Here is a 115,343-nt window from a genome sequence, read left to right as displayed (position 1 = left end):
CCAGCTCGGGGATCGCGTTGCCCACGCCGGAGATGGTGACGCCGCCGAGGCTGGCCGCGACCAGCACCACCGGCCCGTGCTCCGCCACGCGCCGGACCACGTCGGCGACCGCGTCGACGTTGTGCCGCAGGGTGACCATGGCCAGCGTCGACGGCTCGGCCGCCCACGCGTCGAGGTCCTGGGGAGCCTGGTAGGCGAGCGGGTACTGGGCGTCGAGGCCGTGGCCCGGCAGGTCGACGGCGTAGCTGCGGTGACCGAGCAACGCCAGCTCACGCTGGACCGAGGCCCACATGAAGGAGCTGCTGCCGGAGCCGTGGACCAGCACGAACGTGGGCGACGACGAGTGGTTGGAAGTGGATCGCATGAAGAACAGTCCGTTTCGATAAAAGGCGTGACGAAGACGCCTTGCAGTGCCGGGGAATGGCATGCCGCTGCCGCAAACCTGCGGGGCAGGTCGTGACATGACGTCGGCGGGCGGCGGCCATGACGACTGTGGCGCGCTGCTTGCGCTGGCGCACCTGGCCGCGGGCCGCCTTGACTGGCGCTGGTCGCTGAACGACCGGCGAGCAGACCTGCGTCAGGCGTTACGAAGACGGATGAACTTCTGGATCATGCCGACAACGTATCAGAGCCCGGCCCGGACCGCCGCCCAGGTACGGCGGATCTTGACCCTCAGCGTCGGCTCCGCACGCTCGGACCAGGCCGGCTCTCCGCCCAGAACCGGCCTCCTGCTCGCGGGACAGCCGGTCCATCTGCACCCTGCCCTCGATCGCGGCCGCGCGGGAGCGCAGCGTCCGCTGCGCCTGCGGTACCGGCAGGCCCTCCGTGGCTACAGGGTCAGGTGCGGCATAACGTTTGGGGTGCCGCGCCGGGAATGTGGTTCCGCCATTCCTGATTGCTGAGGTCGCGGCCTATCTTGGCGCAGAGGATCGGCACCACTTTCTCCGGGTCCAGTGGATAGCTGTGCAGGGTTCCCGTCACGTCCACGCTGTGCAACACCTCACCGCCGGCCTCGAACGCCACGGCGAGGACGTCGCCATTCTGCGGAAACGGCGGTCCGATGGATGCGCCGGCTGCTGGATCCCACAGCCGGACGGTGTTGTCGTGTGATCCCGTGGCCAGCAGACGTTCATCTGTGGACAGGGCGGCGGCGAGCACGGTTTCGGAGTGGCCGCGCAGCACAGGACTGGTCGCGGTCCTGGTCCGCGAGTCCCAGGTGATGACGGAACCGTCCGCACCGCCGAGGACAACGTCGTCGTGCTGCGACGACGCCGGCAAAGGGACGATTTCAAGAGGGCTGAGATGGAATCCCGAAGCCGGGCAGTCTTTCTTCTTCGTGGTCGTGTCGACCAGGCAGATCCCGTCACCCGGATCGCCGGTGATCACCGTAGCGACTCCGTGACTGTAGAGATGATAGGCAGGAGCTTCGGTGATCTGTGTGATCCGCCGGCGAGTCGTCACGTCCCAGACCTGGATACCGCTGTCAGTCCCCGCCAGGAGGGTGCGTCCATCCGGGCTGAAGTCCAGGGCCCTGATGGATTGATTCGCTGGGGATGAGAGGTGGCCGAGGATGTCGCCGGTGGCGACCTCGACCAGAGTGATCTGTGTCCTGGACGTACGAACGGCCAGGGTTCGTCCGTCGGGTGTGAACCGCAGAGGTTCCTGCCATGACGAGAAGTCGGTGGTCGCCGGAGGGGAGATCCATGAGCCGGTCAGTGGGCGGTACAGGTCGCGGCCCGTGGTCGCGTCGACCAACCTGACCGCCGCATCCTCCAGGACGGCCAGGGTTCTGCCGTCGACGGAGAAGGCGGCTGCCCGAGCCGGCCGATGGGTGGCCGCGGCTGATGTGCCGATGTAGGGGCTCATGTCCAGGACGCGTAAGTCCCCCGATCCGAGGATGGCGAGACCTCTCCCATCGGCGGTGAACGCCATCTTGATGATGCTGGGATGGTCGATGTCCGCCAGCTGTTCGAGATGGGGAACGCCTTTCGGCCAGGTACGCCATGCCAGGTTCTGCCTGCCGGGGCGATCCGGGGATCCCCACAGTGTTGCGACATGGCAGGAGTCCTGCGCGCTGACCTGTCCGGAGCGGCTGATCAGCAGATGGTCGGCTACACACCCGAGTCCGGTTCGCTGCACCGTGAAATCGTCGCCCGGTACTGCCGAGAGATAGGTTCTGCGGCCGAGCAGCCGGGTGATTTTCGCGTGTGTTCCGCTGCCGGTCACTTCCCACAGGTCCACTACCTGTCCGTCGTCCCAGAGGCTGCCAGGATGTTGCGGGTCAGGCCGGGCCCAGGTGGCGACTATGCGCCGGCCGTCGGCGCTGAGCGCCGCCTTCCCGGAAGTGATCTTCGGGATCGTCTGGGTGTCGACGATGGTTCCTGTGGTGCGGTCCACCAGGGTGAGTTCGCCGCTGGTGATGCAGGCCGCCAGTCGCTCGGAGGCGTCTTGGCCGGCGCCGGCGGGGATGCCCGTGTCGACGAGGACCCGGGGCGGGGCGCCGCAGGCCGCCTGCCCGGATGTGAAGAGCAGCCGGCCGCGGCTGTCGAAGCGGATCTCGTCCTGGGCCGTCTCGAAGTCCAGTTTCGCCACCCGGCCGACCGTGGCCCCGGTGCGGGTGGACCACACCTGCGCCTGGAACTCGTCGCATCCCCCGGCGGCCGACGTGTCGACGCAGGTCGTCGCAGCGAAGAACCGTCGGTCGGCTGACAGATGCACCGACTCCGGTCCTCTCCCGGTCCCTTTCACTGTGGCGATCGTCATACCGGTAGCCGAGTCGGTTATGCGTACCTGATCATCGCTGACATGCAGCAGGGATCTGCCGTCCTGTCCCAGGTCGACAGCGTCGGTGGCCCTTCGCAGGACCTCGGGTTGGGCAAGGGAGCCGGTGACGGCCCAGCGTGCGTCAGAGGTCGGCGCGATCCGCCAGGCGGCGATGCTCAGGAGCATCGCCAGCGCAGGATCGGATTCGCGTAGCGAGACGGCTTTCGCGGCCACGGTACGAGAAACGGCCTGGTCGAGCTGGGAGGCGACCTGCCAGCGCTGGTCGTTGGCATCTCGCCGGTTGATCTCGGCCCAGCCGGCAAGGGCGACGGCCATGACGAGCAGCACGGCCAGGACAGCGGAGACGACGCGGCGCACGCGGACTCGGCGCCGCCCAAGACCGGAACTGGCTTGCAGGAATGTCCGCTCCAACGAGTTGAGGCGGACATGGCGCCGACCGGTGGTGGCCCACTGTTGTACGACCTCGAGCCGGCTGCCCTGCAGCAGGTCGGTGTCCTTCCTGCCGTGGGCCGACCATCGCCGGGCCGAGACGGCCACCTCATCGAACAGTTTCAGCCCGTCTTTGTCGGCGTTCACCCAGCCGCGGAGCCGCGGCCAGGCGCGCAGCACCGCGGGGCGCGACAGAAAGATCTCGTCGTCCCGGGTGGAGATCAGGTAGGTGAAGACGTTCAGGATGTCGCGGATCGCGGCCGCTTCGGGAGCCGGCCGGTCCTGCAGCAGGTCGGCCAGCAGCGCGGGCTTGGCGAGCTCTCTGCCGTCATCCCCCACAGTGATCATTCGCAGCAGCACATCGGGGACAAGCTCCTGCTCCGCGCTGCCCAGGAGCTGGTAGGCGTCCTCGGCCAGCGTACCGAGCCCGGGATCGGGCGCCGCGGGTGTCCGGATGCCGCGCGCCTTCTCCCGCCCGGCGTCAAGCAGGCCGGACGTGGCCGGTGTGGCGGTGCTGACCAGGGCGAACAGCAGGTCCCGAGCGGTGGGACGGTCATCGGGATCTTTGCAAAGGGCGGCGGCCACCAGTGGCCGTAGCCGGTCTGGAAGTGGGCTCAGATCCGGCTCCAGCGACAGCACCCGGTGGATGATCGCACTGGGATGGTCAGCAGTGAAGGGGTCCTGGCCGGTGGTGGCGTACAGCACGATCGCGCCCCAGGCGAACACGTCAGCGGCGGCTGTGGCGCGGCGACCGGTGAACACCTCCGGCGCCATGTAGGTCGGGGTACCCGCGATCATGCCGGTGGAGGTCAGCGACATCTCCTCGGTACGCGCGATGCCAAAGTCGATCACGCGTGGCCCGTCGGGAGCGAGCAGTACGTTGTCCGGTTTGAGGTCACGGTGCGTCACGCCGGCGTCATGCACGGCCGTCAGCGCGGTCGCGATCGCGGTGGCCAGCCGGTACAGATCGTCTCCGGCGAAGCGCCTCCCGTCCTGCACCGCCCGGCGCAGGCTCGGCCCTGCCACGTACTCGCTCACGATGTAGGGAGTACGGCCGGCCAGGTCGGCGTCCAGCACCCGGGCGGTGCAGAAGGACGCGACACGTCGCGCGGCGATGACTTCTCGCTCGAACCGGTCCCGCAACTCCGCCCCGTCATGGGTGAACAGGGCCTTCAACGCGACGCGGTCCCCATCCTCACCGTAGGCCTCGTACACGACACCCTGCCCACCGGCGCCCAGTCGACCGGCCAGCCAGTACCTGCCGATCCACTGCGGGTCCTCCGGTGCGAGTGCGCTCACTTTGACCACCCAGCCCTGAGACGACTCTTCACTCGTTGGATGCAGACCGGCGATCATATGTTCCGGTCACTTCGCACTGAGATCCGCTCCGGATGACCGTTCGTTACCGGAGACCACGGACTATGCGGCTTTCGGGAGATTTTCGGGCGTCGGTCCATTCGTCGGCCGCGCGGGTGCGGGCAGATCAAGACTCTCGGCGGCCCGGCGTACGGCACAGGGGCCCTTACTCCTGCCCCCTAGCCCGCGTCGCGGATGAGGAGTGCCAGCTGTACGCGGTTGGCGAGGCCGAGCTTGGCGAGGGAGCGGCTGACGTGGGTCTTCACGGTCGTCTCGCTGGTATCGAGTTCGCGGGCGATCTCCGCGTTGGCCAGCCCGCGGGCCACGGCCCGCGCGACCCTCAGCTCGCTGCCGGTCAGCAGGGCGAGGCGCTCCCGCGCGGCGCGGACGTCGGCGGGCGGCCGGTCGGCGAAAGCGTCGATGAGCCGTCTGGTGACCGAGGGCGCCAGCATCGCGCTGCCGTCGGCGACCAGCCGGACCGCGGCGATCAGATCGCGGGGCGCGGTGTCCTTCAGCAGGAACCCGGCCGCCCGTGCGTGCAATGCCGCGTAGACGTACTCGTCGTGGTCGAACGTGGTGAGCATGACGACCTTCGGCGGGTTCGGTGAGCGGTTCAGCTCCTTGAGCGCGGCGAGGCCGTCCATGCGGGGCATCCGTACGTCCATCAGCACGATGTGCGGCCAGTGCCGCGCGACGGCGTCGACGGCCTGGGCGCCGTTCGCGGCCTCGGCGACCACCTCGATGTCGTCGGCGGCCTCAAGGATCATGCGCAACCCGGTGCGTACCAGGGCCTCGTCGTCGGCGATCAGCACCCTGATCATGTCGGCAGCCTCGCGGACACGACGAAGCCGCCGTCGTCGCGCGGTCGCGCGGTGAACTCGCCGCCCAGCAGTTCGACGCGTTCCCTCAGCCCGATAAGGCCCAGCCCGCCGCCGGGCGGCCCGGCCGCGTCGCCGGGGGCGTTGCCGACGGTGACCTCCAGGGCGGTGGGCAGGTGGCGCAGCACCACCTCGGTGGCGACCGTGCCGGCGTGTTTGTGGATATTGGTCAGGGATTCCTGGACGACCCGGTACACGGCGTGCTGCACCATGGCGGGCAGTTCGCCGGCTTCACCCTCGTCCCTCCGCTCGACGGGGACCCCGGCGGAGCGGGATTGGTCGAGCAGTTGGTCGAGGTCCGCGAGCGTGGAGTGCGGCGGGTGCCGGTCCGGCGGGGAGGCGAGCACCCCGAGAACGGCTCTGAGCTGGGTGAGCGCCTCCTTGCCCGTCGTACGGATGAGCTCCGCCTCGGCGGCCGTCTTTTCGTCGGCCGCGTTGATCTCCAGAGCTCCGGCCCGTAGCACCATCAGCGACACCCGGTGGGCCACCACGTCGTGCATGTCCCGTGCGATGCGGGCGCGTTCCTCGGCGCGTGCCCGGTCGGCGCGGGCGGTCTGCTCGCGTTCCAGCCGCTCGGCGCGTTCGCGCAGCCCCGCCAGTACCTGCCGCCGCGCGGCGACCCAGAGCCCGATCGTCAGCGGGAGCCAGACGAACAGCGGCGCCGCGCCGAGCGAGGAGACGATCTCGACGCCCGGCCGCGGCACCACGGCCACGAGGCTCGCGACCGCCGTGTAGATCACCAGGTGACGGGGCCTGCGGTACGTGGTCGCCGCGACGTAGGACGCCATCGCGCACAAGAGCCCGGGGGCCAGCAGCACCACGTCCAGCGCGGCGACCGCGAACAGCGGCCACTGCCGCCTCCCCGCCACCGTGGCGGCCGCCGCGGCCAGCACTCCGGCCACCGCGCACTGGACGTGGACGGGCAGCGCGGCGAATCCCGGCGGCGCGTACCCGCGGGGCTCCACGCCCGGCAGGCCCGCCGGAACGAAGGCCGCGCAGAAGGCGACGGCCGCGAGCGCGTGCCCTCGTATCCGATCAAGCAGTGGGCTCACTTACCCCAGCCTAGGCCGCGGCCGGGCCGTCACCAGCTCAGCAGCCGCAGCGGCGTGCGTTCCGCGGCCAGGCGCTCGACCCGAAGCTCGTGCACCGTGTCGCGCAGCACCCGGATGCCGAGCGGCACGAGCACCAGGCACAGGGCGCCGGCCGAGAGCACGCCGTCGAGGACATGGCTCTCCTTGAGCACCCCCGACCACATCGTCCCAGGCCACAGCAGGAGCAGCGCCCTTCCCAGGCCGAACGTCCCGGACCGGTAGGCACCGACGGCCAGCAGGAGCGCGCCCAGGTACTGCCCCGCCGACGCCGTGACGGGTACCCACCACGGCCCGTAGGAGATGTTCACGTAGGTGGCTTCCACGAACCTGGTCGCCTCGGCCAGTCCCCGTGTCTCGGCCAGTTGGAAGGCGGCCTGCTCGACACCCGTGCAGTAGAGGCGGGCGAACAGCCCCACAATGAGGAGCGTGCCACCCCAGAACGCGAGTCCAGGAGACCTCACGGCGACGATCCGGGCAAGGGTGGCGAAAGCGGGCCAGAGCAGGATCGCCCCCGCCGCGAACACGGCGTACCCGGCCGTGACCAGGCCCGGATCGGCCAGGTACGCCGCGAGCTGTGACGGCGCCGCGAACGGCTGCCGGGCATACCACTCAGACTGTTCAGGTGTGAAGCCCGCCGCCAAGACCCCGCAATAGCGCAGCAAGAGCCCCAGGAACCAGGCAAGGGGCCCGAGGATGAGGGCCACCCCGCCGATGATCCGGCCGGGAAACCAGGCGCCACGGTACACGACACCGGGAACCGCCCACCTGCGGCCCACCCGGCCAGAAGAACCGATCTCTGTCATGCCGCACAACCCTGTCCCGCAGGCACGGCAACCACATCATCACATCGTCACCATCGGCCCTTTCTTTAGGACGAGGGCGACTCTTTAGGACGAGGGCGACGTGACTCCGGAAGCGTGATGAGGTGACTCCGCCGCCAAGGAGCAGCGGGCGGCAGGCGGCTGTGGACTCGTGTCACCGTGGCGTGGGCGGATGTCTGGATTCCCGGGGATGTGATCGGGTTAACCGGCTGATTTTAGTTAGACAATCCTCATTTGTCGCTAATGAGAGGCTCACCTCACGTCGTGACGATCGCAGGGTGAGAATCTTCCGTTTGCGGCCGCGAGTGCCGGTTTGGGTCTTGTGTGTCGTGGGAGTCGAGGGGGACGGCTGCACCGGTGGCGCCGTCGGCCGGTGGTGGTCCGAGGCGGGGCCGTCGAGGACATGACAGCCGATCTGACCGAGTCCGGGAACCGGTACGCGGGTGCGACGCCTGGTACCGAGACGCTCCTGGCCGAGGTGCTGGCCGAGGTCGTGGGGGTCGAGCGGGTGCCGGTGGACGGCAACTTCTTCGATGACCTCGGTGCCGACTCGCTGGTGATGGCCCAGTTCTGCGCGCGGGTCAGGAAGCGGGAGGACCTGCCGTCGGTGTCGATGAAGGAGATCTACCGGCATCCGACGATCAGCAGCCTGGCGGCGGCGCTCGCGGAGGACCCGTCCACCCCTGTCGCATCGGCGGCTCCGGCGCCGATCGAGGAGGCGGCGCCGACGGGCAGGGCGCAATATGTCCTGTGCGGCGCGCTGCAGGTCCTGTTCATCCTGGGATATTCCTACGTTGCCGCCCTCGTCCTCAGCCGGGGCCTTGAATGGATCTCCGCCGGCTCCGGGGTGATCGGCGTGTACCTGCGTTCCGTCCTGTTCGGCGGCGCGGCCTTCCTCGGCCTGTGCGCTGTTCCGATCGCGGCGAAATGGCTGCTCGTCGGTGAGTGGAGACCGGACCGGATCCGCATCTGGAGCCTGGCATATGTCCGCTTCTGGATCGTCAAGACGCTGGTCCGCTCGAACCCGCTGGTCCTGTTCGCCGGTTCGCCGCTCTATGTGCTCTATCTGAGGTCGCTGGGCGCGAAGGTCGGGCGAGGCGCCGTGGTCCTGTCCGGGAACGTGCCCGTGTGCACCGACCTGCTGACCATCGGCGACGGCGCGGTCATCCGCCAGGACGCGTCGTTCACCTGCTACCGGGCCCAGGCCGGCCTGATTCGGACGGGCACGGTCACCCTCGGGAGGAACGTGCTCGTCGGGGAGGTGTCGGTGCTCGACATCGACACCTCGATGGGCGACGAGGCCCGGCTCGCCCATGCCTCCTCCCTGCACGCCGGGCAGGCCGTACCCGCCGGCGAGCACTGGCACGGGTCACCGGGGCGGCGCGGGCCCGAGGTGGACCACCGGACGGTCGAGCCCGCCGGGTGCGGCACCCTGCGGAAAGTCGTCTACTCCGTGCTGCAGCTGTCGAAGGTGCTGCTTCTGCAGGTCCCGCTGGTGATCGGCGGCGTGGTGCTGCTGGTCACCCAGGTCCCGCAGTTCGCCGTGCTCCTCGGCTCGGGACCGCCGGTCTTCACCGGCTGGACCTTCTACCGCGACGCTCTGACCACCTCGTTCGTGCTCTTCTCCGGCTTCGTCGTCGCCGGTCTGCTCCTGGTGGCCACCGTTCCCCGGCTGCTCAACCTCGCCGTCGAGCCGGGCAGGGTCCGTCCGCTGTACGGCTTCCACTACGGGGTGCACCGGGTGATCGCGCGCCTGACCAACATCACGTTCTTCACGTACCTCTTCGGTGACAGCTCCGCCGTCGTGCACTATCTCCGCGGTCTCGGTTATGACCTCTCGCGAGTCGAGCAGACCGGGTCGAACTTCGGCCTGGAGGTGAAGCAGGAGAATCCCTACCTGAGCTTCGTCGGCAGCGGGACGATGGTCGCCGACGGCCTGTCGATCATCAACGCCGACTACTCCAGCACGTCCTTCAAGGTGTCCCGGACGACGATCGGGCCGCACAACTTCGTCGGGAACTACGTCGCCTATCCCGCGCAGGGCAGGACGGGGGACGACTGCCTCCTCGCGACGAAGGTCATGGTCCCCGTGGACGGGGAGGTCCGGGAAGGGGTCGGGCTGCTGGGGTCGCCCAGCTTCGAGATCCCGCGATCGGTCCAGCGGGACAGCAGGTTCGACCACCTGAAGGGCGGGGCCGAGCTGCGCCGCCGCCTCGCCGCGAAGAACAGGCACAACGCCGCCACCATGGGGTTGTACCTGCTGACGCGGTGGTTCTTCCTCTTCGGTCTCACCGTGATCGTGCTGGCCGCCGTCGACGTCTATCGCTCGCTCGGCGCGCCGGTGATCGTCCTGGCCGGCGTGCTCGCACTGGTGTTCGGCGTCGTCTACTTCGCGCTGGTGGAGCGTGCCGCCACGAGGTTCCAGGCATCGACAGAAAGGCGCTGACGGCGCTCGCCGCGGAACTCGACGTCGCAGGGGAGGAGTACCACGCGCCGAGCACGCCGGCCGAACGACGGCTGGCCGCGGTGTGGGCGCAGGTGCTCGGAGTCCCGCCGGACCGGATCGGGCGGCGGGACCACTTCTTCGACCGGGGCGGCACGTCGCTGTCGGCGGTCAACCTCGTGATCGGCCTGGACCGGGCGGTGTCCCTCAAGGACGTCACCCGGCATCCGATCCTCGCCGACCTCGCCCGGCTGGTGGACAGCACCGCCGAACGGCGCCCCGGACTGCTGCAGCCCCTTTCGGAACCGGACGGCGCGCAGGCCGGCGCCCTGGTGTGCTTCCCGTACGCCGGTGGCAACGCGGTGAACTTCCAGCCGATGGCCGCGGCCCTGCGCGGCAGCGGGCTGGCGGTCTACGCCGTCGAGCTGCCCGGCCACGACCTGGCCGCGGAGCGTGAGCCGTTCGCCTCGCCGGCGCAGGTGGTCGAGCAGGTCGTCGCCGAGATCATCCGGCGTGGCCTGACCGGGGTCCTGCTGTGGGGCCACTCCTCAGGAACCGCGCTGGCCGTGGAGACGGCCAGGAAGTCACAGGAACTGGGGGTGGACGTCCGGCGGGTGTTCCTCGGCGCGCAGCTCCTCGGCGACGCCGCCACCCGGCGCGCCGCCGCCGCCGAGCTGACCGGGCGCGGCGACGCCGCGATCGCCGCGCGGCTGAGCGCGGACAGCGGCTACACCGAGCTGGGTGACCTGGACGCGCTGCGCGCCGCGCACGTCGCCGCCGCCTACCGGCACGACTGCGTGTCCGCGCACCGCTATTTCGCCGGCGTTCTGGACAACCCGCCGGCGGTGAAGCTGTCCGCCCCGGTCGTCGTGGTCGTCGCCGCCGACGACCCGGGCACCGCCGGCCATCCCCGTCGGTACGGCGACTGGCGGCTGCTCGCCGAGCATGTCGAGCTGTACGAGCTCGCCGACGGCGGCCACCACTTCCCGCGTACCCGTCCGGCCGAGGCGGCACAGGCCGTACGGCGAGCGGTCGGGCTGCCCGCCCTGTCATGAAGCGACTCCGCCGGGAGTCCGCCGGACGGCTCACTCCCATGACCGATCAAGGAATCGAGATGCTCTCTTCATCCCAGACGTCTTCCCCCGCCGTGGACCTGTCCCCGGGCAGACCGCCGATCCTGCGGGCCGTGGCCGGGGGCGATCCGCTGAGCTGGGCGTCCGAGCACCGGGACGCGCTGCGCGCCGTCGTCGCGGAGCACGGCTCGCTGCTGGTCCGCGGCCTCGGGCTGCGCGACCCGGCGAAGACCGGTGCCGTCCTCCAGCGGCTGGCCGGCGGGCTCATGACGGAGAAGGAGGGGTTCGCGTCCCGGCGTGCGTACTCGGCCGACGTGTACTCCTCGTCGACGTGGCCGCCGAACCACCCGATGTGCATGCACCACGAGCTGAGCTACCGGCTGGAGTTCCCCGGCCTGATGATGTTCGCGTGCCTCACGGCGCCCTCCGCGGGCGGGGCCACCGCGGTGGCCGACTCGCCGGAGGTGCTCCGCGCGCTGCCCGGCGAGCTGGTCGAGCGGTTCGAACGGGAGGGCTGGCTGCTCACCCGCGGGTACAACGACGAGATCGGGGCGTCCATCGCCGAGGCGTTCGGCACCGACGATCGCGGCGCCGTCGAGCGGTACTGCCGCGCCAACGCGATCGAGTTCGAGTGGCGACCGGACGGCGGGTTGCTCACCAGGCAGCGCCGCAGCGCCGTGGTGCGGCACCCGGTGACCGGGCAGCGTTGCTGGTTCAACCAGATCGCGTTCCTCAACGCGTGGACGATGGCCCCGGAGGTCCGCGAGTACCTGGTCGACGTCCACGGCGCCGACGGGCTGGCGTTCGACACCCGCTTCGGCGACGGCGACCCGATCGGCGAGGACGTCGTGCAGCTGATCAACGAAGTGTACGAGGCCACCACCGTCCGCGAGCCGTGGCAGGCCGGCGACCTGATGCTCGTGGACAACATCCGCACCGCGCACAGCAGGGAGCCCTTCGAGGGACCACGCGAAGTGCTCGTCGCGATGACCGACGAAGTAAGCCTGCTGGACTGCTCGCCGACCGTCGAGGTGACCTTCCGATGACCATCGTCCCTCGTACCGCGCCGCCGTTCGCGGTGATCTCCGGCGCCCAGGTCCAGCGGGTGCTGCGGGGGCGGGAGAAGCAGATCATGGAACTCGTCGAGGGCGCCTACCGGCTGCATTGCGCCGGGGACTCGGTGAACCCGCCGTCCTATTTCCTGCGCTTCCCCGACCGCCCGTCCTCCCGCATCATCGCGCTGCCCGCCTCGATCGGCGGGCCGATGCGGGTCGACGGCCTGAAGTGGATCGCCAGCTTCCCGGCGAACGTGGCGGCCGGCATCCCGCGGGCCTCGGCCGTGCTGATCCTCAACGACCACGACACCGGCTACCCGTTCGCCTGCCTGGAAGCCTCCATCATCAGCGCCACCAGGACGGCCGCGCTGGCGGCCTCGGCGGCCGGCCGGCTGCACCCCGGCCGGCGGCGCCCGGCGCGCGTCGGGTTCTTCGGGGCGGGCCTGATCGCCCGCTACATCCACACCTTCCTGGCCGGCGCCGGCTGGTCGTTCGACGAGATCGCCGTGTACGACGTCTCCGCCGACAGCGCGGCCGGCTTCCGCGGCTACCTGGAGCAGTCGGGCGCCGAAGGACGGATCACCGTGCACGACAGCGCCGAGCGGCTGATCCGCTCCAGCGACCTCGTGGTGTTCGCGACCGTCGCCGGTCAGCCGCATGTCGGCGACCTGCCGTGGTTCGACCACCATCCGGTGGTGCTGCACGTGTCGCTGCGCGACCTCTCGCCGGAGATCGTGCTCGCCTCGACCAACATCGTGGACGACGTCGAGCACTGCCTGAAGGCCGACACGTCACCCCATCTGGCCGAACAGCTCGTCGGCAACCGGGACTTCGTGCACGGCACGCTGGGCGACGTGATGGCCGGGCGGATCGAGGTGCCGCGGGACCGGCCGGTGATCTTCTCGCCGTTCGGCCTCGGAGCGCTCGATCTCGCGGTCGGCAGGTACGTCTACGACCAGTTGGTCGGCTCCGGCGAGCTGCACGTCGTCGACGACTTCTTCCACGAACTGCGCCGGTACGGATGAGTGGCCGGGGACATCACACCGCGGACGAGGAGGCCACCGTGCCAGTTATCTCCGTTCCCCAGGACTACCACGAGGAAGAGCTCTATGTGGACCTCCGGCCGGTCTTCGGGTACTCGCTCTTCCTGAAGTGTGAGGGCTTCAACTTCGCCGGCTCGATCAAACTGAAGACCGCGACCGAAATGGTGGAGGCCGCCGAGCGGGACGGGATCCTGACGCCGGGGTCGGTCCTGGTCGAGTCCTCGTCCGGAAACCTGGGCGTGGCGCTGAGCATGATCGCGGCCGGCAAGGGCTACCGGTTCCTGTGCGTGACGGACTCCCGGTGCAACCTGGCGACCAGGCGGCTGATGGAGGCGCTGGGCGGCCAGGTGCACGTCATCGCCGGCGCGCCGGACGTCGAGGGCGGGCTCCTCGGCGCGCGGATCGACTACGTCCGCGCGTTATGCGCCTCCGACGACCGGTACGTGTGGCTCAACCAGTACGGCAATGCGGCCAACTGGAAGGCGCACTACCGCAGGACGGCGCCGGCGATCGTCCGCCGCTTCCCCCCGGCTCGACGTCCTCTTCGTCGGGACCGGCACCACAGGCACCCTGATGGGCTGCGCGCGCTACCTGCGCGAGTGGCGCAGGCCGGTTCGGATCGTCGCGGTGGACAGCGCCGGCTCGGTGACCTTCGGCGGCGCCCCGGGCCGCCGGATGATCCCCGGCCTGGGCACGAGCGTCCGCCCGCAACTGCTCGACGAGTCCTACGTGGACGAGGTGGTGCACGTCGAGGAGGCGGACACCGTCCGTGCCTGCCACCGGCTGGCCGGGCGGGGGTTCCTGTTCGGCGGCTCCACCGGCACGGTGGTCAGTGGCGCGATGGACTGGCTGGCCCGGCAGGACGCGCGTGAACTCACGGCGGTGGCCATCGCCCCGGACCTCGGCGAGCGTTACCTCGACACCGTCTATCAGACCAACTGGCTGCGGGACCTCTACGGTCAGGACGTGCTCGGCCCCGACGCGTTGACCGCCGACTCCCGGCCGGCCTGACGACCCGGCAGGGCCCCGCCCGGCGGCCGGTCGGCGGGGAGCCGCCGGGCGGTGCCGAGATTCACAAGCCGACCGCGCTGATCTTGGTCTATGCCGTGCGCTCCAGGGCGGACAGGTCAACCTCGGCCACGATCAGCAGCGCTTTATACTGGTCGCGTGTCAGAAGCAAGCACCACCAATCTCACTGTTCTCGGATCTGACGTTCGCGGTCCGATCGATCACGTAGAGTCCTTCCCCGCTCCGCCCGTGTGCACCAGGGTCCGGTTCCTGACCGAGGAGGTCACCTCTCTCTGCCCGGTGACGGGTCAGCCGGACATCTCCAGCGTGGTCATCGACTATGAGCCCGACGGCCTGTGCATCGAGTCGAAGTCCTTGAAGCTGTACCTGTGGTCGTTCCGTGACCGGGCGCTGTTCGCGGAGAGCCTGGCCGGCGAGATCGCGTCGGAGATCTGGCGGGCCGCCAGCCCGCGAACGGTTCGGGTGGTGGTGACGCAGCACGCCCGTGGGGGAATCGTGACCGAGGCCACAGCTGATCTGCCAAATCCCTCATGACCTCGGAATCCGTGGAATCGCCCGCCGCCGTCGGTGACGTGCCGGAAGGCAGCACGCGAACCACGGTGTGGACCAGACGCGGGGAGATCAACGCCCCGGTGTTCGTCCCCGATGCCACGCGCGGTGTGGTGCGAGGCGTGGCAACCTCTCTCTATGCCGCGCAGGGCGTCGAGGCGACGCTGGTGAGCACCGCGCATCTCGCCTCCCAGCCGGGGGCGTCGGCGGTGGCCAGCCTGGGCGGGGTCCACGCCTTCATGGGCTGGGACCGGCCGGTAATCTCCGACTCCGGTGGCTTCCAGGTCTTCTCGCTGCTGGGCAGCAATCGCTCCCTCGCGAAGGTCTCCGACGCCGGACTGGAATACCGCTTCTCGCCGAAGCAGAAGTATCGGCAGCTGAGCCCGCGTTCGTGTATCGAAGCGCAGGTACGGCTGGGCGCCGACATCATCTACGCCCTGGACTACTGCACCCACCCGTCGGCGCCCGACGGTGAGCAGGATCGCAGCGTCGAGCTGACCCTCCGCTGGGCGGCGGAGTGCCGGAAGAGGTTCGACGAGCTCGTCGCCGACCTCCCCGCCGAGAATCGCCCGCTGCTGTTCGCCGTGGTGCAGGGCGGCTCCTCCGCTGAGCGCCGCAAGCACTGCGCCGAGGCGCTGGCCGAGATCGGTTTCGACGGATACGGCTTCGGCGGCTACCCGATCAACGAGGGCCGGCTGGTGGACGAGGTGGCCCTGGTGGCCGAGCTCACCCCGCCGGGCAGCGTGCTGCACGGCCTCGGCATCGGCACCCCGGAGAACGTCGTCAGCGCCTGGCGGGCCGGGTACGATATTTTCGACTGCACCCTGCCGACCCGAAACGCTCGGCGCGGCGTGCTCTACTCTCAGCTCGACACCTCCGCCCTCGACGCTCCCCGTTTCTATCGCTATGCCAGGATGGAAGACGAACGGTGGGTGCGGAACAAGGGCCCCGTCGACCCCGGCTGTGACTGCGAGCCGTGCACCACGGTGCCCGCCGGGTACCTCGCCCATCTCTACCGCATCGAGGACCCGTTGGCCGGGATCCTGGGCTCGTTGCATAATCTTCGCTTTTACGTCCGCCTCATGAACGCCCTGCGCGCCGAGCGAGAACGCTGAGAAGAGCGGCGGTGCCGTGCGGACACCCGGCCGGCCATACGGTCCCTCACGACTGGGTCGATCCCGTGGGGCACCTGGTATGTGTTAGGGCGACATCAAGTGGGACGATTGTGTTCAGGAGGTAAGTAAATGGACGTGCGGAGGAAGGCGGTGGTCCTGCTCAGCGGGGGCCTCGACTCTGCAACCGTGCTGGCGATCGCGCATGCGGAGGGCTACGAGCCGTACGCGCTAAGCTTCCGGTACGGGCAACGTCACGACGTCGAGCTCGCGGCCGCCGCCCGGGTGGCCGAGGCGCTGGGCGCGCGCTCGCACGTGGTCGCGGAGATCGACCTGCGGGTCTTCGGCGGCTCGGCGCTGACCGCCGACATCGACGTGCCGCACCACGACAGCGCCGAGCAGATCGACGCCGGCGAGATCCCGGTCACCTACGTGCCGGCCAGGAACACGATCTTCCTGTCCTTCGCGCTCGCCTGGGCCGAGACCCTGGACGCCAGCGACGTGTTCATCGGGGTCAACGCGCTGGACTACAGCGGCTACCCGGACTGCCGGCCGGAGTACATCACCGCCTACGAGACCATGGCGAACCTCGCCACGAAGGCCGGTGTGGAGGGCCGGCAGCGGCTGACCATCCACACCCCGCTGATCGAGCTCACCAAGGCCCAGACCATCCAGCGCGGACTGGAACTGGGCGTGGACTACGCGCTGACCCACAGTTGCTACGACCCGGACGAGGCCGGCCGGGCGTGCGGCACCTGCGACTCGTGCCTGCTGCGCGAGCGCGGGTTCGCCGAGCTCGGCCTGACCGACCCGGCGCGGCCCGCGCCCGCCGAGGTCACCCCATGACGTACCAGGTCAAGGAGATCTTCTACACCCTGCAGGGGGAAGGGATCCATGTCGGCCGTCCCGCCGTCTTCTGCCGGTTCGCCGCGTGCAACCTGTGGAGCGGGCGCGAGTCCGGCCGGGCCAGGGCGATCTGCACGTTCTGCGACACCGACTTCGTGGGCACCGACGGGCCGGGAGGCGGGAAGTTCGCCACGGCCGAGGAACTGGTCGCCGCGATCACGGCCACCTGGGAGGGTGCCGCGCACCCGAGGGCGCGCCCGTTCGTGGTGTGCACCGGCGGCGAACCGCTGCTGCAACTGAACGTGCAGGTGGTGAAGGCGTTGCACGACGTCGGCTTCGAGGTCGCGGTCGAGACCAACGGCACCCAGCCCGCGCCTCCGGGGCTGGACTGGATTTGCGTGAGCCCCAAGGCCGGCGCGGATCTCGTGCTCACCGCGGGCGATGAGCTCAAGCTGGTCTACCCGCAGGAGGGCGCCGAGCCGGAGCGGTTCGAGAATCTGGACTTCCCGAACCTGCTGCTGCAGCCGATGGACGGTCCGGACCTCGCAGAGAACACCCGCCGGGCGGTTGAGTACTGCCTGGCGCACCCGCAGTGGCGGCTGAGCACGCAGACCCACAAGTACCTGGGAATCCGATGATCGAGATCTTCCGCGAGTTCACCTTCGAGGCGGCCCACCGGCTGCCCAACGTGCCGGCCGGGCACAAGTGCGCCCGCCTGCACGGCCACTCCTTCCGCGTCGAGGTGCACGTGGCGGGCACGGTGGACCCGGTCGCCGGGTGGGTGATGGACTTCGCCGACCTGAAGGCGGCGTTCCAGCCCCTGTACGACCAGCTCGACCACCACTACCTCAACGAGGTCGACGGCCTCGACAACCCGACGAGCGAGAACCTCGCCCGGTGGATCTGGGACCGGCTGGCCGGCAAGCTGCCGCTGTCGGCGGTCCAGGTCCGGGAGACGTGCACCTCGGGCTGCGTGTACCGCGGCGAGGACTAGAACCAATGCCGTGTAGTTAGCGTGATGCGGGTGTAGTCAAGGGCCACTGGAAAAGGGAACGGAGCTCCTGCTAGAACGGTGTCGACCAAGATCACTGTCCGAGCGGGGAGCTCCGTTGGAGAGCAAGTCTGTCATCAATCGCACCCTGGTGGTGGCATCGGGCCCCTTCGCCCCCGGCCATCTCGGGGAACTGACTCAACTGATGCCCTTCGAGATGGTCGATGAGGCGCTGAAACAGACCGGCCGGACACAGCAGCGGGTCCGTGACCTCCCTTCCCGGGTTACGGTCTACCTGATACTGGCCGGGGCCTTGTTCCCCGGACTGGGCTGGCGGCAGGTATGGCAGCGGCTGACGGCGGGGCTGACCGGCCTGACCGGCCTGACCGTCGCCGCCCCGACCGGTGCTGCGATGGCCCAAGCCCGCAAACGCATCGCAGCAGCCCCGCTACGGTGGCTGTTTGAGCTGTTACGCGGTCCGTCGGCCGGTATCGCCACCCCCGGCACCCGCTGGCGCGGACTCCTGGTCTGCGCGATCGATGGCACCGTCATGAGCGTGGCCGACAGTCCTGCCAACCTGGCCGTCTATCCCAAGCAGCGGGGTAACCACGGCGGCGCCGGGTATCCAGCGCTACGCCTGCTGACCCTGCTCGCGTGCGGCACCCGCACCCTGCTGGACGCGGTCTTCGCGCCGGCCTCGACCGGCGAGACCACCCTCGCACCGCGTCTGCTGGAGCGTCTGCATCGCGACATGATCGTCCTGCTGGACCGCAACTTCGCCGTCTGCGCCCTGATCCAGGCCATCGCCGCCACCGGCGCCCATGTCCTGGTCCGGGTCAAGAACGGCCGCCGCCTGCCCCTCCTGGCCCGCTGCCATGACGGCTCCTACCTGTCCCGGCTGGGAGCCACCCCCGTGCGCGTCATCGACGCCGTCATCACCATCACCACCCGAGCGGGCCACCGCACCAGCGCCTACCGCCTGGTCACCACCCTCACCGATGCGCACCGCCACCCCGCGGCCGACCTACTCACCCTCTACCACCAGCGCTGGGAGATCGAGACCGCCTACCTGGAGATCAAGTCCACCATCCTCGGCGGGCGGGTGCTGCGCGCCCGCACACCCGACGGCCTGGACCAGGAAGTCCACGCCCTCCTGGTCGCCTACCAACTCCTGCGCCTGGCCATGGCTGAGGCCACCACTCACCGGCCCGGCCTCGATCCCGACCGGGCCAGCTTCACCATCGCCCTGAACACTGCCCGTGACCTGGTCATCCAGGCCGCCGGCGTGATTGCCGACACCGTCATCGACCTGCTCGGCACCATCGGACGCCAGGTCCTGGCCAACCTCATGCCCGACCGGCGTATCCGGACTCGTCCCCGCCTCGTCAAACGCGCCATCTCCAAGTACAACGCAAGAGGCACCGTCGACCGCACCAGCTACAAAGCCACGATCGGCATCGAGATCCGCACCAGCTCAGAGCCTTGACAAAGCAGCCAAGGCCCTAACTACACGGCATTGGGACTAGAACGGCGTCTCCCGCGCGGCCGTGACCCGGGGCGAATCACGAGCGGCGTTCGCTCATCTCCTGATGACGTAGACCAGCTCGTTGGGGATCTCGAACCGCTCGTAACGCCAGGTCCGGTCGGCCGCGTACTCCTCGAACGCCGTGGAATAGGTCTGGAACATCCCCTTGGAGCGCTGCCCGAGGGACTTGGTGGGGAACGTCACGATCAGCGTGGGGGAGCGCACCTTCTCCAGCAGCGCCCAGCCCGCCCCGCTCTGCTGGCGCTCCATGCAGGGCACGGTCTTCAGCAGCAGGGTCACCTCGGCTGATTCGCCGGGACCGTCGACCAGGTCGTGCAGGCGGGTCCGGTGCGGGACGCCGAGCAGGTCGAGCGCCTCGTCGAGGAACTCCATCTGCCGGGCGTCGATGTCCGAGGCGAGGTAGGTGCACCCGGCCGGCAGGCCCATCCACCGCACGGCCAACGGGTTCAGGCCGCAGGCCAGGTCGCTGACCGTCTCCGGCGTCACCCCGGCGAGCGCCTGGGCGTAGAACTCGGTCAGGTAGGGCAGCCGCTCCCGGGACGAGGCGTGCGCGGACATCGCGGACCGCAACGCCTCGGTCACCGCGTCCTCGCCCTGGTCGAGCGCGGCGCGAAGCTGGCGCAGCATCCCGCCGTACTGTGCGGCGCTGCCCGGCAGATAGGCGCCGTAGATCTCGTGCAGGCTGCGCTTGGTCCGCTTGACGCCCTCGGTGACGTTGCCGCCCGCCGAGACCAGCGCCCGCTCGGCGAGCCGGTGCACGACGTCCGGCGCCACGGTGGCGTACCGCTTGCTCTTGGTGAGTGCCGCCGCCACCGTCTGTATCGCGTCGTCCGTGGGGCGGCGCTCAGAGCCGGTCATTAGTCTCTCCCATCCGCCACATTCAACGACGACGACAGTACACTGATCTTTATCGGGGAGGGATTATCAGGGGCGCGACGACCAACGAGGTGGGTATGCGAGCGCTGCAGTTTCTCGGCGATAATCAGGCGCAGCTGATCGAGGCGGAGCGGCCGTCGCCGCAGCCGGGCTGGGCTGTGGTCAAAGTGCACTACAGCTCCCTCTGCGGGAGCGACTTATGGCTCTACAAAGGACAGTGGCACGGAAACACCTACCCGGTCGTGCCGGGGCATGAGTGGTCCGGCGAGGTGGTCGAGGTCAACGGCGCCGACGAGTCCTGGGTCGGCCGCCGGGTCGTCGGCGATCTGATCGTCGAGTGCCACACCTGCGGCCCATGCCGCGACGGCTTGCCGGTGATGTGCGAGAACATGATCGAGATCGGTTTCATGGTGGACGGCGGCTGCGCGGAGTACGTCGCCGTGCCGGTGGCCAACCTCTATCCGCTGCCGGACGAGCTCGACCTGGCCTCAGCCTGCCAGGTCGAGCCGCTGTCGGTGGCCGTGCACGCGGTGGACCGGGTGAACCTCCGGCCGTCGGAGCGGGTCGCCGTGCTCGGCGCGGGCGGCATCGGCCTGATGCTGTCGCAGGCGGCTCAGGCCGCGGGGGCGCGGGTCCAGGTGGCCACCGACCCGGTCCCGGAGCGCCGCAAGGTCGCGCTCGAACTCGGCGCCGAGGCCGCCTACGCGCCCGACGAGATCCCCGTCCCCGAGGGTTATGACGAGAAGTTCGACGTCGTGCTGGAGGCGTCCGGTGACCCGACGGCGGTGGCCAAGGCGATCGAGCTGGTGCGCCCCGGCGGCCGGGTCGGCCTGATCGGCTACCAGGTCGGCGCCACGCACCCGATCGCCACCGCCAACCTGCCGCTGTCCTACGCCAGCCTGATCGGCGTGATGGGGCCGGGCGGCAAGTACCGGCAGGCGGTGAACCTGCTGGCCAGCGGTGCGATCAACGTCAAGCCGATCCTCACGGACATCGTCGGCCTCCACGAGTACGGCCCGGCCCTTGAGCGCGCCGTGAACCGGACCGATGGTACTCTACGGGTCGTCTTTGACTTGCGAGCAGACTAGGTTGAGGAGGGGCGTGTGGACCTGGGGACCCTCTACCTCGTCCCCACCCCCATCGGGCACCGCGACGACATCACCCTTCGTGCGCTGGAGGTGCTGCGCCACGTTCCGGTGATGGCCGCCGAGGACACCCGCCACACGCGAAACCTCCTCCGCACCCTCGGCATCGAGCTGGGGCAGCGCAGGCTGCTCAGCTACCACGACCATGTCGAGGCGACCAGGAGCGGCACCCTGCTCGAAGCGCTGCGTCGCGGCGATGACGTCGCGCTGCTCTCCGACGCGGGGACCCCGCTCGTCAACGACCCCGGCTACCGTGTGGTGGCCGGGGCGATCGCCGAGGGCATCACGGTCCGCCCGCTGCCCGGGGCCAGCGCCACGATCACCGCGCTGATCGGCTCCGGCCTGCCCGTGCACCGGTTCTACTTCCTCGGCTTTCTGCCGAGGAAGGCGGCTGCGCGCCAGGCCGAGCTGGGCCGGATCCGGGACGTGGACGCCACGCTGATCATGTTCGAGGCGCCGCACCGGATCGTCGACACGCTGGGCGACATGCTCAAGGTGCTCGGCGACCGGCCGGCGGCGCTGGCGTGCAACCTCAGCAAGCCGGACGAGAGCTTCATCCGCGGCCCCCTGTCCGGCATCCTGGACCGGCTGGGCAGTGAGGACGCCGTTCGCGGCCAGTACACCGGCGTGGTCGGCGGCTGCCCGGACACCACGTCGGACGCCGCGCGGGCGCAGGCCGAGCGGCTCGCGGCGTCGATGCTGCGGCACGGGGCTGACGCGCGGGTGTGCCGGGAGGTGGTCCAGGAGGTCACCGGGCTGCCGCGCAACCAGGTCTACGAGCTGGTGCGGCAGGGGCAGAAGGTCACGCCGGCGGGCGCCGCCCCCGAGAGTTTGCGCGGCACGGGGCGCCAACCGGCCTCCCGCCCGTCCGCCGAGGAGCGTGGCGCCGGATGACGTGGTCACCCCGCCAAGCCGGCCGGCCGGCGGAGACGCCGCGGCGCGGGCCGACGACATGACCAGGGAACGGCGCCGGGCGGGGAACACCACCGAGGACGCCACGGCCACGGTCACCGCCCGCCTCGCCGGCGCGGCCAAGTACCGGGACGTGCACCCGGACACCATCGCCGACGTGGTGGCGGGGCAGCGCGACGGCACCACGGACCCGGCCGAGCTGGAGCGTCGCTCCCGCGCGCGGCTGCACAAGGTGGCCGCCCTGCACCTGCTCACCGGCAGGCTCGCGGCGCTGCGGCGCGGCATGGACAAGGCGGACCTGGCCGGCATGGCCGAGCCGGAGCTGCGTGCCTGGTGCCGGGAGGTGCTCGCCGCCCACGTGTCCACCGGGGAGCGGCTGCCCGACCTGGATCGCTTCTACCCGGCGGTCCTCGACCTCGTACCGCCCCCTGCCACGATCGCCGACCTGGCCTGCGCACTCAACCCGTTCACGCTGCCGTGGCTGCGCGAGCACACCGACGCCGGCTACACCGGCTACGACCTCAACGCCGGGTTCGTCGGCCTGGCCGAGGATTTCCTCACCCGGGTGTATCCGGGCAGTCACGCCGAGCAACGTGACGTCCTCGTCGGATCGTCCCTCCCCGACGTCGACCTGGCCCTGCTGCTCAAGACCTATCACTGCATCGAGGACCGGCGCCGCGGCGCCGCGCTGTCCCTGGTGGACCAGGTGCCGGCGGCGGCGGTCGTGGTCTCCTTTCCCACCAGGGCGATGAACGGCCGGGCCGCGGTGTTCGCCCGCCGGCACGTCGCCGACCTCACCGAGCTGGCCGATCGGCGCGGCTGGCGGCTGGACAGGGCCACCTTGGACACCGAGGACCTGCTGGTTATCACCAAGCGTCACTAAGCTCCGCTTCTGCCTTTGAAACGGGCGTCCGGTCCGCTGAAGGTAGGTCACAGCTGTTTGTGCCCGCGCTGTTGACGAGTACGGCTGTCATAGACGTCGTCCTGTGCGGCAAGTCACGGGCGGGCATATCCGAGGAGCCACACAGCCTGCCCTTCTATAAACCTCATCCGGCGGATCGCGCATAGCCACACCTATGTGCCGATCCCGAAGGACGACGTCTGGCGATCATTACATCGGCCGAGGCCGCCGCAAACCCGTACTCCAAAAATGACTCACATATTCAGAATTCAGGACCAAAGGATCTAGACTGCCGTTCATACAACTACAGATCTTTCGTCGACCGCATGGAGGGGCACGTGCAGACCGACCTTGGATTAGTTGACTATGGACCCACGCCCACCGACGAGGACATGGCGCGGATCGCCGACGTGTGCGTCGTCGGGAGCGGCGCGTCCGGCTCGATCGTGGCGGCCACCCTGGCCGAGGCCGGACTCGACGTCGTCGTCCTGGAACAGGGTCCTTTCGTGAGCCCGGACATGTCCTACGACGACCTTGAGGACCTCTCCGAGCGCGCCTGGGTGCGTAAGGCCGACGGGGTCTGGGCCAAGATCGGATACCCGTGGTCGAGTTGCAACGTCGGCGGTGGAACGGTCTTCTACGGCGGCATCTCCTTCCGGCACCGCTATCCGGACTTCAACGCGGAGGAGCTGCTCGGCGGCGGAGAGTGGCCGCTGGAGTGGCCGTGGAAGCCCCATGAGCTCGAGCCGTTCTACAACAGCGTGGAGCGGAGGCTGGGGGTGTCCGGCGGGCCCGGTGACCCGACGTTGCCCCCCGGTCACTCCTACCCGCTGCCGCCGCTGGCGCAGACCCCGTCCGGGCGGGCCATCGCCGACGGCGCCCGGTCGCTGGGGCTGCACCCGTTCCCCACGCCGATGGCCATCAACAGCCTGCCCTACGGCGGCCGCCCCGCCTGCAGCCGGGACAACGACTGCGTGGCGGCGCGGTGTGAGAAGGGCGCCAAGGGCGACAGCTTCAGCGTCTTCCTGAAGTCGCTGGTGGAGCGCGGCACGGTCCGCCTCTTCGCCGGTATGAAGGCGGCCAGGATCACCGCGGCGAGTGCCTCCCAGGCGACCGGCGTCGAGTGCGTCCAGGTCAACACCGGCAAGCGTTTCCTGTTCCGCGCCAAGCAGATCGTCGTGGCGTGCAACGCGATCCAGTCGGCGGCGCTGCTGCTGCGGTCGGCCGACACGCACTCGCCGCACGGCCTGGGCAATCAGTTCGGCCTCGTCGGCCGCGGCCTGTGCATGAAGGCCAACGAGTACGTGGTCGCCTACCGCCGGTCCGACCGGATCGAGCTGCCGCTGGCCGGCGTCGGCCCGAACGGCGGCGTGGGGCCGTGCTCGACCGTGGCGATCGCCGACTACTACACCGCCGACGACGCACCCGGGGGCATCGGCGGCATGATCTTCGAGTCGGCCGAGGACGCCCACCCGCTCCGCGGCGACGAGCAGACACTGCGCATCGACTGCATCGCGCCGGACGAGCCGCGGAAGTCCAACCGCGTCCTGCTCGCGAAGAAGCACGACCGGTTCGGCCTGCCCGAGGTGGCCCTGGAGTACGCGCCGTCGGCGCGGGACCAGGCCCGCCGTGAGTACCTGCTGCAGCGCGGCGAGGACATCCTGCGCGCCGCGGGCGGCAAGTACCTGCGGCGGGAGCGCTCGCTGGGCGAGCTGGGCAGCACCCACCTGCACGGCACCTGCCGGTCCGGCATCGACGAGGCGACCAGTGTCACCGACCCGGACGGCCGGCTGCACACCGTGGACAACGTGAGCGTGGTCGACGGCGCCCTGATGCCCTACCCGGGCGCGGTGAACCCGACTCTGACCATCCAGGCGCTCGCGCTCCGCCAGGCGCACCGGTTGCTGGAGCGGGGGTTCAGCATGAGCCGCATGGTGGGCTCGGCATAGACGGCGGAGCCCGGCCGGAGGCGTGAAAGTCTCCGGCCGGGCCCGCGCGAGTCCGGAACGAACGGCTCAGGGGCACGCGACGGACCCGCCCCGCGGCAGCGAACCGCCGGGACGGGTCGTCTCGTTCGCGACGCTCAGGAAGCGGTGACCGCCGCCTCCAGCTTGTCCGTCTCGTCGGCGGTCGCGAGCACCGACTTGAACGTCTCCAGCGTCGCCGGCCAGACCTCGTCGGTCCGCTCGACCAGCTCGAACGAGCAGACATCGGAGTTCCGGCCCGTCGGCACGGCACCGACCGGCCGGCCGAGGCGCAGCGACACCACCGCGGCGACGATGTCCCCGCTGAACTGGCACAGGTCAAGCGGCAGGTCGTTGCTGGAGAGCGCGTGCAGCGCGCAGAAGCAGGACGGCCGGTGGACGTCGAACTTCCGGCCGTCGACCGCGACCGGCACGGCGCCGACCGCGTCGAACTCCGTCGGCGCCTGAATCTGGCCGGCCGCGATGACGTGATCGCCCAGGGCGGCCAGCGCCCCCTCGAACGTCTCGTCCTGGTGCTCCTCGAACACGTACGCCGACCACTGCGCGATCGCCTGCGTGGCGATCCAGGACCAGTACAGCTCCAGCGGGGTGAGATGGGTGGAGCCGATCGCGAAGTTGTACTGGTCGAACAGCGCGTACTCGGTGTCGAGCCGGATCAGGCCCTCGTCGAGACACTGCTGGAAGTCCGTCGATCCCGGGATCGGGTAGAAGGGGTTGGTCCAGAAGCGGATCCCCGACCGGGCGACGGTGATCGAGTCCTTGGCGATCTCCCGCACGTCCTGGCCGAGCAGGCCGACGATCAGCGACGCGCCGACCTCGACACCCTCGCCACCGAAGAGCTGCGCGCCCGCGCGGACCTTGTCGAGCGAGGTGAAGTTCTTCCGGATGGCCTTCAGCCGGGCCTGGTCGGTGGTCTCCAGGCCGAGGAACAGGCTGCGGAACCCGGCGTCGTGCATGCTGTGCACGAGGTCCTCGTCGAGCTTGACCACCGTCATCCCGTTCGGGAGGTGCAGGCGGATGTCCAGCTCGCGCCGGCGGATCTCCTCGCAGATCGCGTGCACCCGCGGGATGTCGAAGGTGAAGTTGTCGTCCTCGATGAAGAAGTTCCGTACGCCGTGGTCGCGCACGTAGTGCTCGAACTCGTCCACGATCTGGACGGAGGTCCGGGAGCGGAACTTCTTGCCCACCATGGCGTGCACGGTGCAGAAGGTGCAGGCGAACGGGCAGCCGCGACTGGTGATGACGGTCGCGGTGTGGTCGTAGTTGCTCCAGTCGACCATGTCGCTCGCGGGCAGCGGCAGGGAGTCCAGGTCGCCGTTCCAGTTCGTGGCCGCTGTCACGTGCAGGCCGCCGCTCGGCCGGTCACACTCGCAGAAACCCGCGCCGCAGCGGAAGGTCAGCCCGGTCAGCTCGGTCAGCGGGGTGCCGGCCTCGATCGCCGCGATGAGGTGGGCGATGGTCTGCTCGGCCTCGCCGCGCACGACCACGTCGACCGCCTTCTCCGCCATGACGTGGGCCTGGGCGACCGTCGGGTGCTGGCCGCCCAGCAGCACCGGCACGTCCGGGAAGATCGACTTGCTCAACCGCGCCGCCTCGTAGGCCGGCTCGTAGTGCGGGGTGAACATGCAGGAGACGCCGACGACGTCCGGGGCGAAGTCCTCGATGGCGGCACGGAGCTTGCTCCAGTGCGCGCCCCAGTGGATGAGGTGCCGCCACCGAGGGTGGCTGGCAAGCTTGACGCGGTCGACCTCGGTGAGTTCGCTCTCCGGGACCACGTGGTTGTCTTCGATGTGGGCGAGGGAGTCGAACACGGCGACCTCGTGCCCGGCATCCCGCAGCATCGAGGCCAGGTAGAGGAGGCCGACGGGCATGTGCCGACCGATCTCGATCATGGATGCCCGCATGGGCGGTTTCAGCAGCAGCACCTTCATGCCGGGGATCTCTTTTCGCGCAGGAGAACCACGTTCTCTGGTAGCTAACCTTGCACTACATGTGTTTAGCCTCGGCGAATCAGAAAAGAGTTCGGGGCGGGCGAGCCTCTTGTTCGAATCGCCGACCGGAACCAACTCAGCTTGATAGTAGGGCAATGTGACGGTTTGTGGGAGATAACTTTTCTCCGGTTCGGGGATCAGCCGTTCGAGAGAGCCGAATAGCCCTGTTTCCGCACGTCGGGTTGTTTGAAGATCGCCGGGTTGCTGTGGTGATCGTGATCGCGGTATGACCTGGCGGGTGAGACGGCGTGCGCTTCGGTATCGATGGGACGCTCGGCGGCGTTACCGAAAGTGACCGGATTCTGGTCGCGGCTGCGGATAGCCGGCGGATGGGGCCTGTCCGGTATGGGACACCGTGTGAGTTGACGCGCGGGGCGTGAGTGGGCGAGTCGGCCGACGGTGGAACACTTCGGCCGGCCGGTGCGGTTCCGGTTGGCGAGAGGAGAGGGGGATGAGGGGGAACCACCGGAATCTACAACATGTCGCTCTGCCGCGCTGTGCTTGACACGGTGACTTGACCCAGGTGCTGGATGCGACACCGGGTGCGTGAAGAACGTCCCCGGGCGCAGGACGACTTCGCGGACGTCGAGTGGCCGGCTCGGCTGCTGGAACGCGTGCAGCCGCGGGGGAGTTCCGTGCCGCCCGCGCAGGTCAGCGCGGTACGGGACGCGCCGGGTCACCGGACCGAGGTCGGTCGGGCGCGCACCGCGGAGACGGCCGGGCTCGGCGCGGTCAGCCAGGACACCGGCTGTCATGAAGGGGGGCGGCTACCGCGGCCAGGTCGCCAGGAAGCCCTTCCCCGAGCGCGGTGACACCTGGTGACCGGCTCCCGACCCCGCCCTTCGTGACCCTGACGGTCACCGGTCAGAGTCCGTTGCCGCGCGCCTGCCTGGAGGTCCATTCACGTATCAGGGTTTAGGTCGGGCAATTTATCGGATTTACTGGCGAACCGGCCGAAATTCTGTATCGTGGGCCGTGTTGATGACCCAACCATGGGATCCACGCGATCGGGGGTCCGCTGGGCTGTGCCCGGCTGGACTGATAACACGGTCTGCCCTCTTCGGGGATGAGTTCGAGGGCCGGCTGTGAGTCCGGGACCGTCCGACTATCGGCATGGAGGGCCATAGGTGAATGTGCTAAGGGGGGTTGGCATAGGCACGGACACTGCGGAGACGGCGTGTGGACGGGAGTTCCGCCGGCGGTAGGTGGCGAACCGGGACGTCGCGGTACTCAACCGGGTTGACCGCGACACTTGAGATCAGCTTCCATGCGGAGTGGTCCGGCCATACCCCGACATCCGGCTTGGCGTGTCTCCGTCCGAGGGGGGACTTCTTGACTGGCGCGGGATCGGTCCGGCTGCTTCGGCGCGCGTGAACAGTCGCGCGTGCCATCCGCGGGAAGGTGCTGAAAGCGACGGCTGCACACAGTTCACTGTTTGCACGTCTGTTCAATCATGCTTGCGACTATCTGAACTTTGGGCCGAATGAGGCGGGCATCGTATGACCAATAACCAGAAGTTGACAAACGACGCTTTGTTTGAGCGGGCACGCAGGGTGACCGCCGCCGAGGACTACGACATTCAGTCTCGGTACCCGTCGATCATCGAGCGTGGTGACGGTCCGTGGCTGTACGACGTGGAGGGCACCCGCCTGCTGGACCTGACCGCCGGCGACGGCTCGCTCCTGCTGGGCCACCGCCCGCAGAAGGTGATCGAGGCCGTCACCAAGCAGATGCGGGACTACGGCGCGAACTTCTCCAGCACGCTGTCGATCCCGCGCATCGAGCTGGCCGAACGGCTCGTCGAGCGGTACCCGGTCGCGGAGAAGGTCGTCTTCTCCAAGACCGGCTCGGAGGCGACGACCCTCTCGGTCCGCCTGGCGCGCGCGGCGACCGGTCGTGACCTCATCCTCTCCTCCGGCTTCCACGGCTGGCACGAGTGGCACCTGCCCTACGGCCAGATGGGCTTCGACCCGGCGACCGGCGTGGCGAACTTCGGTTACAACGAGAAGGCGCTCGCGCGGATGCTCACCGAGTTCTCGAGTGACGTCGCCGGCGTGATCATGTCGACCGAGCTGTACTACTTCGACCCCGAGTACTACCAGCGCCTGTCGGCCATGTGCCGCAAGCACGACGTGCCGTTCATCATGGACGAGGTGTTCAGCGGGTTTCGCTGCGGCTCGCACGGCCTGCACGGCTCCGGCAAGGTGCCCGCCGACATGGTCGTCATCAGCAAGGGCCTGACCAACGGGCACCCGCTCTCGGTGGTGATGGGACGGCGCGACCTCATCGACGCCTACGACACCGCCCGCGCAGAGGGCACGTACCTGCGCGAGGTGCCCGCGATGGCGGCGGGGCTGGCCGTGCTCGACATCATCGAGGACGGCTCCCAGCACGCGAACGGCGAGCGCATGGGCCAGCTGCTCATGGACGGGATGCGCGACATCCTGAACGCGCACGAGATCCCGAACATGGTCGGCGGTCCGCCGATGTTCTTCGACGTGATCACGACGGCGAAGCCGCTCATGACGAAGATCTACCGCACCGCCTACGACTACGGCGTCCACTTCGACGACTGCGGCACGCAGCTGGTGCTGACCTCCTTCGACGAGAGCAACGTGGACTTCGCGTTGAGCGCGTTCGAGCGGGCGACCAAGAAGGTCATCGCCGAGAGCGACATCGTGCCGGGCGAGCTGAACGAGGAGTTCCGGCTGAACACCGCCGAAGAAGAGTTCGGCGGCTACCTCCGCGACGACGACCGCACCCGCGGGTTGATCGAGCAGACCGTGCAGGCCATCGCGAACCGGGACCGTTCCCTCGGCCCCTGGCGGCACGCGATGGGTGAGCGGTCCGGCCACTAGGCGCCGCGTCCGAACCGGTCATACGCGGACGGTTGGTCCCGCGGAGCACGCCTCCGCGGGACCGTCAGCCGGTCCGCGCTGCAAACCGCCGACGCCCCCGGCGCAACGGCCGCATCAAGGAGCAATGCATGTCCCTACCGTCTGCCGACGAACTGGCCAACGGCCACTCACTCGAGATCGACCGCGTGCTCGCCGAACTCGAGCAGCGGCCGGACGTGGTGTTCGTCCAGATCGGCGCATACGTCGGCAACACCGACAACGACCCCATCGCCCGCTGCCTGAGCACCAACCTGCCCCGTTTCCCCGGGTCGCGGGCCGTGCTCGTCGAGCCCGTCAAGCAGTACTTCGACCAGCTGAAGGCCAACTACGCCGGCCTGCCCGGTGCCGAGTTCGTGCACGCCGCGATCTCCACCACCGACGGCGAGGCGACGGTCTACCGGCTGGGCGTCGACCCGGTCGAGTACGGCCAGCCGGAGTGGCTGCGGCAGTGCAGCTCGATCCGCGCGGACCGGATGAACGAGCTGTGGGACAACTGCGAGTCCGAGCGCGACTACGTGGAGGCCAAGAAGTTCTTCCACGAGCACTGCGTCGAGGAGACCGTGCGCAGCATCCGGCTGGACACGCTGCTGAAGACCTACAACCTCGACCACGTCGACTTCCTGCAGATCGACACCGAGGGGTCGGACTACGACATCCTCAAGACCGTCGATTTCTCCCGGATCCGGCCGACGTACATCAACTACGAGAACGAACTGCTGGGCGAGGACCAGGCCGCGTGCCGCGCGATGCTGATCGCCGCGGGCTACGAGCTGTTCGACTGGGAGGTGAACACGCTGGCGTGCAGCATCGCTCCACCCAGCGGCGAGTAGCCGGAAGTAATTCCACTTCCGCCCATTCGGGCCTTTCAATCTAGAACTGGGCGTTCCGAAACCTGGAGGAGATCGTGAGACTGCCCAAGTATCGGACCGAGGTCGTACGAGAGGAAGGGATCGCCGACCCCGACTTCCTCGCGCTCGGGCTTGGCGGTACCAATATGATGGCGATGCTCTGGAGCGTTGCCATGGGTCGCCGTTGTGTCGGCGTGGAAATGCGTGGTGACCCGGGCCTCGGCGTGCACTGGAATATCCGCGAGGATTTCTATCACCACCTCGGAATCATCGACGACCTCATGATGCGCCAGTACGGCGAGGACGGCATCCCGCGGCGCGGTGACGGCAGGTTGTTCCGATTAGCGGAAACCTTCTACTCGCCGAAGTCCGAGGCCGGTGACATCTTCGCCGACGAACTGATCTCCGGGCTGGCCTCCTCACTCGGGGACGAGATCCACATATCGGGAACGATCTACCACGCGGAGTTCATCGACGACCGCTACCGGAACGGCAAGCCGAACCGCTCGATCACCGTGCTCGACCGGCCGAACCCGCCGATGGAGCCGGACCTGACCCGGGTCGGCCGGCCGACGATCGACGTCCTGGACGGCCCCTCGATGTTCCAGGCGGGGGCCATCGAGGTGCTCACCTTCCTCCGCCGCTACCTCCAGGCCATCGAGAAGATGGACATGGCCGCGGGCAGGGTGCCCCGGGTGCGCCTGTACACCTCGCACCGGGTGGTCTCCTCGGTCGGCGACACCAACGACGGGTTCCTGCGCTGGTTCCAGCACGAGGACGGGTTCGTCCGGCACCCCGACGGCCGCCTGCAGGTGCTCATCGAGGAGATCGAGGAGTTCGATCTCGACACCCGCTTCCGCCGCGTCCGCCGCCCCGGCACCCCGCTGATCGACCTGGGGGTCCCGAAGCTGTTCGTGCTCGCCCAGGGCTACGACAGCAGCGACGCCGACCGTCTCGGCTTCCAGCAGCACGACGTCGAGATCGACCACCACGACGGGCGCGGACCGGTGGTCGCCCAGGCCGACTACCTCGCCGGGTTCCTCGAACTGCACATCGGCGGCCGGCTGCGCAGGCGCATCGCCAGCGAGTTCGACCGCAAGGGCAACGAGTACTGGGTGCGGCAGATCGCCGTGGGCCACGAGAACGACCCCGAGGTCGGCTGGCTGCTCGTCCAGGTCCCGGACTTCAAGACCTTCGACCCGGTGCTCGCCGGCCTGGTCCCGGAGAACACGCCGCGCAAGTCGGCCGAGTACGTGGCCGCCTACAAGCACATGCTGCGCGACTTCTACCTCGACCAGGCGGCGCTCATCCTCGAACTGCCGCGCGAGGACCTGGAGACCGTGCAGATGCCGTACGGGCCGAAGATGTTCAGCCTCGTGGAGCGGATGGGCACCGACGCCCGGGTCGCCGCCAACGGCGTCGTCGCCGGCGACACGTTCGGCAACGGCCACTTCCTCACCAGCGGCGGCGCGATCACCGGCATGGTCGGCCACGCGTGCCGCGTGTACTTCTACTGGAAGGACATCGACGCGGGGAAGCCGGAGAACGACGCCGTCCGCACGCTCGCCGACGCGATCGAGGAGGACACGCTCGGCTGGCTGCACGTCAGCGCCCAGGAGTTCAGCCAGGCGCTGCCGATCAACTTCGGCCAGGAGCGGATCGCCCAGATCGAGGCGAAGTCCGGCGTCGACTCCGGCGCTCGGGCGACGACGATCGACGCGACCCGCCGCCACCGCAAGTCGCTGCTGCCGCTGGACCCGTCCGACTGGCGCCGCCTCACCATCCGGGCGGGGCGCCTGCACGTGCCGGAGATTCCGGCGCTACAGGAGACGCACCCCGACGAGCGAGCAGGCTCGGTCGTCGGCGCGGCGAGTGACATGGGCGGCGGCGACGGCATGCCGGGGACCAAGATGGCGAGGAATGCGTGAGTTCGTTGGACTCCTCCGACGCTCGGTATCGTGGGCGCGGCGACGCCCACGACGAGCGCAACGAGACCGTCGTTCTACGCGATGGCAGCCGGCCGTTGCGCAGCCTGCGACATCGCCAGCGGGCGTTGCTGGTGGTGTGCCTGGGCGCGTTCATCACCGCGGTCGACGGGTCCGCGGTCTACGTCGCGCTGCCTTCGATCCAGGCCGACCTCGGCTTCACGCCCGCCGACCTCGCGTGGGTGGTCAACGCCTACCTGATCCCCTTCGGCGGGCTGCTCCTGTTCGCCGGCCGGCTCGGTGACGTCATCGGGCCGAGGCGGGTGTTCATGGCCGGCATCGGCGTGTTCGTCGCAGCCTCGCTCCTGTGCGCGCTGGCGGACAACGCCGCCATGCTGCTCATCGGGCGCGCGGTGCAGGGCGCGGGTGGGGCGCTGATCAGCGGTGTCGCGCTCAGTCTGATCATCACGTTGTTCCCCAAGGCCCAGGAACAGGGCCTGGCCCTGAGCCTGTTCGGTTTCGTCTCGGCCTCCGCCGCGGCGAGCGGGCTGCTGATCGGCGCCGGGCTGACCGCCCTGGTCGGCTGGGAACTGATCTTCCTGGTCAACCTGCCGATCGGCGCGGTGACGATACTCGGCGCGATGCGGCTGATCGACGACACCAAGGGCGCGCGTGGCCAGAGCCGGGTAGGGGCCTTCGACACGCTGTTGCTGGTGGCCGGGGTCGCGCTGCTCGTCTACTCGATCGTCCGGGTGAGCGCCGAGGGCTGGGACCAGGTGAGCACGCTGGTGCTCGCGGGCGTGGCCCTGCTGCTGCTCGCGGCCTTCGCGGTCCGGCAGGTGCGGACCGCGGCGCCGCTCATCCCGCCCGCGAGCCTGCGGGCCCGCAACCTGAGCCAGATCAACCTGACCCTCGCGCTCATGCTGGCCGGCCCGACCGGGATGTTCTTCCTGGCGGGCCTGTACCTGCAGAACGTGCTCGGGTTCTCGGTGCTGGAGCTGGGCCTGGGCTTCCTCCCGATCACCGTGATGGTCGCGTTCGCCTCGCTCAAGGTGGCTCCGCGCCTGCTGCGCGAATTCGACGGCAAGACGCTGCTGATCTTCACGCTGCCGCTGATGGCCGCGGGGCTCGGGCTCATGGCGCGGGTGCCGGCCGACGGGTCGTACCTCGTCGACGTGTTGCCCGCCATGCTGCTGCTGGGCATCGGCGGCGGCCTGAGCACCCCCGCGGCGCTGCAGATGGCGTTCGTGGACGCCACGGAGAGCGACCGGGGGCTGCGGTCCGGGCTGGTCAACACCTCGCAGCAGGTGGGTGCCGCCCTCGGCCTGGCGATCATCGCGCCGGTCGCGGCGGCCACCACGGCCGACTCCGTGGCCGCAGGCGGCGGGCAGGCGTTCGCCCTCACCGAGGGCTACCAGGCCGGCTTCCTCGTCGGGTTCGGCATCCTGGTCCTGGCTGTCGCGGCCGCGATCTTCCTGGTGCAGCCGGAGACCCCGAAGGTGGCGCCCCAGGACCTCGACGAGGCGACGACCAGGGAAGGGCGGCGGGAGTACGACACCACCGGCACCGCCGACGCCGACATGGTCGTCCTCGGCCTCGGCGGTACGGGCATGATGTCGATGCTCTGGGCCGTCGCGCAGGGCCGCCGGGCGGTCGGGGTCGACCTGCGCGGCGCGCCGTTCTACTTCGCCATGCAGTGGCCGCTGTACGACGACCTGTACCACCACCTCGCCACCATCGACCGGATGATGGAGGAGCGGTACGGCATCGAGGCCATCCCCACCCGCACCGACGGCAGCCGGATCAGGCTGCACGAGTGCTTCTTCCGGCCGGACTGCTCCTACGGCGACTCCGACCGTGCCGACGAGGTGCTGTCGGAGGAGTCGGAGCTCGTGGTCGCCTGCCCGGTGCGGGCGACCCACCTGATCGACGACCGGGTGCAGCACGAGGAGCGGCAGCTCACCATCCACCCGCGTGAGCAGCTGCGCGAGCCGTTCGACCCGCTGGCCGAGCCCCGCCCCATGGCGGAGGTCCTCGCGGAGCGGCCGAAGTTCATGTGCGACGCCAACGAGTTGCTCATCCTCATGCGCAGGTACCTCGAAGGCATCGAGCAGATGGACCTGAAGCGCGGAATCCCGCCGCGGGTCAGGCTGCTGACCTACCACCGCACCGCCGAGCCCAGCCGGGTCCAGCGCGGCCTCGCGGCGCTGCGCCGGTTCGGGTCGCACCGCTCGCCCGAGTACGGCGTGGTGCGGCTGCCCGACGGGCGCATCCAGGTCCGGGTGGAGCCGATCCGCGAGCTCGACAGCCTGCGGTCGTACACCCGCGTGCGCGACCCGCACGGCAGCGTGGTCGACCTCGGCACGCCCGAGCTGCTCGTGGTGGCCGAGGGCGCCGAGGGTGTCGACGCGCGCCGGCTCGGCTTCCAGCCGCGGCCGGTGACGGTCGACCACGGCGGTGGTCCGGTGCCCGCCGAGGTCGACTACGTGATGGGCAGCCAGGGCCTTCTGGTCGACGGGGTGTGCCGGCGGCGGATCGCGTCGGTGCTCGACGTGCACGGCCAGGAGCACTGGGTCCGGCAGACCGTGGAGGGCCACGACGCCTTCGCCGACGTCGCCTGGATCTTCGTGGAGATCCCCCGCGGCCATCGGTTCGACCCGGTCGCCCGCGGCCTGGTGTCCCGCTTCACGCCGACCCGGTCGAGGAGCTACCGCAGCGCGATGCGCTACCTGGCCAGGGAGTACTTCCTGGAGAACGCCGCCCGCATCCTGGAGGTGGAGGTCAGCTACCTGCAGCGGGTGTTCAGCATCTGGGGCCCCCGGTTCATGCACGTGCAGGTGCGCTTGGGGGAGAACGCCCGGGTGGGCGCGAACGCCGTGGTGGCCGGGGACTCGTTCGGCAACGGCACCCCGCTGAACGGCCGCGGCCCGACCACCGGAATCGTCGGGCATGCCTACCGGGTGGGCCGGTACTGGCACGACCGCGACGCCGGCGTGTCGCACGAGGCGGCGATCGAACAGCTCGCCGCGGGCATCAAGGAGGACACCGAGGCGTGGATCGAGGCCAGTCAGCCCGAACTCGCGCAGCCCGGCCGCGCGCAGACCGTGGCGTCGGCGAAGGAGCTCACCCGCCAGCGGCGGGTGCTGGAGCCGCGGAGCTATCGCGACGACTGGAGCAGATTGAACGCCCACGTGGGCGGCATCCACGCGCACCGGCTACCGGACCCGAGCCCGCACCGGCTGCCGGATCCGAGCCCGCGCCGACCTGACGGCATCGAGCTACCCGCCCCCAGCCTCCAATCCTGACCCGCGCACCGGCCCGGTCCACGTCCCCCTCCGGACTGGTCGCTCGCTGTGCGTTCGTTCCGCCAACCACGACCTGGAGAGCGCATACCCATGCCCCACCCTGACAACAGTGCACACTCGTTACTCGGGCAGGAGCAGACCTGCCCCAGGGACGCGGACGGTCAGCCCCGGAAGTTCGTGAGCTCGCGGGGCGCATATGTGGTCGACACCGACGGTCAGCGGTGGATCGACCTGGACAACGGGCGCGGGTCCGTCATGCTCGGACACGCCGACCCCGAAGTGGCCGAGGCCGTGGCCAGGGCCGCCCGTGGCGAGCTGGGCACGGTGACGGGCTGGAGCCCGCTGCTGGACCGCGTGCTGCAGCGCGGTTCGGCACTGCTCGGCGGCGACGTGCTGGCGCTGTTCCGGACCGGCACGGCCGCGCTGCGCTCGGTGGTCCACGCGGTCCTTGCGGCGCGGGCCGAGGAGCTGGGCGTCGACCGGCCCCTGCTGCTGAGCGCCGGCTACCACGGCTACGACCCGATGTGGCAGTACCCGGACCAGCCGTTCGAGGTGAACGAGGAGGGCATCCTCCACTTCCTGTTCGAGCTGGACTTCCTTGAGCAGAGCCTGCGGGACAACAAGGGCCGCATCGCGGCGATCGCGGTGTCGCCGGACCGCGGCGCGCTGACGCCGGAGTGGTTCGCGCGGCTGGGTGAGCTGGCCAGGGCGTTCGAGGTGCCGATCATCGCCGACGAGGTGAAGGTCGGGCTGCGGCACGCGCCCGAGCTGGTCATGCGGAGCCTGGACCCCGACGTGTGGATCGTCGCCAAGACCATCGCGAACGGGGCGCCGATCGCGATGGCCGGCGGCCGGGCCGGGTTGCTCGACAGCCTGCGCGAGGTGTCGTTCACGTCGTTCTTCGAGCCGACCGTGCTGGCCGCGGCGGACGTCACGCTGGGGCGGATCGCCGGCGGCGAGCCGCAGCGCGCGATCGCCGAGAACGCCGGCGCCTTCATCGAGTCCGCACGTGCGGCGCTGACCGCCGCGGACGTGCCGATCGCGATCGCCGGGGACCCGTCCCTGTTCCATTTCGTGTGCGCCTCGCCGGAGGTGGAGGACGCGTTCCTGGCGGCCTGCGCCGAGCAGCGGATCCTGCTGTTCGAGCGGGACAACCAGGGGGTGTCCGAGGCGCTGCGGGGTGAGGCGCTGGAGGATCTGCGCGCGCGGTTCGACGCCGTGTCCGCCGCGCTGGCCGGCCGCTGGAGCGGCCAGGAGATAGACGAGCTGGCGTGGTACCGCGCGGCATGGAGGTCGATCGACGGGTTGGCCACTCGCCAGAGGGAGCCCGGTCAGGGCCGCGAGCTCGTGGCCCAGTTGTGGGACGAGTGACCGGCTGCCCGCCCGGGACGACGACGGCTGCCGGCCGGGACGTTTCCGGCCGGTCGCGCTGTGCGTCGCGGTGCTGGTCAGCGGGATGCGCCGGCCAGCACCGAGCGGTAGCAGTCCAGCATCAGGTCTCTGGCCTGGTTGGGGTCGAACGAGCCCGCGGTGTTGTCCCGGGCGGCGATCAGCCGCGCGGCCACGCCCGGCCGGTCGGCCAGCACACCCCGGACGATGTCGGCGAGCTGGGCCACGTTGCCCGGCTCGGCCAGCAGGTCCGGGGTGACCGCGCCGATCGTGGACTTCAGTCCACCGACCGCGTACGCGGCGACCGGGGTGCCGGCCAGGATGGACTCCACCGCGCTGCCACCGAGCTCCTCGTGCACCGACGGCATCACCAGCACGTCGATCAGTCCGAGCGCGGCGGGGACCACGTGGTGCGGCAGGAAACCGGTGATGGTGAACCGGTCGCGGTACCCGGCCTTGGTCAGCTCGCGTTCCATCCGCTCCCGCTGCGGGCCGTCGCCGACCACCAGGAAGTGCGGGTCCAGATCGGACAGCTGCTTCGCCAGCGGCAGCAGGTCGTACCAGCCCTTCTCGTGCGCCACCCGGCCGATGTAGCCGATCAGCGGGCGGCGGCCGGTGAGCCCGTACCTGGCGGCGAACTGCGAGCTCGCGTCCTCGTCGGCCGGCTCCAGGTCGACGCCGTCGGGGACGACCAGAATGCCGTCCTGCGGGAGTCCGGTCTCGGCGCTCACCACGGTGGCCGTGCGGCTGGTGAGCGTGGTGACCGTGGCGGCGTCGCGCAGCGCGCGCCGCTCCGCCGCGGTGACCACCCGGTGCGCCAGCCGGTCCACGAGCGACATCGGCTGGTACACCGCAAGCCGGGAGCAGTGCAGCGTCAGGACGTACGGGGCGCCGAGCAGTCGCGCGGCGGCCCGGCCCGCGATCAGCGGCCAGATCTGGCCGTCGGCGTGCACGTGGATCAGGTCCGGGCGCCAGCCCTTGCGCCGCATCCGGACACACTCCGCGAGCGTGGCCGCCAGCCAGGCCTGGCCGAGGCCGACCAGGCCGGTGATCTCCGAGCGGACCTGGGGGAGTGGGGCGCGGGCGATCCGGACGGTCAGGTTCGGCTCGATCCGCCGGGTGCGCGGCAGGCCGGGGAAGCCGAGGGTGAGCACGAGCTGGTCCACACCGGCCTGTGCGAGCCGACGGGACAGGGAGAGAATCTGGATCTGCATACCGCCGACCGGGTCGAATTTCGCCGGCCAGTTGTCTACGCCCTCATGGTGGAAGAACGGGGTGAGACGTAGCACCCGCATGGCTGAGCCCCCTCCGGCCAAATAGTTGCTCACGCAACCGCCGCGTTGATTCCGAGGAATACCTCGAGTTTATAGCTGCACGATATCGGCGGCCAATGGGCCCTGACAAGGATGCGGACGTTTGTGAATTCTCATCCGGCGCATCCGGACGCCATTGGTGGTAGTGCCGACGAGTTCAAGGGCCGGCGGTGCGGTGTCGTTTGCATGGAATGTGATCGCTGTGACAGGAAACAGGTGATGAATAATTTTCCGCCAATTTGATGGCGCACCGGCCGACGGTTCTGTATGGTAGGAATCGTCGATGTTCTAGTCGGTTGAGCATGCGTTCGCTCGGGTCTTACTTGGGTGGTTGAGGCATGACAATACTGCCTACTTGGCAAAGTATCGTCGTTCGCCGTCCCCTCTTGTCGGGGACCGCTCGCGACTATTCCAGGAATCGCCGGATTATCGGCATGGGTGGCCCGCATATCAATGCGCGGGCAGGTGAATGCTCGGGGCAGAGTACGCGAGTTCCTGCGGGAGTGCGGTCTCGCGGCGGGGGAGGGCATCGGGGCCACGGCGACCACGTCGTTCGGATCCATGCCGTTTCACCTCGCGTTCGGGGTGGGTCGGCACTGCGTCACCCACCACATGGGGGTGAGCGATCCGCGCAGGTCGACGGCACTGGAGATCATGTCGGAGTTTGCCGAGAAGGGGCACAAGTGGACTTCACCGATCCGCTGATCGACGACACTCGGCTCGGCACCGTGGGTGTGCCGAACGCGCTGGTGTCGTGATGGCGACGGACAACACGGCCTGGCAGGTACGCGCCAACCCCGGCCGCCGCACCCTGGTCACCGGCGGAGCCGGCTTCATCGGCAGTCACCTCGTGGACCGGCTGGTCGAGCTCGGCCACCAGGTGATCGCCGTGGACGACCTGTCCACCGGCCGCATGGCGAACCTCGTCGACCATCCCAGCGTGGAGCGGGTCGCCGGGTCGGTACTGGACGCGCCCCTGCTCGACGAGCTGACCAGCCGGGTGGACGAGGTGTACCACCTGGCCGCCGCGGTCGGGGTGAACACAATCCTCAAGGACCCGCTGCGCTCGCTGCGCACCAACCTGCACGGCACCGAGATCGTGCTGAATGCCGCGCTCAGGCATCAGGTGCAGGTGATGGTGATGTCCAGCAGCGAGGTGTACGGCATGAACACCTCCGACGGGCTGACCGAGGACGACGACCGCGTGCTCGGCTCACCGCTGCTCGCGCGCTGGTCGTACGCCGAGGCCAAGGCGGTGGTCGAGACCCTCGCGTACGCCTACTGGCGGAACGAGGGGCTGCCCACGGTGATCGTGCGGCCGTTCAACATCGTCGGCCCCCGGCAGACCGGCCGGTACGGCATGGTCATCCCGCGGCTGGTCGGCCAGGCGCTGCGCGACGAGCCGCTGAGCGTGTACGGCGACGGCCGCCAGACCCGTTGCTTCTGCCACGTGCGCGAGGCGGTCGACGCGATGGTCGCACTCATCGGGCACCCGGACGCCTACGGGCAGGCGTTCAACCTGGGCCGCCCGGAGGAGGTGTCGATCCGAGAACTTGCTGAGCGGGTGATCGAGCTCTCCGGCTCTTCCAGCTCGATCCAGTACGTCCCCTACAGCAAGGCCTACGGAGAAGGATTCCAGGACATGCGCCGACGGGTGCCGGACATCACGAAGCTGCGTGACCTGATCGGCTTCGAGCCGCGGCTCGGGCTCGACACCATCGTGATGAGCGTGCTCGAGGACCAGCGGCAGTCCCGCACGGCGGAGCTGTCGACCCTGGGGGGGCGGGGCTGACCATGGTCGCGTTCACCGACGAGTTCCTCGCCGCCCAGCGCCTGCTGGTGATCACTCCGCACGCCGACGACGAGACCTACGGCTGCGCGGGCACGATGGCCCGGGTCAAGGCCGCGGGCGGCAGCGTGTACGTGGTGCTGGCCACCGCGGGTGACGTGCGGCACTACGCCGACGCCGACGCCGAGAGCGAGGACGTCTCGAAGCTGGTCACCCGCGGGCAGCGGCTCCAGGAGTTCGCCACCGTGATGAAACACCTGAAGGTCGACGACTGGGAACTGCTGATCGAGGAGTCCGACGCGCACCTGACGTTGGACACCATTCCCCGTAAGAAGCTGGTCGGCCTGATCGAGTCGAGCGGCCGGCTCTCCATCGACCGGGTGCAGCCCACGATGGTGATGATTCCGGCGGTCAGCTACAACCAGGACCACGAGGCGTTGTACCGGGCCTGCGTCACCGCGACCCGCCCCGGCGCACCGGGGCAGAAGCACACGGTTCCGTTCGTCCTGGTGTACGACAACACCTCGCTGTTCTGGCCGGGTCCGGAAACCCGCTTCAGCCCGAACCTGTACGTGGACATCTCGGGCTACCTCGACGTCAAGATCGAGGCGCTGAGACTGCACCAGTCCCAGGTACGCCAGCCGATGTACCACGGCAGCCCGGAGGCGCTCGAACTGGCGACCCGGGTGCGCGGATCGGAAGTGAGCATTCCCGCGGCCGAGGGATTCGTCCTGCTCCGGGGTGTGCTCTAGGCACATGAACAGGAATCTCGGAGCACCAGTCCGTCGCCATTGTTCTCACTAGGAGGGTTGACATGAGTCTTCTCGCCATTAACGGTGGTGAGAGGGTCCGCACCCGCGAGTGGCCGAAATGGCCGCAGCCGGCTCCTGGTGCGCTGGACGCTCTCCAGGAGGTGCTTTCCTCCGGCCGATGGTCGATCAGCGGCCCGTACCAGGGAAAGTCCAGCTTCGAGCGCCGGTTCGCCCAGGAGTTCGCCGACTACCACGACCTTCCGTACTGCGTGCCCACGGCGAGCGGGACGGCGAGCCTCATGGTCGCGCTGGAGGCGTGCGGCGTCGGCGTCGGCGACGAAGTGATCATCCCCGGGCTCACCTGGGTCGCCAACGCGTCCACCGTGGCCGGAGTGAACGCCGTTCCGGTCCCGGTCGACATCGACCGCGACACCCTGTGCATCGACCCGGCGGCCGTGGAGCGGGCGATCACCCCGCGCACCGCGGCGATCGTGATCGTGCACCTGTACTCCGCCGTGGCCGATCTGGACGGTCTGCTGGAGGTGGCGCAGCGGCACGGCATCCCGCTCATCGAGGACTGCGCCCAGGCGCACGGCGCCACCTACCGTGATCGGCGGGTGGGCACGTTCGGCGCGCTCGGAACCTTCAGCATGCAGCACAGCAAGGTGCTCACCAGCGGCGAGGGCGGTGCGGTGATCACCGCGTCGGCCGACCTGGCCCGGCGGGCCGAGCACCTGCGTGCCGACGGCCGCACCTACAGCCCCACCGAGCCCCTGCTGGGGGAGATGGAGCTGCTGCAGACCGCCGAGCTGATGGGCAACAACCGGTGCCTGTCGGAGTTCCAGGCGGCACTGCTGATCGCCCAGCTGGCGATCCTCGACGAGCAGAACGCGCGGCGCGCCCGCAACGCGGCACTGCTCGACTCCGCGATCGGCGCGGCCGGAATCCGCCCCCAGGTCACGTCGCCCGGCACCACCCGGCGCACGTACTACGAGTGGGCCGGCTGGATCGATGACCCCGAGCTCGCCGAGGCCGGCTGTGAGAAGGTCGCCGCGGCCGTGGCCGCGGAGCTCGGCACCGGCGCGGTCACCGCGTGCTACCCCGCGTTCACCACCAACCCGCTGTATCGGCCGGGTACCCGGAAGCGCTACGCACTGGGGCCGGACGCGCTCGACCTGTCCCAATCCGAGCTCCCGGTCTGCGAGGACGCCGCCCGCCGGGTGATCACCATCCACCACTCGCTGCTGCTCGGCGACGAGCAGGACATGCACGACATCGCGCGTGCGTTCGAGAAGGTTCACGCCCACCGGCACGAGCTGACGGGTCGCGATGCACTTCCCACCTCGATGGGATAACAGCTCGGCGGCCGGAAATCACGGTCAGCTCCCTTATGCAAGGGCCCTACTAACGAAGGGTTTCCATGAAGATCGAGATATGTCTGGGCTCGGTCCGGTTTCCATTTCACCTGAGCACGGACGCGCTCGACGAACTCGTCGAACGTCTGCTCCAGCTCTCGGCCAGCCGCTACGTCATCGTATGTGACAGCAACGTCGCTCCCCTCTACGGCAAGGACATCGTCAACCGGCTGTCGGGCCGGGCGGTGGCGGATCTCCTCGTACACGGGGCGGGCGAGCAGCACAAGAATCTCCAGACGGTGAACGACCTGATGGAGACCGCGTTGCGCTCAGGAACGGACCGTGCGTCGGTCATCGTCGCCGTCGGCGGCGGCGTGACCGGCAACATCGCGGGCTTGATGGCCGCGTTGATGTTCCGCGGGATCCGGCTGGTGCACGTGCCGACCTCCCTGGTCGCGATGCTGGACTCGGTGTACTCGCTCAAGCAGGCGATCAACTCCGGCCTGGGCAAGAACCTCATCGGCACGTTCTACGCACCGGAGGAGGTGCTGGCCGACACCTCGGTGCTGCGCACGCTGCCCCGCCGGGAGATGATCTCCGGGATGTGCGAGGTGGTGAAGAACGCACTGGCCATCCGGCCGCAGATGACCGACCTGCTGCTCAACTCGCTGCAGCCGGACTCGAACTACGCCGACGAGGCCCTGAGGCCGATCATCGTGGAGAGCCTGGCGGCCAAGAAGATGGTCGTCGCCGACGACGAGCAGGAGTGCCGCGCCGGCATGGCACTGGAGTACGGCCACACCGTCGGCCACGCGCTGGAGTACACCGCGCTCGGCGCGCTGTCCCACGGCGAGGCGGTCGGCCTCGGCATGATCGTCGCAGCCGAGGTGTCGCACCGGCTGGGTCACCTCGACGAGGGGACCCTGGCGCTGCACCGCGACCTGCTCTCCAGGGCGGGCGCCACCTGCACCGTGCCGGCCGGGATCGACCTGGACGAGGTCGCCCACCGGCTGCGCTTCGACAACAAACGCGGTTACCTCGGGCTGACCGGCGACGCCTACGCCATGGTGCTGCTGGGCGCCCAGGGGCAGCCACTGTGGACGGACAGCCGCCCGCTGGTCGAGGTGCCGGGGGCGCTGGTCCGCGAGGTGCTCGCCGAGTTGAGCACCCCGGAGGAACTGGTCGCCCCTCCGTCCCTGATGCCGACGGCCGACAATGTCTGAGCCGGTGTCCGGTACGGTCGGGGTCGCCGTCGTCGGGGCCGGGTTCATGGGCGGCGTGCACGCCGCCGTGCTGACCGAGGACCCGCGGGCGCGCGTGCGCTGGATCGTCGACCTGGACGAGCGCGCCGGCGGTCAGCTCGCGGCCCAGATGGACGCGCGGGCGACCACGCGGCTGTCCGAGGCGCTGGCCGATGACGAGGTACGGCTGGTGGTGGTGTCCACTCCGGTCACCACCCACCACCCGGTCGCGCTGGAGGCGATCGCGGCCGGGCGTCACGTGCTGGTGGAGAAGCCGCTGGTGATGCGCCCGGACCACGCCAGGGAACTGGTGGCCGCGGCCAAGGCGAAGGGCGTGCTGCTCGGCTTCGGGGGCAACTTCGTCCACGCGCCCAAGTTCAGACGTGCCAAGGAGCTGGTCGCCGACCGGACCGCGCTGGGCACGCTACACGCGGTGCGGGTGGTCTACCGCACATCCGGTCCGGACAGCGAGTGGCCGCGCAACCGGGCGCTTGCCGGTGGCGGTGCGTGCACCGACATCGGCTGGCACGCCATCGAGCTGTGCTCCTGGCTGCTCGGCGAGCCGCGGATCGAGGCGGTCACCGCCGCCACGCAGAACATCACCGGCGTCGGCGACGTCGAAGAGCAGGGCGTGATGCTGCTGCACTTCGAGGGCGGCGCGGTCGGCCAGTGCGACGTGTCGTGGCTGTGCCCCGGCGGTGAGCAGCTGACCGTCGAGGTGCTGGGCACCGAGGGCCGGGTAAGCGTGGACTTCTGGCAGGGCATGGGAATCACGGCGTTCACCACGAACAAGTTCGCCGAAGTGTGGGAACCGAACCAGGGCTGGGCATTCCCCGAGTGGGAATGGATCCGCAACAGCGGCTACGTCCAGCAGGACCGCAGCTTCGTGGACGCGATCGTGAACGGGGAACCGCTGGGCCGCGCCGCGGACAGCGCGATCCCGATCGTCTCGGCGCTGGACGCGGTCTACCGCAGTGCGGCCGAGGGAAGGAAAATCGAAATTCATGACTGAGAACGGCAAGCCGCGCGGAGTACTCGCCCTGACCCCGTTCTTCCTGTATCCGGACCACAAGGACAAGTGGGAGGTCCGGTTCGACCCGATGGGCGGGATGCACCTGCTCGGGTACTCCATCGTCCAGGAGATGGCGCGGCGGGGCTTCCCGCACCGCGTGCTGACGATGGCGCCGCCCGGGGTGCCGAAGGACGTGCGCATGGCGGCCAACGTCAGCGTGCACGCCCGGCGGCTGCCCGTGCTGCCCATCCCGTCCAAGCTGGAGGGATACTTCGGGCTGGTCGGTGCCTGGGCGAAGGCCAGCCTGGGCTTCGTCCTCACCCACCGGGCCCGGCTGCGCCAGGAGATCGGCCTGGTCCACGCGCACTGCGACGGGTCCGGCTCGGCACCCGCGTACTCGTACGCGGCGGCCCAGATCCTCGGCGTGCCGCTCGTCACGCACATCTACTCCTCCCGCTGCCTCACCCAGTACCCGACCACGCTGTTCGAGCGGGTGTCCGACCCCGTCGCCAAGAACGCCGAACGGCTGGTGATGCAGAAGTCGGACGCGGTGCTCACGCTGTCGGAGGACATCCGCCTCCGGGTGCGTGACGAGGTCGGCGTGCCCGACCACATGGCCCACGTGCTGGCCCACGTGCCGAGCGACTCGTTCGTGTCCAACGACACCCCGGAGCGGCGGGCCGAGCTGAAGGCGAAGTACAAGCTCGACGACCGGCCGATCGTGGTGTACCTGGGCCGGATCGCCTCGGAGAAGGGCGTCGAGTGGTTCGTCCAGGCCGCGGCGGAGGTCAAGAAGCGCGGTCGCCGGTGCCAGTTCGTGGTGGCCGGCGACGGCCCGCAGCGTGGTGACATCGAGCAGCTGGCTCGGCGGCTCGGCGTGGCGGACGACCTGGTGATCACCGGTTTCCTGCCGCACGAGATGGTGCCGTCGATGCTGGCGCTGTCCACCATGGCCATCCTGCCCTCGGAGTACGAGGAGCTGGGCGTGGTGATCATCGAGTTCATGCTGATGAACCTGCCGGTCATCGCGCACGACGTGAGCGGCGTGCACAAACTGGTGGACCACGAGAAGACCGGCCTGCTGGTGGAGCCGTTCAAACCCCCGCTCCTCGCGGATGCCATCGAGCGGCTCCTGGACAACCCCGAGCTGCGCAGCAAGCTCGCCGAAACGGCGGCCCCCCTTCCGCAGGCGTACACGCAGAAGGCTGCCGGCGAGCGTCTTGAGGCGATCTACCGAAAACTGCTGAAGGAGATTTGATGGCGGACAAGCTTGCGATACTCGGCGGCACTCCGCTGCGGCAGCGCCCGTGGCCGGCTTGGCCGCATGTCGGGCCGGCGGACGTGGAGCGGCTGCGGCAGGTGATCGAGAATCGCAACCTGGGCGGCATCCCGTTCCCGAACACCCTGCACCGGGAGTTCGTGGAGCGGTTCACGACCAGCCTTGGCGCCCCGTACGGCCTGCTCTGCACGAACGGGTCGGTGAGCATCTCGACCGCGTTGCGCGCGCTGGGTGTCCAGGCCGGGGACGAGGTGATCACGACCTCGCTCACCTGGGTCGCCACCGCGTCCTCGATTGTGCACGTGAACGCCGTGCCGGTCCTGGTGGACATCTCCGACGACAACTGGTGCATCGACCCGCAGAAGGTCGAGGAGGCGATCACCGACCGCACCAGGGCGATCGTGGTCGTGCACCTGGGCAACCAGGTCGCGGACATGGACGCGCTGGTCGACATCGCCAACCGGCACAACCTGTTCATCGTCGAGGACTGCGCGCACGCGCACTACGCCGAGTGGCGGGGCCAGTGCGTCGGCACCATCGGTGACGCGGGCAGCTTCAGCTTCGAGACCAGCAAGATCATGACCTCGGGCGAGGGCGGCTTCCTGACGTTCAAGGACGAGGAGCGGTTCCACCGCGCGATGTCCCTGGTCCACATGGGACACAAGGACGCGCCGTACGACAGGTACGAGGGCCGGGTGCTCGGCTGGAACCACCGGATCAGCGAGCTGCAGGCGGCGGTGTTGCTCGGCCAGCTCGACAGCTACGCCGAGCTGGACGCGAAGCGCACGCTCGTCGCCGAGCAGCTGCTCAAGGGGCTGAGCGAGGTCGGCGGCTTCAAGCTGCTGCCCGACGACGCGCGGGTCACCCGGCGGCAGAAGTACGAGCTGCTGGTCCGGTTCGACACCGAGGCGTGGGACGGCCTGCACCGCGACAAGGTGCTGGCCGCGCTGCTGGCCGAGGGCGTCGAGTTCGAGGGCGACACGTTCTACCCGCCGATGCACCGCGACCCGCTGTTCCACGTGGACGCCAAGGAGTGGCCGATGATCCGCGAGCGCTACGGCGAGCGGATCACCGCCGACTCCTTCCACCTGCCGGTCGCGGACAAGGTGGGCCTGGACGAAGCGGTGTGGATCCACCACTCGCTGCTCGTCGTCGAGCCTGAGGACGTGCAGGACATGCTCGACGCCGTGCAGAAACTGCGGGACAACCTCGGGGAGCTGAAGAGCCTGACCTGAGAGTCAGCCCTTCAGCAACCGAAGACGGTCGGCGGTGGACGGGTCTGAGAACCAGACCCGTTCACCGCCGACCGCGTTCATGTGGGCAAGCAGCACCGGCAGCACTTCGGCCGGCTCCTGCGAGGAGAAGGTCATCACCCCGGCCTCCTTGGCGGACCGGTGCGCGTCGACGCCGACCAGGACCTCCCGGCAGCCCGGCGGGAGCTCGGGCCGGTCGGTCGTCGCGTACGGCAGGTCCTCGTACCAGGCGAGGCGAGCCGGCGGCACCAGCTCGGCGGCGGCGAGCCGTACGGCGGCGTGGTCGACGTGCCCGCCCGCCGCGAGCGGGACGAGCACGAGTCCGGGGTCCACGTCGGACACCGTGGTCCTGACGTGCTCGGCGACCTGACGCACCACGTCCTCGGCCGGTTCCGCGCCCATCTCGGTGTCGTCGTCGTAGCCGCGCAGGCTCGCGTCCTCAAGGGTGGCACGACGCAGGAGCACGCCGTTCTCCCGCGCCCAGGCGCGTTCCTCCTCCTCACGCACGCGCGAGACCTCGCGCGGGTCGCCGTTCGCCGGATGACTCGGGGCGTAGCGGGTCTGCGTGAAGAACGTCAGCACGTGCAGTTCGGCGCTGTTGCCCCGCATCCGGGCGAGCGTTCCGCCGAGTGACCAGGCGATGTCGTCCGGATGCGGGGACAGCAGCAGTACGCGGGAGTCCGGCGCCGGCACTCAGGTCCCCGTCGACCCGTCGATCCGCTCGCGGATCAGGTCGGCGTGACCGTTGTGCCGCGCGTACTCCTCCAGCACGTGCACGTACATGGCGCGGATGTCGATGTCCTCGCCCTCGTCCTCGTCGAAGTAGGACTCGCCGATGTCACGAAGCGGCACGGCCTTGCGGGTCAGCTCGATCTCCTGGCGGAACAGCTCCAGGTCGGCCTTGGCGTCCGCGGTCGCGATGTCGAGGAATGCGGCGTCCGGGTCTTCCTCGGTGCTGTACGGGTCGTTCTCCGGCTTTCCGGTGAACAGCGAGCGCAGCCAGCGCTCCAACTCGGCCATGTGCCGGACTATGCCCAGAAGGGTGAGCGGCGACGGTTCGACGGCCGCGGTCTTGAGCTGTTCCTCGGTGAGCCCGGAACACTTGTGCGACAAAGTGTCCCGGTGGAAGTCGAGCCAGGCGGTGAGCACTTCGAGCTCGTTGCCTCTGGTGGGTTCCTCGGCGCGGTCGACAGTCGGCGCGGTCCATGTCATGGTCACATACTAGCCGCGGGCTTTCACTTTCACGATAAATATGATCGAATCTGATCATTAGCAGGAAAAAAGTGCCTTTGAGGTGCAATGTCGGTGCGTTAAGGCGTTTACCCGGGTAGCGGCAGGATTCCACGGCGCGTGGCCGGCTCATACGAGCGGAGTGCCGCTATTCGGCGATGGGCCGCGCGGATTGTCAGTGCGCCGTCTGACACTTCTCGATCCGCGCGACGACCTCCGTGCGGACCGGCGAGTTCGATCTTTCGGCGGCGGCCCCCCAGGCTAGGTGCGGGGCGCCGGGTGTCCGCCGTGCAGGACGATGTCGAGCAGGCCGGGGAACCGGGCCTCCAGGTCGTCGCGGCGGAGCCTGAGGTAGAGCTTGCGCCCGGAGCGGCGCTGGCTGATCACCCCGCTCTCCCGTAGTGCCCGCCAGTGGTGGGTCATGCTCGACTTCGGCACGTCGGGCATGAACTCGCCGCAGAACCTCTCCTCGCCGGAGGCCAGCGCCTGTGCGATCTCCAGGCGGACGGGATGCCCCAGGGCGGCGAGCACGTCGACGAGCCGGATCTCCTCGACGCCGGGATGGTGCAGTACGGCCATCCCTCCACTGTACGTGATTCTCGTACAACACCCCATGGCCGGCTTGACACGCACCGTTCGACCGTACGAGGATTCCGTACCGTCATATCGTACGAAATCTTCGTACGGTCGAACATTGAGGAGTGCTGTGAACACGTCCCTGCACGACCCCTTGGACGACGCCGCCCTGGCGCGCTCGCTCGACGGGGAGTTCTCCAGCCGCCATGCCGAGGTGAACGGCGTCCGGCTGCACTACGTCGAGGGCGGCAGCGGTGAGCCGCTGCTCCTGCTCGGCGGATGGCCGCAGACCTGGTGGCAGTGGCACAAGGTCATGCCCGCGCTGGCCCGCCGCTACCGGGTGATCGCCGTGGACCTGCGCGGCATGGGTGGCTCGGACAAGCCCGCCGACGGCTACGACAAGAAGACCATGGCGGCCGACATCCACGCATTCGTCCAGCACCTGGGGCTGACGACCGTCAACATCGCGGGCCACGACATCGGCGCCATGGTCGCCTACGCCTTCGCGGCCAACCATCCCGAGGCCACCGCGAAGATCGCACTGCTGGACGTCCCCCACCCGGACAAGACGTGGTCCACGTTCGGCCTGCTCCCCGAGCCCGACCAGCATGTCGCCTCGGCCATCGAGGCGGGCGCCCGTTCCTACCTGTGGTGGTTCGCCTTCAACCAGGTCCGAGACCTGCCCGAACGGCTGCTGGAAGGGCGCAGCCGGCTGCTGGTCGACTGGCTGTTCAACCGTCAGGCCAAGGACCCGGGGTCCATCGACGAGCGGTCCCGGCAGGTGTACGCGCACGCCTACTCCACCGCCGACGCCGTACGCGCGGGCAACGGCTGGTACCAGACCTTCAACCGCGACATCGAGGACGAGCAGGCGTACGGGCGGGTGACCGCGCCGATCCTCGCCCTCGGCGGCGACGCGAGCAACTATGCCTTCCTGCGCGAACTGATGCCGGCCAAGGGCACGGACGTCCAGGTGGTCGAGGTCGCAGGTTGCGGCCACTACATCCCGGAGGAACAGCCGCAGGCCGTCATCGACGCTCTGGCCGCCTTCCTCGGCTGACATCGAGTTCCCGGTTCTCCCAGGGCCCCCGGCATGGCCGACAATCCGCCGAGGGGCCCTCAGCCGCTGATCGGAGCCCCCATGACCGGCCCCTCGCAGGCGCCCGAACGGGTCCTGCCCACGCCCACGCGCCGCCGCCTGGCCCGGGTACTCCTCGTGCTCGGCATCGTGCTGATCGCGGCCAACCTGCGCCCCGCCATCGCGGCCACGGCCACCGTCCTCGACTCGATCACCGGTGACCTGAGCCTGTCGGGAGCGGCCGCGGGAACACTGACCACCCTTCCTGTCCTGTTCTTCGGGCTGTGCGGCCCGGCCGCGCCCGTGCTGGTCAGGCGCCTGGGCATCGAGCGGACCCTGGCCCTGGCCCTGGCCGCCATAGCGGCGGCCTCGGCGCTGTGGCTCGCCGGTTCCACCACCGTCCTGTTCGCCGGCACCGTCCTGGTCGGCGCCGGCGCGGCGGTCGGAAACGTGCTGCTGCCCGTCCTGGTCCGGCGCGACTTCCCCGATCGGGCGGGCCTGGTGTCCGGGCTCTACACCACCGCACTGGCATCGGCCGCCGCTCTCGCCGCCGCCGTGACCGTTCCCCTCGGAGACGCGATCGGGTACGGCTGGCCCGGCGCCCTGGCCGTCTGGGGACTCCTGGCCCTTGCCGCCCTCGTCATCTGGACACCCCAGCTACGCCGGAGCGCCCGCCTTCCGGACGACGCCCCGTCCGGCCCCGGTGGTGTGACCCGGCTCCTGCGTGACCGTCTCGCCTGGCAGGTCACCGGCCTGATGGGACTCCAGGCGCTCAGCTATCACACGACCCTGGCCTGGCTGCCGTCCGTCTTCACCGATGCCGGCCTCGACCGGGCCACCGCCGGAGTCCTGCTGTCGGTGGCCGGCTTCGTCGCCATCCCCGTCTCACTGGTCCTGCCCACACTGGCGGCACGCCGCCCGGACCAGCGCGGGTGGATCGTTCTCCTGACCGCCTTCACCGCCGCCGGCCTGCTCGGCCTGCTCATCGCCCCGACCGCGGCCCCCTACCTCTGGGTGATCCTGCTGGGACTCGGCCAGGGGCCGATCTTCCCCCTGACCCTCACGATCATCGTGCTGCGCTCCCGGACCGCCGAGGACACCATCGCCCTGTCCACGATGGCGCAGTCCGTCGGATTCGTCATCGCGGCCGCGGGACCGCTCACCCTGGGCCTGCTGCGCACCGCGACCGGCACCTGGACGGCCGGCGTCGCCCTGCTCCTCGCCCTCCTGGCGCCCCAGCTGCTCACCGGCCTCGCCTCCGCCCGCGACCGCCACATCGCGAGCCGCCCGAAGTAGGGACTGCCCTCGCGCGACCCCGGCCACGGCAGGGGTGCGCGGCGGAAAACCGTTTGCCGCGTGCGGAGGGGTTGGGGGAACGTGATGTCCCATCCGACGGACAGCACAGGCCCACGGTGCCTTCATGCCGTCCGGCCCTTTCACCGAAGAGAGCGTCGTTGACCCAACCCTCCTTACCAGAGTCCGCCCCGGTCAGGGGTCCGGCCACCGTGACCGTGTTCGCCTCCTCCGCGAGCTGGATCGAGTCCGACGCCCTCGCGCAGTGCCACCAGGTGGCCGCCCTCGACGGCATGACGCACGTCGCCGCCATGCCGGACCTGCACCCCGGCAAGGGCGCCCCTGTCGGCGCCGCCATGGCGTCGAGCGTGTTGTACCCGTTCCTGGTCGGCTCCGACATCGGTTGCGGCATCGCCGTGTTCCCCATCGCACTGAAGCGCGCCGTACCCGAGAAGCTCGCCGCCCGGTTCCCCGACCTCGACCGCGCGCTGCACCCGGAGCGGGATGCCGGCGATCCGGCCTGGGCCGTCATGGAGGGCGGGGTTCCCGCCGGGCACACCGAGGGCCTCGGGACGGTCGGCCGGGGTAACCACTTCGTCGAGCTGGCGCGGATCGGCGCCGTCTTCGAGCCGGGGCACGCGAGCCGTCTCGGGGTCGCCGCCGGAGACCTCGTCCTCGTCGTCCACAGCGGTTCCCGGGGACTGGGCGAGCGGATCCTGCGGGCGCACACCGAAGTCCACGGCGCGGGCCCCGCCCCTGACCCCGGCGCCTACCTGGCGGCGCACGACGACGCCGTACGCTGGGGGTCGCTCAACCGGCGGCTGATGGCCGCCCGGGTCGCCCATGCCCTGGGGGCCGAGCCCGCCGAGCCGATCGTCGACCAGTGCCACAACCTGGTCGAGATCCGCGACGGGCTCTACCTGCACCGCAAGGGAGCGGCACCGGGGGACGGCCGCGACGTGCTCATCGCCGGTACCCGGGGCACCCCCTCCTACCTCGTTGCCGGGCACGCCGGGCCGGACGCCTGCCATTCCGTGGCGCACGGCGCGGGCCGCAAGATGTCGCGCGCCGACGCCCTGCGCCGGGGCCGGGCCAAACACACGGTCGAGGAACTGCGCCGCACGCCGGTGGGGTCCCTGGTGGTGTGCGGCGACCGCCAGCTGCTCTTCGAGGAGGCGCCGACGGCCTACAAGCGCATCGAACAGGTGATCGCCGACCTCGTCGAGCACGACCTGGCCACGCCCGTGGCCACCACGGTCCCCCTGGTCACCTACAAGACGCCCGACCTCGGGTCCACGCCCCGGCAGGACCGCCGGGGCCACCGCCGCGGACGAGGCCGGCCGTGACGACCGTCCTGGCGTCGAGCTGTTCAGGGTTATCCCTCTGGTGAGCGTGTGTGGGGTCGCCGACCATGGTCCTACGCCGGACGGCACGAGCCGGCGGCCGATTCCCTTCCCCGTTCGAGGAGGTGAACGACATGGCGCGACGTGGCTGGACCTGGGGCTGAGCCTGACGGCGGCGGCCCTGCCACCGGCTCGCACGAACGGTGGCGGGGCCGTCCGCGGAGGGGACCGGCGGGAGAGATGTCATGTGCGTCTGGTCCGGGCGCTCTCGATCCAGCCGGCCTCTATGGCGATGCGCACGGCGTCCGTCCGGTTCCGGGCGCCGGCTTTGGTGATGACGCTGGAGATGTAGTTGCGGACCGTGGCGGCCGACAGGTGCAGGGCGGCGGCGATCTCGCCGGTGCTCGCGCCCGTGTCGATCAGGCGCAGTACCGCGGACTCGCGGTCGGTGAGCGGGGTCGTCGGCCCGGTCATCGCGGCCAGGGCCAGGGACGCGTCGATCACGCGCTCTCCCTGGGCGACTCTGCGGATGCTCTCGGCCAGCCGTTCGCTGGGGGCGTCCTTGAGGAGGAAGCCCTCCGCACCCGCCTCCACCGCGCGTTTGAGCAGGTGGGTGTGGGCGAGGGCGGTGAGGATCAGCACGTGGCAGGCCGGCATGACCTCACGTAGCCGCCGGGTCGCCTCGATGCCGTCCATCCCCGGCATCTCGATGTCGATGACGGCGACGTCGGGTGCGGTGGCGAGGGCCTGGTTGACGACGTCGGCGCCGTTGCCGGTCTCGGCCACCACCTTGATGTCACCGGTGAGGCTGAGCAGGGCGACCAGGGCGCCACGGACGATCCCGTGGTCCTCAGCCAGCAGGACATGAATCAACGGTCACCACTTTCTCCCGGTCGGGTACGACAGGCAGCCACACGCGCACCTCGAACCCGTCGTCACCGGCCGGGCCGGCTTGAAGGGCTCCGCCGAGTCCCTGCACTCTCCGCAGGAGCCCGGCGAGGCCCGAGCCGCGCCGCCTGCCCGGTTCGCGGCCGGCTCCGTCGTTGCGCATCAGCAGGTGGACGCGTCCTTCCCGGCTGCCGAGTTCGATGAGGCAGTGCCGGGCGTCGCTGTGCCTGACGATGTTGGTCGCCGCCTCGCGCACGACCCAGCCGAGTGCGTCGCCGGTCTGCTCGTCGATCTCGCTGATGCCGAGGCGCAGGTCGCAGCGGGCGCCGGTCAGCTCGATCAGCGCGATGGCCGTGGACAGCTCCGCCCCCACGTCGAGCGAGCTCCTGGCCGCCACGACGTCGCCGATCTGCGCGCGGGCCTCGCCGGCGATGGCGATCGCCGACTCGACCTCCTCGATCGCCCGTTCTCTGTCCCGGTCCAGCAGGGCCACGGCCAGTTCCGTCTTCAGCGTGATCGCGGCCAGCGTCTGGCCGAGCAGGTCGTGCAGTTCCCCTGCCATGCGGGTCCGGTCCTGGTCCACGGCCGCCTCCGCCAGCGCCGCCCGTATGTCGCGGAGCTCCTGTACCGAGGCGGCGTAGCGGACGAGCCCGAAGGCGACGACGGCGGCGGCGAACACACCGGCGCTGTTCTGGAGCGCGGCCAGGGGCGCGGCATCCTGGAACGCCCGGCTCAGCGGGAACTCGGCCACGGCGACGGCGACGAGCACGGTCACGGCGAGCCGGAACCGGAGCAGGAGCAGTCCCGCCGTGGCGACGATGAACGGGGTGTAGATCCACACCGAGCCGAGGAACGGGAGGGCCCCGTAGACGACCGCCGCGAAACAGGCGAAGGTCCGGAGCGGGCGGGCCGCCGGGGCGGCTCCCCTGATCTGCCTGACCACCAGACGCGCGTAGACGACCAGCAGGCCGCCGAGCAGGATCCCCGACAGCAGGGCCCGGTCCACGTCGCCGGTGACGAGGCACGCGAGCGGGGTGAGCGCCCAGAGCGCCGCGGTCACCGCGATGACGCCTCTGGACAGCCACCTGATCTGTCCTTCGCCCTGGTGAGCCATGGCGGCCTCTCAGTATGTTCCGGTGCATCATGGCTTCACACTGATCGTGCCGTCTTCCCGGGTCTCGATCAACCACTGACGGGCGGTCGATTCGTCCCCTTATGGCCAGCTGCTCGCTCTGTCCTCAGCGTGGCCCTCCAGGCTCGCGGTCCCGGTACGGCGCTGCCGGCGGGAGCGTGGAACCCGTCCCGAAGGTCGTGCCGTCTTCGGCGCCCGCGGCAGGTTCCAGGCGGGTGATCTCGAAGTCGCCCTCCGGTCTGGGCGGCAGCGGCGGCGTCGGCGCGTGGGCGGGGTAGTCGATGCCGAACTCGGCCAGCACGCTTCTCGGCTCGCTCTCGTAGCGGTCGCGGAGCGCGCCGTCGCTCCAGGCCGCCGCGATCAGTCTGGCGAACTTCCTGCGGTCCTCGTCTCCGAGGATGTAGATGCTCTCGGCCATCAGGCGCTCCCCTCCCGGCTGCGGGCCTGTCGGCTCTCACGATTTCGGATCCGTCCGGTCACGGGCAGATGCAGACGACATCCACCGCCCATGACGGATGTCACGGACCGGCCGTACCGTGCGGGGCCTCGCCGATGAGGAACTCGCCGACCGACGACTCCGTCGCCCAGTCGAGGCCGAAGGCGCGGGCGGCCAGGTCGGCGTCGCCGCCCCCGAGGGCGCAGGGGGCCATGCCCATCGCGGTGGCCACCAGGTAGAGGGTCTGGTAGAGCACGCCGACGTTCTTCAGCGTGGTGGCGTAGGCCATGCCGGAGTACTTCCACGCCATCCGCCGGAAGCGCGCCGTGATCGTGATGAGGACGTCGGGCCGGACGAGGCCGCCCGCCGCGGCGCCGGCCTGGGCCAGCATCGCGTCCGCGTCCCGGGCGCCGGCGGGCAGTGCGATGAGGCGGTGGGCGAACGGGTCGTAGTAGTAGGCGCCCGGGTCCAGTCCCGCGCACCTGCCGACGACGAGATACAGCTCCAGCTCGTGCATCGCGCCACCCCCCGGGTACGGCCTGCCGCTGGTCTCGTACGGCACGCCGGAGGCCGGTCCGGAGACCCGCCTGACCCCGGCGGCCCGGTAGAGCAGTTCGCCGAGACGGCGGATCGTGGGCGGGGCGGCGGCGGGCTCGCGTACCGACCTGCGCGATTCGAGCACGGTGGTGAAGGGCGGGTCGGTCGCGGTGACATCCTCCAGCGAGGGGCGGTACAGGTGCACGGCCGGGCCGGTGGGCGCGGGTTTGCGAGCGGGCTCCGGCGGCAGCTCCCGCAGGAAGCGGAAGGTCCCGCCGAACGGCTCGTCGTGCCTGCCCGATCTGCTTCTGCCGTGGAAGAGCAGGTCGTGGAAGTCCCAGGTGCGCAGCGCGGGATCCGCTTCCTCGGCGTCTCCCGGGTACGCCAGCCCGGCCGCGACGAGACGGCTCAGCGCCTCCGGCGCCTCCTTGACCATGACGGCGCGGCCGAGCGCCGCGAGCAGCGGCATCGCGTCGCCGGTGAGCGTGACCCGGTGCCTGGACAGCGGGGACTCCAGGACGAGCTCCCCGCCCGACCTGCGGACGAGCGCGAACCTCGACAACCGCACGGTTTCGCCCTGGTCCAGGGCGGGCGGCCGGAGGACCGCGTCGCGGGCGACGGGAACGAACCGGAGCAGGGGATCGACCGCGTGGACCAGGATCGGGTTCAGCCGGTCCAGGGTCACGAGCAGCAGGGCGATCTCCTGGTCCGTCCCGCCCGCGGCCACGAGCCGGGCGACCAGGTCGTCCTTGCCGGCGAGCGTGCCCGGCAGTTCGCGCAGCAGCGAGGCGACGCGGGGCGGCAGGCCGCGCACCGTGACCGCGCCGAAGGGGTTCGTGATGGTCAGCGTGCCGTCCCCCGGCGTCACGACGGCGTCCTCGCGCATGCCGATCCGCACGTGCGGGCTCGCCGGGGCCGATGGCGCGCTCACAGAACGCTCACAGGAACGCTCACAGGAACATCGTCACGGGGTTCATCTGCTCCTCCGGCGTGGGTTCGGCCTGCCAGCCGAGCTGGACGGGCACGTCGTAGAGCCGCCCCGGCGCGAGCCGCCGCCAGAAGTGGCGCAGGCCCGGCACGATCACCTTGACGACCGGCAGGCCGATGTCGGGCCGGGTCTGGTCGAGCACGAGCAGCTCCATGCCGCGGGTTTCGACCAGCGCGCGGGCCGCGGCGATGTCGTCCAGGAGGTCGGTCGTGCACGGCCGGTCGTACGCGGACGCGGGCACCGGCGGCCCGGCGGGCGCGAGGTAGGGGTGTTCCGCCATGTGCGCGTGCTTCCACCAGGTGAGCTGTTCGCCGTCCGTGACGAGGTAGCCGGCGCCGGTGACCGCGGGCAGGAACTGGTTCAGCTCGGCCAGCGCGCGCTGCACGGCGATCCGGGCGTCGAAGTGGGCGCCGAAGGCCATGAGGATGTCCTCGGCCGGTCCGCGGGCACGGCGGCTGATCGCGGCGGCCACGGGGACGCCCAGGTCGGTGGTGAGGTCGAGCACATGCAACTCGCGGTCCAGCCCGGCGTAGACCTCCTGGAACTCGGTCATCCAGCGGTCGGCGAACCCGGCCAGGTCGAAAGCGGGACGGCGGACGCGGTTGTACCACCACAGCGCCACCGCGTCCCTTTCCACGAGTTCGAGGAAGCCCTGCACGATGGCGTCCTCCAGTGAGGAGCCCGCCGCGTTGCCGTTGGAGTCGGCGAAGGCGTGCACCGGACCCGCGGGACGGGACTCGTAGGAGTAGTACAGGTAGCCGGTCGGCAGGTACTTGTGCCGCTGCTCGGTCAGCGACCACACGGGCGTCCAGTCGATCACGGCGTCCGGGTCGAGGGGGTCGGTGACGTGGTCGTGGCTGCCGGTCAGCCGCGTGGCCCGCCTGGTGCGGTACTGCGCCTCGCTGTAGAGCATGCACGCGTTCGGGTGGACGGCGTCCGCCCCGAGTTCGGCGAAGCTCGCCGCGCGCCTGGCCTCGTCACCCTGGAAGACACCCGAGTAGCGTTCTATCGCCTCGCACATGGCGCTGACCTTCGCCTGGAGGTCGGTCGTGCCCTTGCCGGCGCTCTGGCTGCGCAGGCCCCTGCGGACGGCGCCGAGGTCGCGGGCCCGCCGGGCGACGTTGTGCCCGGCCGTGTACGTCCTGGCGAAGGGGGTTCCGGCGTCCATTCTGACGAGGTCCCTGATGACGCCGGTGACGGGGCTGACGAGGTGGCCGTACTGTTCGGCGACGTCCTCGGGATGGCGGGCGCGGTGGCCGCCGTCCTCGGTGAAGGTCTTGGGGCGCGGGCGGGGCTCGACGGGGCGCCGGGCGGCCTCGGCCATCAGCCGCACGTCGCCGCACGCGGGGCACTGGGGCCTGCGGCGCAGTTCGTGCCGGGTGAGGCCCAGGCACTGGGTGTCGAAGGTGGTCACGTGGTGCTGCTGCCGGTCGCGCACCCCGGCGAGCCACTTCACCGCCTCGGCCGCGACCAGTCGCACCCCCGCGTCCCTGGTCAGCGGCAGGTCCGCGAGGGGCGTGGCCAGCGGGCCGGGGCTGCGCAGACGTTCCTCCAGGTAGGTGAGCTGCTGCCGGTGTCCCTCCAGGCGGTGCGCCAGACAGCGCCAGCAGCCGCCCCGCTCTCCGGACTCCGGCGCCGCCCCGAAGACCGGCCCCAGCCACATGACGGAGCCGACCGGGCGGGCGAGCAGCCACGGCCGCCCCTCCGCCAGGTGCCGGCGGTTGATCTCGGCCAGTTCCCCCCTGAGGTAGTCGTCGGTCAGGACGACGGTCAGGTCGCCCTCCTCCGGGCCGGTGACCCGCACCCCTTCGGCGGCGAGCAGCCGGCACAACTCGCCGCCGGACGCCCGGCCGAGCGTGACCACGTCGACCCGGCCGTTCCGCACGCCCGCGACCGCCGCCTCCGCCTGCCGTCCCGCCATCTCCCAGTAGGCGGCCGTGCCGCGCTCCAAATCCTCGGCCACGTCCACCAGCAGGCCGCGCTCTCTGAGCTGGTGGATGACGTAGTAGACGTGCTCGGGCGGGATGTCGGGTTCCACCGCGGTGAGGATGTCGGAAACGGTGTGCTTGCCGTCGAGCAGGCCCGCCACCGCCTCGATCGACCGGCCGGTGAGGATGTGCAGGCCGCGCTCGGAGATCAGGAAGACACCCTCTCCCTCCACGGCCTCCACCCGGAAGTGGCGGCGGAACCCTGGCCGGACGTCCATGGCCTTCCTTTCCCCGGGTGGCGGTACGCGCGTCGGTGGAGACGTCCTGCGGCGTGGGCCGGTTACCGGGGGTCCGCGGGGGTGTGCTCCGCCAGGCAGAAGCAGAAGTTGATCAGGCACGGGGGCGGGGGCGGCGCCGCCACGTCGAAGCTCTCGATGACCAGCTCGGCCGCGGGCCGGGGCGGCAGTGCGGGAACCCGCGCCCCGTCGGCGAGCGCGATGCCGAACTCGGTCAGGACCGAGACGGGCTCGCGCTCGTAGCGGAGCCTGAGCCCGGCGTCGGACCACGAACGGGCGGTCAGCTCGCCGAACCGTCTGCGCTGGGCGAGGTCCCAGCCGAGGGCGTTCGCGTCGAGGGTGTTCTCGCTGAACGCTTCCACCGTCATCACAGTCCTCCTGATGCGAAGGGGCGGGCATCTGGACCCGTCGGAGTGAACGTCTCGAACGGCCGGCACGGCCGGCACGGCCGCCGGAGAAGCGCCAGATCGATGGCAGGACCACAAGGTAGGGGAGACCGTCTCGTGCTCCAGATTCTCCATCATCGGTCATGCATGCCAGAAACAACCATCACCGACATTTCGTGATGTTTATCATTTTGTATGGTTTGTCGCTTTTGATGGGCTCTGTTGTTCCCGGTGCGCGAACCCCCGCGTCTCCCTCTGCGCCTCGCGCGCCATGTCGAGCAGGTGGTTCAGCTCGTTCCGGACGGTCTCGTCGTCCGTGCCGGTGAGGACCCTGCGGCCCTGCGCGGCGATGGCGTCGAGGCGGCTGCCGAGGACGGCCTCCAGTTTGCGCGTCGCCCTGGCCCGCTCCGCCGAGACCATCGCCGAGGCCAGGTTGGCGCGGGTCGCGTAGAGGACCCTGGCCGTCTCCGCGAAATGCGTCAGGCCCGCCAGCAGGACCGCCGCCACCGCGACGGTCAGCGTCCACGACAGGACCTCCGCGAGGTCGTCGCCGAGGAGGGCCGCCTTGACCGCCTCGGCGAGGACCACCGCCACGAACGCGAGCAGGGAGCGCGGTCTGGGGAGGAGCCCCAGGACCGCCGCGGCGAGAAGGACCCCCGAGGCCGCCCACCACTCACCCAGCAGCGGCAGAGGCAGGTAGACCAGGAGCGCCATCGTCCCGAGCAGCCACCGCCGCCGGCGCGGATCCGGCGTCGTGCACGCGGCCAGGACGTAGAGCACGACGACCGCCGCCGCCAGGACGAGCGCGGCGACCCGGTGGGCGACGCCCTCCTGGAGATAGTGCGCGAACGTGCGGCCCATCAGGAAGACGGCGAAGGCCGCGATCGTCGCGCGGCTGAGCCGTACCTCCAGGGGGGCGCGAACTCTTGGAACCCTCTTGTGGGGCACACAGGGAGCATCGCAACCGTACGCGATCTACGCAACGGGCGGCGAGCCGGCAAAGCGATTCCATACCGAGGGCGAACTCGCACCCAGGCGGCGTCGCGCAGGATGCGGCATGCTCACTTACGAGTACATCGAGGCCGCCAGAAGGCGACGGTGGGCTTCGGCGCTGCTGTATCTCACGGATCGGTGCCCGGTCGGGTGTGGCCACTGCTCGGTCGACGCGCGCCCGGACGGACCGCGGATCTCGGACTGGCCGCTGTTCGAGCAGATCGTCTCCGTGCTGTGCGAGGTGGAGAGCTTCGAGATCGTCGGCATCTCCGGCGGTGAGCCCTTCACCGAGCGCCGCGGGCTCACCTTCGCCACCGAAGAGCTCGCCGCGGCCGGGAAGTCGGTGGTGCTGTACACGAGCGGCTTCTGGGGCGACCCCGCGCCCTGGGGCCGCCGCGTGCTCGGCCGGACGAGTTGCGTCGTGCTCGGGACCGACGCCTTCCACGCCGCGCGACTGGCCGAGGACCGGGTCGTGGCCGCGATCCGGGCGATCGGGGACGCGGGCTGCCGGCTGGTGCTGCAGGCCATCGGCACGGACCGGGAGGCGGCCGGGCTGCTCACCCGCGCGCTGGGGGCCTCGTGGCCGGACCACGCCGAGATCCACGTCACCGGTCTCCTGCCGGTGGGGCGGGCACGCGGGCTGCGCCCGGTCACGCCCCCGCGTGCCGGGCGGTCGTTCGGGCCCTGCACCGTGGCCGACGCGCCGGTGGTCCGCTACGACGGGCGGGTGTCGGCATGCTGCAACGAGACCGTCATCACCGGAGGCGGCCCGGCCCCGCTGCGCCGGCACGCCCGTGACGCGGCCGAACTGCGGGCCGCCCTCGGCTCCTTCGAGGCGGATCCGCTGCTCAGGTTCATCGGCAGCCACGGGCCAGGACCGCTCGCCCCGCTCGCGGGTCTCCAGGATCGGGAGTTCGAGCACATCTGCCAGCTCTGCTGGCGGCTGACCGGACGGCTGGGCGCGGACCGCGGCGGACCGGTCGCCGCACTGTCCCTGTTCACGGGGGAGGGCCCGTGACCGTTCAGGGGGCAGGGCCCGTGACTGTTCAGGGGGCAGGGCCCGTGACTGTTCACGGGGAAGGGTTCGTGACGGCGAGTGGGGGAGGGCACGTGACGGCGAGTGGGGGAGGGCGCGTGACGTCGGCGAGTGGGGTGTTGCGGGCGACGATCTCCCTCGCGGCGCCCGCGTTGCTGGCCGCGAGCGCCCGCCTGTGGCGCGCGGACGACCTGGAGCGGCGTTATCCGGAGTACCTGCGGGTCATGCACGCCGTCATCCGGGCCACCGTCCCGCTGCTCGTCGCCGCCCGCGATCGCAGCCACGAACGCGGCGAGGCCCGGCTCGCGGACTACTTCGACGAACACGCGCGCGAGGAGGCGGGGCACGACGAGTGGCTGAAGGAGGACCTCGCCGTGATCGGCCGGTCCACCGCGGTCACGCCGCCACCCCTGGTCGCCGAGCTGGTGGGGGCCCAGTACTACTGGGTGCTCCACCACCACCCGGTGAGCCTGCTCGGCTACATCGCGGTCATGGAAGGTCATCCGCCGACCGCCTCGCTCATCGCCCATCTCGAACGGCTGACCGGCTACCCCCGGGCGGCCTTCCGCACGATGCGCGTCCACGCCGAGGCCGACATCGGACATCGGGCGGCCGTGGACGCCCTGCTGGACCGGCTGGCCCCGGATCCCGCGGCCTGCCTGGCCCTGCGGATCAGCGCACTTCACAGCATGCGGACGAGCACCGAACTCCTCCGCGGCCTCGCCGGAGAAGCCGCCACCATACCGGCGCGATACCGGTTCGCTGGCGGGTCGTCCCAGAATCGGCGGCACGGCGCAGAGACAAAGACCAACCGTTAACTCTGGACGGGGTGGATGGCTTCGAGCATCGCTGTTTCGGACCGGGACCTCAACATTCTGACCCTGCTGGCCGCGGGTTTCTCCACGGAGCTGATCGCGCGGCACCTCTACGTCAGCAAACCGACCGCGGCGGAGCACTGCGGCAGGCTGTTCGCCCGCTTCGGCTGCAAGAACCGGACCGAGCTGGTCGCCTACGCGTATGCGCACGGGCTGCTGGAAACCGGCGTCTGGCCGCCGCACGCCGCCCGGCAGGCCCAGCAGAGAACGTGGGCGGAGACACTTCCCTAGTTTCGTCCGGCAGAGGTGACCATGAATCAGGGCAGCGGCGGCGACCCCCCTGCGGGGCAGAACTCTTTACGGCGGAACTGGCGGTTCCAGTTTCTCTGGGCCGGCGCCGGTATTTCGTATCTGGGAGATTCGACGGTCGGACTGGCCCTGCCGCTGCTGGTCCTCGCCGCCACCGGATCCCCCGTGCTGACCGGCGTCGCCACCACGATCGCGATGGTGTCGGGACTCCTCGTCAGCGCCCCGGCCGGCGTCTGGGTGGACCGGATGGACCGGCGGCGGATCCTCATCGGGGCCGAAGGGGTGCTGGCGCTGGTCTGGGGGGCGTTCGCGGTACTCGTGTACCTGGAAGCCGTCTCCGCGTGGAACGTCATCCTGGTGTCGGTGATCAGCGGCAGCGCGGGAGCGTTCAAGGCTCCGGCGCACGCGGCGGCGATCCAGGCGCTGGTCCCGAAACCCCAGCTCGCGACGGCCTACGCGCAGAACCAGGCGCGCTCGTACGCGACGCAGCTCGCCGGGCCGCCGCTGGGCGGCCTGCTCTACTCGCTCGGCCGTGGGGTGCCGTTCGTCTTCCAGGCGCTCTCCTCGGTGTTCTCCATGCTCTGCTACCTCGCGGCGAAGGTGCCGCGCAGGCCGGCCGAGCCCGCGCGGAAGTCCCAGGCCGGCACGAGCATGAGGAGCGCGTTCGCCGAGGCGTTCCGCTGGCTGCTCGCGCAGCGCGGCCTGCGGGCCGTCATCGGGGTGGCGCTCTTCATGAACCCGCTCGTCAACGCCATCTGGATCCCGATCATCGTGCTCGTCGGCGAGCGCGGGGGAGAGTCGCTGGACACCGGGATCATCATGGCCGGGGCGGGGGTGGGCGGGCTCGCGGGTTCCCTGCTGTCCACCCGGCTGAGCAGACTGCTGCCGCCGGGGAAGCTGCTCCTGCTGGTCTGCCTGCTGATGGGCGGCTCGTACTGCCTCATCCCGCTCCCGTTCGGCACGCCGTGGCCGATGGTGCCCATCATCGTCTCCTGTCTCGCCTCCCCGGCGTTGAACGTGGCGCTGATGGCCCTCATGGGCAACCTCGTCCCGAGCGCCATGATGGGGCGGATGATGTCGGTGGTGGCCCTCACCTTCCAGGGGTTCTCGCCGCTCGGGCCCGTCATCGGCGGCTTCCTGGCGGGCGCCCTGGGCGGCGCCGGCGCCCTGGTGGCCTGCGGCGTCTCGCTCCTGGTGATCACCGCCATCGCCTCGACGAGTACGGCGCTGCGGAGCCTGCGCGGGCCAGAGGACGAACACGACGAACCCGGCGAACCCGATGAACCAGACGGCCCCGCGCAACCCCCTCCGGCGGACGGGGGGAAGCGTGCCGACCTCGACGCCATAAGGCAACTCCGGGAACTCGGTGTCGTGGTGACGGACGCCGGCCCGGAGGACATTTCCGCGCTCCGCACGCTGAAGGAAGAGGAAATACTTTTCCTCACGTCGCTGAACTCCCGGATCAGAACCGCGGTGGACGCCGACGTCATGGCCCACGATTCTTCCCGCGAGCGGCCGGGTGAATGAATTCGGCATACGATCGTAGGGTTGTCCGCCGGGGCGGCCGCACAGACTATTGAATTACATAATCCGGCCACGGTCGAAAGGCAGAGGGCAAATGACTTTCAACGCACTCGACGCGCTCCGCGAAGCGGGCATCGTTCACGCGAAAACCTCCCAGGCGGCGCTCGGAGTTCTCGGCGAGCTGACCGAGAGCGAGGTCCAGTTCCTCGGCTCGCTCGACGCGCGCATCAAGGCGGCCATGAAGCCGGAAGTCCTGGCCCACTCGGAGGAGGGCGGCGAGGACACCCCGTGCCTGGCCGGCTTCAGCTGCGGCCACTTCGGCTCGGACGGCCCCGTCGAGAGCTAGACGACCCCAGCTCAGCTGGACGTTCACGGTGTCTTCCGCGGCCCGCCCGGCCGCGGAGGACGCCCTGGCCCACCGGAAGGCCCAGGAGGTTGCCCAGATGTTCGAAGGACGCCATCGCGACGAGGAACTGCGACCTCGTGTGCTTCGCGGCGAGCACAACTGGTGGTTTCTCGGCCCCGGCGGGGTCGCCAAACTGTATTCGTGGCACATCGACCGAACGGGCGTGCCCACGGCGGAGACGATGGAATGGCTCGGCTCGCAGGGAATGCTCAAACCGCCCCGGCGGAAGAACTACAGCCTGACGGTGCTGACCACCACCCACTGCAATCTCGGTTGTTCCTATTGTTTCCAGAATCTGGGTCAGGACGAGTCGGGCGGCACGGCCCCGCCGCGCATCGGTTACACCAGGCTGAGTTCCGGCACCATCAAGAAAATCATCGAATTCACCCGCGAGCGCATGGACGCGGCCGGGCTGAGCGAGCTCTGTGTCACGCTGTTCGGCGGTGAGCCGCTGCTGAATCCCCGCGGATGCGTGGAACTGCTGGAGGCGGCCGCACCTCTCGGGCTGCGCTACGCCGACATGGTCTCCAACGGCACGCTGCTGAACTCCGTCCCGATCAGGCGGCTGCACGAACTCGGGCTGCGCGGCATCCAGGTCACCCTCGACGGCGACCAGCCGGACCACGACGCGGTCCGGGTGAAGCGCACCGGAGGCGGCACGTTCGACGCGATCGTGCGGAACATCCGCGAGGTCCAGGAGGAGACGGAGATCAGCTTCGCGCTCCGGGTCAACGTGACCGCGGAGAACCTCCCCGGCATCGACCGGCTGATCGAACGTCTGGCCGAGCGCCTGAGGACGGCGCGCTGCGGCATCTACTTCAAGATCGTGGGGGACGTCGGGATCGGGTACCACAACGACGTCTCCGCCTCGGGGCGGCTGCTGCGGCAGTTCATCGACTGGAACAAGCGAGCGCTCGACTGCGGTTTCGGCGTGGGACGTCCCCGCGAGGTCGTGCCCTGCCCGGCCTGCTCCTTCACCGGCGGCAGGTACGGGGCCGTGGTCAGCGCCGACGGCAGCCTGTCCAGTTGCTGGGAGACCGCCGGCAAACCGGACTGGCAGGTCGGCACGGTCTTCGACGGCTACCAGCCGGACGAGGTCGCGCAACCGCGCTGGACGACCTGCGAGGAGGACTTCCTGAACTTCACCGACGCCGACGCGTGGCAGCGTTTCCACGACGCCGTCGACGCGGCCCTGCTGGACGACCTGGTCGCCCTGGGACGCCTCTAGGAGGTGCGCGTGCGATATCCAGGGGCCCCCAGGTCGGACCGGCGCGACCTGTTGCACGGCATCGCCGTGGCCGATCCCTACCGATGGCTGGAGGACGCGGCCGACCGTCGCACGCGTGAATGGCAGGACGACCAGCGGGAGCTCTTCCTGCGGTGCCGCGAGCGGTGGCCACACCGTGCGGAGTGGTCCAGCCGGCTGGCCGAGACGGCGGGCAGGGAGATCACCTCCGTGCCCGCGGTTCGCGGGCTCCGCACGTTCTTCACCCGGGTGACGAGGAACTCCGAGCACGCCGCCCTGTACGTCTCGGAGGACGGGGTGGATCGGGTGCTCGTCGATCCGCTGGTGATCGATCCGTCCGGTGACACCGTCCTGGAGGCGTGGAACCCCTCACCGGAAGGGGAGCTGATCTCGTACCAGCTCTCCGCGCGGGGCACCGAGGACTGTGTGCTGCTCGTGCGGGACGTGGCCACGGGCGCCGTCGCCGACGGGCCGATCGACCGGGTACGCCGTACCTCCGTCGCCTGGCTGCCCGGCGGCGCGTCCTTCTACTACGTGCGGCGGCTGCCTCCCGAGCTGCATCCGGGCGAGGAGCTGTACCACCGGCGGATCTACCTGCACCGGCTCGGCACCGACCCGGCGGAGGACGTGCTGATCTTCGGCGCGGGGCGGGCGGCGTCGCAGTTCTACACCGTGGCCGTCTCCCCGGACGGCCGATGGCTCACCGTGTCGGCCGCCGCGGGCACGTCGCCGCACAACGAGCTCTGGCTGGCCGACCTCGGGCTGAGCGACCCCGCCCGCCCGGCGCTGCGGCCCGTCCACGTGGGCGAGGCGGCGCGCACCCACACCAGGATCGTCCCGGGAACCTCGCGCGGCGACACGATGTGGTTGCGGACGACCGCGGCGGCGCCCCGGGGCAGGGTGGTCTCGACGACCCCGGACGACCCAGGCCAGGCGACCTGGAAGACGATCATCCCGGAGCGCCGCGACGCGGTGCTGAACGACTTCGTCCCGCTCACGGACGACCGGCTTCCCCATCCCGTGGCGCTCGTCTCGTGGTCGCGGCACGCCGTCTCCGAGATCACCCTCCACGACCTCCGCGACGGCCGCGAGCTGGGTGAGCTGAAGCTGCCGGGCAACGGCAGCGTCGGGCCCTTCCACACCCGGCCCGCCCCCGGTCACGAGGTCTGGTTCTCCTACGCCGACCACACCACACCCCGGACCGTCCTGCACTTCGACGCCCTGGACGAGCGGCTGCGGACCTGGTTCCCCGGCGCCCGCGCCCAGGACGAGGACGACGGCGAGGTTCGGGTCACCGTGGAGAGCGCCGTCTCCCGCGACGGCACGACGGTCCGCGTCTTCGTCGTCTCGCCGGCGGGGAGACCGGACCGGCCGCGTCCGCTCATCCTCACCGGATACGGCGGGTTCGGCGCGTCGATGAGCCCGGCCTACAGCCCCGACGTCCTCGCCTGGGTCCGCGCGGGCGGCGTCTACGCCATCTCCTGCCTGCGGGGCGGCGGCGAGGAGGGCGCCGGCTGGCATCGCGCCGGGATGGGACGGAACAAGCAGCGCGTCTTCGACGATTTCGACGCGGTCACCGACCACCTGATCCGGCAGGGCTGGACCACCCGCCACCGGCTCGGCATCGTCGGCAGCTCCAACGGCGGGCTCCTGGTCGCGGCGGCCGTGACGCAGCATCCGGAGAAGTACGCGGCGGCCGTGTGCCTGGCCCCGCTCACCGACATGGTCCGCTACGAACGCAGCGGCATGGGGCCGAGCTGGCGCTCGGAGTTCGGCACCGCGGACGACCCCGGCGAGCTCGCCGCCCTGCTCGCCTACTCCCCGTACCACAACGTGCGGGACGACGTCGCCTATCCGCCGGTCCTGGTGGGCGCCTTCGACGGGGACACCCGCGTCGATCCGGCCCATGCCCGCAAGTTCACCGCGGCGCTGCAGCACTCCTCCGCGGGCGGCCCGGTGGCGCTGCGCGTCGAGCGGCACGTCGGGCACGGCGGCCGGGCGACCTCCCGCCTCGTCGGGTTACAGGCCGACGTCCTCGCGTTCTGCGGCCACCATCTCGGCCTGTGCCCGGAGGGGGATCGATGCGCGTGCTCCTCTGCCCCCTGAGCAACCCCGGCTACCTGTACTCCACCCTGGCGATCGGGCGGGAACTCCGCGCACGAGGTCATCTGGTCGCGGTGCTGTGCGGCCCCGCGGCGATGGCCACGGTCACGCTCGCCGGCCTGCTCGCGCTGAACGTCGAGGAGTACGGCCCCGCCGAGGTCCTCTCGGTCGGCACCTGGCACTGGATCGCCGAAGGCGCCGCCCAGCACACGGCCGTCCTGGAAGCGGCCCGTGATCTCGGCGCGGACGCGCTGCTCACGTCCATCCTGTGCCACGGGGCCCTGCTCGCGGCGGAGAGGCTGGACATCCCGGCCGTCGTGCTGGGGCTCGGCGCGTGGCTGTGGCCCTACCGCGGCGGCGGGCCGGGGGACGGCGCCGAGCGGGAGTGGCGGGTCCGTGAGGTGCGCGGGTTCTACGACGAGATCCGCTCCGGGGCCGGGATGGCGCCGCGCCGCGACCGGCATCCCGAGCAGCCCTTACTGGGGTCGGTCTTCCTGCTCAGGGGGGACCCCGCGCTGGAACCGCCCGGCGCGGAACTCCCCGGCGAGGTCGTCCACGTGGGGCCGTGCCCGTGGGAGCCGCCGCCCGATCCCGGCACGGTCGCGCGGATCGAGCAGCGGACGCGGCGGGTCGGCAAGCCGGTCGTCTATGTGCACCTCGGCCGGGTGTTCGGCGGGGACAGCCTGTGGCCGCGGCTGAACGCCGCCTTCACGCGCGGCCCGTTGCAGGCCGTCGTGGAGCTGGGCAGGTCGGGCCGCCCCGATCCGGCGCCCGCCGCCGACCTGCTCGTCGTGCGCGAGCCGTGGATGGATCCGCTGGTCGCGCTGGCGAGCCTGGTGCTCACCAACGCCACCTCCGCCCCGGTCCTGGGCGCGCTCCGGCACGGCCTTCCGCTCGTGGTGGCGCCGAACGGGTCCGAGCAGCCGGTGCTCGCCGCGGCGTGCCGCCGGGCCGGCGTCGCGGCCGAGTTCCCCAGCCGTCCCGGCCGGGCCGCCGAGGTGCTGACGGCCGCGCTCGCCGACCCCGGGCTCGCCCGCCGGGCGGGCAGGCTCGGCGCGCGGCTGCGGGCGTCCCCCGGCGCCCCGGAGGCCGCGCGGATCGTGCTCGCACAGTGTTCGTCACCCGTACCGGCGGACCAGCGGTAGACAGAGGAGGAAACGTGCATCTGGCGGACATGCTCGCGCTGCGACCGGTGCCGGCCGCCGGGCTCCTGATGGCGATCACCCGCCGGTGCCCGCTGACCTGCGCCCACTGCTCGACGAACTCGCTGCTGACCAGTGAGGAGCACCCCGCGGAGTGGTTCTCCGGCTTCGTCGGGACGATCGGGCGCGAAGACCGTCCCGAGCTGATCATGCTCACCGGCGGCGAACCCATGCTGCGCCCCCGGCTGGTCGGCGCCATCGCCTCGGCGGCCCGCGGCGTGGGCACCCGGACGATGGTGCTCACCGGCGGCTTCTTCGCGCCGCGCGTCCCTTCCGCGCTCGAAGACGTCGCCCACGTCTCGGTGAGCCTGGACGTCTTCCACCAGCGGGAGGTCCCTCGGGAGAACGTGTTCCGCCTCGTCCACCTGCTCGCCGAGCGGGGGACGGCGGTCAGCTTCCACCTGGTGGGAACCGGCCCCGGCGACCCTTACCTCACGGAGCTCATCGGGACGGTCAGGCGGGAGTTCCGCGACGAGGTCCCCATGCTGGTGGGCCGGGTGCAGGCGGCCGGCCGGGCACGCGCGTGGGCGCCCGCGGACGAGCGCGCCCCCTCGGAACGGCCCCGGCCGTGCACGATGGCCGCGTGGCCGACGGTGTCCCCGGACGGGACCGTCACCGCCTGCTGCAACCAGGACGTCCTCGACCACCGGCCGGTCCCCGGCCACCTGCGGCTCGGCCACCTGTCCACCGACGACTGGCGGTCGATCCGGACGAGCTGCCTGACGTCCCCGCTGCTGCGCGCCATCCGGACGGGCGGACCCCGGTGGGCGTCGGGCCGATCCGAAGACGGGTACTGCGGCACCTGCCGCGCGCTCGGCGCCGAGGAGGCGGCACGTCCCCGCCCGGCCGCCGCCTACCTGGAACAACAGGTCGTCCACGCCCAGGTGGGCGCGGGCCCCGCGGGCTTCATGCGCCGGTACGGCGAAGCCCGTTTCGCAGAACTTGTCATGCTCGGGAGGGAGACCCATGCCGTTTGACGCGGTGCGCGAGCTGACCGAGGCAGGTCTGGACCTGCAGGTCATCAGCGAGGAACAGCGCACGATCGTCGCCGGTCTGAGCCCGGAGGAGGTGGCGATGCTCATCTCGATCCACGAGCAGCTCCTCGAGACGGACCCGGAAGTCGAGGCCCACATCATCGGCGGGTTGCTCTTCTGATGCGCTGCCCGGGTTGCGCGGCGACGGCGCCGGAGGGGGCACGGTTCTGTCCCGCGTGCGGAAACCGCCTGGAGAAGCGGGGCGTGGCCGGTGCGCGCAAGCAGGTCACGGTGGTGTTCTGCGACCTCACCGAGTCCACCGCGCTCAGCGAGCGGCTGGATCCCGAGTCGTTGCGCGCGGTCATGCTCAGCTACTACGCGGCCATGCGGGACTGCCTCGAATCGCACGGCGGCGTGGTGGAGAAGTTCATCGGCGACGCCGTCATGGGGGTCTTCGGGCTGCCCGTCGTGCACGAGGACGACGCGCTGCGCGCCGCGCGGGCCGCGCTCGCCATGCGTGCCGCCCTGGACCGGCTCAACGACGACCTGGCCGGCAGGCTGGACGTCCGGCTGAACGTGCGCATGGGGATCGAGGCGGGCGAGGTCGCCACGGCGGACGACGCCGCCGCCGGTCAGGCGCTGGTGACCGGTGAGGCGGTGAACGTCGCCGCACGGCTGCAGCAGCAGGCGTCGCCCGGGGGCATCCTGATCGGCGAGGGCGCCCAAGCGCTCACCGGTCGTTCGCTGGCGACGACCCCTCTCGGCGGGGTGACCGTGCGGGGCAAGGCGGAGCCGGTGCGGGTGTGGAGCCTGCACGGGGTGCGCGAGGACGATCCGGCGATCAACCGCAGGTTCGACGCCCCCTTCGTCGACAGGGAGCAGGCGCTGCGCGAGCTGGATTCCGTCTTCGCCAGGGTGGTCGAGCTGAACGCCTGCCACCGGATCACGCTGGTCGGGGAAGCGGGCCTCGGCAAGACGCGGCTCGTGCGGTTCTGGGCCGAGACGGTCACCCGGCGCGGCGCGCTCTTCGGCGCCGGGCGTTGCGTGCCGTACGGGGGAGGCGGCGGGCTGCGGGCGCTCGCCGACGCGTTGCGCCAGGCGGTCGGAGAGCAGGAGGGGCCCGCTCCCGACGTGCTGCGGGGCCTGTTCGCCAACGGCACGCTCGGAGCCGTTCCGGACGAGACGTTGTGGGCGGTCGTCACCTGTCTCAAGGCCGCGGGCGTACCGGTGCTGCTGGCGATCGACGATCTGCACTGGGCGGGCGCCGAGTTGCTCGACCTGCTCGGGCAGCTTGAGGAACGCCTCAGCGGGGTGCCGGTGATGCTCCTGTGCGCGGCCCGCTCCGACGCCGCCGCGCCGTCGCAGTCCCTCGTGCTGCGGCCGCTGCCCGCCCCCGACTGCCGCCGCCTCTCCTCGGCGTTGCTCGACACCACCGCGCACGACGGCGCCGTGCTCGAACGGCTGGTGCGCCGATGCGAGGGCAACCCGTTCTACCTCGAACAACTGGTCGCGCTGATCTGCGACGGGATGGATCCGGAACGGGTGCCGCCCGCACTGCGCGCGCTCCTGTCCGCGCGGATCGACGCGCTGCGCTTCGAGGAGCGGCACGTCCTCGCCTGCGCGAGCGTGATCGGCCGCGAGTTCGGCCGGGCGGAGCTGGCGGCGCTGTACGGGAGCGGGGCGGACGAGCTGGTGGTCAGGCTCACGCGCAAGCAGTTCGTCGAGCCCGCCGGCGGGCGCCACCGGTTCACCAGCACCCTCATCCAGCAGGTGGTCTACGTGGAGACCGGCAAAAGCACGCGCGCCGACCTGCACCAGCGGCTGGCCGCCCACCTCGACCGTTCCGGCGAGCAGCCGGACTCCGTCGGCACCCACCTGGCCATCGCCTACCGGCTCCGCTGCGAGCTCACCCGTCCGGACGCCGACACCGTGCGGATGCGTGACACGGCCGCCGCCCGCCTGGCGAGCGGCGGCGAGAAGGCGCTGCGCCACGGCGATCTCTCCAGGGCGGTGCACCTGCTGGAGGACGCGTACTCCCTCACGGGCGACCGGAACCCGCTGGTGGTCGAGCGGCTGGGCGAGGCCAGGATCGCCGTCGGCGACGCCGGGCAGGGCGTGCCGCTGCTGCAGCGCGCACTTGGGCTGGGGGACGAACGGGTGGCCTGCCACGCCAGGCTCTACCTGAGCTATCTGGAGGGGGGCCTGTCCGAGGTCGGCGCGCTGGAGGCGGCGGCCGTCTTCGAGAGCGCGGGCGACGATCTCGGGCTCGCCCGTGCCATGGTCCGGGTCGGCCAGCACGCCCAGTCCGACGGCAGGTTCGCCCAGGCCAGGACCGCGCTGGAACGCGGGCTCGGCCATGCCATCCTGGCCGACGCGGAGCTGGAGCGGGCGACGGCGCTGGGCGCGCTCGCGGTCTCGCTGTGGCTGGGTCCCGAACCCGCGTCCGTCGGGGTCGCGCGCTGCGAGGAACTGCTGTCCGTGCACGGACGCGGCCGGAGAACCGTGCAGGCCGTCATGGGGTGCCCGCTGGCCGTCCTGCACGCCCTGAACGGCGACTTCGCCCGGTCCGAGCGCGCGCTCGCCCGCGCCGAGGCCATCCTGTCCGAGCTCGGCCACGCCTACGCGGCCGCCTTCGTCCCGATGTTCTCGGCGACGGTCGCCCACCTGGCCGGACGCGTCTCGGACGCCGAGGCCCTGCTGCGCCGGGCCCACGACGCCGCGACCGCGCTCGCCGACGCCCAGTTGCGCGTCACCGCCGTACGGGATCTCGCCCGGGTGCTGTACGAGCAAGGCCGGGCCGACCAGGCGTACGCCCTGGCGCGCGAGGGGCTGGCCGATCCCGACGGAGCCCAGCCCATGCTCCGGGCGGAGTTCATGAGCCTCACGGCTCGCATCCTGGTCGAGCGCCCGCTCGCGGACGCGGCCTGGGACCTGGCGGCCACCACCGACTCACCGCTCATGCAGGCCCGCGTCCTTGCGGACCGGGCCCACGTGCGGGCCGCCCAGGGCGACGCCGACGGCGCCGCTGAGGACCTGGCCGCCTGCGGCGGACTGCGCGCGGGCAAGGAGCGGTGATGCCGGCCGCCGACCTCGCCCTGACCTGGAGCCTGAAGGACCGGCCTGACGACCTCGACGTCACCACGACCTGGTGGTCCCGCGCGCCGGACCTGGCCGGGGCGACCGGCCGCGGGGTCCGGGTCTGCGTGCTCGACAGCGGGATCGAGCCCGGCCACCCGGCGATCGGCCCGATCCAGGGGTCGTACGCGGTGCTGGCCGAGGGCGACGGGACGGTCGTGCGGGAGACGGAGCCCGGGGACGTCTGCGGGCACGGCACGGCCTGCGCCGGGATCATCAGGAAGATCGCGCCGGAGTGCGAGCTGTACAGCGTCCGGGTGCTCGGGCCGGGCTTCGCGGGGCGCGGCAACGTGTTCGTCGCGGGCCTGCGCTGGGCCGTGGAGCAGGGATTCGACGTCATCAACCTGAGCCTGTCCACCACCCGCAGGCAACTCGCCGAAGATCTCCGGGCGGTGAGCGACGACGCCTACTTCCGCCGGACGGTGATCGTGGCGTCCGCGCACAACCTCCCCGTCGAGAGCTATCCGTGGCGGTTCTCGTCGGTGATCTCGGTGGGCAGCCACGCCGAAGGAGATGCCGCCCTGCTCATCTACAACCCGCGTCCGCCCGTGGAGTTCTTCGCCCACGGTTCGGACGTGGAGGTGGCCTGGCCGGGAGGCGGGCGCAGGCGGTGCACCGGGAACAGCTTCGCCACCCCCCATGTCACCGGGCTGTGCGCACTCGTGCTGAGCGGGTGTCCAGGGCTCACCCCCTTCCAGGTGAAGAACGCTCTCTACATGAACGCGAGAAATGTGAGGCGAGAACCATGAACGTCGAGTTCGAAGCCGACCACGACGCTCTGCTTCAGTCGATCGTCGACGTAGCCCTCGCGATCTACGGTGCGGCGGCCAGTTCGATCTTCCTCTACGACACAGAACGGGACGAACTCATCTTCCGGGCGGTCTCCGGTCAGGGCCAGGGGCTCCTGGTCGGGCGTGCCTTCCCCTCGTCGCAGGGGATCGCGGGCTGGGTGCTCTCGTCGAGGCAGGCGATGATCGTCGACGACCTGACCGGCAGCGACCATTTCGCCAGGGACATCGCCGAGTCGACCTCCTACGTGCCCAGGTCCCTCATGGCGGTCCCGCTGCTGCACGACGACGAGGCCCTCGGCGTGCTCGAAGTGCTGGACCCGCATCCCCAGGCGCGTGCCGCGATCGCCGAGCTGGAGCTCCTGGTCATGTTCGCGCGTCAGGCGTCGGTCGCCTTGCGGGTGACCCGGAACTACGCGCAGGCCGTACGCGCGGACCCGAACGCGCGGCGGCGGCAGGAGACCCGCCGCCTGCTCTCCGCCCTGACCGAGCTGGTGGAGGAGGATTCAGGGCCGCTCCCGCGTCGCTGACTCCCTGGCGAACAACCTGACCCAGCGCGGGATGCGATAGACCGCGTCCGCCCGCGACTCGACCTCGATCACCTGCGCCTCCTCCAGGGTGTCCAGCAGCGCCTGCGCCCGGTCCGGCCCGAGCAGCGGCGCGGCCTCGCCGAAGGTGAACTGCTCGTCCGGCAGCGCCCCGAGGCTTCTCAGCGCCTGATGGGCGGACGGGTCCAGGTCGCGTTCCAGGCTGGCCGCGCACGCGCGCAGCGAACGATCGCCCACCGTGAGCTCGTTGAGCAGCAGCCGATCGTCGGCCAGCCGGGCGGTGAACTCCGCGAGGCTCAGGTCCGGTCGCGCGGCGAGCCGGGCGCCCGCCAGCCGGATCGTCATCGGCGAGCACCCGGCGGCCGTCAGCAGCCGGCGCGCCGCGACCGGATCCGCCGCGACCCGCCGGTCGCCGACCAGGCCGCGCAGCAGCTCAAGCGCCTCGGACCGGTCGAAGGCGCCGAGGGCCACGTGGTGGACCGACTCCACCGCGTCCAGCCGCCTCCTGCTCGTGACGATGACGCCGCTGTTGCCCGTGCCGGGGATCAGGCTGCGCACCTGCGCCGGGGTGGCCGCGTCGTCCAGGACGAGCAGGAACCGGCGCTCCGCCAGCCACGCGCGATACGTCGCCACCCGCTCCTCCGGCGACTCGGGAAGTTCCACGCCGAAGCCGGTCAGCCGGAGGACCTCCGCGACGATCTCGGCGGTGGTGCGTTCCGCGCCGGAGGCGTCCCTGAGCGCGACGAACAACTGGCCGTCCCGGAAACCGGTGCGCAGGCGGTGCGCGACGTGGACGGCCAGCGACGTCTTGCCGCTGCCCGCGGGGCCGTACAGCACGACCGGCGGATTCAGCCGCCCCTCCTCGAAGGCGTCGAGGATGTCGCCGATCTGCTGCTCGCGTCCGGTGAAGTCGGCCAGGTCCCTCGGCAGCATGCTCATGTGCGCGACCGTGTCGTACTCCGGGCGCGGCGGGTCGAGATCGTCGTCCCCGCGGAGTATCGCCTGATAGAGGCGTTCCAGCACCGGGCTCGGCCGCAGGCCCAGCTCCCTGGTGAGCGCCTGCCGCAGCCCTTCGAACTCGGCGAACGCCTCGGTCTGCCGGCCGCAGCGGTACAGGGCGAGCATCTGGCACCGCCGCAGCCGTTCCCTGAACGGATTCTCCCTCGCCCATTCGGTCAGGACGTCCACGATCCGCGCGTGATGTCCGAGGTCGAGTTCCGCCTCGGCCCAGTCCTCGAAGGCCGTCAGCCTCAGATCGCCGAGCCGGGCCACCTCCGCGGCGACCAGCGGGACATGCGTCAGATCGGGCAGCGGGTCGCCGCGCCACAGGTCCAGCGCGTCGCCCAGCAGCCGCCGGGCCGTCCGCATGTCCCCACCGCGCAGCGCTCGCCTGCCCGACTTGACCGACTCGGTGAAGCTGACCATGTCGAGCCGGCGGGCCGGCAACCGCAGCCGGTATCCGGGCGGCACGTAGAGCAGGTCGTCCCGCAGACCGAGATCCTTGCGCAGTGCCGCGACATAGACCTGAAGGTTCTTCTGCGCGGTCCTCGGGGGCGCGTCGGCCCAGGCCGCTTCGATGAGCGAGGAAACCGGAACCACATTGTTGATCCGGACGAGCAGCGCCGCCAGGATCACCCGCCGCTTGAACGGCCCGAGATCGACCTGCGCCGCGTCCCGGCGCGCCTCAAGGGGCCCGAGGATGGCAAACTCCACGTCCACGACGGCCTCCCCGAAGGTTGGATCACATGACGCCGTTCCTCACACCAGAGTTGCCATATTCGCTGTTGACGCCGGTAGGAGCATCTGACACCTGTTCGCGATGATATTCGTCACGGCTTCGGCCGCCGCGGAGGCCGCCGGAGGTTCCGGCCCAGGTCGCCGCGGCCCTGCACCGGGCGAGCACGTCATATGAGGCCGAAAGCGCTGCCGAAACGGCTCGCCGGGCGGCGAGCCGTTTCGTGTCGCCGGGGGTCTGCGGCCGGAGGCCGGGGTGGGGTCAGGGGTAGGAGGTCACCTTGGAGGGGATGGTCGCCGTGCCGAAGGCGGGGGCGCCGGTGTCGTTGATCACGTGGTTGTAGCGGCCCATCCCGCCGAGGGAGACGACGAGGAGGCTGTGGAACTTCACGCCGGGCTTCACCGGGGCCTGGAAGCCGTGCTCGTTCTCGATGGTCGGGTCCGAGGTGAAGTTGCAGTAGCTGCCCATGCCCCAGCCCTCATGGACGTTGACCGCGTTGTCGACCTTGTAGCCGGCCCAGCCCTTGGTGGTGCCGTTCATCCACGCGGCCTGGTTGGGCGGGTCGTAGGCCTTCTCGTTCTGGAAGAAGATCGTCCGGCCGCGCTCGCCGAACCACTCCACGTCGTACTTCTGGAAGTGTTCCACGAACAGGCCGGTGGCCAGCACGTCGTTGCCGTACACCCGCAGGCCGTAGTCGGCGGTGTTGACGGTCCAGCCGACGCCGGCGCCGTGGTCGGCGCGCCAGATCCAGGTGTGGTCGATGACCGTGTCGTCGCTGTGCACCACCATGCTGGTGGTCGCCTTGCCCGCGAACTGGCCGCCGATCCGGATGAACACGTCCTGCACCGTCGTGGGGTTGGCGGCGTGGTCGACGTGCGAGCCCTGCTGCCCGATCTCCAGCAGCGTCGGGGAGTTGACCGTGCCCGCGTCGATCAGGAAGCCCGCCAGCCTGACCCCGTCGACGTCGGCCACCTTCATCGCGGTGACCCCGTTGTCCGGGACGATCGTGGCCAGGCCGAGACCCATGACGATGGTGTTCGCCCTGGTCACGTTGATCGTCTGGGACAGGTGGTAGATGCCGGGGGTGAACAGCAGGTGCAGCCCCTGGGCAAGCGCCTGGTTCAGGGCGGCGGCCGTCACACCGGGCTTGGCGACGTAGAACTGGCTGAGCGGCAGGGACGTGCCGGGCGTCGGGCCGTTGGCCCAGGTGGCGCCGCGGGCGTTGGTGCGCGCGGAGGGGACGAACACCCGGTAGTCGTTGCCCGCCATGTACAGGTACGGCTTCTCGCGGCTGTAGGGGGTGTTGGCCAGCGTCGTGTAGACGGGCTCGGGGAAGCTGTTGGCGGGAGCGCCTTCGACGCCGGAGAATACCATGTTCCAGACGCCGTTCGTCCAGCCGCCGATCGAGCTGTCCCGGGTGTACCACTGCTGCTGCGAGTACGGCCCGACCGTGCCGTCGATCTTGCTGTCCGCGATGTAGCCGCCGCTGGCCCAGCCGTACCCGGACGGCGCGAGGTTGAGGCCGCCCCGGATGTGCATGCGGCGGAACGGCGCGGCCTGGGCGACCGCCCACCGGTTGGTGCCGTCGTACGGGGTGACCGAGAGGTTCTCCGTGGACCGCCAGAAGTTCTGGGTGGCGTTGCCGTTGAACCAGCCCGCGTCGACGCTCACGCCCCGGACGGTGACGTCGTCGGGGTTCTGGCCGAGCCCGTAGACCGAGGTGTAGAAGCCGACGTTGACGTTCACGTCGTAGCTGCCGGGCTTGAACATCAGCGCGTAACGCCCGGTGCCGAACTGCGCCGACTCCTGCTGGGTGAAGATCTGGTTGATCTGGGCCTGGATGGTCGCGGCCGGCATCGACGGGTCGAACACCTTCACGTTCGGCCCGAGGTCGCCACCGCCCGGCTGGGTCGGCGGGTCCTCGCTCTCCAGGGTGTGGACGGCGACCTCCCACAGCGAGTAGCCGAAGCCGGTGCCGCGGGCCGTGCCGTACACGCGCAGGTAGCGGCCCGCCCCGGACACGTCGTAGGACACGATGCCGCCACCGCCGCCGGTGACCACCTTGAGGTCCTGCCAGCTGCCGCCGTCGAGGGACGCCTGGATCCGGTAGTCCCTGGCGTAGGCCGTCTCCCAGCGGAGATCGACCTTGCAGATCGCCTTCACCGCGCCGAGGTCCACCCGCACCCACTGCGGGTCGGCGGCGGCGCTGGACCAGCGGGTGCCGGTGTTGCCGTCGAAGGCGTTGCCCGGCGCGTAACCGCCCTGCACGGAGGAGGCGGTGGCGGGCTTGTTCAGCGCCGCGTTGGCGCCGCCGCACTCCGCGCCGCTCCCGCCGGGACCGAAGACCTGGAACTCCCACAGGGAGTAGCCGTAGCCGGTGCCGCGGGTGCCGCCGAGCATCCGGACATAACGGCCGTTGCCGGTGACGTCCCAGGTGTCGACGCCGCCGTCACCGCCGGTCACGGCCCGGAGGTCGGTCCAGGTGTTCCCGTCCGGCGAGGACTGCACCCGGTACGCGGTCGCGTAGGCGGCCTCCCAGGTCAGCACGACCCTGCTGATGTCCTTCGCGGCGCCGAGGTCCACCTGTACCCACTGCGGGTCGGCGGCGGCGCTGGACCAGCGGGTGCCGGGGTCGCCGTCGAAGGCGTAGCGGGCCGCCATGCCGGCGCTCTGCTCGGACGAGGCCGCCGCGGTTCCGCCCTGCGAGAGCAGGGTGTCCGCGGCGTGCGCGGGCGCCGCGGTCGGTACGGCCAGCATGCACGCCACCATGGCGAGCGCGGCCCCGATGGGTCTGAGTCTCATCTGTGGTCACTTTCGGGTGGGGGGTGATGGGCGGGCCGGGGAGAAGGCGGCCCGGACTGCGGAGAACGCTCCCCGGCGCGCGGTCGTGCGGCCTGCCCACCGGGTGCCGCCTGCGGCGGCCGGGCATCCCGGGAACCGGCTCTGACCACGCGTTGGATGCACGTTCTCTCCTCGCGACGGGAGATGCCCGCGGCGGAGGGGCCGCGGGGAGAGCGCTCTCCGCGAGGAGAGTGCGCCTGGATTTCACAGGTGTCAAGGCCCGGTTGTCCACGAGTCGGAAACACACTGCTCACACCCGGGAAACACACCGAGCCCGCGACCGGTGACGAGGAGGCCACCGGCGTCGCCGACGAACCCCCGATCCGGTCCCGCGTTCCCCGGCCGGTCCCGCGTTTCTTCGGCCCGGTCCCCGCACCCTCTCGGTCCGGTCTCGCGCCAGGCTTTTCCGGATCGGCCCGGAATGGACGGTCGCGGAAACCGCGGCGCACGTGGCCGCCATCGGCGAACTGTACGTGTCGATGCTGCGGCCGGGCGGTGGCGGTCTGCTCGTCTCCCCGCTCGGCGACGTGCTCGGCAGAACAACCGTGGACACGGTGGCCGAATTCAACGAGGTGACCCGTGCGCCGCGCTCCCACGGCCGGCCGCGGGAGCGCGGTACGTCACGGGTGTCAGTACCACGTGATGACGGGGTACCAGATGACGCCGGTCCTGGCGAGGAGCCGTACGTCCCAGTAGAGGAACGTGAAGACGCCGGCGACCAGGAAGGCCGAGCCGCTGATCACGGCGGCGCGGCCGGGCGCGGCGGCGAACCAGCGCTGGATGCGACCGCCGGCCAGGGCGGTCAGCAGCAGGAAGACGACCGCGAGGACGACGATGTTGCCGAGCGACTGCAGGACCAGGGCGGCGGCCCCGTACAGCGGGTTGCCGCTGTCGGCGACGTCGCGGAAGAGCTGCCGGTAGAGCGGGAACGGACGGCCGATGAGGAAGGCGCCGATCAACAGGCCCATCAGCAGCGAGCGGGCGTGCGGGAAGCGCCGGGAGATCCCCTCCAGGGGATCCTTGACCAGTTTGAGCGCGGCGAGCCCGAGGTAGCACAGCACCAGGCCGATCGCGCCGAAGACGATCATCGACTGGACGAGGCGCGGGGCGAGGCCGCCGGTCACCGTGGCGGTGGAGTACTGCGGCATGTGGGTGCCGAACAGCGCGGCGACGACACCGTAGGCGGCGGAGACGGCCACCGCCCCCGCGACCAGCCAGCCGAGGGGCGGCAGGGCGGCGACGAGCCGGTTGCCGACGGACTGCTTCTCGCCGAGCATCGGGGCCACCGCGCCCAGGGCCGCGATGTTGCAGGCGGTGAAGGTGCCGCCGAGACCGCTGGCGAAGGCGAAGGCCACCCCGGAGAGGATGCCGGTGAGCGGCGCCTCCGCGGCCTCGTGCCCGATGAGCGCGCTGGTGATCCCGTCGCCGATGACCCGGTCCACGAAGGGGGCCGACCACAGCACGGTGAGCACGAAGCCCGCGAGGAAACTGACGGCGACGACGAGGCCGCGCCGTCCGGGAACCGGAGATGAGGCGGCCGGGGCTTGTTTCGCCCTGAGGTCGGAGCTGGTCATTCGGTCGTCCTTTCGCTCGGTGCGTGGTGACCGCTCTGTGTGTGGCGAGGGCTCGGTGCGTGGTAACCGCTCCGCGCGTGGCGGGGCTCGGTGTGGTGACCGCTCGGTTTGTGCTGACCGCTCCGCGCGTGGCGAGGGCGTGAGGCTCGGCTGGGGGTGTCAGCGGTTTGCGAGGCGTGGTCTGCGTATCGGTCCGCGTATCGCGGTGAACGTGAGGATTCCCGCGCTCAGCAGGATCATCAGGGCGACGATCACCCATTCGTTGGAACCGCCGGGTCCGTAGACCCGGCCGTCCCGCCCGATGTCGAAGGCCCTCGTGCGTTCTCCCGCGCGCAGCGAGTCGCGTTCGCTGCCGTAGAGGTCGACCTGGGTCCGGCGGACGCTGTTGTCGTCGGACCGGAAGTCGCCGGTCCAGACACAGCTCTCGTGACCGGGGTGCTGGACGCATTCCCGCTGCTGGGCGGTGAAGACGCCGGGTACGCCGTCGGCGCGGGCCGCCCGCACGGCCGGGCCGATGTTGGGCACGGCCAGGTAGAGCAGGTAGACCGCCACGAGTACGAGGACCACGGTGACGGCCCGGGGGCCTCGCCGTCCGGCCATCGGCTTAGTGCCCGGCGGCCACGGCGCAGGTGCAGCGCATGCGCGCCCGTTCCACCGCGGTGGCCCGGCGGTGCAGGATCATCGCCACCACCATCGGGGTGAACACGATGGCGTTGTAGAACAGGTGCAGCTCGACCCGTGGCATGAGCAGCTGAATGATGCTCGTGGGGACCGGGCGGCCGAGGAGGTTGGCTCCGGAGAGCGCCTGAATGAGCAGCAACAGGTGTTCGAAATGGTGCCAGATCTGAATTCCGAGCGCGATGTTCCACCATTTCCGCGACCGGCCGACGAACCCCTTGCGCAGTATGACGAACCCGACGAGCATCAGCAGGGCGTAGCCGTAGTGCATCCATTCCGAGGTGACGAGCCAGGGAAAGGGGACGCCCAGTACGCCGCGCGCTTCGGGGGTCGGCCAGCCGAGTGCGTAGATCTGGACCGCCTGGGCGATGTGCTCGGCCCAGTGGGCCACGACGATCACCAGGAATATGGCGAGCCCGGTATTGTGGTTGCGTTCGTTGAGGGCCCTCAGGTGGGCCTGGACGCCGCCGGTCACCGCTGTGCCTGTCGCCATTCGCGGGCCTCCGTTCAGTGTCATTGTCCCGGTGCCACATCCCATCCAAGGGTTCCGTCGCGGGGTTCGCTACTTCTTTCATGCCTTGTTCCGCCGCCTCCGTTCAGGTCCGTCCGGCGTGCTGGGACGGCCGGCAGAAGACCGGTTGAGGCAGCAATCAGAGAGATGCGCCGGATTTGTTCCCGGATGAGCATGGATGCGTCATGGCCGTATCGGTCGTCAGGCTCCAGCGGGGAGGAACGATGTCCACCGTCCTGGGATCTTTGCGCAGGCTCGTACTGGCTCCGGCGCTGGCCGATGTGACGTTCGCGCGCCGTGGGTTCCCGGTGGAGGGGACGGCGGCGACCGGGCGGCTCGAAGCGATCCCCCAGTCGGTGATCTGCGGCTTCGAGTGGGGGATCGACGCCCGCGACCAGTGGGAGCTGGAGCGGCGGCTCGACTTCGTGACCCCGGAACTGCGCGGGTTCGCCTACGAGGGCGCGACGATGGCCTGCGCGGTCCTGGACGCGATGCGCGGCGGACGCGGCCACCGCACCCGTGACCTGCTGCTCGGCCCGGGACAGCCGCACATCTTCCTCGCCTACATCGGCATCGGGTTCGCCATGGCCCGGCTGCCCCGGGTGCTGTGGAAGAAGGCGGTGCCCGACCTCACGGGTTCGCCCTACTACCCGGTCATGACCTGGCTGGCGGTGGACGGCTACGGCTTCGACCGCGCCTACTTCGACACCGGCCGCTGGGTCGACCGGCAGGAGGCGCCCACGCCCTACCCGTGGGAGGGGTCGCCCGACTACTTCCTCCGGGCGGTGGACCAGGGCATCGGGCGGGCGCTCTGGTTCATCTGCGGCGGCCGGGCCCCGCAGGTGGCCGCGGCGGTCCGGCGGTTCGCCGGGCGGCGGCAGGCCGACCTGTGGAGCGGGGTGGGGCTGGCCGCCGCGTTCGCCGGAGGCGGCGAGCCGGCCGGCCTGGCCGTCCTGCGGCGCGAGGCCGGCGAGCACCGGCCCGAGCTGGCGCAGGGCGTCGTCTTCGCGGTCAAGGCCCGCGCGTACGCGGGATTCGTGCCCGCGCACACCGAGGCCGCGGCCGGCGCGCTCGCCGACCTGACGCCGCAGGCCGCGGTCGCGCTGGCGGACGACTCCGAGGTGGCGGCGGGGGCGTCCGGCCCGGTGCCCGCGTACGAGCTGTGGCGCCGCAACGTGCGCGCCCGCCTCTCGTCCGCGGACGTCACCGCCGACTGACCCCGCCGACGGATCCCGGCCGACGGATCCCGGCCGACGGATCCCGGCCGACGGACCCCGCCGACTGACCCCGCAGGCTGACCCGGCCGACGGATCCCGGCCGGCTGACCGTTCGATCGATGCCTCCCGCGGACGACGCGCACCGCCTCCCGGCCCCGGGACGGGCGCGCCCGCCGCGTGGACGCCCGTCCTCGGGTGCGGCATGCCGTGGGAACCCCTCCGACCGGCACGGGACACCGGACGTCTTTTGCTGCGCGCGATATGCGCGTGATCAACGACTCCGTTCAATTCCTTAATCGTGCTCTTTCCTGAGCAATGGTGAAGTAGACGCACTCCGGAGGGGTCCGGATACATTCGGTCAAGCAGATGTTTCTCGCTGTCGGGACCATGTGTTAATGGTGCCCTTGGGTGTGGATTGGGGAATGCGTTGGCCGCCACATTACGGAGGCTGAGTCGCCGTGTGCTCACCCCGGACGACTCGGAGACGAACCTGAGAAAACGCGGATTCCATGTGAAGGATCCCGCCACTCGGGAAATTCTGGAAAAGATCGGGAAGAACTTTCTCGCGGGTTATGGCCATGCCGTCGAAGCGGGTACGGCCGATGCGCTTCCGGAACGCCTGGACGGGATTCCGGTGCGATTTCGCGGCTTCGCCTACGAGGGTGCGGCAATGGGCTTCACCATGGTCGACGCGCTGACCTTCGCGCGCGGCCGGCGGGTGCGCGAGTTTCTGGCCGGTCCCGGCGACGCCCACGTCTACATGGCCCTCATCGGGGTGGGGTGGGCGATGGCCAGGCTGCCGAGGTTCCTCTGGCCCAGCCTGCCGCTCGACCCGCTGCTGCAGTGGCTCGTGCTCGACGGCTACGGCTTCCACCAGGCGTACTTCCGCACGGAGCAGTACGTCAGGCGGCACTACGAGGAGCCGCGCTTCCCGTGGCCGGCCGACGACCCCCACGGGTACGCGAACCGCGCCCTCGACCAGGGCATCGGCCGGGCCCTGTGGTTCGTCGGCGGCGCGGACGCCGACGTCGTGACGACCCTGATCGAGGGGTTCCCCGCGAGCCGGCAGGCCGACCTGTACTCCGGCGCCGGGCTGGCCGCGACCTACGCGGGCGGCGCCGGCGAGGACGAGCTGCGGGGCTTCTGGAAGCGCGCGGGGGAGTACCGCCCGCAGGTGGCGCAGGGCAGCGCGTTCGCGGCCGAGGCCCGGCGGCGGGCCGGCCTGGAGGTGCCGCACACAGAGGTCGCCACCGGGGTGTTCTGCGACATGTCGCCCGACCGGGCGGCGCAGATCTGCATCGACGTCCTCCCGGAGCGGGGCGGTTCCGCCACCGGGCAGGGCCGGGGGGCCGAGCCCCCGTTCGAGGAATGGCGGCGGCGTATCGCCGACGAGTTCGTGTCCCTTGGGAGGTGCTAGTTCGTGACCGCTACCCTGACCAGCCGGCTGCGCAAGCAGTTACCAGGCGCAGTGGCGTTGCTGATGGTGGTGGGCATGTTCTTCATTGTCCGCCTGCCCGAGGCGTCCGCGGCCGACAAGGCGGAGCTGGCCCGCAAGTACGCGTTCCAGCCGATGAACATCGCGCTGCCGAGCGGATTCCGGCAGCAGACGATCCGGCGCGTCAACAAGGAGTACAAGCACATCGACGCCTGGATCTCCTCGGTCGGGGCCGGGATCGCGATGAACGATCTCGACGGCGACGGGTTGCCGAACGACCTGTGCGTCACCGATCCCCGTATCGACCAGGTCGTGGTGACCCCGGCGCCGGGCGCCCGGGCGCAGCGGTACACGCCGTTCGCGCTGAGCAGCGGTTCGCTGCCGATGAACGACGCCATGGCGCCGATGGGCTGCGCCCCGGGCGACTTCAACGAGGACGGCCGGATGGACCTGCTGGTCTACCTGTGGGGCCGGACGCCGATCGTCCACCTGGCGAAGCCGGACGCCGCGAAGCTGACCGCCGACGCCTACGTGGCCACCGAACTGGTCCCGAACGCGGGCGGCGCCACGTACACCGGGCCGGAGTGGAACTCCAACGCCGTGTCGATCGCCGACTTCGACGGTGACGGGCACGAGGACATCTACCTCGGCAACTACTTCCCGCACGGGCCGGTGCTCGACGACCGCAAGCGCGGCGGTGTCTCGATGAACCGCTCGCTGTCCGCCGCCACCAACGGCGGCGAGGACTACTTCTTCCGCTGGACCGGCGCACGGACGGGGGAGCGGCCCTCGGCCACGTTCCAGCGGATCGACAACGCCGTGCCCGGCGACATCTCCAGAGGGTGGGTGCTCGCCGCCGCCGCCAACGACCTCGACGGCGACCAGCTCTCCGAGCTCTACATCGCCCAGGACCACGGCAAGGACGCGCTCCTGCACAACATCTCCCGGCCCGGCAAGATCGAGTTCGCCGCGGTGCACGGCGTGCGGACCCCCGGGCTGCCCAAGTCCAAGCGGATCGGCGAGGACTCCTTCAAGGGCATGGGCATCGACTTCGCCGACTTCGACCACGACGGCCTCTACGACATGTTCGTCAGCAACATCACCACGACGTTCGGCATCCAGGAGAGCAACTTCCAGTTCATGAACACGGCGAAGGACCAGGCCGACCTGCGCGCCAAGCTGGGCAACGGCGTGGGGCCGTGGGAGGACCGCAGCACGAACCTCGGGACCGCGTGGTCCGGCTGGGCGTGGGACGTCAAGGTGGCCGACTTCAACAACAGCGGCGAATCGGTGATCGCGCAGACGACCGGGTTCGTCAAGGGCGAGGTCAACAGGTGGCCGCAGCTCCAGGAACTCGCCGCGACCAACGACCTCGCGACGGACAACCCGTACTGGTGGCCGTACGTGCAGGCCGGCGACGACATCGCCGGGAGCCAGCGGCTCGCCTTCTTCGTCTGCGCCCCGGACGGCAGGTACCAGGACCTGGCGCACGAGCTCGGCCTGGCGATCCCGGTGCCCACCCGGGGCATCGCCGTCGGCGACGCGGACGGCGACGGACGGCTCGACATGGCCGTCGCCCGCCAGTGGGACGAGCCCGTCTTCTACCAGAACACCAGCCCGGCGCCCGGCGCGTACCTCGGACTCCAGCTGACCCATGACACCGAGTCGCCCGAGGGCGCGATGCCCGCGCAGGGCTCGCCGGTGGTCGGCGCGCAGGTGACCGTGACGACCCCGGACGGCCGCAAGCACCTGGCCCGCGTCGACGGCGGCAGCGGCCACTCCGGCAAGCGCAGCCACGAGGTGCACGTGGGCCTCGGCTCCAAGGTCACCGGGCCGGTCCAGGTCCACCTGACCTGGCGGGACCGCTCCGGTCAGGTGCGCGAACAGAACCTGCAGCTCAACCCGGGCCGGCACGCGCTGCGGCTCGGCTCCCAGGCCAAGGAGAGGTGATCGTACATGTCCACGACCAAGCCCAGCCCTCCGCGGCATGACCCCAAGGTCGTCATCGCCCTGCGCAACTTCGCCATGTCGATGACGGTGTTCAACATCTTCGGTTACACGATCCTCGGCTTCGAGCAGCCGTGGGTGTGGCCCTTCATCGCCTTGGCCACCGCCTACTCGTTCGAGGCGCTGCTGGAGATCATCGGAGCGCGGGCGGAGGGACGCGCGCCGCGCTTCATGGGCAACGGCATGCGCGGCGTCATGGAGTTCCTCTACCCGGCGCACATCACCGCCCTGGCCATGAACATGCTGATCTACGTCAACGACCAGGTGTGGGTCATGATCTTCGGGGTCATGGTCGCGGTCGGCGCCAAGTGGGTGCTGCGCGCTCCGGTGCGCGGCCGGCTGCGGCACTACATGAACCCGTCCAACTTCGGGATCACCGTCATCCTGCTGGTCTTCCCGTGGGCGAGCATCGCGCCGCCGTACCACTTCACCGAGCAGTTCGACGCCCCGGTCGACTGGCTCGTCCCGGCGATCATCCTGTCCGCGGGCACCATGCTGAACGCCAAGCTCACCGGCCGGACGTGGCTCATCTTCGGCTGGCTCAGCGTCTACGTCGCGCAGGCGGTCTTCCGTGGCGTGCTGCTGGACACGTCGATCCCGTCGTCACTGATCATGATGACCGGTGTCGCCTTCGTCCTCTACACCAACTACATGGTGACCGACCCGGGCACCAGCCCGTCCGCGCCGGCCGCGCAGTTCGCGTTCGGCGGCGGCATCGCGGTCATCTACGGGTTCTTCACCGGCGCGGGCATCGCCTACGGCCTCTTCTTCGCCACCGCGGTCGTCTGCCTGATCCGCGGCCTCTACCTGTGGTCGCTGCACTTCTCCAACAGGGCCCGCGAACAGCGTGCCGCGCACGACGCGGCGATGGCCGCGGAGGCCGCGGAGGCCGCCGCCGCGAACGGAAGGGCCGGCGCCGGCCACCCCGTGCCCGACACCTCCGTGACCGACCAGCCCGCGACCGACAAGAAGGTCGTGCCCGCATGAGCAGGAACCGACTGGCCGTGGTCGGCATGGCGTGCCGCTACCCGGACGCCGCGTCGCCGAGAGAGCTGTGGGAGAACGTCCTGGCCGGGCGGCGCGCGTTCCGCCGGCTGCCCGACCAGCGGATGCGGCTGGAGGACTACTGGGACGCGGACCCGGCCGCCCCCGACCGGTTCTACGCCAGGAACGCCGCCGTCATCGAGGGCTACGAGTTCGACCGGGTCGCCCACCGCGTCGCCGGGAGCACCTACCGGTCCACCGACCTCACCCACTGGCTGGCGCTCGACGTCGCGGGCCAGGCGCTCACCGACGCGGGGTTCCCCAAGGGCGAGGGCCTGAACCGGGAACGCACCGGCGTCGTCGTGGGCAACACGCTGACCGGGGAGTTCACCCGTGCCAACACGCTGCGGCTGCGCTGGCCGTACGTGCGGCGGGTCGTCGCCGCGGCGCTGCGCGAGCAGGAGGGCTGGGACGACGACCGGCTGGGCGGGTTCCTCGACGACCTGGAGGTCGCCTACAAGGACCCGTTCCCGGCGATCGACGAGGACACCCTCGCGGGCGGCCTGTCCAACACGATCGCGGGCCGGATCTGCAACTACTTCGACCTCAAGGGCGGCGGGTACACCGTCGACGGCGCCTGCTCCTCGTCGCTGCTGTCGGTGGCGACCGCGTGCAACGCGCTGCTGGAGGGCGACCTCGACGTCGCCGTCGCCGGCGGGGTGGACCTGTCGATCGACCCGTTCGAGATCGTCGGCTTCGCCAAGACCGGAGCGCTGGCCAGGAGCGAGATGCGGCTGTACGACCGCCGCTCCAACGGCTTCTGGCCGGGCGAGGGCTGCGGGATGGTCGTGCTGATGCGCGAGCAGGACGCCCGCGACCGGCAGCACCGGATCTACGCGACCGTCGCCGGCTGGGGGGTGTCCTCCGACGGCCAGGGCGGCATCACCCGGCCCGAGATCAGCGGTTACCGGCTGGCGCTGCGGCGCGCCTACGAACGGGCGGGCTTCGGCATCGAGACGGTGCCGATGTTCGAGGGGCACGGCACTGGCACGGAGGTCGGCGACGCGACCGAGCTGCGCGCGCTGTCCCTGTCCCGCGCCGACGCCGACCCGCAGGCGGCGCCGGCCGTGATCAGCTCGATCAAGGGGATGATCGGGCACACCAAGGCCGCCGCCGGGGTGGCCGGCCTCATCAAGGCCGTCATGGCGGTGCACGAGCAGGTCCTCCCACCGGCCACCGGGTGCGTCGACCCGCATCCGGTGCTGACGGAGGAGGGCGCGGCGCTGCGGGTGCTGCGCAAGGCCGAGCCGTTCCCCGCCGGGGCGCCGGTGCGGTCGGGCGTCACGGCCATGGGCTTCGGCGGCATCAACACCCACGTGGTGGTGGAGGGCGCGGCCCCGCGGCGCCGGGTGCCGATGGACACCCGCACCCGGGCGCTCGCCGCCTCCGTCCAGGACGTGGAACTGCTGCTCGTCGACGCCGACTCGGTGGAGGGGCTGCGCGACCGCCTGGCCGAGCTGACCGGGTTCGCGTCCCGGCTGTCGTACGCGCAGCTCGGCGACCTGGCCGCGACGCTCCAGCGCCGGTTGCGCGACATGCCCTACCGCGCGGCCGTCGTGGTCTCCTCCCCGGAGGACGCCGAACGGCGGCTGTCGCGGGCGCTGGACGCCCTGAACGCGGGCGAGCGGAACCTGATCGACGTCGAGGGCCGCGTCTTCCTCGGCCGGGTCAGCCGGCAGGGCAGGATCGGGCTGCTGTTCCCCGGGCAGGGCTCGGGACGCGGCACCAGCGGCGGCGCGCTCCGCCGCAGGCTTTCGGAGGTGGAGGAGGTCTACCTCAAGGCGGCGCTGCCGACCGGCGGCGACATGGTCGCGACCGCGGTGGCGCAGCCGCGCATCGTCACCGGCTCGATGGCCGGCCTGCGCGCCCTGTCCGTCCTCGGCGTGGACGGCGAGGTGGCGGTCGGTCACAGCCTCGGCGAGATCTCCGCCCTGCACTGGGCCGGGGCGATGGACGAGGAGACGCTGCTGCGGGTGGCGGCCGTCCGCGGCCGGACGATGACCGAGCACAGCTCGTCGGGCACCATGGCCGGGATCAGCGCGCCGCCGCCCGTGGTGGACGGGCTCATCGCCGGGCTGCCGGTGGTGATCGCCGGTTACAACGGGCCGGAGCAGACGGTGATCGCGGGCACGGTCGAGGCCGTCGAGGCCGCCGGCGGCCGGGCCGACGAGGCGGGGGTGCGTTGGACGCGGCTGCCGGTGTCGCACGCCTTCCACTCCCCGCTGGTGGCCCCGGCGGCCGAGGCGTTCGGCGCCCGGCTGGCCGAGGAGGACTTCGGCCGGGTCGGGCGACGGGTGATCTCCACGGTGACGGCCGACACGCTGGCCGCGGACACCGACCTGCCCGCCCTGCTGCACCGCCAGATCAGCGACCCGGTGCAGTTCGCCCAGGCGGTGGAGCTCGCGGCCAAGGATGTCGACCTGTTCGTCGAGGTGGGACCTGGCCGGGTGCTCTCCGGCCTGGCGACCGCCATCGCGGACGTGCCGGCCATCGCCCTGGACACCGACGACGAGTCGCTCCGGGGCCTGCTCGGCGTGACCGGCGCGGCGTACGTCCTCGGCGCCCCGGTACGGCACGAGGCGCTCTTCCACGGCAGGCTGGCCCGGTCGCTGGAGATCGGCGCCGAGTTCACGTTCTTCGCCAGCCCGGCCGAGGCCGCGCCGCCGCTGAAGATCGGCGGAGGCGGCAGGCGGAGCGCCCCCGGCGCGGGCCGCCCGGCCCGTGACCCGGGCCGTGACCCGGCTCACGGCCCGAGCGGGGCGGGCGCGGCGGGCGCGGCGGCGGACGACGGGGACGCGGGGACGACCGGTGACGAGCCGGGCATCGAACTGCTGCGCCGCCTGATCGCCCAGCGCGTCGAACTCCCCCCGGAGATGGTCACCGACGACAGCCGCCTGCTGGACGACCTGCACATGAGCTCGATCACGGTGGGGCAGGTCGTGAACCAGGCGGCGCAGCTCCTGAAGCTGCCGGTGACCCAGGCGCCGACCAACTTCGCCACCGCGACCCTGCGCGAGCTGGGGGAGACGCTGGACACGTTGGCCGAGACCGCCCAGCCGGGCGACACCGCCGCCGCGGCGGCAGCGGCCGGCGCCGCGGCCTGGTCCCGGCCGTTCCGGATCGACCTCGACGAGGTGCCGGCGCCCGCGCGGACCGCGCCGCAGGACAACGGGCCGTGGCAGGTGCACGCCCCGGACGGTCACCCGCTGGCCGAACCGCTGCGCCGGGCCCTGGAGCGGGCGAACGTCGGCGCAGGGGTGCTGGTCTGCCTGCCCGCGGGATGTGTCCCCGAGCAGGTGAAGCTCGCCCTGGACGGCGCGCAGCAGGCGTTGAGGGGCGCGCCGGGCGGCCGTTTCGTCCTGGTCCAGCACGGTCGCGGCGCGGCCGGCCTGGCCAAGACGCTGAGGCTGGAGGCGCCGCAGATCCGCACCACCATCGTCCATCTGCCCGAGGACGGCGCGCCCGCCGACGCCCTCGACGCCGTCGTCACCGAGGTCTCGGCGACCGCCGACTTCGCCGAGGCCCACTACGGCGCGGACGGCGTACGGCGGGTGCCGACCCTGCGGGCGATGCCCGTCCGCGCGGAACGCGTTCAGCAGCCGCTGGACGGGACCGACGTCATGCTCGTCACCGGCGGCGGGAAGGGCATCACCGCCGAGTGCGCGCTGGCGGTGGCCCTGGACACCGGGGTCAGGCTGGCGGTGCTCGGACGTTCGGACCCGGCCGAGGACGGGGAACTGGCGGCGAACCTGCGGCGGATGGCCGGCAGCGGCGCCACCGTGCGCTACGCCCGCGCCGACGTCACCGACCCCGGCCAGGTGCGCGCCGCGGTCGCGGAGCTGTCGCGGGACCTCGGACCGGTCACCGCCGTCCTGCACGGTGCCGGGCGCAACGAGCCGGCCGGGATCGCGGGCCTGGACTTCGACGCGTTCCCGCGCACCTTCGCCCCGAAGATCGACGGCCTGCGCGCCGTGCTGGACGCGGTCGAGCCCGGCGGGCTGAAGCTGCTGGTGACGTTCGGCAGCATCATCGGCCGGGCGGGACTGCGCGGCGAGGCCCACTACGCCACCGCCAACGAGTGGCTGGCCGACCTGACCCGCGAGGCCGGCGAACGGCATCCGGGCTGCCGGGCACTCTGCATGGAGTGGTCGGTGTGGGCCGGGGTCGGCATGGGCGAGCGCCTGTCGGTCGTCGAGGGCCTCTCCCGGGAGGGCATCACCGCGATCACACCGGACCAGGGCGTCGAGATCATGCGGCGGCTGGTGTCCGACCCGGACGCCCCGCCCGTGGTGGTGATCAGCGGGCGCACCGGGACCATCGACACGGTCCGGCACGACCTGCCGGCGCTCCCGCTGCTGCGCTTCGTGGACAAGCCGCTGGTCCGTTACCACGGCGTCGAAATGGTCGCCGAGGTGGCGCTGAACGCGGGCACCGACCCGTACCTCGCCGACCATCTGCTGGACGGCAACCTGCTGTTCCCCGCCGTGCTCGGCATGGAGGCGATGGCCCAGGTGGCCACCGCGGCCACCGGCTGGGCGGGGCCGCCGGCGATCGAGGCGGCGGAGTTCCTGCGGCCGATCGTGGTCCCGCCCGGCGGGACCACCACGATCCAGGTGGCGGCCACCGCCGTGGACGACGGCGTGGCGGAGGTGACCATCCGCAGCGCGGAGACCGCGTTCGCCGCCGAGCACTTCAGGGCCCGGCTGGTCTTCTCCGGCGCCGAAGTGCCGGACGGCCCGCCGGACCAGGTCGCGGACGGCCTGCCTCGGGTGCCGCTGGACCCGGCGGCCGACATGTACGGCGGCGTGCTGTTCCAGGGGGCCAGGTTCCAGCGGCTGCGCGACTACCGGCGGGCCGCCGCCCGGCACGTGGACGCCACCGTCGCGGTGGACCCCGCCGCCGGCTGGTTCGCCGGGTTCCTGCCCGCCGACCTGCTCCTCGGCGACCCCGGGACGCGGGACGCGCTGATGCACGGCAACCAGGTGTGCGTCCCCGACGCCACGCTGCTCCCCTCTGGCATCGAGCGGGTGCGGGTCGGCCGCGCGATGACCGAGGCCGTGGGCGACCTGCGTTACTGCGCCACCGAACGGTACCGCGAGGGCGACACCTACGTGTACGACATCGTGGTGCGCGACGGCGCCGGTGCGGCCGTCGAACGCTGGGAGGGGCTGCGCCTGCGGGCGGTGCGCAAGGGCGACGGCCGCGGCCCCTGGGTGGCTCCGCTGCTCGGCTCCTACCTGGAGCGCGAGGTGGAGGACCTGACCGGGGTCCGGGCCGCGATCGCGGTGGAACCGGACCCGGCCGGCGGCGAGGACCGCCGTGGCCGTACCGCGCTGGCCGCCGGCCGTGCGCTCGGCCGCCCGGCGGAGGTCCGCTACCGCCCCGACGGCCGGCCGGAACTGGCCGGGGGAGGGACGCTCTCGGCCTCGCACGGCGCCGGGGTGACCCTCTGCGCCGTGGCGGACGGGACGCTCGGCTGCGACGTCGAGACGGTGGCCGAACGGCCGCCGGGGGAGTGGGACGGACTCCTGGGCGGTCACCGCCCGCTGGCCGCCCTGGTCGCGCGGGAGCTGGGCGAGTCCGCCGGCACGGCCGGGTCCAGGATTTGGTCGGCGGTGGAATGCCTGCGCAAGGCGGGCCTCCCGGCGGACAGCCCGCTCACCCTCACGCCAGAAGCACGCGGAGCCTGGGCCGTGTTCGCCTCCGGTTCGCTGCGGATCGCGACGCTCGTCACGACGTTGCGGGACGCACCCGACCCGGTCGTGTTCGCGGTCCTGGTGGAAGGACGGTCACAGGCATGAACGACTACTTCGAGTACCGGCACACGGTCGGCTTCGAGGAGACCAACATCGTCGGCAACGTCTACTACGTCAACTACCTGCGCTGGCAGGGACGCTGCCGGGAGATGTTCCTCAAGGAGCGGGCCCCGGAGGTGCTGGCCGACCTGCAGGACGACCTGAAGCTGTTCACCCTGAAGGTCGACTGCGAGTTCTACGCGGAGATCACCGCGTTCGACGAGCTGTCCATCAGGATGCGCCTGCTCGAACTGGGCCAGACGCAACTGGAGTTCGGCTTCGACTACGTGCGTCTCGGCCCGGACGACGCCGAGACGCTGATCGCCCGGGGACGGCAGCGGGTGGCCTGCATGCGCGGTCCGAACACCCGTACGGTGCCCGCACGCGTGCCCGATCCGCTGAGCCGGGCGCTGGCCCCCTATGTCCCGGATGTCCGGGTCACCGCGGGGAGGGTCGCGTGAACGGCGTCAACGGAGCCCGGGGCGTCACCGACGCCAAGCTGCTGCGCCGTACCTTCGGCGTGTTCCCCACCGGCGTCACCGTCGTGACGGTCGGCGGCGCCACCCCGCACGCCATGACCGCCAACTCCTTCACGTCGGTGTCGCTGGATCCGCCCCTCGCGCTGATCTGCGTCGGCCGCACCGCGGTCATGCACGGCATGCTCGACGCCGGGATCTTCGGCGTCTCGGTGCTGGCCGCGGACCAGGAGGCGGTGGCGAAACGGTTCGCGGACCTGTCCAGGCCCCTGGGCGCGGCGCAGTTCGAGGGCGTCGACTGCGAGGCGGGGCCGGTGACCGGGACGCCGCTGATCAGCGGCGCGCTGGCGACCTTCGAGTGCCGGCTCTGGCGCTCCTGCGACGGCGGCGACCACTCCATCTTCATCGGCGAGGTGCTGTCCATGGACCACCCGGCAGGGGAGAGAGCCGAGGCCCTGCTGTTCTACCAGGGGCGTTTCCGCCGCCTGGAACCCGAGCGAACAGGGGTCACGGCATGAGCACCACGAGACATCCCGGCGGCACGCGGCGGGCGGCGGCCCGCCGGGTGCCGCCCGGCCCGCCGCGCACCGCGACGCTGAGCCTGCTGAGGAAGCTGGTCGTGGACCGGCTCGCCCTGATGAGCACGGCGGCGCGGTACGGCGACGCGGCCAGGCTGGCGATCGGCCCGCGCACGCTCTACTTCTTCAACCACCCGGACCACGCCAAGCACGTGCTGGCCGACAACAGCGCCAACTACCACAAGGGCATCGGCCTGGTGCAGGCCCGCCGGGCCCTCGGCGACGGGCTGCTGACCAGCGAGGGCGACCTGTGGCGCAAGCAGCGCAGGGTGGTCCAGCCCGCCTTCCAGAACAAGCGCATCTCCCAGCAGGCGGACGTGATCGCCGAGGAGGCGGCCAAGCTGGTCGCCCGGCTGCGGGCCCGCGCGGGAGGGGAACCGGTCGATCTCGTCCAGGAGCTGACCGGGCTCACCCTCGGCGTCCTCGGCCGGACCCTGCTGGACGCCGACCTCAGCGCGCACGCTTCGGTGGGCCACTCCTTCGAGGCCGTGCAGGACCAGGCGATGTTCGAGATGGTGACGCAGGGCATGGTCCCGCTGTGGACGCCGCTGCCCAAGCAGCTGCGCTTCCGCCGGGCCCGCCGCGAGCTGGAACGGGTCGTCGAGCGGCTGGTGGCCGAACGCGGCGAGCGTCCCGAGGGCGACGACGCGCTGTCCCGCCTGGTCGTCTCCGTCCGGGAGGAGTCCGATCCCCGGGTCGGCAGGCAGCGCCTGCGGGACGAGCTGGTGACGCTGCTGCTCGCCGGCCACGAGACGACGGCGAGCACGCTGGGGTGGACCTTCCATCTGCTCGACCGGCACCCGGAGGTGCTGGAACGGCTGCGCGAGGAGGTCGTGGGCACTCTCGGCGACCGGCTGCCGGGATACGAGGACCTGCACGGCCTGCCGTACACGGCGATGGTCATCCAGGAGGCCATGCGGCTGTATCCGCCGGTGTGGATCCTGCCCCGGGTGGCCCAGGCCGAGGACGAGGTGGGCGGTTTCCACGTCCCGGCGGGCGCCGACGTGCTGGTCTGTCCCTACACGCTGCACCGGCATCCGGCGTTCTGGACCGAGCCGGAGCGGTTCGATCCCGACCGGTTCGATCCGAAGCTGCCGAAATCCCGGCCGCAGTACGCCTACATCCCGTTCGGCGCCGGGCCCCGGTTCTGCGTCGGCAACCACCTCGGCATGGTGGAGGCCACCTTCGTCCTCGCCATGGTGGTCAGGGAACTGCGCCTGTCCGCGGTGCCCGGTCACCGGGCGGTGCCCGAGCCGATGCTGTCCCTGCGCCTGGGGGGCGGCCTGCCGGTGCGGGTGAGCGCCCTGCCCTGATCCTCGCGACATCCTCGCGGCATCTTCGCGACCTCGAAGGTCACGATCCTCGTGACATGAAAGCGGCCCAGACGTCCATGTCTGGGCCGCTTTCATACCGCGTGCCATTCGTCGGGTGCTTTCGGGTTCTGCGACGTCAGCTCGCGGCCGCGCTCAACGCGCCTTGTCGTGCGTCGAGGAGCGCGAGCAGCACCGGAGGGTCGAGCATGCGCATCGGCCGCAGGCTGAGACGCAGGGGCCGGACAAGCCGATCATGCCGGATGGTGATCGGTCCGTGCATGGCGACCGTCGGCGGCGTGTCGCCGATGACCTGCTCCTCGCCGGGGGCCACCGACTGCACCAGGAGATGCCAGTCCCCCTCGGGGACGTTGTCGAGCCGGAACGCGCTGGGCCGGTCGAGCACCGTGCAGCGGGTCGGCCGGCCCTGGGGGATGGTGTCCGGGAAGAGCCCGATGAAGACCATTCCTTCCGCATAGTCCGAGGAGGTCTGCTGCAGGACCTCGCCCTGAATGCTCATGGACCGGGGCGACGAATGGTGGCTGGCGACAGGAATGCTGGGCGCGAAACCCCGCAACTCGCGATAGGCGGTGGGCGAGAGCCCGACGCTGTTCTTGAAGCGGGTGCTGAAGGTCCCGACGCTGCTGTACCCCACCTTGTGACTGATCTCGGTGACACTCATGGAGGTCGAGAGGAGCAGCCGCTTGGCCTCCTGGAGCCGGACGGCGGAAAGAAACCGCCCCGGTGACACTCCGGTCGCCCGCTGGAAGATGCGGGTGAAGTGAAATTTGCTGAACATCGCCGTACGTGCCATGTCGTCGATGGTGATCTGATCACCCATGTTCTGACATATGTGGGTGATAACGCGCTGTATGCTCCGTTCCGAATGACTGTCCATCACCCGTTCACCTCTGATGTCGTTGGTTTAAGTTCTTTAATGACCTGTTGCCGGTGGTGAATACCGGATACCCCCCCTCTAAAGTTGTGATTGGCTGGCCGGGTGGCTGTCATCGGATTATGAGTCACGTTTCGAGCCTGCGGTGTGACTGTGTGTTGACCGCGATCGGCCCACAGTGGCAACTATAACAGTCAGAGTTCGAGAGCAGGTTTCCTGGATTTGAACTCGGGGATCTCCGTCGGCGAATAGCGGTCCAATGAAAGTGTGACATATTTACGCTTCGTCGATTCGGTTGAGTTCTGTGAAGAGGTTGAGTAAGGGTGACGGACGTGTCGAAAGGATGCGCGAGAGAACCGGCTCACCCGTGGCGGGTGGCCGGACGCTCAGAACGAAGGGTCGTTGAGGCGTTCGAGACCGCGGGCGAGCCGGCCCCAGTTCTCCGCGTACTGCCGGGCGATCTGGGCGATGACCGGCGCGCAGTGCGGCGGCACGGCTTCGATGAGCGCGGACCAGTTCGTGACCGTGATCGATCGCGCGTGCAGCAGCCGCAGCAGCTCCCGGCCCGGATCGGTGTGCCGCAACGCGGGGTCCTTGGCGAGTTTCTGCAGGACCGGCGGCAGTTCGATGAGCTGGGCCTGCTCGACCGGCCGGCCGGGCGGGCGGCCCGGTGCGGCGTCCGGCGGGTGCTGGGCGGTGTTCCGCGGCCGGCCGCGGGTGCGCAGCCTCGCGGGGACCGGATCCTCTCCCCGGCTCAGCCGCAGGCGGACGTCGTGCGCCGTGCCGACGGAGACGCCGGCCATCCGCGCGATCTCCCGGACGGAGGCGTCCGGGTGCCGCTCGATCGCCTCGGCGGCGCGGCGCCTGCCCTCCGAGGACTTCAGCGGGCGCACCCGCCCGTCGGTGCCGATCCTGGCATTCGACCGGGGAATTTCCTCACTCGAACGCTGCCGGAGCGCGCCGACGGTCTTGGCGGCCAAACCGGTATGGCCGGCGATCGCACGGTTTGACAGGTGCGGATGTGACGAAATGATGCGCATTGCCGCCGCCTTGCGTTCCGCAAGGGGTAACGGCAGGCCATGTGTCACGTTCTCCCTGACGGCGAGAAGGAACGCGTCCTCCGCGCTGCCGTCGAAGAACACCACGTCGATTTCGTCCCGGCCCATGAATGCGGCCGCCAGGAGCCGGTGCACGCCGTCGATCACCCGCATGGTCACCCGGTGCACCAGAATCGGGGGCAGCGGAATCTCGGCTTGGGTGAGCAACTGGATGTGCTCCTCGTTCACCCCCCGCCGGGGGGAATACCCGAGACTGAGGGTCTTGATGGGCACGGTGAGGGGTCCGTCGGCGGACGCCGGTCCGGCTGCGCGGTCGGCGACTGGTGGGGCTGCTGACGGAGTGTGGCCCACGTGCTACTCCCGGTCTCCCTGTGCGACGAAGGTGAACTGCTGCCCCCGTTGCCTTCGCGACGACGCCCCCATCGCCTTCGCGACGAGTTGCCGCGCCTTGTCCTGCGGTGGTCGATCTTGGTGAAGCGGCCTGTCAGATGTACATCAGTCAGAAAGATACCGGCTGGCCGACTTTTCGCAAGTCTGCCAGGTGTGCGACTTATTAATCTTGCACGCGTAGTGAGTTGTGCCTAGTGTGCCGATGTCCGAATGAACGGACCGGAATCGGTTACGGGTCGGAAGGAACCTCGCGGACAGGTATTTCTGTCCGGCCGGACGCACAACAATCAACCCGTCGGCCCTTGACTTCATCGGCCGTTTCTGCAAGGCTGTCTATACGCTTGCCGGGTATATGTATCGATCGCCTGCATGATCTCCGGAAGGTGTGCCCGCACGGCCAGTCCCGGGAGCAGGAGCCGCCACATCTCCATCACGTGCCGCGCGATTCCGTCCTCATTCTTCGCGTCCTCCCTGGTGCGCCGGAGTCCGATGATCGCGGCGATGATGAACTCCGCGACAAGCCCGGTGTCGACCTCGGGCAACAGGTCGCCCTGCGTCCCGGCCTCGTCCAGCAGCGTCCTGACCGTGTCGGTCCAGTGGTCGAAGAGGGGCGGTATCGCCGCGCCGATGTGGTGGCTCTCGCAGGCGAGCCGGGTGCTCGCGCGGACCATGGGGTCGTCCTGGAGCATGCCCGCCGTGCGCAGCGACAGCACGATGAGCCGCTGGATGGCGCGCGGATGGCGATCTCGCAGCTCGCTGGAGAGCCGGGACAGCAGGTCACGCTGTTCCATGACGATGGCGGCGGCGAGTCGTTCCTTGGACGCGAAGTGGAAGTACAGGGCGCCCTTGCTGATGCCCCGCCCCGCCACCACGTCCTGAAGCCGTGTCCCACGGTATCCGTGATCGTCGAACGCCTCGGCGGCGGCCTTCAACAGGAGCTGTCGTGTCCGGTTGGCTCGCGTCTGCATGCTCCACACACATCCCCATTTCCAGGAGTAAACGATCTTATAAGGAGCACCACGCCTTTGTAGAGGGTTGGCGGAAGTTCTCGCTTTCGGAAACGGAAGTCGCCAGGTGGCCGGGGCCGCCGGAAGACGTCCCGGTGGGCGGAAGCGGGTTTACCCGTGCCCCGGGCGTCGCTCGGGCCGCGTCACGGCACGCTCAGAGATGCACTGTTCGACGCCGCGCCCGACGATGGGCGTGGGCGAGGAAATAGGCAATTCACCTGCCAGGTGAGTGCTCAATCGGCGTGTAAACAATCCCGGTCTCGTCGTGGATTATTCGCCGTCACCTGAGGTCGCTCGGCCGTCGATATCCCAGCCGGTCACGCGTGCCCTCCTCGCCGCGACAACAGGAGGTGACATCGGTGCCATCGGATGCCCCGGTCGAGGAAGAGATACGAAAGATGACGATCGAAGCCTTCGCGGACACGATCGTGCCCGGCGAGAAACGCTGGCCGGGGGACCGGGCGGTGGCCGGGGCGTCGGCCGGGCCCGGCGCCGTCGCGGCCGGCGCCCTGGAACTGCTGGAATGGTCCGCCACGGGGGTGGTGGACGGACTGGACGAACTCACCCGCATGCTGAACGACCAGGCCCGCGCGCACGCCGGGTGGCGCGGCCTGTCGCTGGACCCGGCGGTGCCGCCGTTCGTCGCACTTCCGTTCGGCGAGCGCACAGCCCTGATCCAGGCCCTCATATCGCCCGGCCACCCGGAGAAGGACGTCTGGGTCAGTCTCGCGCTGTTCAGCAACATGGCCTTCGACACGGGCGCGCACATGAACACCCTCGACGCGATCGCCGAGGGCCACCCCGGCATCAAGGCACTCGGCCTGTTCATGCCGGACGCCGACGGCCTGTGGCGCTTCCCCCGATACGGCTACGGCCGCCAGCTGGCCGAGCTCCACCCGCACACCACCCCGTCAGGGAGTCCCGCATGACGAGCCTTGAGAGCACCGACGTCCTGGTGATCGGCAGCGGATTCGGCGGCGCCATCGCGGCCTACCACCTGGCCGCCGGCGGCGCGCGCGTCGTGGTGCTGGAACGCGGGCCGTGGCTGGAGGGCAAGGACTTCGAGCACGACTTCAAACTCGGCTCCTCCAGCACCCGGATCTTCGACTTCGTGGTGGGCGACGGCATGAGCGTCCTCAGCGGGAACTGCGTCGGCGGCGGCAGTGTCGTCTACTTCGCGGCGATGCCCAGGGCGCCGCGCTTCGTCTTCGAACGCACGGGCAGCATAGGCCGGCGGATGTGGCCGGGCGCGCTCACCCGGGACACCCTCGAACCGTGGTACGACCGGGTGGCCGAGGCGATGCCGGTCACCAAGCAGAGCTGGGACGACGTCACGTACGCGGGCGGGCTGTGGGCGGCGGCGTGCCACCACGCGGGCCACACCGCCAACCCGGTGCCGGTCGCCGTGGACAACGCCAGGTGCACCAACTGCAACTGGATGATGGCGGGCTGCCGGTTCGACGCCAAGCGGTCGCTGCTGTTCAACTACCTGCCCGCCGCCCTCGCGCACGGCGCGCAGATCCGGCCGATGCACGAGGTGCAGCATCTCTCCCGGACCGGCGACGGCGGCTACCGGGTGCACTACAACGTCATCGACGACGAGGACTACCGGATCCACACGGGCAGCGGGACGATCGACGCCAAGATCGTGATCCTGGCGGCGGGCGCGGGCGCGACCCCGGTCATCCTGCAGCGGTCGGAACCGGCGCTCGGCCGGATGCCGCACGCGGTGGGCCGCTACTTCTCCGGCAACGGCGAACGGCTCAACACCGCCGTGATCGACGAGGACCGGGCCCGCGAGGTGCTCGGCCTCGACCGGGGCGACGGCCTCGCCTACGCCGCCAACCAGATCGGCCGCGGCCCGGTGGTGGCCAACTGGGACCGCCTCGACGGATCCCTGCCGGAATACTCCCGTTTCTCGCTGGAACAGCTGTACTTCCCGCCCGGTCTGGGCACCATCCTCGCCCAGGCGCCCGAGGCGGCCGGTCCCACCTGGTTCGGCGTGGAGAAGAAGGAGATGCTCAAGCGCTGGCAGTCGTGGCTGACCATCTTCACCATCTCCGAGGACGACAACGAGGGGGTCTTCGGCCTGCCGCCGGCGACCGGGAACGCCGTCCGCATCTCCCAGCAGATGCTCGGGCGCGGGAACCTCCGCTACCAGCCGACCGCGAACACCCTGCGCGGCTGGGCCGAGTCCGACGCCGCGGTGCGCGACATCCTCGAACGCGACGGGATCGGCAAGGTCATGCCGTGGACGAACGACGTCGTCGGCGCCTACACCGTGCACCCGCTGGCGTCGTGCCGCATCGGGGACGACCCGGCGACCTCCGCGCTCGACGACCGGCACGAGCTGCGGGGGCACCCGGGCATCTTCGTCACCGACGGCTCCGCCGTACCCGGCGGGCTGACGGTCAACCCCGCCATGACCATCGCCGCGCTCGCCGAGCGGGCCATGCCGGGCATCGTCCGGGCCGCCCGGGACCGGGGCGTCTCCGTCACGTACGGGGCGCCCTCGCCGGACGGGGCCACCGCCGGGCGCCGCGGCACGGCCGCGCTCGTGCCCAGCCTGACCAGCGACTGACCAGGCGGGAGGCCACGCCATGACAGGAGCCTTCGTCCGGGCGGCACGACGTGGGACGCAGCAGCAGGTCGAGCACGTCTCCGTGGTGCGGGCGGAGGCCGCGCGGGGGCGGGTCGCCGAGGTCTACGCGCAGGTGGAGCGTGACTTCGGCGTCCTCGCGCCGCCGGTCATCCTGCATTCTCCCGCGCCCGACGCCCTCGCCGCGGCCTGGGTGATGCTGCGGGAGACGCTGATCGCCACCGGGAAGGCCGGCCGGGCGGCCAAGGAGGCGGTCGCCGCGGCCGTGTCGCACGGCAACACCTGCCCCTACTGCGTGGACGTGCACGGCACGATGCTGCACGGGCTGGTGCAGGGCGGGGACGCCACGGCGGTCGCCGGCGGCCGGTTCGAGGCGATCGCCGATCCGCACCTCCGCGCCGTCGCCGGGTGGGCCAGGGACTGCGGGACGGCGGCGGGCGCTTCGCCGCCGTTCCCCGCCGCGCAGGGGCCCGAGCTCGCCGGGGTCGCCGTCGTCTTCCACTACTACAACCGCATGGTCAACGTGTTCCTCGGCACGTCCCCCTTCCCGCCGGGGACGCCCGCGCGGCTGCGCGGCGGCCTGATGCGGCTGGCCGGCCGGGTGATGCGGCCGGCGGCCACGAGACACCGCGCGCCGGGCGAGTCGCTCGGCCTGCTGCCGCCCGCTCCGCTCCCCGCGGACCTGGCCTGGGCCGCCGGCACGCCGGCCGTCGCCGAGGCGCTGGCCAGGTCCGCCGCCGCGATCGAGCGGGGCGGCGAGCGCTCGGTGCCGGCCGCCGTGCGCGCGCTGGTCGAGACGGCGCTGGCCGGCTGGGACGGGCGGCCTCCCGGCCTGAGCCGGGCGTGGGCCGCGGACGCGCTGTCCGTCCTGCCCCGCCGGGAACTGCCGGCCGGCCGGCTGGCCCTGCTGACCGCGATGGCCTCCTACCAGGTCGACCGCCCGGCAGTCGAGGACTTCCGCCGGGACGGGGCCGGAGATGTGGCCCTGGTGGAGCTCACGTCGTGGGCGGCGATGGCCGCCGCGCGCCGGGTGGGCGGCCGGCTCACCCCGGCGGAAGGCACGAAGCACGAAGAGAGAAGACAACCGGGCGGCGGCGGGGACACGCTGGATCTGCCGATCGACGCCGGTTGATCCGCCGATTCGCATATTCGGATATTCGCATGGCCGGGCAGCGACCGGAATTCACAGAAACCGCCATCTGGCGAAAGGACGAGCCGTGACCGATTTGCAGAACGTATTCGAGGACCTGAACACGGAAAGCGAAGAGATCGACGAGATGGTGGCCGGTCTCGACGCCTCCCGCTGGCGGACGCCCACGCCCGCCCCGGACTGGACGATCGCCCACCAGGTCGGCCACCTGACCTTCATCTTCAACCTGGCGGGTACGGCCGCCGCCGACCCGGACACCTTCCAGAAGATGGTCGCCGGAGCCCAGAAGGACTTCAGCGGAGCGGTGAACGCCGCGCTCGCCCACTACATGGACGAGCCGTCCGCGATGCTCGCCCGCTGGCGGGCCGAGCGCGCCGCCGCGGTCAAGTCCCTCGCCGCCTTCCCGCCCGACCAGGTGGTGCCGTGGCTGGTCCGGCCGCTGCCCCCGGCCATCCTCGCCTGCGCGGGGATCATGGAGGTGTTCGGGCACGGGCAGGACATCGCCGACGCGCTCGGGATCCGGCTGGTGCGCACCGACCGGATCAGGCATCTGACCGGTTTCGCGGTGCTGGTCTGGGACTTCGGCTACCTGTCGCGCGGCCTGACGCCGCCCGACGTCCAGTTCCGCTTCGAGCTCACCGCGCCCTCGGGCGAGCTGTGGACGTACGGCCCGGCCGACGCGGCGCAGCGGATCACCGGCCCGGCCGAGGACTTCTGCCTGCTGGTGACCAGGCGGCGGCACCGGGACGACCTGTCGCTGGTCGCCACCGGCGAGGACGCCGACCGGTGGCTGGACATCGCCCAGGCGTACCGCGGCCCGGCCGGACCCGGCCGCCGCCCCGGCCAGTTCGCGAAAGCGTGAGCCATGTACGACTACGTGATCGTGGGCGGCGGCTCCGCGGGCTGCGCCCTGGCGGCGCGGCTGAGTGAGGACCCGTCGGTCAGCGTGTGCCTGATCGAGGCGGGACCGGCCGACACGTCGGACGTCATCCACGTCCCCTCACAGTTCGGCAGGCTTTTCCGCACCTCGCTCGACTGGGATTACGACTCGCATGAGGAGCCGTTCCTGGAGGGGCGGCGAATCTATCTGCCGCGGGGGCGCGTGCTGGGCGGTTCGAGTTCGATGAACGCCGGCATATATCTGCGCAACTCCCGGCTCGATTACGACCGTTGGGGAGAGCCGGGCTGGAATTATGATGACGTTCTGCCGTATTTTCTGCGCTCGGAGGACAACGAGCGCGGCGCCTCCGCCTACCACGGCGCCGGCGGGCCGCTCGGTGTGTCCGACGGGCGCTCGGAGAACCCCGTCTCGGCGGCGTTCGTGGCGGCCGGGCAGGAGGCCGGATTCGCCCGCAACGACGACTTCAACGGGCCGTCGCGGGACGGGTTCGGCTTCTTCCAGGTCACCCAGCGCGACGGGCGGCGGTGCAGCGCGGCAGTGGCCTTCCTGCACCCCGCGGCGAACCGGCCGAACCTGACCGTCGAGCTGAACCTCCAGGTGCACCGGGTGCTGGTCGAGGGCGGCCGGGCGACCGGGGTGGCCGGCCGGCGGCTGGACGAGGAGATCACGATCCGGGCCGGGCGGGAGGTCGTGCTCTGCGGCGGCGCGTACAACTCCCCGCAACTGCTGATGCTCTCCGGGATCGGCCCGGCGGACCACCTCAGGCAGCTCGGCGTCCCCGTCGCCGTGGACAACCCGGCGGTGGGGGCGAACCTTCAGGACCACGTCCTGGTGCCGCTGATCCTCACCCTCGCGGAGCCGGTCAGCCTGCTGATGGGACTCGATCCCCGTTACCAGCGGCAGTTCGTGGAGGAGGGCCGCGGGCCGCTGACGTCCAACGGGCCGGAGGCGGGCGGGTTCGTGCGCACCCGGCCGGAGCTGGCGGAGCCCGACGTGGGGTACTTCGCCGCCCCGGTCATGTTCCTGGACGCCGGGCTGAGCGCGCCCGCCGGTCACGCGATCACCTACGGCCCGTGCGTGCTCAGGCCGGAGAGCTCCGGCCGCGTCATGCTCGCCTCGGCCGACCCGACCGCCAAGCCGAAGATCGAGCACGGCTACTTCGCCGCGGAGGCCGACGTGGCGGCGGCGATGGCGGGACTGCGCATCGGGCTCGACATCGCCCGCACGCAGCCGCTCGCGGGCTCGGTGAGCTCGTTCTTCCGCGCGCCGGACTCGGAGTCCGACGCGGATCTGCGCTCCTACATCCGCCGTTACGCGCACTCGCTCTTCGACGTGACGGGCGGCTGCGCGCTCGGCTCGGTGGTGGACGCCGAGCTGCGGGTCATGGGCGTCGACGCGTTGCGGGTCGTCGACGCCTCGGTGATGCCCGAGGTCGGCGGCGGCACCCCGAACGCGTCGGTGATCATGATCGCGGAACGGGCGGCGGACCTCATGCGCGGCCTCAGGTCCCCCGAGGGGGAGGGGGCGGCGGCCCTGCCCGCCGGCAGGTGACGTCCTGACGCTCGGCCCGGAGCGGAGGAGCGGCTGCGAACCACCGGCCGCCCCTCCGCTCCGAGCCGTGCCCGCCCCCCGGCCACCCGCGTCGACAACCCCGCGGGTCTGTACAGCTCCCGGCAGGCCGGGCGCGCGTCCGCCGCCACATGCGGACGGGCCGTCCGCCCGTGTCCCCACGGGGCGGTCGCATGCGGACGGACCGTCCGCCCGTGTCCCCACGGGGCGGTCACATGCGGACGGGCCGCCGCCCGTGTCCCCACGGGCGGCGGCCCGTTGATCCGTCTGCCGGTCAGCCCCCCAACGGGCTGCTCTGCTGGGAGAACAGGCGCCACTGGCCTTCCCTCTTGACGATCACGTACATGGTGCGCATCTGCCGCTCGGGCGCGACCGTGCTCTCCCCGGGCAGCATGTACCCGCCCTGGGTGATGGCCATGGCGACGTCGTCCGCGATGCTCCGGATCTCCAGCGGGACCTCGCTCAGGCGCGTCCCCTTGTAGCTTCCGGCGAACGCGTCGGCCATGTAGGACTTGATCTCGTCCCGGCCCCTGAGCTGCGTGTCGCCGATCAGGAGGCTGCCGTCCTCGGTGAACACCTCGGCGAGCCCGTCGGCGTCATTGCTGTCCACCGCCGCCCGGACGCGGAGCGGAACAGTGAGCACGGCGCCCTCCTTGCCATTGGGATAGTCGCCGTAGTACGTGGCCCACTGCTTGGCCTGGGTGACCAGGGAGGCCGCATTGTTCGTCATTTCAGTGCTCCAATCTCGATCGGTTACCGCTGAACCTTGCCCGCCGCGGAGGCGGCGCGTGCCACGGAGACGGCCTTTTCGTAATCCGGATGCTCTTCGATCGCCGGAACGTATTCCGCGTGAATTATCTGGTCGTCGGAGTCGATCACGAACACGGCGCGGGAGAGCAGCCGCAGTTCTTTCACCAGCACCCCGTAGGCCGCCCCGAAGGAGAGGTCGCGGTGGTCGGAGAGCGTCCGCACGGCCTCGACGCCGGCCGCGCCGCACCAGCGTCGCTGGGCGAAGGGCAGGTCGACGGAGACGGTCAGCACGGTGACGCCGTCCAGCTTGGCGGCCTCCTCGTTGAACCGGCGGGTCTGCTGGTCGCAGACCGGGGTTTCGAGCGAGGGGACGACCGAGACGATGCGCACGGTCCCCCGGGAGGAGTCCAGCGTCACCGGGGACAGGTCGTTGTCGAGCACGGTGAACCCGGGCGCGGGCATGCCGGCTTTCACCTCGGTGCCCACCAGGGTGACGGGCCTGCCGCGAAAAGTGGTGACCCCGGTCCGCTCCAGTTCATCGATCATGGGTCCAGTTCCTCTCTCAGACGTCGCTATCGCATCGTGCTGCGCACCCCATTTACCTCGCATCTTCTGGGTTGCGGTGTGCGGCGCCGTACAGCACAGCAATACAAGAGATGCGCGGCATATAGCTCTGACGCACTATTTCAAGAGAGAACGCGAGCTGAATTCAGGCATGAATTCGCGGTCCGTCGCGAGTGCCAAGAATGGAGCGTTAGCATGCCCACGACAACCCCGGCCCCCGCCTCTCCGAACCTGGACGCGTACTACGGCGAGTTCACCAGCGCAGAGAAGAAGGAGGTCCTGAGCGTTCCCCTCCGCCTGGTCGCCGCCTGGGCCAAGAACGACGAGGTCGGCGTCTCCGACGTCTTCACCGAGGACGGCGTCATGATCCTGCCCGGCGACGTCATGAAGAAGGGACGCGAGGAGATCCGCGCGTTCATGGGCGCCGCCTACGCCGGTCCCTTCAAGGGGACCGGGGTCACCGGCCGGCCGGTGGACGTCCGCTTCGTGACCGACGACGTCGCGCTCATCCGTACCCACGGCGGCATCCTGGCTCCGGGCGAGACCGAGATCGCGCCCGAGCTCGCCGTGCGCTCCACCTGGGTCTGCGTCAAGAGGGACGGTCAGTGGCAGCTCGCCGGCTACCAGAACAGCCCGCGTGGCGAGGGCGCGACCCTGCGCTGGTAGCAGACCGGTCGGCACGGGCGGGCGTCGTGCGCGGGGCGTGGCCTCGCGGCCACGGCGCACGCCCGTGGCCGCGAAGCCAGCACGAGACGGAGGGACGACATGTCCGTAGTCACCGCGCCGTGGGGCGAGGCGTCCGAGATCCTGCGAACCGCCGGCGTGGCGGAGGACGATTCCTACTACCGCGAGTTCACCGATGAGGACGAGAAGGCCGCCCTCACGGTCGCGATGCGCATCCAGGCCGCCTGGGCGGCCAACGACCCCGACGCCTTCGCCGACACCTTCGCGGAGAACGGCAGCCTCCTCATGCAGGACCGGCAGCTGATGAGCCGCGAGGAGATCCGTTCCTACATGGCCGAGAACTTCGCCGGCCCGCTCCGCGGCGCCCGGGTGAAGGGATGGCCCGTGGAGGTCAAGTTCCTCGATGACGACGTCGCGATGTTCGTCACCGAGGGCGGCATCATGTTCCCCGGCGACCAGGACATCCGGCCCGAGCGCCTGATCAGGGCGACCTGGGTGATCGTCAAGCGGGAGTCGGGCCGGCTGGAACTCGTTTCCCATCAGAGCAGCCCCGTCAAGGGCTGATCGTCGGTCGCTAGTCACCAGGGAGGTCACGGTGCGGAACCTCACCCATGCACCGGGCAGGGATGAACTCGTCCGCCGGGTATCGGAGCTGGAACCCGTGCTGCGCAAGCACGCCTTGTGGGCGGAGGAGAACCGCCGGCTCCACGACGAGGTGATCGAGGCGATGGCCGACGCCGGCCTGTTCAAGATGCGGGTGCCCGCCCGCTACGGCGGGTTCGAGTCCGACGCGCGCACGCTGGTCGACGTCGGCGCGGCGCTCGGCCTGGGCGACGGGTCCGCCGCCTGGACGGCGTCGGTGTTCTGGATCCCCACCTGGATGGCCGGCCTGTTCCCGGACCACGTCCAGGACGAGGTCTTCGCCACCCCCGACGTCCGGGTCTGCGGGACGCTGAGCCCCTCGGCCGCCGCCGCCCCGGCCGACGGCGGCGTGGTCGTGAACGGCAGGTGGGGCTTCATCAGCGGCGCCTGGCACAGCCAGTGGCAGACCGTCATCGCGATGTCGGCGACCCCGGACGGCGGTCAGGAGCCGATCATGGCCCTGGTGCCCATGACGGACCTGGAGATCGTGGACGACTGGCACGTCTCGGGGTTGCAGGGGTCGGGAAGCGTGACGACCGTGGCGAAGGGCGTCTTCGTCCCGCGGGAGCGGGTCCTGTCGCTGGGGGCCGTCCTCCAGGAGCGGTACGCGTCCGTCCTGAACGCCGGCACGCCGATGTTCCGGGCGCCGCTGCTCGGCGTCGCCAACGCCTCCACGATCGGCCTGATCGTCGGCCTCGCGCGGGCCGCCAGGAACGCCTTCCTGGACCGGCTGCCGGAACGCAAGATCACCTACACCATGTACGCCAGCCAGGGCGAGGCTCCGGTGACCCATCTCCAGCTCGCCGAGGCGACGCTGAAGATCGACCAGGCGGAGTTCCACGCCCATCGGGTGGCGGGCCTGGTCGACGCCAAGGGGTCCACCGGCGAGCCGTGGACGCTTGAGGAACGCGCGCGGACCCGGGCCGACATCGGGGCGGCGTGCCGGCTCGGACAGGAGGCCGTGGACCTGCTGAGCGGCGCCAGCGGCGGCTCGTCGATCTACCGGACCGTGCCGATCCAGCGGATCGCGCGCGACATCCGGGCCGTCGGCCTGCACGCCCTGATCTACCCGTCCACCAACTTCGAGCTCTACGGCCGCGTCCTCTGCGGCCTCGAACCCAACACGTTCTACATCTGAGAGAGCCGGCCGCCGGTGACCGCCAGCCGGTCACCGGCGGCCGGCTGACGTCTTTCACCCGCGCCCCGGCCGGACAGGCCCGCGGTCTAAGGAGAGGACCACGATGAGCCACCACGTTGGAGCCCAGGCGGTGGTGCTGGGCGGGAGCATCGCGGGCCTGCTCACGGCCCATGTGCTCGCCGAGGCGTACGAACACGTCGTGATAGTGGACCGGGACGAGACGGACGGTGCGCGCGACGCGCGGCGCGGCGTCCCCCAGGGCCGTCACGCGCACGGCCTGCTGGCCCGCGGGCAGCAGGTGCTGGAGGAGCTGCTGCCCGGGTTCGCCGACGAGCTGATCGGCGCCGGGATCCCCGCGACCGACGTGGGCCGGATGCGCTGGTACTTCAACGGCCGGCCGGCCCGCCAGGCCCGTACCGGGACGCTGGTGTTCGGGGTCATGCGCCCGGTGCTGGAACACCACGTGCGGATGCGGGTGCGCGCCCTGCCGAACGTGGAGTTCGTCGAGGGCACCGACATCCTGTCGCCGGTGCTGGCGCCGGAGAGCGACCGCGTCATCGGCGTGCGCGTCCGGCGCAGGACCCCCGGCAGCGTGGAGGAGACGATCGAGGCCGAGCTGGTCGTCGACGCGACCGGCCGGGGATCGCGGACGCCGGCGTGGCTGGAGAGCGTCGGCTACCCGCGGGTCAGGGAGGAGCAGGTGAAGATCGACCTGTTCTACACCAGCCGCCGCTACCGGCTCCGCGCCGACCCGTTCCACGGCGACCAGTCCATCAACCCGGTGGCGAGCCCGGCGCATCCCCGGGGAGCCTTCTTCCACACCCTCGGCGGCGACGAGGCCCTGCTGTCGCTCACCGGGATCGGCGGCGACCGTCCCCCCACCGACCCCGAGGGCTTCCTCGCCTACGCCCGCTCCCTGCCGGTGCCCGACGTCTACGAGGCCATCCGCGACGCCGAGCCGCTGGACGACCCCGTGGCCTTCAGGTTCCCCGCCAGCGTGCGCCGCCGGTACGAGAGCCTGACCGGCTTCCCCGAGGGCCTCCTGGTCCTCGGCGACGCCGTGTGCAGCTTCAACCCGGTCTACGGCCAGGGCATGACCGTGGCCTCGATGGAGGTCCTGGCGCTGCGGCGGCACCTGCGGCAGGGGAGCGCGCCCGCCCCGCGCGCGTTCTTCGCGGAGATCGCCCGGATCATCGACGTGCCGTGGGACATCGCGGCCGGGGGCGACCTGGCCTTCCCCAGCGTCGAGGGCGAGCGCACGGCGAAGGTGCGGATCAGCAACGCCTATCTCGCCCGGTTGCAGGCCGCGGCGACCAGGGACGCAGGCATCACGGGCACGTTCCTGCGGGTGGCCGGCCTCGTCGAGCCGCCGCAGGCGCTCATGCGCCCGGCCTTCATGCTCCGCGTGCTCTGGAAGAGCAGGCGCCCCGCGCCGTCCCCGGGCGAAGCCTCCGCGCCGGCCGCGCCGGGACGCGTGCCCAGCGAGCCGCTACGCCCGTCCTGACGCGACGACGACGACGAAAGGGCTCCCCGGCCGGCCCGGGGAGCCCTTTCTCCGTCTTCTTCGTCGAGCCTTCTCCGCGCCCCTCAGAGGCCGTCCGCTGGAGCCCTCTGAGAGCCGTCCGCGGGAGGAGCGGCCGTCCGGGAACGCCTGTGCCGAGCGCCGTCCGGGGCGCTCGGCACAGGCGGTCAGGGGGTCCGCCACCCGCCATGGCGGACCCGCCGTGGCTTACTTCGCGGGCGCGATCCGGCCGTCGGCGCCGAGCCGGGAGAGGACCTCGACCACGGCCCCCGCGGCCCGCCTGGCCTGCCCCTGGTCCATGATCAGCGGCGGCGCCAGCACGATCATCTGCCCGTACGGCCGCGCGATGACGCCGTGCGTCCGGCGGATCTCGAAGGCGACCTGCTCGACCGGTCCCCAGTCCATGGGCATCCGCGTCTCCCGGTCGCTGACCAGCTCCAGGGCCGCCAGCGACCCCTCCACCCTGATGTCCCCGACGGCGGGGAACGCGGCCGCCGGAGCCAGCGCGGACCGGAACCAGTCGCCGATCGTCAGCGCCTTGGCCGCCAGCCCCTCGCGCTCGACGATGTCGAGTGTGGCCAGCCCGAGAGCGCAGGCGAGCGGGTGCCCCTGGAAGGTGTAGCCGTGGAAGAAGCCGCCGTTGTTGATCAGCGTGTCCGCGATCTCGTCGGTCATCAGCGTGGCGCCCAGCGGGACGTATCCTCCCGCGATGCCCTTCGCCGTGGTGATCAGGTCGGGCTCCATGTCCCGCTGGGCGGAGTCGAACCACGCCCCCGTCCTGCCGAACGCGGTGACCACCTCGTCGGCGATCAGCAGGATGCCGTGCCTGCGCAGGACGGCGCGCACCCGCGGCCAGTAGTCGGGCGGCGGCGTGAGCACCCCGCCGGCGGCCATGATCGGCTCACCGATCATGGCGGCGATGTTGCCCGGCCCGATCCGGGCGATGGTCTGCTCCAGCTCCTCGACCAGGAAGTCGGTCGGGTCCTTGTCGCCGTACAGGTCCTTGGCCCGGTACAGGTACGGCGGGGAGAGCTTCTCGACGTGCGGCAGGTTCGGGCCCACCCCGAACTGCATCGGCGGGAAGCCGGTGGCGGTGCCGCTGCCGTAGGTCGCGCCGTGGAAGGAGTAGTGCCTGGCGAGGATCCAGGTCCGGTCCGCCTCGCCCCTGCGGTGGTGGTAGAGCCGCGCGGCCTTGATCGCCGTCTCGACCGCCTCCGAGCCGCCGCTGCAGAACGCCACCCGGTCGATGCCCTCGGGAGCGAGCTCCGCCAGCCGGGCCGCCAGCCGGATCGCCTTGTCGTTGGAGAACTCCAGCAGGCTGGTGAAGTACTCCAGCTCCCTGATCTGCTTGGCCGCGACCTCGGCCAGTTCCTCGCGGCCGTGGCCGATGGGCGAGTGCCACACGCCGCCCCCCGCGGCGTCGAGCAGTTCGTTGCCCCGGGCGTCCCAGACGTTGCAGCCCTTGCCGCGGACGATCACGGCGCGGTCGGTGATGTCGCCGCGGTGCATGGAGCGGATCAGATGCCGCCGGTCCAGGTCTTCCAGTTCGCGTGCGGACGCGGTGAGCATCGGCGTGGGGGTACCGATGGACATGGGAGTCCTCCTTCGCTTGCTTGCTTCGTCAGTGCCGGGATCGATCGGCCGGGTTCAGGAGCCCGACCGGACGGCCTGCGCGTGGGCCAGTGCCGGGGCCCGGCCGTCCCGTACGAGGTCGGCCGCCCGCTCGCCGATCATGATCGCCGAGGCGTTGGGCGCGCCGCGGCCGACCGTCGGCATCACCGAGACGTCGGCCACCCGCAGCCCCTCGACGCCCATGACCCGCAGTTCGGAGTCGACCACGGTCCCCATGGCGCAGGTCCCGGAGCCGTGGAAGATCGAGTGCGTGTACCTGCGGACATAGGTCCGCAGGTCGGCGTCGGACTCCGAGGCCGGCGGCTCGTGGAACGTCTCGGTGTAGGGGTCCATCGCGCGCTGCCGGGCGATGTCCAGGCCGATGCGCAGCCCCGCGACCGCCGTCTCCATGTCGGCCGGCTCGGAGAAGTACCGGTGCTCGATCTTCGGCTTGGTCGTCGGGTTGGCCGACAGCAGGGTGACGCTGCCCCGGCTCTGCGGCGCCAGCACCAGCGGGCCGTAGGTGATCGCGTGGGCGGTCGGGATGCTCAGCCCGCTGTCGGCGAACATCAGGGGTCCGGTGAAGAACGCCACGTCCGGGGCGGGGAGCCCGGCACGCGTCCGCACGAAACCGCCGCACTCCGGCCCGTTGGAGGTCAGCGGTCCGCGGCCCTCCTCCTGGTACTGCCGCAGCGATTCCGGCTCCTCCGCGATGAGCAGGCTCACCGGCTGGGAGTGCGTGAAGATCACCGGGATCAGCGGGTGGTCCTGGAGGTTCCGTCCGACCTGCGGCTGGTCGACGACGACCGGGATGCCGAGGTCGCTCAGATGGTCCGCCGGGCCTATCCCGGACAGCATGAGCAGCTGCGGGGAGTTGTAGGCCCCGGCGCACAGCACGACCTCGCGCCCGGCCCGGATCGTGACCTCCTCGCCGTGCCGCCGGCCGATCACGCCCGTCGCCCGGCCGTGCTCCACCAGCACCCGGTGCACCTGGAAGTCGAGCTCCACCGTCAGGTTCGGCCGGGACATCGCCGGGTGCAGGAACGCGTCCGCCGTACTGCACCGGCGGCCGTCGCGCTGGGTGACCTGGAAGAACCCGAAGCCGTCCTGCGCCGGCCCGTTGAAGTCGTCGTTGTAGGGGTGCCCGGCCTGCTGGGCCGCCGCCACGAACGCCGCCGCCATCGGATTGCGGGAACGCCCGTCGGACACCGCCAGCGGGCCGCCCACGCCGTGGTACTCCGACGCGCCGCGCTCGTTGTCCTCCGACCTCCTGAAGTACGGCAGCAGCTCGCGGTAACTCCAGCCCGGCTGCCGCCAGCCGTCGTAGTCGACCTGGTTGCTCCGCAGATAGAGCATCGCGTTGATGGAACTGGTGCCGCCGAGCACCCGGCCACGCGGCAGATAAACGCGACGACGGTCCAGAAACGGCTCTTCGTGGGTGTCGTAGTCCCAATCGTAATGGGTGCGGAAGTTCTCCCCGAATCGTGCGGGAATATGGATGTCCTCGGATTCGTCGGCCGAGCCGGCCTCGATCAGGCAAACGCTGACCGAGGGATCCTCGCTCAATCGCGCGGCCAGCACACAGCCTGCGGATCCCGCGCCTACGATCACGTAATCGTGCATGACATCCCTCCTCTTGGGCCGTTTCAAGCATGCGCAAGAATGCCGAGCCGAACATCTCCGAGAATGCGGTTGAAACGGGGACGGCACGGGCGAAGACGACCGGCTTACGGCCGCGCCGGAGGACACGGAAGCGGATGAGAAGCCCGCGATAAGAGCCCGCTGGCAGACTCGGCTCAGGCCCGAACCTTGACGGAAAGGGGAGGGGCGGGGGACGGGCGCGATGGGGGCCCGGCCGCCCGCGGTACCCGTCGAGAGGAGACAGAGATGAACCGACCGCCGGTCGTGTCGGCCGAGGAATGGCAGACCGCGCTCCAGCAGCAGGTGGCCAAGGAGAAGGCGCTCACCCGCGCGCTGGACGCGCTGGCCGCGAAACGCCGCAGGCTTCCCATGGTCGAGATGGGCCGGGGCTACGTCTTCGAAGGGCCGGAGGGGAAGGCGAGCCTGCCCGACCTGTTCGACGGGCGGCGCCAGCTCGTCGTGTACCACTTCATGCTGGAGCCCGGCACCGAGGACCCGTGCTCGGGATGCTCCAGCCTGACCGACAACGTCGGCAACCTGGCGCATCTGCGGGCCCGGGACACCAACTTCGTCCTGGTGTCCCGCGCCCCGCTGAGCGAGCTCCAGCCGTTCAAGGAGCGCATGGGCTGGACCGTCCCGTGGTACTCCACGTACGGCGGCCCCGACTTCAACGGCGACTGCGGCGCCAACCCCGGCTTCGGCCTGAGCGTCTTCCTGCGCGACGGAGACGACGTCTTCCGCACGTACTACACCACGTCCCGCGGCGTGGACCGGCTGCGGCTGGACTTCAACCTGCTGGACCTGACGCCGTACGGCCGCCAGGAGACCTGGGAGGACTCCCCGGCGGGCTGGCCGCAGACCCCGGCGTACGAGTGGTGGCGCCTGCACGACGAGTACGACGACTGAGCACCGGCACGCGGGCCCGGGAGGACGGGATCACCCCGTCCTCCCGGGCCGCCGCGTTCGCGGGTCAGCCGCTGGCCGTCACGAACTCCTTCATCGACGAGATGACGTAGTCGATCATCTCGTCGGTTAGCCCGGGGTAGACCCCGATGTGGAAGGTCTGCTCGGTGATGAGGTCGCTGTTGGTCAGCGGCCCGGACACCCGGTGCGGACGCTCCATGTACGCCGGGTGCCTGAGCAGGTTGCCGGCGAACAGCCGCCGGGTCCCGATCTTCCGGTCCTCCAGGAAGTTCACCAGGTCGCCGGAGGAGAAGGGGGCCTGCGGGTCCACCGTGACGACGAAGCCGTACCAGCTCGGCTCGCTGCGCGGCGTGGCCTCGGGCAGCAGCAGGTGTGGCAGGCCGTCCAGCCCCTCGCGCAGCCGCCGCCAGTTCCGGCCCCGCGCCGCGACGAAACCGTCGAGCTTGTCCAGCTGGCTGAGTCCCAGGGCGGCCTGCGTGTCGGTGGCCTTCAGGTTGTAGCCGACGTGGGAGAAGATGTACTTGTGGTCGTAGCCGGCGGGCAGCGTGCCCATCTGGTGCTCGAACCGTTTGCGGCAGGTGTTGCTCTGGCCGGGCTCGCACCAGCAGTCCCTGCCCCAGTTGCGCAGCGACTCGACGATGCGCCCGAGGACGAGGTTCGAGGTGAGGACGCAGCCGCCCTCTCCCATGGTGA

General features: G+C 70.7%; 91 protein-coding genes and 1 pseudogene (2 of these 92 running past the window's edge). 61 read left to right on the top strand and 31 right to left on the bottom strand.

Annotated elements, in window-relative coordinates; all coding sequences use genetic code 11:
• The 5 genes from QSK26_RS04995 to QSK26_RS04975 form a co-directional block, all read right to left on the bottom strand.
• Positions 1-364, bottom strand: partial view of an alpha/beta fold hydrolase gene (locus tag QSK26_RS04995; protein ID WP_285773771.1) — the 5' end (the start) only. Its footprint begins 509 nt before the window's first position; the window shows 364 of its 873 coding nt (coding positions 1-364); its start codon is at positions 362-364; the stop codon falls past the left edge of the window.
• A 473-nt stretch (positions 365-837) separates the two neighbouring features.
• Positions 838-4,569 (bottom strand): protein kinase domain-containing protein, encoded by a 3,732-nt coding sequence (locus QSK26_RS04990; RefSeq protein WP_285773770.1) that lies wholly within the window; start codon positions 4,567-4,569, stop codon positions 838-840.
• 179 nt (positions 4,570-4,748) lie between these two features.
• Positions 4,749-5,390 carry a response regulator gene (locus tag QSK26_RS04985; RefSeq protein WP_285773769.1) on the bottom strand — a complete coding sequence of 214 codons (642 nt, stop codon included), beginning with the start codon at positions 5,388-5,390 and terminating at the stop codon, positions 4,749-4,751.
• Positions 5,387-6,499: a sensor histidine kinase gene (locus QSK26_RS04980; protein ID WP_285773768.1), complete on the bottom strand. Its 1,113-nt coding sequence runs from the start codon at positions 6,497-6,499 to the stop codon at positions 5,387-5,389. The genes QSK26_RS04985 and QSK26_RS04980 overlap by 4 nt, the downstream gene beginning before the upstream one ends.
• Positions 6,500-6,528: 29 nt before the next feature.
• Positions 6,529-7,341 (bottom strand): hypothetical protein, encoded by an 813-nt coding sequence (locus QSK26_RS04975; protein WP_285773767.1) that lies wholly within the window; start codon positions 7,339-7,341, stop codon positions 6,529-6,531.
• Between the two features lie 421 nt (positions 7,342-7,762).
• Here QSK26_RS04975 and QSK26_RS04970 point away from each other — a divergent pair, with 421 nt between their 5' ends.
• The 11 genes and pseudogenes from QSK26_RS04970 (at position 7,763) to QSK26_RS04915 (ending at position 18,986) form a co-directional block, all read left to right on the top strand.
• Entirely contained in the window at positions 7,763-9,805 is a 2,043-nt protein-coding gene (locus tag QSK26_RS04970) for a Pls/PosA family non-ribosomal peptide synthetase (protein ID WP_285773766.1), read from the top strand.
• Positions 9,806-9,885: 80 nt separating this feature from the next.
• Positions 9,886-10,857: an alpha/beta fold hydrolase gene (locus QSK26_RS04965; RefSeq protein ID WP_285773765.1), complete on the top strand. Its 972-nt coding sequence runs from the start codon at positions 9,886-9,888 to the stop codon at positions 10,855-10,857.
• Positions 10,858-10,916: 59 nt separating this feature from the next.
• Positions 10,917-11,921 carry a TauD/TfdA family dioxygenase gene (locus tag QSK26_RS04960; RefSeq protein ID WP_285773764.1) on the top strand — a complete coding sequence of 335 codons (1,005 nt, stop codon included), beginning with the start codon at positions 10,917-10,919 and terminating at the stop codon, positions 11,919-11,921.
• Complete coding sequence (gene sbnB, locus QSK26_RS04955; protein WP_285773763.1) at positions 11,918-12,955, top strand: 2,3-diaminopropionate biosynthesis protein SbnB; 1,038 nt, start codon at positions 11,918-11,920, stop codon at positions 12,953-12,955. Before QSK26_RS04960 ends, sbnB begins: the two co-directional genes overlap by 4 nt.
• Positions 12,952-13,984 (top strand): annotated as a pseudogene (gene sbnA / locus QSK26_RS41705) (2,3-diaminopropionate biosynthesis protein SbnA). The gene sbnB and the pseudogene sbnA overlap by 4 nt, the downstream one beginning before the upstream one ends.
• A gap of 246 nt (positions 13,985-14,230) precedes the next feature.
• A complete protein-coding gene (queF, locus tag QSK26_RS04940) occupies positions 14,231-14,536 on the top strand; it encodes a preQ(1) synthase (RefSeq protein WP_285773761.1) in 306 nt (101 codons plus the stop codon).
• Positions 14,533-15,666: a tRNA-ribosyltransferase family protein gene (locus QSK26_RS04935; RefSeq protein ID WP_285773760.1), complete on the top strand. Its 1,134-nt coding sequence runs from the start codon at positions 14,533-14,535 to the stop codon at positions 15,664-15,666. The genes queF and QSK26_RS04935 overlap by 4 nt, the downstream gene beginning before the upstream one ends.
• A 129-nt stretch (positions 15,667-15,795) precedes the next feature.
• Entirely contained in the window at positions 15,796-16,509 is a 714-nt protein-coding gene (gene queC, locus QSK26_RS04930) for a 7-cyano-7-deazaguanine synthase QueC (RefSeq protein WP_285773759.1), read from the top strand.
• Positions 16,506-17,147 carry a 7-carboxy-7-deazaguanine synthase gene (gene queE / locus QSK26_RS04925; protein ID WP_285773758.1) on the top strand — a complete coding sequence of 214 codons (642 nt, stop codon included), beginning with the start codon at positions 16,506-16,508 and terminating at the stop codon, positions 17,145-17,147. Before queC ends, queE begins: the two co-directional genes overlap by 4 nt.
• Complete coding sequence (queD, locus tag QSK26_RS04920; RefSeq protein ID WP_285773757.1) at positions 17,144-17,503, top strand: 6-carboxytetrahydropterin synthase QueD; 360 nt, start codon at positions 17,144-17,146, stop codon at positions 17,501-17,503. Before queE ends, queD begins: the two co-directional genes overlap by 4 nt.
• Before the next feature lie 115 nt (positions 17,504-17,618).
• On the top strand, positions 17,619-18,986 hold the full coding sequence (locus tag QSK26_RS04915; RefSeq protein ID WP_285773756.1) for an IS4 family transposase: 1,368 nt from the start codon (positions 17,619-17,621) through the stop codon (positions 18,984-18,986).
• Between the two features lie 93 nt (positions 18,987-19,079).
• Here QSK26_RS04915 and QSK26_RS04910 read toward each other — a convergent pair whose 3' ends face one another.
• A complete protein-coding gene (locus tag QSK26_RS04910) occupies positions 19,080-19,904 on the bottom strand; it encodes a class I SAM-dependent methyltransferase (RefSeq protein WP_285773755.1) in 825 nt (274 codons plus the stop codon).
• 95 nt (positions 19,905-19,999) lie between these two features.
• Between QSK26_RS04910 and QSK26_RS04905 the strand changes: the two genes are divergently transcribed.
• The 4 genes from QSK26_RS04905 (at position 20,000) to QSK26_RS04890 (ending at position 24,829) form a co-directional block, all read left to right on the top strand.
• Positions 20,000-21,010, top strand: a complete 1,011-nt coding sequence (locus tag QSK26_RS04905; protein ID WP_285773754.1) for a zinc-dependent alcohol dehydrogenase — start codon at positions 20,000-20,002, stop codon at positions 21,008-21,010.
• A gap of 15 nt (positions 21,011-21,025) precedes the next feature.
• Positions 21,026-21,961: a 16S rRNA (cytidine(1402)-2'-O)-methyltransferase gene (gene rsmI, locus QSK26_RS04900; RefSeq protein ID WP_285773753.1), complete on the top strand. Its 936-nt coding sequence runs from the start codon at positions 21,026-21,028 to the stop codon at positions 21,959-21,961.
• Positions 21,948-22,862, top strand: a complete 915-nt coding sequence (locus tag QSK26_RS04895) for a class I SAM-dependent methyltransferase (RefSeq protein WP_285773752.1) — start codon at positions 21,948-21,950, stop codon at positions 22,860-22,862. Before rsmI ends, QSK26_RS04895 begins: the two co-directional genes overlap by 14 nt.
• Positions 22,863-23,218: 356 nt before the next feature.
• Complete coding sequence (locus QSK26_RS04890; RefSeq protein ID WP_285773751.1) at positions 23,219-24,829, top strand: GMC oxidoreductase; 1,611 nt, start codon at positions 23,219-23,221, stop codon at positions 24,827-24,829.
• 134 nt (positions 24,830-24,963) lie between these two features.
• On the opposite strand, the gene QSK26_RS04885 is transcribed toward QSK26_RS04890, so the two are convergent.
• Positions 24,964-26,796: a B12-binding domain-containing radical SAM protein gene (locus tag QSK26_RS04885; protein WP_285773750.1), complete on the bottom strand. Its 1,833-nt coding sequence runs from the start codon at positions 26,794-26,796 to the stop codon at positions 24,964-24,966.
• 1,592 nt (positions 26,797-28,388) lie between these two features.
• Between QSK26_RS04885 and QSK26_RS04880 the strand changes: the two genes are divergently transcribed.
• The 5 genes from QSK26_RS04880 (at position 28,389) to QSK26_RS04860 (ending at position 37,202) form a co-directional block, all read left to right on the top strand.
• Positions 28,389-29,714: an aminotransferase class III-fold pyridoxal phosphate-dependent enzyme gene (locus tag QSK26_RS04880; protein ID WP_285773749.1), complete on the top strand. Its 1,326-nt coding sequence runs from the start codon at positions 28,389-28,391 to the stop codon at positions 29,712-29,714.
• Between the two features lie 128 nt (positions 29,715-29,842).
• A complete protein-coding gene (locus QSK26_RS04875) occupies positions 29,843-30,583 on the top strand; it encodes an FkbM family methyltransferase (protein ID WP_285773748.1) in 741 nt (246 codons plus the stop codon).
• A gap of 218 nt (positions 30,584-30,801) precedes the next feature.
• A complete protein-coding gene (locus tag QSK26_RS04870) occupies positions 30,802-32,529 on the top strand; it encodes a hypothetical protein (RefSeq protein ID WP_285773747.1) in 1,728 nt (575 codons plus the stop codon).
• Positions 32,526-35,831, top strand: a complete 3,306-nt coding sequence (locus QSK26_RS04865; RefSeq protein ID WP_285773746.1) for an MFS transporter — start codon at positions 32,526-32,528, stop codon at positions 35,829-35,831. Before QSK26_RS04870 ends, QSK26_RS04865 begins: the two co-directional genes overlap by 4 nt.
• Before the next feature lie 90 nt (positions 35,832-35,921).
• Positions 35,922-37,202: an aminotransferase class III-fold pyridoxal phosphate-dependent enzyme gene (locus tag QSK26_RS04860; protein ID WP_285773745.1), complete on the top strand. Its 1,281-nt coding sequence runs from the start codon at positions 35,922-35,924 to the stop codon at positions 37,200-37,202.
• Between the two features lie 77 nt (positions 37,203-37,279).
• Here the strand turns inward: QSK26_RS04860 and QSK26_RS04855 are convergent, their stop codons facing one another.
• Positions 37,280-38,515: a glycosyltransferase family 4 protein gene (locus tag QSK26_RS04855; RefSeq protein ID WP_285773744.1), complete on the bottom strand. Its 1,236-nt coding sequence runs from the start codon at positions 38,513-38,515 to the stop codon at positions 37,280-37,282.
• A gap of 775 nt (positions 38,516-39,290) precedes the next feature.
• On the opposite strand from QSK26_RS04855, the gene QSK26_RS04850 reads away from it, so the two are divergent.
• The 7 genes from QSK26_RS04850 to QSK26_RS04820 all read left to right on the top strand — a co-directional run bounded on the left by QSK26_RS04850 (position 39,291) and on the right by QSK26_RS04820 (position 47,196).
• Positions 39,291-40,325, top strand: coding sequence for an NAD-dependent epimerase/dehydratase family protein (locus QSK26_RS04850; protein ID WP_285773743.1), 1,035 nt, complete (start codon positions 39,291-39,293; stop codon positions 40,323-40,325).
• 2 nt (positions 40,326-40,327) lie between these two features.
• Positions 40,328-41,074 (top strand): PIG-L deacetylase family protein, encoded by a 747-nt coding sequence (locus tag QSK26_RS04845; RefSeq protein ID WP_285773742.1) that lies wholly within the window; start codon positions 40,328-40,330, stop codon positions 41,072-41,074.
• 62 nt (positions 41,075-41,136) lie between these two features.
• The gene (locus QSK26_RS04840; RefSeq protein WP_285773741.1) at positions 41,137-42,429 is read left to right on the top strand and encodes a DegT/DnrJ/EryC1/StrS aminotransferase family protein; all 1,293 of its coding nucleotides are present in this window, start codon (positions 41,137-41,139) and stop codon (positions 42,427-42,429) included.
• A gap of 65 nt (positions 42,430-42,494) precedes the next feature.
• Positions 42,495-43,652, top strand: a complete 1,158-nt coding sequence (locus QSK26_RS04835) for a 2-deoxy-scyllo-inosose synthase (protein WP_285773740.1) — start codon at positions 42,495-42,497, stop codon at positions 43,650-43,652.
• A gap of 4 nt (positions 43,653-43,656) precedes the next feature.
• Positions 43,657-44,682 (top strand): Gfo/Idh/MocA family protein, encoded by a 1,026-nt coding sequence (locus QSK26_RS04830; protein ID WP_285773739.1) that lies wholly within the window; start codon positions 43,657-43,659, stop codon positions 44,680-44,682.
• On the top strand, positions 44,675-45,940 hold the full coding sequence (locus QSK26_RS04825) for a glycosyltransferase (RefSeq protein WP_285773738.1): 1,266 nt from the start codon (positions 44,675-44,677) through the stop codon (positions 45,938-45,940). The genes QSK26_RS04830 and QSK26_RS04825 overlap by 8 nt, the downstream gene beginning before the upstream one ends.
• Positions 45,940-47,196, top strand: coding sequence for a DegT/DnrJ/EryC1/StrS family aminotransferase (locus QSK26_RS04820; protein WP_285773737.1), 1,257 nt, complete (start codon positions 45,940-45,942; stop codon positions 47,194-47,196). The genes QSK26_RS04825 and QSK26_RS04820 overlap by 1 nt, the downstream gene beginning before the upstream one ends.
• Before the next feature lie 3 nt (positions 47,197-47,199).
• On the opposite strand, the gene QSK26_RS04815 is transcribed toward QSK26_RS04820, so the two are convergent.
• The 3 genes from QSK26_RS04815 to QSK26_RS04805 form a co-directional block, all read right to left on the bottom strand.
• Positions 47,200-47,907, bottom strand: coding sequence for a PIG-L deacetylase family protein (locus QSK26_RS04815; RefSeq protein ID WP_285773736.1), 708 nt, complete (start codon positions 47,905-47,907; stop codon positions 47,200-47,202).
• Positions 47,908-48,426: a DinB family protein gene (locus QSK26_RS04810; protein WP_285773735.1), complete on the bottom strand. Its 519-nt coding sequence runs from the start codon at positions 48,424-48,426 to the stop codon at positions 47,908-47,910.
• A gap of 279 nt (positions 48,427-48,705) precedes the next feature.
• Positions 48,706-49,023 (bottom strand): ArsR/SmtB family transcription factor, encoded by a 318-nt coding sequence (locus QSK26_RS04805; protein ID WP_285773734.1) that lies wholly within the window; start codon positions 49,021-49,023, stop codon positions 48,706-48,708.
• A gap of 127 nt (positions 49,024-49,150) precedes the next feature.
• Between QSK26_RS04805 and QSK26_RS04800 the strand changes: the two genes are divergently transcribed.
• The 3 genes from QSK26_RS04800 (at position 49,151) to QSK26_RS04790 (ending at position 52,737) form a co-directional block, all read left to right on the top strand.
• Positions 49,151-50,080, top strand: a complete 930-nt coding sequence (locus QSK26_RS04800; RefSeq protein ID WP_285773733.1) for an alpha/beta fold hydrolase — start codon at positions 49,151-49,153, stop codon at positions 50,078-50,080.
• 81 nt (positions 50,081-50,161) lie between these two features.
• Entirely contained in the window at positions 50,162-51,394 is a 1,233-nt protein-coding gene (locus QSK26_RS04795; RefSeq protein WP_285773732.1) for a CynX/NimT family MFS transporter, read from the top strand.
• Between the two features lie 209 nt (positions 51,395-51,603).
• Entirely contained in the window at positions 51,604-52,737 is a 1,134-nt protein-coding gene (locus tag QSK26_RS04790) for an RNA ligase RtcB family protein (protein ID WP_285773731.1), read from the top strand.
• Between the two features lie 240 nt (positions 52,738-52,977).
• Here QSK26_RS04790 and QSK26_RS04785 read toward each other — a convergent pair whose 3' ends face one another.
• The 7 genes from QSK26_RS04785 to QSK26_RS04755 form a co-directional block, all read right to left on the bottom strand.
• Positions 52,978-53,607, bottom strand: coding sequence for a response regulator transcription factor (locus QSK26_RS04785; RefSeq protein WP_285773730.1), 630 nt, complete (start codon positions 53,605-53,607; stop codon positions 52,978-52,980).
• Positions 53,585-54,736, bottom strand: a complete 1,152-nt coding sequence (locus QSK26_RS04780; protein ID WP_285773729.1) for a sensor histidine kinase — start codon at positions 54,734-54,736, stop codon at positions 53,585-53,587. The genes QSK26_RS04785 and QSK26_RS04780 overlap by 23 nt, the downstream gene beginning before the upstream one ends.
• 124 nt (positions 54,737-54,860) lie before the next feature.
• Positions 54,861-55,172: a TIGR04351 family putative TOMM peptide gene (locus QSK26_RS04775; RefSeq protein ID WP_285773728.1), complete on the bottom strand. Its 312-nt coding sequence runs from the start codon at positions 55,170-55,172 to the stop codon at positions 54,861-54,863.
• 100 nt (positions 55,173-55,272) lie between these two features.
• A complete protein-coding gene (locus QSK26_RS04770; RefSeq protein WP_285773727.1) occupies positions 55,273-56,658 on the bottom strand; it encodes a SagB/ThcOx family dehydrogenase in 1,386 nt (461 codons plus the stop codon).
• Positions 56,659-56,677: 19 nt separating this feature from the next.
• Positions 56,678-58,921 carry a TOMM precursor leader peptide-binding protein gene (locus QSK26_RS04765; protein WP_285773726.1) on the bottom strand — a complete coding sequence of 748 codons (2,244 nt, stop codon included), beginning with the start codon at positions 58,919-58,921 and terminating at the stop codon, positions 56,678-56,680.
• 62 nt (positions 58,922-58,983) lie between these two features.
• Positions 58,984-59,307: a hypothetical protein gene (locus QSK26_RS04760; RefSeq protein WP_285773725.1), complete on the bottom strand. Its 324-nt coding sequence runs from the start codon at positions 59,305-59,307 to the stop codon at positions 58,984-58,986.
• Between the two features lie 204 nt (positions 59,308-59,511).
• Positions 59,512-60,273 carry a sensor histidine kinase gene (locus tag QSK26_RS04755; RefSeq protein ID WP_285773724.1) on the bottom strand — a complete coding sequence of 254 codons (762 nt, stop codon included), beginning with the start codon at positions 60,271-60,273 and terminating at the stop codon, positions 59,512-59,514.
• Between the two features lie 109 nt (positions 60,274-60,382).
• Between QSK26_RS04755 and QSK26_RS04750 the strand changes: the two genes are divergently transcribed.
• The 13 genes from QSK26_RS04750 (at position 60,383) to QSK26_RS04690 (ending at position 74,386) form a co-directional block, all read left to right on the top strand.
• The gene (locus QSK26_RS04750) at positions 60,383-61,336 is read left to right on the top strand and encodes a hypothetical protein (RefSeq protein WP_285773723.1); all 954 of its coding nucleotides are present in this window, start codon (positions 60,383-60,385) and stop codon (positions 61,334-61,336) included.
• A gap of 116 nt (positions 61,337-61,452) precedes the next feature.
• On the top strand, positions 61,453-62,172 hold the full coding sequence (locus QSK26_RS04745) for an iron-containing redox enzyme family protein (protein WP_285773722.1): 720 nt from the start codon (positions 61,453-61,455) through the stop codon (positions 62,170-62,172).
• Between the two features lie 15 nt (positions 62,173-62,187).
• Positions 62,188-62,460: a response regulator transcription factor gene (locus QSK26_RS04740; protein ID WP_285773721.1), complete on the top strand. Its 273-nt coding sequence runs from the start codon at positions 62,188-62,190 to the stop codon at positions 62,458-62,460.
• Between the two features lie 21 nt (positions 62,461-62,481).
• Entirely contained in the window at positions 62,482-64,005 is a 1,524-nt protein-coding gene (locus QSK26_RS04735; protein WP_285773720.1) for an MFS transporter, read from the top strand.
• A 91-nt stretch (positions 64,006-64,096) separates the two neighbouring features.
• Positions 64,097-64,348: an aroma-sacti cluster domain-containing protein gene (locus QSK26_RS04730; RefSeq protein ID WP_285773719.1), complete on the top strand. Its 252-nt coding sequence runs from the start codon at positions 64,097-64,099 to the stop codon at positions 64,346-64,348.
• 97 nt (positions 64,349-64,445) lie between these two features.
• Positions 64,446-65,636 carry a radical SAM protein gene (locus QSK26_RS04725; protein ID WP_285773718.1) on the top strand — a complete coding sequence of 397 codons (1,191 nt, stop codon included), beginning with the start codon at positions 64,446-64,448 and terminating at the stop codon, positions 65,634-65,636.
• 9 nt (positions 65,637-65,645) lie between these two features.
• Entirely contained in the window at positions 65,646-67,760 is a 2,115-nt protein-coding gene (locus tag QSK26_RS04720) for a prolyl oligopeptidase family serine peptidase (RefSeq protein WP_285773717.1), read from the top strand.
• Complete coding sequence (locus tag QSK26_RS04715) at positions 67,736-68,902, top strand: glycosyltransferase (protein ID WP_285773716.1); 1,167 nt, start codon at positions 67,736-67,738, stop codon at positions 68,900-68,902. Before QSK26_RS04720 ends, QSK26_RS04715 begins: the two co-directional genes overlap by 25 nt.
• 14 nt (positions 68,903-68,916) lie before the next feature.
• Entirely contained in the window at positions 68,917-69,936 is a 1,020-nt protein-coding gene (locus QSK26_RS04710; RefSeq protein ID WP_285773715.1) for a radical SAM/SPASM domain-containing protein, read from the top strand.
• Positions 69,926-70,114, top strand: coding sequence for an aroma-sacti cluster domain-containing protein (locus QSK26_RS04705; RefSeq protein WP_285773714.1), 189 nt, complete (start codon positions 69,926-69,928; stop codon positions 70,112-70,114). The genes QSK26_RS04710 and QSK26_RS04705 overlap by 11 nt, the downstream gene beginning before the upstream one ends.
• 83 nt (positions 70,115-70,197) lie before the next feature.
• Positions 70,198-73,008: an adenylate/guanylate cyclase domain-containing protein gene (locus QSK26_RS04700; protein ID WP_285773713.1), complete on the top strand. Its 2,811-nt coding sequence runs from the start codon at positions 70,198-70,200 to the stop codon at positions 73,006-73,008.
• Complete coding sequence (locus QSK26_RS04695) at positions 73,008-73,817, top strand: S8 family peptidase (RefSeq protein WP_285773712.1); 810 nt, start codon at positions 73,008-73,010, stop codon at positions 73,815-73,817. The genes QSK26_RS04700 and QSK26_RS04695 overlap by 1 nt, the downstream gene beginning before the upstream one ends.
• On the top strand, positions 73,814-74,386 hold the full coding sequence (locus QSK26_RS04690; RefSeq protein WP_285773711.1) for a GAF domain-containing protein: 573 nt from the start codon (positions 73,814-73,816) through the stop codon (positions 74,384-74,386). The genes QSK26_RS04695 and QSK26_RS04690 overlap by 4 nt, the downstream gene beginning before the upstream one ends.
• Here the strand turns inward: QSK26_RS04690 and QSK26_RS04685 are convergent.
• The 5 genes from QSK26_RS04685 to QSK26_RS04665 all read right to left on the bottom strand — a co-directional run bounded on the left by QSK26_RS04685 (position 74,363) and on the right by QSK26_RS04665 (position 81,725).
• Positions 74,363-76,123, bottom strand: a complete 1,761-nt coding sequence (locus QSK26_RS04685; protein ID WP_285773710.1) for an AfsR/SARP family transcriptional regulator — start codon at positions 76,121-76,123, stop codon at positions 74,363-74,365. The genes QSK26_RS04690 and QSK26_RS04685 overlap by 24 nt on opposite strands.
• A gap of 277 nt (positions 76,124-76,400) precedes the next feature.
• On the bottom strand, positions 76,401-78,941 hold the full coding sequence (locus tag QSK26_RS04680; protein WP_285773709.1) for a discoidin domain-containing protein: 2,541 nt from the start codon (positions 78,939-78,941) through the stop codon (positions 76,401-76,403).
• Positions 78,942-79,609: 668 nt separating this feature from the next.
• A complete protein-coding gene (locus tag QSK26_RS04675; protein WP_285773708.1) occupies positions 79,610-80,554 on the bottom strand; it encodes a hypothetical protein in 945 nt (314 codons plus the stop codon).
• Between the two features lie 159 nt (positions 80,555-80,713).
• Complete coding sequence (locus QSK26_RS04670; RefSeq protein WP_285773707.1) at positions 80,714-81,154, bottom strand: hypothetical protein; 441 nt, start codon at positions 81,152-81,154, stop codon at positions 80,714-80,716.
• A gap of 4 nt (positions 81,155-81,158) precedes the next feature.
• A complete protein-coding gene (locus QSK26_RS04665; RefSeq protein WP_285773706.1) occupies positions 81,159-81,725 on the bottom strand; it encodes a hypothetical protein in 567 nt (188 codons plus the stop codon).
• A 242-nt stretch (positions 81,726-81,967) separates the two neighbouring features.
• Here QSK26_RS04665 and QSK26_RS04660 point away from each other — a divergent pair, with 242 nt between their 5' ends.
• From QSK26_RS04660 to QSK26_RS04625, 8 genes are all read left to right on the top strand, one after another.
• Positions 81,968-82,960: a DUF1702 family protein gene (locus tag QSK26_RS04660; protein ID WP_285773705.1), complete on the top strand. Its 993-nt coding sequence runs from the start codon at positions 81,968-81,970 to the stop codon at positions 82,958-82,960.
• A gap of 415 nt (positions 82,961-83,375) precedes the next feature.
• On the top strand, positions 83,376-84,377 hold the full coding sequence (locus QSK26_RS04655) for a DUF1702 family protein (protein WP_352244288.1): 1,002 nt from the start codon (positions 83,376-83,378) through the stop codon (positions 84,375-84,377).
• A 3-nt stretch (positions 84,378-84,380) separates the two neighbouring features.
• On the top strand, positions 84,381-86,345 hold the full coding sequence (locus tag QSK26_RS04650; protein ID WP_285773703.1) for a CRTAC1 family protein: 1,965 nt from the start codon (positions 84,381-84,383) through the stop codon (positions 86,343-86,345).
• A 6-nt stretch (positions 86,346-86,351) separates the two neighbouring features.
• The gene (locus tag QSK26_RS04645; RefSeq protein WP_285773702.1) at positions 86,352-87,389 is read left to right on the top strand and encodes an enediyne biosynthesis protein; all 1,038 of its coding nucleotides are present in this window, start codon (positions 86,352-86,354) and stop codon (positions 87,387-87,389) included.
• Positions 87,386-93,247 (top strand): type I polyketide synthase, encoded by a 5,862-nt coding sequence (locus tag QSK26_RS04640; RefSeq protein WP_285773701.1) that lies wholly within the window; start codon positions 87,386-87,388, stop codon positions 93,245-93,247. The genes QSK26_RS04645 and QSK26_RS04640 overlap by 4 nt, the downstream gene beginning before the upstream one ends.
• Positions 93,244-93,702 (top strand): acyl-CoA thioesterase, encoded by a 459-nt coding sequence (locus tag QSK26_RS04635; protein WP_285773700.1) that lies wholly within the window; start codon positions 93,244-93,246, stop codon positions 93,700-93,702. The genes QSK26_RS04640 and QSK26_RS04635 overlap by 4 nt, the downstream gene beginning before the upstream one ends.
• Positions 93,699-94,235 carry a flavin reductase family protein gene (locus tag QSK26_RS04630; RefSeq protein WP_285773699.1) on the top strand — a complete coding sequence of 179 codons (537 nt, stop codon included), beginning with the start codon at positions 93,699-93,701 and terminating at the stop codon, positions 94,233-94,235. The genes QSK26_RS04635 and QSK26_RS04630 overlap by 4 nt, the downstream gene beginning before the upstream one ends.
• Positions 94,232-95,608, top strand: a complete 1,377-nt coding sequence (locus tag QSK26_RS04625) for a cytochrome P450 (RefSeq protein ID WP_285773698.1) — start codon at positions 94,232-94,234, stop codon at positions 95,606-95,608. The genes QSK26_RS04630 and QSK26_RS04625 overlap by 4 nt, the downstream gene beginning before the upstream one ends.
• Before the next feature lie 136 nt (positions 95,609-95,744).
• Here QSK26_RS04625 and QSK26_RS04620 read toward each other — a convergent pair whose 3' ends face one another.
• The 3 genes from QSK26_RS04620 to QSK26_RS04610 form a co-directional block, all read right to left on the bottom strand.
• Positions 95,745-96,446 (bottom strand): helix-turn-helix transcriptional regulator, encoded by a 702-nt coding sequence (locus tag QSK26_RS04620; protein ID WP_285773697.1) that lies wholly within the window; start codon positions 96,444-96,446, stop codon positions 95,745-95,747.
• Between the two features lie 440 nt (positions 96,447-96,886).
• Positions 96,887-97,831 carry a ParB/RepB/Spo0J family partition protein gene (locus tag QSK26_RS04615; protein ID WP_285773696.1) on the bottom strand — a complete coding sequence of 315 codons (945 nt, stop codon included), beginning with the start codon at positions 97,829-97,831 and terminating at the stop codon, positions 96,887-96,889.
• Positions 97,832-98,256: 425 nt separating this feature from the next.
• Positions 98,257-98,916, bottom strand: coding sequence for a ScbR family autoregulator-binding transcription factor (locus QSK26_RS04610; RefSeq protein WP_285773695.1), 660 nt, complete (start codon positions 98,914-98,916; stop codon positions 98,257-98,259).
• 437 nt (positions 98,917-99,353) lie between these two features.
• Between QSK26_RS04610 and QSK26_RS04605 the strand changes: the two genes are divergently transcribed.
• The 5 genes from QSK26_RS04605 (at position 99,354) to QSK26_RS04585 (ending at position 105,156) form a co-directional block, all read left to right on the top strand.
• Positions 99,354-99,884, top strand: coding sequence for a DUF5987 family protein (locus tag QSK26_RS04605; protein ID WP_285773694.1), 531 nt, complete (start codon positions 99,354-99,356; stop codon positions 99,882-99,884).
• On the top strand, positions 99,881-101,536 hold the full coding sequence (locus QSK26_RS04600) for a GMC family oxidoreductase N-terminal domain-containing protein (protein WP_285773693.1): 1,656 nt from the start codon (positions 99,881-99,883) through the stop codon (positions 101,534-101,536). Before QSK26_RS04605 ends, QSK26_RS04600 begins: the two co-directional genes overlap by 4 nt.
• A 19-nt stretch (positions 101,537-101,555) precedes the next feature.
• Positions 101,556-102,686 (top strand): carboxymuconolactone decarboxylase family protein, encoded by a 1,131-nt coding sequence (locus QSK26_RS04595; protein WP_285773692.1) that lies wholly within the window; start codon positions 101,556-101,558, stop codon positions 102,684-102,686.
• A gap of 85 nt (positions 102,687-102,771) precedes the next feature.
• Positions 102,772-103,566 (top strand): TIGR03084 family metal-binding protein, encoded by a 795-nt coding sequence (locus QSK26_RS04590; protein ID WP_285773691.1) that lies wholly within the window; start codon positions 102,772-102,774, stop codon positions 103,564-103,566.
• Between the two features lie 3 nt (positions 103,567-103,569).
• Positions 103,570-105,156: a GMC family oxidoreductase gene (locus tag QSK26_RS04585; protein ID WP_285773690.1), complete on the top strand. Its 1,587-nt coding sequence runs from the start codon at positions 103,570-103,572 to the stop codon at positions 105,154-105,156.
• 292 nt (positions 105,157-105,448) lie between these two features.
• Here the strand turns inward: QSK26_RS04585 and QSK26_RS04580 are convergent, their stop codons facing one another.
• On the bottom strand, positions 105,449-105,904 hold the full coding sequence (locus tag QSK26_RS04580) for an SgcJ/EcaC family oxidoreductase (RefSeq protein WP_285773689.1): 456 nt from the start codon (positions 105,902-105,904) through the stop codon (positions 105,449-105,451).
• Positions 105,905-105,927: 23 nt separating this feature from the next.
• A complete protein-coding gene (gene tpx, locus QSK26_RS04575; protein ID WP_285773688.1) occupies positions 105,928-106,470 on the bottom strand; it encodes a thiol peroxidase in 543 nt (180 codons plus the stop codon).
• A 213-nt stretch (positions 106,471-106,683) separates the two neighbouring features.
• On the opposite strand from tpx, the gene QSK26_RS04570 reads away from it, so the two are divergent.
• The 4 genes from QSK26_RS04570 (at position 106,684) to QSK26_RS04555 (ending at position 110,456) form a co-directional block, all read left to right on the top strand.
• Positions 106,684-107,154: an SgcJ/EcaC family oxidoreductase gene (locus tag QSK26_RS04570; RefSeq protein ID WP_285773687.1), complete on the top strand. Its 471-nt coding sequence runs from the start codon at positions 106,684-106,686 to the stop codon at positions 107,152-107,154.
• 99 nt (positions 107,155-107,253) lie between these two features.
• Positions 107,254-107,736 carry an SgcJ/EcaC family oxidoreductase gene (locus QSK26_RS04565; RefSeq protein ID WP_285773686.1) on the top strand — a complete coding sequence of 161 codons (483 nt, stop codon included), beginning with the start codon at positions 107,254-107,256 and terminating at the stop codon, positions 107,734-107,736.
• Between the two features lie 31 nt (positions 107,737-107,767).
• A complete protein-coding gene (locus tag QSK26_RS04560) occupies positions 107,768-108,952 on the top strand; it encodes an acyl-CoA dehydrogenase family protein (RefSeq protein ID WP_285773685.1) in 1,185 nt (394 codons plus the stop codon).
• A gap of 103 nt (positions 108,953-109,055) precedes the next feature.
• Positions 109,056-110,456 (top strand): FAD-dependent oxidoreductase, encoded by a 1,401-nt coding sequence (locus QSK26_RS04555; RefSeq protein ID WP_285773684.1) that lies wholly within the window; start codon positions 109,056-109,058, stop codon positions 110,454-110,456.
• Positions 110,457-110,681: 225 nt separating this feature from the next.
• Here the strand turns inward: QSK26_RS04555 and QSK26_RS04550 are convergent, their stop codons facing one another.
• Complete coding sequence (locus tag QSK26_RS04550; protein ID WP_285773683.1) at positions 110,682-112,067, bottom strand: aminotransferase family protein; 1,386 nt, start codon at positions 112,065-112,067, stop codon at positions 110,682-110,684.
• A 54-nt stretch (positions 112,068-112,121) separates the two neighbouring features.
• A complete protein-coding gene (locus tag QSK26_RS04545) occupies positions 112,122-113,708 on the bottom strand; it encodes a GMC family oxidoreductase (protein ID WP_285773682.1) in 1,587 nt (528 codons plus the stop codon).
• Positions 113,709-113,972: 264 nt separating this feature from the next.
• On the opposite strand from QSK26_RS04545, the gene QSK26_RS04540 reads away from it, so the two are divergent.
• On the top strand, positions 113,973-114,632 hold the full coding sequence (locus tag QSK26_RS04540) for a DUF899 domain-containing protein (protein WP_285773681.1): 660 nt from the start codon (positions 113,973-113,975) through the stop codon (positions 114,630-114,632).
• A 64-nt stretch (positions 114,633-114,696) separates the two neighbouring features.
• Here QSK26_RS04540 and rfbH read toward each other — a convergent pair whose 3' ends face one another.
• Positions 114,697-115,343, bottom strand: partial view of a lipopolysaccharide biosynthesis protein RfbH gene (gene rfbH, locus QSK26_RS04535; protein WP_285773680.1) — the 3' portion only. 658 nt of this gene lie beyond the right edge of the window; the window shows 647 of its 1,305 coding nt (coding positions 659-1,305); the start codon falls outside the window, past its right edge; the stop codon is at positions 114,697-114,699.

The sequence above is a fragment of the Microtetraspora sp. NBRC 13810 genome (assembly GCF_030268685.1).
GTDB lineage: Bacteria > Actinomycetota > Actinomycetes > Streptosporangiales > Streptosporangiaceae > BSRQ01.
The sequence above is the reverse complement of the archived record's forward strand: the minus strand, read 5'-3'. Positions and strand labels throughout refer to the sequence as shown.

Coding starts and splice junctions, on each gene's coding strand:
- QSK26_RS04990 (WP_285773770.1), bottom strand. CDS start 4,569: ATGATCGCCGGTCTGCATCCAACGAGTGAAGAGTCGTCTCAGGGCTGG.
- QSK26_RS04985 (WP_285773769.1), bottom strand. CDS start 5,390: ATGATCAGGGTGCTGATCGCCGACGACGAGGCCCTGGTACGCACCGGG.
- QSK26_RS04975 (WP_285773767.1), bottom strand. CDS start 7,341: ATGACAGAGATCGGTTCTTCTGGCCGGGTGGGCCGCAGGTGGGCGGTT.
- QSK26_RS04970 (WP_285773766.1), top strand. CDS start 7,763: ATGACAGCCGATCTGACCGAGTCCGGGAACCGGTACGCGGGTGCGACG.
- QSK26_RS04960 (WP_285773764.1), top strand. CDS start 10,917: ATGCTCTCTTCATCCCAGACGTCTTCCCCCGCCGTGGACCTGTCCCCG.
- sbnB (WP_285773763.1), top strand. CDS start 11,918: ATGACCATCGTCCCTCGTACCGCGCCGCCGTTCGCGGTGATCTCCGGC.
- QSK26_RS04935 (WP_285773760.1), top strand. CDS start 14,533: ATGACCTCGGAATCCGTGGAATCGCCCGCCGCCGTCGGTGACGTGCCG.
- queC (WP_285773759.1), top strand. CDS start 15,796: ATGGACGTGCGGAGGAAGGCGGTGGTCCTGCTCAGCGGGGGCCTCGAC.
- queE (WP_285773758.1), top strand. CDS start 16,506: ATGACGTACCAGGTCAAGGAGATCTTCTACACCCTGCAGGGGGAAGGG.
- queD (WP_285773757.1), top strand. CDS start 17,144: ATGATCGAGATCTTCCGCGAGTTCACCTTCGAGGCGGCCCACCGGCTG.
- QSK26_RS04910 (WP_285773755.1), bottom strand. CDS start 19,904: ATGACCGGCTCTGAGCGCCGCCCCACGGACGACGCGATACAGACGGTG.
- QSK26_RS04905 (WP_285773754.1), top strand. CDS start 20,000: ATGCGAGCGCTGCAGTTTCTCGGCGATAATCAGGCGCAGCTGATCGAG.
- QSK26_RS04885 (WP_285773750.1), bottom strand. CDS start 26,796: ATGAAGGTGCTGCTGCTGAAACCGCCCATGCGGGCATCCATGATCGAG.
- QSK26_RS04875 (WP_285773748.1), top strand. CDS start 29,843: ATGTCCCTACCGTCTGCCGACGAACTGGCCAACGGCCACTCACTCGAG.
- QSK26_RS04870 (WP_285773747.1), top strand. CDS start 30,802: ATGCGTGGTGACCCGGGCCTCGGCGTGCACTGGAATATCCGCGAGGAT.
- QSK26_RS04860 (WP_285773745.1), top strand. CDS start 35,922: ATGCCCCACCCTGACAACAGTGCACACTCGTTACTCGGGCAGGAGCAG.
- QSK26_RS04855 (WP_285773744.1), bottom strand. CDS start 38,515: ATGCGGGTGCTACGTCTCACCCCGTTCTTCCACCATGAGGGCGTAGAC.
- QSK26_RS04850 (WP_285773743.1), top strand. CDS start 39,291: ATGGCGACGGACAACACGGCCTGGCAGGTACGCGCCAACCCCGGCCGC.
- QSK26_RS04845 (WP_285773742.1), top strand. CDS start 40,328: ATGGTCGCGTTCACCGACGAGTTCCTCGCCGCCCAGCGCCTGCTGGTG.
- QSK26_RS04840 (WP_285773741.1), top strand. CDS start 41,137: ATGAGTCTTCTCGCCATTAACGGTGGTGAGAGGGTCCGCACCCGCGAG.
- QSK26_RS04835 (WP_285773740.1), top strand. CDS start 42,495: ATGAAGATCGAGATATGTCTGGGCTCGGTCCGGTTTCCATTTCACCTG.
- QSK26_RS04825 (WP_285773738.1), top strand. CDS start 44,675: ATGACTGAGAACGGCAAGCCGCGCGGAGTACTCGCCCTGACCCCGTTC.
- QSK26_RS04820 (WP_285773737.1), top strand. CDS start 45,940: ATGGCGGACAAGCTTGCGATACTCGGCGGCACTCCGCTGCGGCAGCGC.
- QSK26_RS04810 (WP_285773735.1), bottom strand. CDS start 48,426: ATGACATGGACCGCGCCGACTGTCGACCGCGCCGAGGAACCCACCAGA.
- QSK26_RS04805 (WP_285773734.1), bottom strand. CDS start 49,023: ATGGCCGTACTGCACCATCCCGGCGTCGAGGAGATCCGGCTCGTCGAC.
- QSK26_RS04795 (WP_285773732.1), top strand. CDS start 50,162: ATGACCGGCCCCTCGCAGGCGCCCGAACGGGTCCTGCCCACGCCCACG.
- QSK26_RS04780 (WP_285773729.1), bottom strand. CDS start 54,736: ATGGCTCACCAGGGCGAAGGACAGATCAGGTGGCTGTCCAGAGGCGTC.
- QSK26_RS04775 (WP_285773728.1), bottom strand. CDS start 55,172: ATGGCCGAGAGCATCTACATCCTCGGAGACGAGGACCGCAGGAAGTTC.
- QSK26_RS04765 (WP_285773726.1), bottom strand. CDS start 58,921: ATGGACGTCCGGCCAGGGTTCCGCCGCCACTTCCGGGTGGAGGCCGTG.
- QSK26_RS04760 (WP_285773725.1), bottom strand. CDS start 59,307: ATGACGGTGGAAGCGTTCAGCGAGAACACCCTCGACGCGAACGCCCTC.
- QSK26_RS04750 (WP_285773723.1), top strand. CDS start 60,383: ATGCTCACTTACGAGTACATCGAGGCCGCCAGAAGGCGACGGTGGGCT.
- QSK26_RS04740 (WP_285773721.1), top strand. CDS start 62,188: ATGGCTTCGAGCATCGCTGTTTCGGACCGGGACCTCAACATTCTGACC.
- QSK26_RS04735 (WP_285773720.1), top strand. CDS start 62,482: ATGAATCAGGGCAGCGGCGGCGACCCCCCTGCGGGGCAGAACTCTTTA.
- QSK26_RS04730 (WP_285773719.1), top strand. CDS start 64,097: ATGACTTTCAACGCACTCGACGCGCTCCGCGAAGCGGGCATCGTTCAC.
- QSK26_RS04725 (WP_285773718.1), top strand. CDS start 64,446: ATGTTCGAAGGACGCCATCGCGACGAGGAACTGCGACCTCGTGTGCTT.
- QSK26_RS04715 (WP_285773716.1), top strand. CDS start 67,736: ATGCGCGTGCTCCTCTGCCCCCTGAGCAACCCCGGCTACCTGTACTCC.
- QSK26_RS04705 (WP_285773714.1), top strand. CDS start 69,926: ATGCCGTTTGACGCGGTGCGCGAGCTGACCGAGGCAGGTCTGGACCTG.
- QSK26_RS04695 (WP_285773712.1), top strand. CDS start 73,008: ATGCCGGCCGCCGACCTCGCCCTGACCTGGAGCCTGAAGGACCGGCCT.
- QSK26_RS04690 (WP_285773711.1), top strand. CDS start 73,814: ATGAACGTCGAGTTCGAAGCCGACCACGACGCTCTGCTTCAGTCGATC.
- QSK26_RS04680 (WP_285773709.1), bottom strand. CDS start 78,941: ATGAGACTCAGACCCATCGGGGCCGCGCTCGCCATGGTGGCGTGCATG.
- QSK26_RS04675 (WP_285773708.1), bottom strand. CDS start 80,554: ATGACCAGCTCCGACCTCAGGGCGAAACAAGCCCCGGCCGCCTCATCT.
- QSK26_RS04670 (WP_285773707.1), bottom strand. CDS start 81,154: ATGGCCGGACGGCGAGGCCCCCGGGCCGTCACCGTGGTCCTCGTACTC.
- QSK26_RS04665 (WP_285773706.1), bottom strand. CDS start 81,725: ATGGCGACAGGCACAGCGGTGACCGGCGGCGTCCAGGCCCACCTGAGG.
- QSK26_RS04660 (WP_285773705.1), top strand. CDS start 81,968: ATGTCCACCGTCCTGGGATCTTTGCGCAGGCTCGTACTGGCTCCGGCG.
- QSK26_RS04645 (WP_285773702.1), top strand. CDS start 86,352: ATGTCCACGACCAAGCCCAGCCCTCCGCGGCATGACCCCAAGGTCGTC.
- QSK26_RS04640 (WP_285773701.1), top strand. CDS start 87,386: ATGAGCAGGAACCGACTGGCCGTGGTCGGCATGGCGTGCCGCTACCCG.
- QSK26_RS04635 (WP_285773700.1), top strand. CDS start 93,244: ATGAACGACTACTTCGAGTACCGGCACACGGTCGGCTTCGAGGAGACC.
- QSK26_RS04625 (WP_285773698.1), top strand. CDS start 94,232: ATGAGCACCACGAGACATCCCGGCGGCACGCGGCGGGCGGCGGCCCGC.
- QSK26_RS04620 (WP_285773697.1), bottom strand. CDS start 96,446: ATGGGTGATCAGATCACCATCGACGACATGGCACGTACGGCGATGTTC.
- QSK26_RS04610 (WP_285773695.1), bottom strand. CDS start 98,916: ATGCAGACGCGAGCCAACCGGACACGACAGCTCCTGTTGAAGGCCGCC.
- QSK26_RS04605 (WP_285773694.1), top strand. CDS start 99,354: ATGACGATCGAAGCCTTCGCGGACACGATCGTGCCCGGCGAGAAACGC.
- QSK26_RS04600 (WP_285773693.1), top strand. CDS start 99,881: ATGACGAGCCTTGAGAGCACCGACGTCCTGGTGATCGGCAGCGGATTC.
- QSK26_RS04595 (WP_285773692.1), top strand. CDS start 101,556: ATGACAGGAGCCTTCGTCCGGGCGGCACGACGTGGGACGCAGCAGCAG.
- QSK26_RS04585 (WP_285773690.1), top strand. CDS start 103,570: ATGTACGACTACGTGATCGTGGGCGGCGGCTCCGCGGGCTGCGCCCTG.
- QSK26_RS04580 (WP_285773689.1), bottom strand. CDS start 105,904: ATGACGAACAATGCGGCCTCCCTGGTCACCCAGGCCAAGCAGTGGGCC.
- tpx (WP_285773688.1), bottom strand. CDS start 106,470: ATGATCGATGAACTGGAGCGGACCGGGGTCACCACTTTTCGCGGCAGG.
- QSK26_RS04570 (WP_285773687.1), top strand. CDS start 106,684: ATGCCCACGACAACCCCGGCCCCCGCCTCTCCGAACCTGGACGCGTAC.
- QSK26_RS04565 (WP_285773686.1), top strand. CDS start 107,254: ATGTCCGTAGTCACCGCGCCGTGGGGCGAGGCGTCCGAGATCCTGCGA.
- QSK26_RS04555 (WP_285773684.1), top strand. CDS start 109,056: ATGAGCCACCACGTTGGAGCCCAGGCGGTGGTGCTGGGCGGGAGCATC.
- QSK26_RS04550 (WP_285773683.1), bottom strand. CDS start 112,067: ATGTCCATCGGTACCCCCACGCCGATGCTCACCGCGTCCGCACGCGAA.
- QSK26_RS04545 (WP_285773682.1), bottom strand. CDS start 113,708: ATGCACGATTACGTGATCGTAGGCGCGGGATCCGCAGGCTGTGTGCTG.
- QSK26_RS04540 (WP_285773681.1), top strand. CDS start 113,973: ATGAACCGACCGCCGGTCGTGTCGGCCGAGGAATGGCAGACCGCGCTC.